Source organism: Streptomyces sp. NPDC026092, assembly GCF_040638605.1.
Taxonomy (GTDB): Bacteria; Actinomycetota; Actinomycetes; order Streptomycetales; family Streptomycetaceae; genus Streptomyces.
Genome location: NZ_JBEZYN010000003.1, coordinates 278,913 through 390,676, shown reverse-complemented (window position 1 = coordinate 390,676; position 111,764 = coordinate 278,913). Strand labels below are relative to the sequence as shown.

Here is a 111,764-nt window from a genome sequence, read left to right as displayed (position 1 = left end):
CGCCGTGGCCGGGTCGGGCAGCAGCATCGGGGCGTAGATGGGGTGCGCCTCGCCGCCGGAGACCTGGGCGGCACGGCGTACCGCCTCGACCGAGCCGCGCTCGGCGGTCCCGGCGTCGTACACGCCGGTGAGCTGGACGACGGTGCACGGGGGCAGCCGGTCGAGGGCGGCGGCCATGTGGATGGTCGAGCGGCCCCAGGCCAGGCCCAGGACGTCACCCTCGTTGACCAGCTCGCCGAGCAGGTCGGCGGCGACCTCGCCGAGGTTCTCCGGGTCGGGCGATTCGTCCTCGCCCTCCGCCGGGGACTCGACGACGACGGCGTGGCGGAGCCCGTAGCGGGCGCGGAGCGCGTCGGAGCGCTCGGCATCCAGCTCGGCCGGGACGCGGATCTCGATCCGTACGAGGTCGCGTTCGAGCGCGGTCTCCAGGACCCGGGCCACCTTGAAGCGGCTCACGCCGAACTCCTCGGCGATCTGGATCTTGGACTTGCCCTCGAGGTAGAAGCGACGCGCCATGGCCGCCGCCTGCACCAGCTCCGCGGGTCCCATCCGCAGGGCTGACCGTCCCGCCGAGATTCCCGCCACCGCGATCTCCTTAGCTCTGTTCACGTACCGCTGCTCACGTGCCGCGTCGTGGTGCTGGTCGTGCTGCCGTCGTACTGCTGTCGTACTGGGGTCCTGCTCGGGTCGTTCACACTCTGGACCCGCTGTTCATCCTGTCAGATCCGACGGGTCCCGATCGGTCCTGTCGGCGCTCCGACGGACCGCGTTCATCTGCCGGAAGTTCAGTGGCCACACGCCCACGCCGCCGTGGCGGTCGTGGCGTCGGCCTTGGCACGGAGGGAGCGGACCGCCTCGGCCGGGTCCTGGGCGCCGTAGACCGCCGATCCCGCGACGAAGACGTCGGCGCCGGCCTCGGCACACCGCTCGATGGTCGACTCGGCCACGCCGCCGTCGACCTGGAGCCACAGCTCCAGACCGTGCTTGGAGATCAGCTCACGGGTGCGGCGGATCTTGGGCAGCATGATGTCGAGGAAGGCCTGGCCGCCGAAGCCGGGCTCGACGGTCATGATCAGCAGCATGTCGAGCTCGGGGAGCAGGTCCTCGTACGGCTCGATGGGCGTCGCGGGCTTGAGCGCCATCGAGGCGCGCGCCCCCTTCGCCCGGATCTCGCGCGCGAGCCGCACCGGGGCGGCGGCCGCCTCGACGTGGAAGGTGACGGACCCGGCGCCGGCCTCCACGTACTGCGGGGCCCAGCGGTCCGGGTCCTCGATCATGAGGTGGCAGTCCAGCGGGGTGTCCGTGGCCCGGGCCAGCGACTCGACGATCGGCACGCCGAGGGTCAGGTTCGGGACGAAGTGGTTGTCCATGACATCGACGTGCAGCCAGTCGGCTCCGTCGACGGCCTTCGCCTCCTCTGCGAGGCGGGCGAAGTCTGCGGACAGGATGCTGGGGTTGATCTGCGCCATGTGCCAAGCCTGCCATGTTCTTGGGCACTTCTTTGCCGCGAAGCGGTTTCGGTCCGGGATACGGGCGCCTTCGGACCCGATTCCGGCACGGAAGGCCGGGATATAGCCGACCTTCCGGGCCCTTCGGGCAGCTCTCAGGCGGTACGACGCAACAGCGCCAGGTACATCGCGTCCGTGCCGTGGACGTGCGGCCAGAGCTGGACGTCCGGTCCTTCGCCGAGCGCGGGGACGCCGGGCATCAGCGGGCGGACGTCGATCCACTCCGCCTCGACGGCCGGGCCGCCGCGCCCCTTGAGGACGTCCTCGACGACGATCCGGGTCTCGGCGAGGTGGGGCGAGCACGTCGCGTACCCGACGACACCGCCGACGCGGACCGCCGAGAGCGCTTCGCGCAGCAGCCCGCGCTGGAGCGGGGCGAAGCCGTCGAGGTCCTCCGGGCGGCGGCGCCAGCGGGCCTCGGGGCGGCGGCGCAGGGCGCCCAGGCCCGAGCAGGGCACGTCCATGAGGACCCGGTCGAAGGAGCCGGGCCGCCACGGCGGGCGGGTGCCGTCGGCGGCGATGACCTGGTACGGGCCGGGGTTGCCGGCCAGGGCGCGCTCGACGAGCCGGGCGCGGTGGGGCTGCTTCTCGGAGGCGAGCAGGGTGGCGCCGCGCTCGGCGGCCAGGGCGCCGAGGAGGGCCGCCTTGCCGCCGGGGCCCGCGCAGCCGTCGAGCCAGCGCTCGTCGCGGCCCTCGAGGGGCGCGTTGGCGAGCGCGATGGCGACGAGCTGGCTGCCCTCGTCCTGGACGCCGGCCCGGCCCTCCTTGACGGCCTCGATGGCCCCGGGCTCGCCGCCCTCGGCGAGCCGTACCGCGTACGGCGACCAGCGCCCGGGCAGCGTGTCCTCGTCGGTCAGCTCCTCGGTGGTGGCCCGCCCGGGCCTGGCGACGAGGGTGACCTCGGGCCGCTCGTTGTCGGCCTCCAGGAGGTCCTCGATGCCGGCCCTGCCGCCGCCGAGGGCGTCCCAGAGCGCGGAGACGACCCAGCGGGGGTGCGAGTGGACGACCGCAAGGTGATCCTCGGCGTCGTCCTCGTAGGGCGGGGCGACCTGCTCGATCCACGCTTCGAGGTCGTGCTGCGAGATCTTCCGCAGCACGGCGTTCACGAACTTGGCCCGCCCGTCCCCGAGGACGACTCGCGCGAGTTCGACACTGGCGGAGACGGCGGCGTGCGTGGGAATCCGCGTCCCGAGCAGCTGATGCGCCCCCAGCGACAGCACGTCGAGAACCGGCGGATCGACCTCCCTCAACGGCCGGTCGACACACGCCGACACGATCGCGTCGTACGTCCCCTGCCGCCGCAGCGTCCCGTAGACCAACTCGGTCGCGAGCGCCGCGTCCCGCCCGTCGAAGTCCCCCTTCTCCCGGGCCTTCTTCAACAGCGGCGGCAACACGAGATTCGCGTACGCGTCCCGCTCGTCGACCGCCCGCAACGCCTCGTAGGCCAGAATCCGCACGGGATCCTTCTTGGGACGCCGATACGGCTTGGGGGGACGGCGACGTGCCTGCTCGCTCAAAAGGTGCTCCGCATGAGAAATGACGAGGTCGAACCCTCTCAGCCTACGTCGGCCCCGCCCACCCGCTCACCGAGGGCGATGCGGACGCCGCGGGCCCAGTCGGCGGCCTTCATGGGCTTCTTGCCCTGGGGCTGGACCCAGAGGAGTTCGACGGCGTGCGAGCCGGTGCCGACGTACACGTTGTTCTTGCCCGCGGCGAGCTCGCCGGGCGTGAGGTCCGTGCGGTCGGGGAGCAGCGCCGTCTGGATCAGCTTGAGGCGCTCGCCGCGGAACACCGTCCAGGCGCCCGGCGCGGGCGTGCAGCCGCGTACGACGCGGTCCACGCGGAGCGCGGGGGCCTTCCAGTCCACGTGCGCGTCCTCGACCTGGATCTTGGGCGCGAGCGTGATGCCCTCGGTCGGCTGCGGTACGGCCTTCAGCGTGCCGTCCTCGATGCCGTCCATCGTCGCCGAAAGCAGCCCCGCGCCCGCGAACGCGAGCCGCGTGAGCAGGTCACCGCTGGTGTCGGTGGGGCGGACGTCCTCGGTGATCACGCCGTAGACCGGGCCGGAGTCGAGCCCCTCCTCGATCTGGAACGTCGACGCGCCCGTCACCTCGTCGCCCGCCATCACCGCGTGCTGGACCGGCGCCGCGCCACGCCACGCGGGCAGCAGCGAGAAGTGCAGGTTCACCCAGCCCCGCGCGGGGATGTCGAGGGCGGCCTTGGGCAGCAGCGCGCCGTACGCCACGACCGGGCAGCAGTCCGGCGCGATCTCGCGCAGCCGCGCGAGGAACGCCTCGTCGCGCGGCCTCGCCGGCTTGAGGATCTCGATCCCCGCCTCCGCCGCCCGCTCGGCGACCGGGCTCGCCACCAGGCGCCGGCCACGGCCTGCGGGGGCGTCGGGACGGGTGACGACGGCGGCCACCTCGTGCCGGCCGGAGGCGAGCAGGGCGTCCAGGGCGGGCACGGCGACCTCGGGGGTGCCTGCGAAGACCAGCTTCACTCGGAAAAACCTCGCATGTCGGGGCGGTGGAGGGCAGCGCACCAGTCTAGGGGGCGTACGTGACGACGAGCGCCCCGCGCATATGCGTGTACGCCCCTGCAGCGTGACCCAACCACGGGTGGCGCGTTGGTCAAGAGAGATTGACCGAAACGGGCCCGCCCTTGTCGTGGCCCGACCCTTTTCCACGCCGGTTCGAGAGGCTTTCACATGGCCGACCACGCAACCCACGACGCCCAAGCCCGGGCAAGTCTGCACCTGTTGGTGCGGGACATCGAGCGGGTCCGGCGGCAGGTCGACGCACTGCGCACGCTCACGGCCCAGTTGGGCAATGTCTACCGCCCGCGCCGCTCCGGCCCGTCCACGGGCTTCGTCGTCTACGGACGGGCGCCCGCCCCGACCGTCCGGCTGGCCCAGGAGCTGCGCGACAGTGTCGAGACCCTGGTGACGGCGGCCGTCGACTTCGACCGCTCGCTCGGGTTCTCGTGGGACGCGGTCGGCTCGGCGCTCGGGGTCACGAAGCAGGCCGTCCACCGCCGCTACGGCGCGCGCCGCGCGCCCCAGCCGGGGCTCGTCGTGGACCAGGAGCACGCGCCGGAGCCGGGCACGACGCGCACGATGCCGGTGGTACCGCCGGCCCGCACGATGCCGCCCCAGCCGACCCCGGTGACCCCGGCCCTCCGCGAGGACCCCCGCCCCCCGGCCTTCCCGGGCCCCCGCAACGGCTGACGCGCCACCCTGCGGCGCTTGCGGCAGCCCATGACCCGGGGCGGCCCCATCCGCCCGTACGGCGTTCCGCACGGCGGCCCCGCCCCGACGCCCGCACGCGGGTTGTGTGCGGCCACCCCGTCGCCCGCGTCGTGGGCGACAACCTGGCCCCCAGGTCGTGGGCACCTCCCGTCCCCCTCGGGTTGTGGGCAGTCGTTCCGCAGGGCGGAACGGGTGGGCGCAACCCACGACGGCGCCGCACCCGTGGTCACCGGGAGCACGGGAGCCTGGGCCCGGCAAGGGCGCCCCCGTCCCGTGTGCCCACTCGTCCCGCCCAGCGGGACGAGTGCCCACACGGGACGGGTGCACGGGAGCAGGGGCGGGTGGGCATCGGCCAGCCGACGGGATGGCACACGTGGGGCGACGGCCCGGAGAGCGGGTGGGCACCGCCCGGTGCGCGACCCGTGGGCACGCCGCGGAGGCGGAGGCCCGGTGGGCGCCACCCAGCGGGGCTCAGCCCGCGACGGGGCTCGAGCGTAGGCGCCGCCCCCGCCAGGCGGCCCCCCGCCCAAGCGGCCTACCCGATGTCCGGCGGGTCCACCCTGACCCGGACCGGGTCTCCCCCGCCGCGCGACAAGCGCGCCGCGCGGGCGTGTTTCAAGGACGTCGCCAGGGCCGCGCCCGTGCCCGGGGGGACGCGGATCAGGGCGCGGGACCAGTGTTCGCCCGGCGGGGGGTCGCCCGGGCGGCGTTGGCCACCGGGGCGGACGACGGGGAGCGGGACCGGGCCCAGGATCTCCGCGTCGCCCGGGAGGTCCGCGCCGGACAGGAACGCCTCGACGGCCTCCGGCGGGCCGGAGACCGCGGCCATCCGGGACACCGGCGGGAAGCCCAGCTCCGCGCGCTCCGCCAGCTCCCGCTGGGCGTGGCCCACCGGATCCCACCGCACCAGCGCCTGCACCGGCCGCAGCGTCGGCTCGGCGACGACCACGACCGTGCCGCCCTCCCCCTGGCCCCGCACCAGCGAGGCCGCGTCGATCCAGCGTCGAAGCGCCTCCTCGCCCGCGCGCAGGTCGGGGCGGCCGAGCATGGCCCAGCCGTCGAGGAGCAGCGCCGCCGCGTAGCCGCCCTCGGCGACCGGTTCCGCTCCCGGGGTGGAGACCACCAGCGCGGGCCGCCCCGGCACGGTGTCCAGGACGTGGTCCCGCCCCGACGTCCGTACCGGCACCGCCGGAAACGCCCGGCCCAGCTCCTCCGCCGTCCGCCGTGCGCCCACGATCTGGGCCCGCAGCCGCGTCGAGCCGCACTCCACGCAGTGCCAGTCCGGCGCGCCCTTCCCGCACCAGCCGCACCGCAGCTCCCCCTGCTCGGGCGCCTCCAGGGGGCCCGCGCAGTGCCGGCAGCGGGCGGGCGTCCGGCACCGCTCGCACGCCAGCCTCGGTACGTAACCCCGGCGCGGTACCTGGACGAGCACCGGTCCGGTCTTCAGGCCCTCCCGTACCGCCTGCCACGCCAGCGAGGGCAGCCTCGCGGCGCGCGCGGCCTCGTCACGGGCCAGTTCGCCGTCCCCCACGGTCCGCACGAGCGGGGCAGCGAGCCGCACCTGATCGCGTCCCGCGACCAGCGGCGCGGCCCAGCCGGACTCCACGAGCTGGGCGGCCTCGACCGTGCAGCTGGTGGAGCCGAGCAGGAAGGCGCACCGGCCGTGGGCGGCGCGCAGCAGCAGGACATCGCGCGCGTGGGGCTGCGGGGCGTGCGGCTCGCTGTGGCTGCCGTCGCCGTCGTCCCAGATCGCGACGAGCCCGAGGTCCCGTACCGGCGCGAACATCGCCGCGCGCGTGCCGACGACCGCCCGCACGGAGCCCCGCCGTACCGCGAGCCACTGGGCGTACCGCTTCTCGGGACCGGCGTCGGCCGTGAGCAGCGCGTGCCGCCCGGGGCCCAGGAGCGCCGTCAGCGCCTCGTCGACGCGCGACGCCGCTCGCCCGTCGGGTACGACGACGAGCGCACCGCGCCCGGAGGCGAGCGTGGCGCCGACCGCCCGGGCGAGCTCCTCGGCCCAGTGGGGGCCCGGCAGCGCGTTCCAGACCGCGCGTGGGGCCGCGCCGCGCGCGAGGGCGGTCAGGAAGGCAGCGCCGCGCTCGTACCGCGTCCAGGTGCCCGCCTCGGGCGCCCCGGGCGACGGCAGCGCCTCCGGGGAGGCCTTTCCCTCGGCCCGCGCGCTCCGGGGCGGCACGGCCAGCTGGAGGACGTCCGCGAGGCTTCCCGCGTACCGGTCGGCGACCGCCCGCGCGAGCCCCAGGAGCTCGGCGCTGAGCACCGGCTCGGGCGACACGACGTCCGCGAGTGCGGCCAGGGCGCCCTTGTAGTCCGACTCGGCGCGCCGCTCGACGAGGAAGCCGTCGATCAGCCGCCCGCCCTCGCGCCGCCCGTCCCTGACCTGGTGCGCGCCGGCCCCGAACCGCACCCGCACCCGCACCCCCGGCTGGGCGACGTCGTCGAGCTCCTCGGGCACGGCGTAGTCGAAGAACTGGTCGAGGTGCAGCACGCCCTTGTTGACCACCACCCGCGCCACGGGCAGCTCCTTGGCCAGCGCGGCCCCGCGCCAGGTCCTCGGCTTGGCCCGGGGCACCTTGGCCTGGCGCACGGTCTCCCGAATGAGCGCGAGCTGCTCGTGCGGCTCACCGGCCGCATCTCCCTCGGGCGTCTCGTTCTCGCTGCTCACGGCCTCATACCTACCAGAACGCACTGACAGCCGTCCTCGGCAGGACAACGGCCGGACATGCGGAAGCCCGGCTCCCCCGAAGGGGGCCGGGCTTTCCAGCACGTGGAACGAAGGACCTTAGAGGCCCGCCGCCTTCTTCAGCGCGTCCACGCGGTCCGTGCGCTCCCACGTGAAGTCGGGAAGCTCGCGGCCGAAGTGGCCGTACGCCGCGGTCTGGGCGTAGATCGGGCGGAGCAGGTCGAGGTCGCGGATGATCGCGGCCGGGCGGAGGTCGAAGACCTCACCGATGGCGTGCTCGATCTTCTCGGTCTCGACCGTGTTCGTGCCGAAGGTCTCGACGAAGAGACCGACGGGCTCGGCCTTGCCGATCGCGTACGCGACCTGGACCTCGCAGCGCGAGGCGAGGCCCGCGGCCACGACGTTCTTGGCGACCCAGCGCATGGCGTAGGCGGCCGAGCGGTCGACCTTGGACGGGTCCTTGCCGGAGAAGGCACCGCCACCGTGACGGGCCATGCCGCCGTAGGTGTCGATGATGATCTTGCGGCCGGTGAGGCCGGCGTCGCCCATGGGGCCGCCGATCTCGAAGCGGCCGGTCGGGTTGACCAGCAGGCGGTAGCCGTCGGTGTCCAGCTTGATGCCGTCCTCGACGAGCTGCTTCAGGACGTGCTCGACGACGAACTCGCGGATGTCGGGCGCGAGCAGCGACTCCAGGTCGATGTCCGAGGCGTGCTGCGAGGAGACCACGACCGTGTCGAGGCGGACGGCCTTGTCGCCGTCGTACTCGATGGTGACCTGGGTCTTGCCGTCGGGGCGCAGGTACGGGATGGTCCCGTTCTTGCGGACCTCGGTCAGCCGGCGGGAGAGCCGGTGCGCCAGGTAGATCGGGAGCGGCATGAGCTCCGGGGTCTCGTCCGACGCGTAGCCGAACATCAGGCCCTGGTCGCCGGCGCCCTGCTTGTCGAGCTCGTCCTCGTCACCCTCGACGCGCTTCTCGTACGCCGTGTCGACGCCCTGCGCGATGTCCGGGGACTGCGACCCGATGGAGACCGAGACGCCGCAGGACGCGCCGTCGAAGCCCTTCTTCGAGGAGTCGTACCCGATCTCGAGGATCTTGTTCCGTACGAGGGTGGGGATGTCGGCCCACGCCTTCGTGGTGACCTCACCGGCGACGTGCACGAGGCCGGTGGTGATCAGCGTCTCGACGGCGACGCGGGACGTGGGGTCCTCGCGCAGCAGCGCGTCGAGAATGGTGTCGCTGATCTGGTCAGCGATCTTGTCGGGGTGACCTTCGGTCACGGACTCCGAAGTGAACAGACGACGGGACACAATGCTCCCTGGGGTTGCAGCGGCTGCTGGCTGAACAATGTCGGACGGCAGGGGGCTGCGCCCCGCGTCGTACCAAGAACAGTCTATCGGGCGTCATCGGGCATTGGGGCAGGTGTCTCGCAAGGTGGGAGGCCTGAGCTCGCCGAATCCGGCCCCGCGCGCCTCACGCACACCCATTCCCCTCGCCCATGGGGACGGGATTTCCGGGGGATTCACTCGGCCGGGACGGTGAAATCCGGCCGGGGGTGAGATTTCCCCGAATTCTACCCGGGAAGGGTCCGCAGACGGGGTGCGACGAGGTCCCAGACCGTCTCGGCGAGGGCTTCCTTCGGCCCGTACGGTACGGGCGTGTCGGAGCCGTCGGCGGCGAGGACGACGGCCTCGTTCTCCTCCGAGCCGAACGTCTTGCGCTCGCCCACCTCGTTGACCACGAGCAGGTCGCAGCCCTTGCGGCGGAGCTTCTCGCGGCCGTTGGCGAGCACGTCGTCGGTCTCGGCGGCGAAGCCCACGACCACCTGACCGGGCAGGGCCCGGTCGGCGGAGATCTCGGCGAGGATGTCGGGGTTGCGGACCAGTTCCACGACCGGGGCCTCCACGCCGTCCTGCTTCTTGATCTTGCCGGGGGCGTAGACGGCGGGGCGGAAGTCCGCCACGGCGGCGGCCATGACCACGGCGTCGGCGTCGGCGGCCGCCTTGAGCACGGCCTCGCGCAGCTGGATGGCGGTGCCGACGTGGACGACGTCGACCCCGGCGGGGTCGGGGATGCCGGTGTTCGCCTCGACGAGCGTGACCCGGGCGCCCCGGGCCGCGGCGGCCTTGGCCAGGGCGTAGCCCTGCTTGCCGGAGGAGCGGTTGCCCAGGTAGCGGACCGGGTCGAGGGGCTCACGGGTGCCGCCCGCGCTGACCACGACGTGGCGGCCGGCGAGGTCGGGCGCGACGACGCCACGGGCCAGGATCCGGCGACAGACCTCGAAGATCTCGCCCGGGTCGGGCAGCCGGCCCTTGCCGGTGTCGACGCCGGTCAGGCGGCCGACGGCGGGCTCGATGACGACCGCGCCGCGACGGCGCAGGGTGGCGACGTTCTCCTGGGTGGCGGGGTGCTCCCACATCTCGGTGTGCATCGCCGGGGCGAAGACGACCGGGCAGCGGGCCGTGAGCAGGGTGTTCGTCAGGAGGTCGTCGGCGAGGCCGTGGGCGGCCTTGGCGAGCATGTCGGCGGTGGCGGGGGCCACGACGACGAGGTCGGCGCCCTGCCCGATCCGTACGTGCGGGACCTCGTGGACCGCGTCCCACACCTCGGTCGAGACGGGGTGACCGGAGAGCGCGGACCAGGTGGCGGCGCCGACGAAGTGGAGCGCCGAGGCGGTGGGGACGACCCGGACGTCGTGGCCCGACTCCGTCAGCCGCCGCAGCAGCTCACAGGCCTTGTAGGCGGCGATGCCGCCGCTGACGCCCAGAACGACCTTCGGCTTGGTCACCACTGCCACTCCCCGCACTCGGATGCGTACTCGGATGCGTACGACTCCATGAGACACCACAGGCCCGGCGGTTGTTCCGCCGGGCCTGTGGTGAGAAACGTTACGTGCTGACGTGCTTACTGAGCCGGGCCCTCGATGGCCTCGGAGGTCAGCAGACCCGCGTTGATCTCGCGCAGGGCGATCGAGAGCGGCTTCTCGTGCACGTGGGTGTCGACGAGGGGGCCGACGTACTCGAGCAGGCCCTCACCGAGCTGCGAGTAGTACGCGTTGATCTGACGCGCTCGCTTGGCCGCGTAGATGACGAGGCTGTACTTCGAGTCGGTCGCCTCGAGCAACTCGTCGATCGGCGGGTTGATGATGCCCTCGGGCGCGGTGATGGAAGAGGACACGTCTAGCCTTCCGAAGAAACTTCTGGGTGAGCTGATCCGGGTGATCAGATCCAGTTGATCAGAAAAAGATCAAACAACGTTCATCAAGGCTAGCAGCTCACGCGCCACGTCCTCGACGGAGGTGTTGACCAGGGTGGTGTCGAACTCCGTCTCGGCGGCCAGTTCGATCTTGGCGGCCGCGAGGCGGCGCTCGATGACCTCGGGCGACTCCGTGCCCCGGCCGGTGAGCCTGCGGACCAGTTCGTCCCAGCTCGGCGGGGCGAGGAAGACCAGCTGGGAGTCCTTCATGGACTCCTTGACCTGCCGGGCGCCCTGGAGGTCGATCTCCAGGAGGACCGGCTCGCCGGCCTCGAGGCGCTCCAGGACCGCCTGACGCGGCGTGCCGTAGCGGTTGCCCGCGAACTCGGCCCATTCGAGGAGTTCCCCGTTGGCGACCAGCTTGTCGAATTCGTCGTCGGTGACGAAGAAATACTGGACGCCGTGCTGCTCGCCGGGGCGCGGCTTTCGTGTCGTGGCCGACACCGAGAGCCAGACCTCGGGGTGGACCTTGCGCATATGAGCGACGACCGTGCTCTTGCCCACCCCGGAGGGGCCGGAGAGCACGGTCAGCCGCGGACGTACCTCTGCTGCCATGCAGCGATTATTCCAGCTTTACGGGAGTGCCTGGGACGGCGGTCCCGCTTCAGGCGCCGGAGCCGCCGAACTCGCGCTCCAGGGAGGCGATCTGGTTGGAACCGAGCCCGCGCACGCGCCGGCTCTCGGAGATGCCGAGTCGCTCCATGATCTGCTTGGCGCGCACCTTGCCCACGCCAGGCAGGGACTCGAGCAGCGCCGAGACCTTCATCTTGCCGATGACCTCGTTCTTCTGGCCCTGCTCGATGACGTCGTGGAGCGAGGCACCGGAGTGCTTGAGTCGATTCTTGACCTCGGCCCGCTCCCGGCGAGCCGCGGCGGCCTTTTCGAGCGCGGCTGCGCGCTGTTCAGGGGTAAGGGGCGGAAGAGCCACGCCTACGTCACCTCGGATGTCGAACTGTCGGATACGGACCGGTGAGGAACCTGTTCGCCCCACACCAGTGGAGCAGCGACCAACGCAGGAACCGCTGAACGCTGACTCTGCCCCGGAGACTAGCGGCGAAAGTCTCTCCAGTCAGCGAGAACAAGCGAAAAGTCCTGGTCAGCATCTGCCGACCAGGACTTTTCCGACATAACGACCCTGTTTTGGGTAAGGATCCTGTCAAGGAGTGAGACGGCCCTCACCTGCGGATTGGTCCGACGGGCGTCCTGAGAGTGTTCGACGGGCCGTCAAAGAGCTCTCGAACGGCTCCCGCAGGACTCACGAAGGACTCCCGAAGGGTCGCGCAAGGCTCACGAAGGGCTCCCACAAGGCTCCCGAGGGCTCAGCCGGCGACGGCCTCGCGGATCTCGGTCGCGTACCGCTCCGCCGAGGCGCGCAGAGCGGCGGCGTCCGGACCGTGCTTCAGGACCGCCCGGCTGACGTTCGGGACCACGTTGCGGACCGCCGCGCCGAACACCGCGGGGAGGTCGGCCGGGCTCGCGCCCTGGGCGCCGAGGCCGGGGGCCAGGAGCGGGCCGTTGATGTCCAGGTCGAAGGAGGACAGGTCGCCCAGCGTGGCGCCGACGACCGCGCCGAAGGAGCCCATCGGGGTCTCCCCCGCGTTCTCCTCGGCGAGGTGGGCCAGCATGGTCGCGCCGATGGTCCGGCCGTCCTCGCGGACCGCGCGCTGGACCTCCGCGCCCTCCGGGTTGGACGTGAGGGCCAGGACGAAGAGGCCCGCGCCGGACTCCCGCGCCAGGTCGACGGCAGGCTTCAGGGAGCCGTAGCCGAGGTACGGGGAGACCGTCAGCGCGTCCGAGAAGAGCGGGGAGTCCTTGCGCAGGAAGGCCTCGGCGTAGGCGGCCATGGTGGAGCCGATGTCGCCGCGCTTGGCGTCCATCACCACGAGCCCGCCCGCGGCCCGCAGATCGGCCACCGCGCGCTCCAGGACGGCGACGCCGCGCGAGCCGAAGCGCTCGAAGAACGCGGACTGCGGCTTGAAGACGGCCACGGTCTCGGCGAGGGCCTCCACCACGGTGAACGTGAAGCGCTCCAGGCCGGCGATGTCGTCGCCGAGGCCCCAGGAGTCGAGGAGGGCGGCGTGCGGGTCGATGCCGACGCAGAGCGGGCCGCGCTCGTCCATGGCGGCGCGCAGGCGGGTTCCGAAGGAGAGGGGCCGCCCGAAGGGCGTCGTTGAGGGGTGGCGGTCGGGCGACGGGAGGGCGGTCACTGGACGGCGGCCTTTCGGTTGTCGGCGCCGACGGCCTCGGCGAGGGTGGCGTACGGGGAGGCGGCGAGGCGCGCCGCGAGGCCCTTGTGGATCGCGCGGGCGTAGAACGGGCCCTCGTAGATGAAGGCGCTGTAGCCCTGGATCAGGGTGGCGCCGGCCAGGATGCGCTGCCAGGCGTCCTCGGCGTTCTCGATGCCGCCGACGCCCACGAGGACGAGCCGGTCGCCCACGCGCGCGTGGAGGCGCCGCAGGACGGCGAGGGAGCGCTCCTTGACGGGGGCGCCGGAGAGCCCGCCGGTCTCCTGGACCAGCGCGGGGTCGGACTTCAGGCCGAGGCCCTCGCGCGCGATGGTCGTGTTGGTGGCGATGATGCCGTCGAGGCCGAGCTCCAGGGCCAGGTCGGCGACGGCGTCGACGTCCTCGTCGGCCAGGTCGGGGGCGATCTTGACCAGGAGCGGGACGCGGCGGTCCTGGACGGACCGGTCGGCCGCCTCGCGTACCGCCGTGAGCAGCGGGCGCAGGGACTCGGTGGCCTGCAGGTTGCGCAGGCCCGGGGTGTTCGGGGAGGAGACGTTGACGACCAGGTAGTCGGCGTGGCGGGCGAGGCGCTCGGTGGACTTCACGTAGTCGGCGGCGGCCTCGGCCTCCGGGACGACCTTGGTCTTGCCGATGTTGACCCCGACCACCGTCCTGAAGACCGGGGTACGGGTGGCGAGCCGCTCCGCGACGGCGGCGGAGCCCTCGTTGTTGAAGCCCATGCGGTTGATCAGGGCGCGGTCCGGGACGAGCCGGAAGAGGCGCTTCTTGGGGTTGCCCGGCTGGGCCTCGCCGGTGACCGTGCCGATCTCGATGTGGTCGAAGCCGAGCATCGACATGCCGTCGATGGCGACGGCGTTCTTGTCGAAACCGGCGGCGAGGCCGAAGGGGCCGTGCATGCGCAGGCCGAGCGCCTCGGTGCGCAGCTCCTTGTGGCGGGGCGCGAGGACGGCGGCGACGAAGGTGCGGAGCACGGGGACGCGGGCGGCCAGGCGGATCCAGCGGAAGGCCAGGTAGTGGGCCTGCTCCGGGTCCATCCGCTTGAAGACGACGTTGAAGAAGAACTTGTACATGTGGGTGTCCTCAGCAAGAGGGGGACACCGTTTCCGGTGTCCCCCTCGTGGGTTGCTAGTCGCGGGCCGCGGTCAGGTGCTCCGCGTGTTCCTGGAGCGAGCGGACGCCGACGTCGCCGTGGCCGAGCGCCTCGATGCCCTGCACCGCGGCGGCGAGCGCCTGGACCGTGGTGAGGCACGGGACGGAGCGGGCCACCGCCGCCGTACGGATCTCGTAGCCGTCGAGGCGGCCGCCGGTGCCGTACGGGGTGTTGACGATCAGGTCGACCTGGCCGTCGTGGATCAGCTGGACGATCGTCTTCTCGCCGTTGGGGCCCTCGCCGTCGCTGAGCTTGCGGACGACGGTGGCGTTGATGCCGTTGCGGCGCAGCACCTCCGCCGTGCCCGAGGTGGCCATCAGCTCGAAGCCGTGGGCGACCAGCTCGCGCGCGGGGAAGATCATCGAGCGCTTGTCGCGGTTGGCGACGGAGATGAACGCGCGGCCCTTGGTGGGCAGCGGGCCGTAGGCGCCGGCCTGCGACTTGGCGTACGCCGTGCCGAAGACGGAGTCGATGCCCATGACCTCGCCGGTGGAGCGCATCTCCGGGCCGAGGATGGTGTCGACGCCGCGTCCGTGGATGTCGCGGAAGCGGGTCCACGGCATCACGGCCTCCTTGACGGAGATCGGCGCGTCGATCGGCAGGGTGCCGCCGTCGCCGGTCCTCGGCAGCAGGCCCTCGGCGCGCAGCTCGGCGATGGTGGCGCCCAGCGAGATGCGGGCGGCGGCCTTCGCGAGCGGCACGGCGGTCGCCTTGGAGGTGAAGGGGACGGTCCGGGAGGCGCGCGGGTTGGCCTCCAGGACGTAGAGGATGTCCCCGGCCATGGCGAACTGGATGTTGATCAGTCCGCGCACGCCGACGCCCTTGGCGATGGCCTCCGTGGAGGTGCGCAGGCGCTTGATGTCGTGGCCGCCGAGGGTGATCGGGGGCAGGGCGCAGGCCGAGTCGCCGGAGTGGATGCCGGCCTCCTCGATGTGCTCCATGACGCCGCCGAGGTAGAGCTCGTGGCCGTCGTAGAGGGCGTCGACGTCGATCTCGATGGCGTCGTCGAGGAAGCGGTCGACCAGGACCGGCCGGGTGGGGCTGATCTCGGTGGACTCGGCGATGTACGACTCCAGGCGGGCCTCGTCGTAGACGATCTCCATGCCGCGGCCGCCGAGCACGTACGAGGGGCGCACGAGGACGGGGTAGCCGATCTCGTCGGCGATGGCCTTGGCCCCGGCGAAGGTGGTCGCGGTGCCGTGCTTGGGCGCGGGCAGGCCGGCCTCGGCGAGGACCTGGCCGAAGGCGCCGCGGTCCTCGGCGGCGTGGATGGCCTCCGGGGAGGTGCCGACGACCGGCACGCCGTTGTCCTTGAGCGCCTGGGAGAGGCCCAGCGGGGTCTGGCCGCCGAGCTGGACGACCACACCGGCGACGGGTCCGGCCAGCGTCTCCGCGTGGACGATCTCGAGGACGTCCTCGAGCGTGAGCGGCTCGAAGTAGAGGCGGTCGGAGGTGTCGTAGTCCGTGGAGACGGTCTCCGGGTTGCAGTTGACCATCACGGTCTCGTAGCCCGCGTCGTGAAGCGCGAAGGAGGCGTGGACGCAGGAGTAGTCGAACTCGATGCCCTGGCCGATGCGGTTCGGGCCGGAGCCCAGGATGATCACGGCGGGCTTGGTGCGCGGCGCGACCTCGCTCTCCTCGTCGTACGAGGAGTAGAAGTACGGGGTCTTGGCGGCGAACTCGGCGGCGCAGGTGTCGACCGTCTTGTAGACCGGGCGGACGCCGAGCGCGTGCCGGACCTCGCGGACGACGTCCTCGCGCAGACCGCGGATGCCGGCGATCTGGGCGTCGGAGAAGCCGTGGCGCTTGGCCTCGGCGAGCAGCTGGGGCTCGAGCTTCTCGGCGGCGGCGAGGTCGTCGGCGAGCTCCTTGATGAGGAAGAGCTGGTCGACGAACCAGGGGTCGATCTTGGTGGCGTCGAAGACCTCCTCGGGGGTGGCCCCGGCGCGGATGGCCTGCATGACCGTGTTGATCCGGCCGTCGGTCGGGCGGACCGCCTCGCGCAGCAGCTCGGCCTTGTCGCCGGGCTCGCCGGTGAAGGCGAACTGCGAGCCCTTCTTCTCCAGGGAGCGCAGGGCCTTCTGCAGCGCCTCGGTGAAGTTGCGGCCGATCGCCATGGCCTCGCCGACCGACTTCATGGTCGTGGTGAGGGAGGAGTCGGCCTGCGGGAACTTCTCGAAGGCGAAGCGCGGAGCCTTGACGACGACGTAGTCGAGCGTGGGCTCGAAGGACGCCGGGGTCTTCTCCGTGATGTCGTTGGGGATCTCGTCCAGCGTGTAGCCGACGGCGAGACGCGCCGCGATCTTCGCGATCGGGAAACCGGTCGCCTTGGAGGCGAGAGCGGAGGAGCGGGAGACGCGCGGGTTCATCTCGATGACGATGATCCGGCCGTCGTCCGGGTTGACCGCGAACTGGATGTTGCAGCCGCCGGTGTCGACACCGACCTCGCGGATGATCGCGATGCCGATGTCGCGCAGCCGCTGGTACTCGCGGTCGGTGAGCGTCATCGCCGGGGCGACGGTGATCGAGTCACCGGTGTGGACGCCCATCGGGTCGAAGTTCTCGATGGAGCAGACGACCACGACGTTGTCGTTCCGGTCGCGCATGAGCTCCAGCTCGTACTCCTTCCAGCCGAGGATGGACTCCTCCAGGAGCACCTCGGTGGTCGGGGAGAGCGTGAGGCCCTGGCCGGCGATGCGGCGCAGCTCCTCCTCGTCGTGGGCGAAGCCGGAGCCGGCGCCGCCCATGGTGAAGGAGGGGCGGACGACGACGGGGTAGCCGCCGAGCGTGTCGACGCCCGCGATGACGTCGTCCATGGAGTGGCAGATGACCGAGCGGGCGGACTCGCCGTAGCCGATCTTGGCCTTGACGGCCTCGACGACGCCCTTGAACAGGTCGCGGTCCTCGCCCTTGTGGATGGCCTCCACGTTGGCGCCGATGAGCTCGACGCCGTACTTCTCCAGGACACCCTGCTCGTGCATGGAGATCGCGGTGTTGAGCGCGGTCTGGCCACCGAGGGTGGGCAGGAGCGCGTCGGGGCGCTCCTTGGCGATGATCTTCTCGACGAACTCGGGGGTGATCGGCTCGACGTACGTGGCGTCGGCGATCTCCGGGTCGGTCATGATCGTGGCCGGGTTGGAGTTGACCAGGATCACCCGCAGGCCCTCGGCCTTGAGGATCCGGCAGGCCTGGGTTCCGGAGTAGTCGAACTCGGCGGCCTGGCCGATGACGATCGGGCCGGAGCCGATGACCAGGACGGACTGGATATCGGTGCGCTTAGGCACGCTCGGCCTCCATCAGGGATACGAAGCGGTCGAAGAGGTACGCGGCGTCGTGCGGGCCCGCGGCCGCCTCGGGGTGGTACTGGACGGAGAAGGCCGGCTGGTCGAGCAGCTGGAGGCCTTCCACGACGTTGTCGTTCAGGCAGACGTGGGAGACCTCGGCACGCCCGTAGGGGGTGTCGGAGACCTTGTCGAGGGGCGCGTCGACGGCGAAGCCGTGGTTGTGCGCGGTGACCTCGACCTTGCCGGTCGTGCGGTCCTGGACGGGCTGGTTGATGCCGCGGTGGCCGTACTTCAGCTTGTAGGTGCCGAAGCCGAGGGCGCGGCCGAGGATCTGGTTGCCGAAGCAGATGCCGAAGAGGGGCGTCTTGCGCTCCAGGACGGCCCGCATGACGGAGACCGGGTGGTCGGCGGTGGCCGGGTCGCCGGGGCCGTTCGAGAAGAACACGCCGTCCGGCTGCACCGCGTACACGTCCTCGACGGTGGCGGTGGCGGGCAGGACGTGGACCTCGATGCCGCGTTCGGCCATCCGGTGCGGGGTCATGCCCTTGATGCCGAGGTCGACGGCGGCGACGGTGAACTTCTTGGTGCCGATCGCGGGGACGACGTACGTCTCCTTGGTGGCGACCTCGGCGGAGAGGTCGGCGCCCTTCATCTCGGGGGCCTGGCGGACCTCGGCGAGCATGGTGCCCTCGTCGGGCAGCGCGTTGCCGGAGAAGATGCCGACGCGCATGGCGCCGCTCTCGCGCAGGTGGCGGGTGAGGGCGCGGGTGTCGATGCCGGAGATGCCGACGACGCCCTGGGCGGCGAGCTCCTCGTCCAGCGAGCGCTTGGCGCGCCAGTTGGAGGAGACGCGGGCGGGGTCGCGGACGACGTAGCCGGAGACCCAGATGCGGGAGGACTCGGGGTCCTCGTCGTTGACGCCGGTGTTGCCGACGTGCGGGGCGGTCATCACGACGACCTGGCGGTGGTACGACGGGTCGGTGAGGGTCTCCTGGTAGCCGGTCATGCCGGTGGAGAACACGGCCTCGCCGAAGGTCTCCCCCACGGCCCCGTAGGCGCGGCCGCGGAAGATGCGGCCGTCCTCCAGGACGAGTACGGCGGGAGCCTTGGCGGTTCCCCTGGTGGAGGTCGTCATCGTGCGGTGCCTTCCGTAGTCTTGATCATGCTGTTGACGGCCTCGACCCAGGCGGTGTGCTCCGCCGCCCGGTCGGACCGGAAGCCGGAGTCGAGGAGCTTCTCGCCGTGCGCCCACGTGACGATCAGCAGCCCGCCCTCGGCGAGGACCTTGCCCGCGATGCCCTTGTCGAGCCGGGCCTCGCGGAGGGCCTCGGCCGGGATGAAGAAGTCGTTCGCGCCGGGGCGTACGACCGCGATGCCCGCGTCGTCGAGCGTGAGCTCGACGCGGCTGCGGGTGCCGAGGCCGTGGGCGACGATCCGGTCGAGCCACTGCCCGGCCGTGGTCGAGCCGTGGTACCGCCCGCTCAGGGACAGTTTCGCCTCACCGGCGCTCTCGGGCATTCCCGGCAGTTCGGGCAGGTCCGACTGGAGGCTGCCGCGCCACTTCCATCCCTGGCGCATCAGCCAGTAGACGAAGGCGATGAAGAGCAGGAGTCCCGCGACCCAGCCGATCCGCCCGGCCCAGTCGGTCACTTCCGCCGACTTCTTCTCGGCCTCGGCGGCCAGTTCGATGAGTGTCACGCCAGCTTCCCGTCGACGAGCGTTGCCCGGCCCCGCAGGAAGGTGTGGGTGATGCGTCCCGGCAGTTCGCGGCCCTCGTAGGGGGTGTTGCGGCTGCGGGAGGCGAAGCCCGCGGGGTCCACGAGACCACGGTATGCCGGATCGACCAGGGTCAGGTTGGCGGGCTCACCAGCCGAGACGGGGCGTCCGTGGCCCTCGGCCCGCCCGATGGCGGCCGGCTTGACGGACATCCGGTCGGCGACACCGGCCCAGTCGAGCAGGCCGGTCTCGACCATCGTCTGCTGGACGACGGAGAGCGCGGTCTCCAGGCCGACCATGCCCATGGCGGCCGCGGCCCACTCGCAGTCCTTGTCCTCGTGCGGGTGCGGGGCGTGGTCGGTGGCGACGATGTCGATGGTGCCGTCGGCCAGGGCCTCGCGGAGCGCCATCACGTCACGCTCGGTGCGCAGCGGCGGGTTGACCTTGTAGACGGGGTTGTACGAGCGCACCATCTCGTCGGTCAGGAGGAGGTGGTGGGGCGTGACCTCGGCGGTGACGTCGATGCCGCGCGACTTGGCCCAGCGGACGATCTCCACGGAGCCGGCGGTCGACAGGTGGCAGATGTGGACGCGGGAGCCGACGTGCTCGGCGAGGAGCACGTCGCGGGCGATGATCGACTCCTCGGCGACGGCCGGCCAGCCGCCGAGACCCAGCTCGGCGGAGACGATGCCCTCGTTCATCTGGGCGCCCTCGGTGAGGCGGGGCTCCTGGGCGTGCTGCGCGACGACACCGCCGAAGGCCTTCACGTACTCCAGGGCGCGGCGCATGATCACGGCGTCGTCGACGCACTTGCCGTCGTCGGAGAAGACCGTGACGCCGGCGGCGGAGTCGTGCATGGCGCCGAGCTCGGCGAGCTTCTTGCCCTCCAGGCCGACCGTGACGGCGCCGATGGGCTGCACGTCGCAGTAGCCGGACTCCTTGCCGAGGCGGTAGACCTGCTCGACCACGCCGGCGGTGTCGGCGACCGGGAAGGTGTTGGCCATGGCGAAGACGGCGGTGAAGCCGCCGGAGGCGGCGGCGCGGGTGCCGGTGAGGACGGTCTCGGAGTCCTCGCGGCCGGGCTCGCGCAGGTGGGTGTGGAGGTCGACCAGGCCGGGCAGCAGGATCTGGCCCTCGGCCTCGATCACCGTCGCGCCCTCGGCCGCAAGGCCGGTGCCAACCTCGGCGATGGTCTCGCCGTCGATCAGGACGTCCTGCGGCTCGCCGCCCAGCACCTTGGCACCGCGGATAAGGATCTTGCTCATGGTTACTTGCTCTCCTCGGTGACAGAGGGGCGGCGCGCAGCGCCTCGGTCAAGGGTGGTGGTGGGCGACGGGTGGGCGACGGTGGCGGCGGGCTCGGAGCCGCCGAGCAGCAGGTAGAGGACGGCCATGCGGACGGAGACGCCGTTGGCGACCTGCTCGACGACCGTGCAGCGGTCGGAGTCGGCGACCTCGGCGGTGATCTCCATGCCGCGGACCATCGGGCCGGGGTGCATGACGATGGCGTGCTCGGGCATCTTCGCCATCCGGTGGCCGTCGAGCCCGTACCGCCGCGAGTACTCCCGCTCGGTCGGGAAGAAGGCCGCGTTCATCCGCTCGCGCTGCACACGCAGCATCATCACCGCGTCGGACTTCGGCAGCACGCTGTCGAGGTCGTAGCTGACCTCGCAGGGCCAGGTCTCGACGCCGACGGGGACGAGGGTGGGCGGGGCCACCAGGGTGACCTCGGCGCCGAGGGTGTGCAGCAGGTCGACGTTGGAACGGGCGACCCGGCTGTGCAGGACGTCTCCGACGAGGGTGATGCGCTTGCCCGCGAGGTCCTGGCCGAGGCCGGCGTCGCGGCCGACGAGGCGGCGGCGCATGGTGAAGGCGTCGAGCAGGGCCTGGGTGGGGTGCTGGTGGGTGCCGTCGCCGGCGTTGATGACGGGGGCGTCGATCCAGCCGGAGGTGGCGAGCCGGTACGGGGCGCCGGAGGCGCTGTGGCGGATGACGACGGCGTCGACGCCCATCGCCTCCAGGGTCTGGGCGGTGTCCTTGAGGGACTCGCCCTTGGAGACGCTGGAGCCCTTGGCCGCGAAGTTGATCACGTCGGCGGAGAGGCGCTTCTCGGCGGCCTCGAAGGAGATCCGGGTGCGGGTGGAGTCCTCGAAGAAGAGGTTGCAGATGGTCCGGCCGCGCAGGGTGGGCAGCTTCTTGATCGGCCGGTCGGCGACCCGGGCCATCTCCTCGGCGGTGTCGAGGATGAGGACGGCGTCGTCGCGGGTGAGGTCGGCGGCCGAGATGAGGTGACGCATCATCGGGGTGTGCTCCGTGGTCGGGAGGTGTGGGGCCTGGGGGTGTCCCCAAGAGGCCCGTCGGGGTGCGGGCACGCAGGGGTGTGCCCTGGACCCGTCGGGTGCCGGACCGGCTAGTCGGTGGTCTTGCTGCCGAGCAGCACGGTGTCGCGACCGTCCTCCTCGGCGAGCTGGACCTTGACCGTCTCGCGCAGCGACGTGGGCAGGTTCTTGCCGACGTAGTCGGCGCGGATCGGGAGTTCGCGGTGGCCGCGGTCGACGAGGACCGCGAGCTGCACGGCGCGCGGGCGGCCGATGTCGCCGAGCGCGTCGAGCGCGGCGCGGATGGTACGGCCGGAGAAGAGCACGTCGTCGACCAGGACGACCAGGCGGCCGTCGATGCCGTCACCGGGGATCTCGGTGCGGCCGAGCGCGCGGGCGGGCTTCATCCGCAGGTCGTCGCGGTACATGGTGATGTCGAGGGAGCCGACCGGGATCTTGCGGCCGGTGATCTCGGCGAGCTTGTCGGCCAGCCGGCGGGCGAGGAACACGCCCCGCGTCGGGATGCCGAGGAGGACCACGTCGTCGGCGCCCTTGGCGCGCTCGACGATCTCGTGGGCGATGCGGGTCAGGACCCGCGCGATGTCGGGGCCCTCGAGAACAGGGCGTGCCGCATCGGAGTGCTGCTGTGTGTCCATATGAAACGGACCTCCTTCTCCGCCTCACGGGACGGACCTTAAAGGACGTCGGATTTGCGCCATCGACTCTACCAGGGGCGGGTGACCGCCCTGCTCACCACCCCGGCGCCACTCCGGGCGCCGTCCCCCGAGAGGGGGCGGTATGGACCATTCGGCTTGACGGGAAAGAGTAACGCTGCGTAACCTCACAGTGAGTTACCAGCCACGCGGCGGAGCCGCACGTTGTCTACAGCGACCAGCGTCCGGGGAGCTATATGTCCAGCGAATACGCAAAGCAGCTCGGGGCCAAGCTCCGTGCCATCCGCACCCAGCAGGGCCTTTCCCTCCACGGTGTGGAAGAGAAGTCCCAGGGCCGCTGGAAGGCCGTCGTGGTCGGCTCGTACGAGCGTGGTGACCGCGCCGTGACGGTGCAGCGCCTCGCCGAGCTGGCGGACTTCTACGGCGTCCCGGTGCAGGAACTCCTGCCCGGCACGACCCCGGGCGGGGCCGCCGAGCCCCCGCCGAAGCTCGTCCTCGACCTGGAGCGTCTGGCGCACGTCCCGCAGGAGAAGGCGGGCCCGCTCCAGCGCTACGCGGCGACGATCCAGTCGCAGCGCGGCGACTACAACGGCAAGGTGCTGTCGATCCGCCAGGACGACCTGCGCACGCTCGCCGTCATCTACGACCAGTCCCCCTCGGTCCTGACCGAGCAGCTCATCAGCTGGGGCGTCCTCGACGCGGACGCGCGGCGCGCGGTCGCCCACGAGGACAGCTGAGCAGAAACGAGCAGAAACGTTGCCGCCGGGGCGGGGACGGTCTTCGGACCGCCCCCGCCCCGGCGGTTTCGCGCTCCACGGGGGCACCAGGAGACGCCGAAGGGGCCTGTGGCACATGATGTGCCACAGGCCCCTTCGGCGTGTCTACGGGCCGCTCAGGCGTCCGGAGTCCGGCGCAGGCGCGGCTTCAGGTCCTTGAAGCGGGCCAGCAGGCCGTTGACGAAGGTCGGCGACTCGTCCGTGGAGAACTCCTTGGCGAGCTGCACGGCCTCGTCGATCGCCACGGCGTCCGGCGTCTCGTCCAGCCAGATCAGCTCGTACGCCCCGAGGCGCACGATGTTCCGGTCGGCGACCGGCATCCGGTCCAGGTCCCAGTCCACCGCGTAGGTGGCGATGAGCTCGTCGATCCGGTTCGCGTACTCCGCGTACCCCTCGACCAGCTGCATCGTGAACTCGTTGACGGCCGGCTGGCGGTCGTCGGACCGGGCGTGCCGGACCCAGTCCGCGAGGACCTGCTGCACGGACGCGCCGCGCTGGTCGGCCTCGAAGAGGATCTGGAAGGCGCGCTTACGGGCGTTGCTGCGGGCAGCCACGGTTAGCTGTTCACCCGGCCGAGGTAGTCGCTCGTGCGGGTGTCGACCTTGATCTTCTCACCGGTGGTGATGAAGAGCGGGACCTGGATCTCGTGACCGGTCTCCAGCGTCGCCGGCTTGGTGCCGCCGGTGGAGCGGTCGCCCTGGACGCCCGGGTCCGTGTGCTGGATGGTCAGCTCGACGGCGGCCGGGAGCTCGACGTAGAGCACCGCGCCCTCGTGCTGCGCGACCGAGGCGGTGAAGCCCTCGATCAGGAAGTTGGCGGCGTCGCCGACGGACTTGCGGTCGACCATGAGCTGGTCGTACGTGTCCATGTCCATGAAGACGAAGTACTCGCCGTCCATGTACGAGAACTGCATGTCGCGGCGGTCGATGGTGGCCGTCTCGACCTTCACACCGGCGTTGAAGGTCTTGTCGACCACCTTGCCGGAGAGCACGTTCTTGAGCTTGGTGCGCACGAAGGCCGGGCCCTTGCCGGGCTTGACGTGCTGGAACTCGACGACGGACCAGAGCTGGCCCCCGTCGAGCTTGAGCACCATGCCGTTCTTGAGGTCGTTCGTGGAAGCCACGGTTGCGGAATCTCCTGGACTGACGTGGGACCAGGGAGGCGTACGCGCCCTACAGCGCGAGCAGCTCCTTGGTCGTAATGGTGAGTAGCTCGGGTCCGCCGTCCGCCTCCTGGCGCACGACGAGCGTGTCATCGATCCGGACCCCGCCCCGGCCCGGGAGGTGGACCCCCGGCTCGACGGTGACCGGCACACAAGCGTCCAGTTTACCCATGGCCGCGGGTGCGAGCTGCGGGTCCTCGTCGATTTCGAGGCCGACGCCGTGCCCGGTGACCGGCGGGACGGCTTCCGCATGGCCCGCGGCGTCGATGATCTGGCGGGCCGCGCGGTCCACGTCGCGGTACTCGGCGCCGGGGACGAGCGACTCCCGGCCGGCCCGCTGAGCGGCGAAGACGAGGTCGTACAGGTCGATCTGCCAGTCCGCGGGCGTGGTCCCGATGACGAACGTACGCCCGATCTCGCAACGGTAGCCGCGGTAGGTGGCACCCAGGCAGACGGAGAGGAAATCTCCCTCCTCGACCCGCCGGTCCGAGGGCTTGTGGCCGCCGCGCCCGGAGTTCGGTCCGGTGCCGACGGAGGTCGGGAAGGCGGCGCCGTCCGCGCCGTGGTCGACCAGGCGCCGCTCCAGCTCAAGGGCGAGGTGGCGCTCGGTCCGGCCCACCAGGATGGATTCGAGGAGCTCCCCGAGCGCCTGGTCGGCGATCTCGGCGGCGATCCGCAGACAGGCGATCTCGTCCTCGTCCTTGACGATCCTGAGCTGCTCGACGGCTCCGCCGAGATCGGCGAGCTGGAGCTGCGGCGCGACGGAGCCCATCGCACGGTGCCGGGCCACGGTCAGATGGTGCTCCTCGACGGCGAGGCCCTCCGCGCCCGCCTTGCGGGCGAAGTCGACGGCCGCGACGGCCGGGTCGCCGCCCGCCACGGGCAGCACGGCCTGGCGGAGCAGCTCGTCGAGGCGCCCGTCGGCCGGATCGCCGCCGGGCGCGGTGGGGCAGAGCAGGACGTCCTCGTCCGGTCCGAGCAGCAGGACGGCGCCGTTGGGCGAACCGCCCGCGAGATAGCGGACGTTGGCGGGGCGGGAGACCAGGGCCGCCTGGCTGCCGGCCGCCGCGCACCGGTCGCGCAGCCGCACTCGGCGGTCAGCAAACACCTCTGACATGTTCCGAGCCTACGAGGGGCCGGGCGTCCCGGCCCGCTCAGAGCGGCCGACCGGGCCACCGGCCAGGGCCTGGCGTTCGTTCGTCCGGCAGGTCACCAGGCGGGCGGGCTCGCGAGGGAGCGGGCGAGGACCTCGTCGAGGACGCGGGCGGTGGTCTCGACGTCGTACGTCGAGTTGTCGATGATCGGCAGGCCGGAGCCGTACCAGCCGGCCATCCGGCCGTGGATGGAGGCGACCTCCTCGTCCGAGAGCCGCCGGTTCCCGCTGCGTTCGGCGTTGCGCTCCAGGACGATCTCCAGGCCGGGCAGCAGGACGACCGGGAGCAGCCCCGGGCCCACATGGCGCTTCCAGCCGCCGAGGCCGACGACCGGGCGGTCGGGGAAGACGGCGTCGTCGAGGATGCAGGAGATGCCGTTGGCCAGGAAGTTGCGGGCGGCGAAGCCGCAGGTGCGGCGGGCGAGACGATACTGCGCCTCGGAGTGCTCGTTCCAGCCCGACTGGGGGTCGGCGAAACCGGAGCAGACCCATTCGCGGACGTCGTCGAGGCTGATGTGCGCGGTCGGCACGCGGCGGCGGGCGGCCCAGTGGCGGGCGACGGTGGTCTTGCCCGCGCCGGCGGGGCCGATGAGGAGCACGGCCAGCGTCGCGGCGCCGGTGCCGGGTCCGGCCTGCGGTGGTGCGGGGACGGCGACGGGCGGCAGCGGCACGTGGCCGGTGACGTCGTGCGGCGGGGGCACGGGCGAGCCGGGGTGCCCGGGTATGCCCGGAGCGCCCCAGCCGGGCGCGGGCGGCGAGGAGTACGGGGCGGCCGCGCCGGGGGCCTGCGGCGGGGCGTGGTGCGGCTGCTGGGGGTGCGGGGCCTGGGGGTGCGGGGCGTGCGGGGGCGGGGCCTGATGCCCGCCCTGCGCCGTGTGAGGCACGGGGGGTACGGGCGGTCGACCGGCGGCGGGCGGGCGGCCCGAGGGGTCGGGCGGCGGCAACGGAGCCCCCATCGCGTGCTGCATCCGGTGCCACTCCGTCTCGTACGGCCGATACTTCCGGGTACGTTACCGCCCCCGGCCCCCGCAGGGGGAACGGCCGGGGGCGGTCCAGGGTGCCCGTTCGGGCAGCGTGTCCGGATGTCGTCAGTCGGCGAGTTCCTCGGCCAGCGCCCGCAGGGCCAGCAGGTAGGAGCCGATGCCGAAGCCCGCGACGGTCCCGGTCGCCACGGCGGCGATGACCGAGGTGTGCCGGAACTCCTCGCGGGTGTACGGGTTCGAGATGTGCACCTCGATCAGCGGCGCGGTCCGCTGGGCGGCCGCGTCGCGCATCCCGTACGAGTAGTGGGTGAACGCTCCGGGGTTCATGACGACCGGCACCGACCCGTCGGCGGCCTCGTGCAGCCAGCGGATCATCTCGCCCTCGTCGTTGGTCTCCCGGACCTCCACGTCGAAGCCGAGCTGCTCGCCGAGGGTCTGGCAGGACTCCACCAGACCCTTGTACGACGTCGCCCCGTAGATGTCGGGCTCGCGGGAGCCGAGACGGCCGAGGTTCGGGCCGTTCAGGACGAGGACGTGGCGCAGATCGCTCACGCGGACACCTCGCCGTAGGCGGCGACGAGGACGGCGGGGTCGGGGCCTTCGAGGACGGTCGGCTTGCCGAGGCCGTCCAGGACGATGAAGCGGAGCAGGTCGCCCCGGGACTTCTTGTCGACCTTCATGGTCTCGAGCAGCTTCGGCCACTGGTCGCCCCGGTAGGTGAGGGGCAGACCGACCGACTCCAGGACCGTGCGGTGCCGGTCGGCGGTGGCGTCGTCGAGCCGACCGGCCAGCCGGCCCAGCTCGGCGGCGAAGACCATGCCGACGGAGACGGCGGCGCCGTGGCGCCACTTGTACCGCTCGTTCTTCTCGATGGCGTGGGCCAGGGTGTGACCGTAGTTCAGGATCTCCCGGCGGCCCGACTCCTTCAGATCGCCGGAGACGACCTCGGCCTTGACCCGGATCGAGCGCACGAGCAGCTCGGCGGTGTGCGGACCGGCCGGCGTACGGGCGGCCTGCGGGTCCTCCTCGATGAGGTCGAGGATCACCGGGTCGACGATGAAGCCGGCCTTGATGATCTCCGCGAGCCCGCTCACGTAGTCGTGGACGGGCAGCGAGTCGAGGGCCGCGAGGTCGCAGAGCACCCCGGCGGGCGGGTGGAAGGCGCCGACCAGGTTCTTGCCCTCGGCGGTGTTGATCCCGGTCTTCCCGCCGACGGCCGCGTCGACCATCGCGAGGACGGTGGTCGGCACGGCGATCCAGCGCACACCGCGCAGCCAGGTCGCGGCCACGAACCCGGCCAGGTCGGTGGTGGCGCCGCCGCCGACACCCACGATGACGTCGGTGCGGGTGAAGCCGGTCTGACCCAGCGCCTTCCAGCAGTACGCGGCGACCTCGGCGGTCTTGGCCTCCTCGGCGTTCGGCACCTGGATGGCGACGGCCTCGAAGCCCTGCTCGGAGAGGTCCGCGCGCAGCGCCTCGCCGGTCTCGGCGAGCGCCTCGGGGTGGATCACGGCGACGCGCTTGGCCTTGGTGCCGATCAGCTTCGGCAGCTCACCCAGCAGCTGCCGGCCGACCAGCACCTCGTACGGATCCGTGCCCGCCGAACCGCCTACCTGGATTCGGGTCACTTCCTGGTCCGTCATACGTCCTTCTTCAACTCCAGAGCGTCGAGGACCGCGTCCGCGACTTCTTCGGGCGTGCGGCCCTCGGTGGCCACGACCACCCGGGCGACTTCGGTGTAGAGATGGCGGCGCGCCTCCATCATCTCGCGCCACTGGCGGCGCGGGTTGACGGCGAGCAGCGGCCGCGCGGTGTTGAGACCGACGCGTCGGACGGCCTCGTCGACGTCCATCGAGAGATAGGCGACGGGCAGGGCGCTGAGCAGTTCGCGAGTGCCCGCGTCGAGGATCGCGCCGCCGCCGAGCGCGAGGACGCCCTCGTGCTCGGCGACCGCGGTCCGTACGGCTTCCCGTTCGAGGGCGCGGAAGTGCTCCTCGCCGTCCTCGATGAAGATGTCCGCGATCTCGCGGCCCTCGGCGGCGACGATGTCGGCGTCGGTGTCCCGGTAGGGCGCGCCGAGCAGCTCGGCCAGGAGCGCGCCCACCGTGGACTTGCCGGAGCCCATCGGCCCCACGAGGACGACCAGGGGTCCGGTCACCGGATCTGGAGGTTGTCGAGGTACGACTGGACGTTGCGGCGGGTCTCCGGAACGCTGTCGCCGCCGAACTTCTCGACGACGGCGTCCGCGAGGACGAGCGCGACCATGGCCTCGGCGACGATCCCGGCGGCCGGGACGGCGCAGACGTCGGAGCGCTGGTGGTGGGCCTGGGCGGCCTCACCGGTGGCGACGTCGACCGTGGCGAGCGCGCGCGGCACGGTCGCGATCGGCTTCATCGCGGCGCGGACGCGCAGCAGCTCACCGGTGGTCAGGCCGCCTTCCGTACCGCCGGAGCGGCCGGAGGTGCGCTTGATGCCGTCCTCGGTGCGGACGATCTCGTCGTGGGCCTGCGAGCCGGGTACGCGGGCCAGCTCGAAGCCGTCGCCGACCTCGACGCCCTTGATCGCCTGGATGCCCATGAGCGCGGCGGCGAGCCGTGCGTCGAGCCGCCGGTCCCAGTGCACGTGCGAGCCGAGCCCGACGGGAACGCCGTAGGCGAGGACCTCGACGACGCCGCCCAGGGTGTCGCCGTCCTTGTGGGCCTGGTCGATCTCGGCGACCATCGCCTTCGACGCGTCCGCGTCGAGGCAGCGGACCGGGTCGGCGTCGAGCTTCTCGACGTCGGCGGGGGTCGGGTACACGCCGTACGGAGCCTTGGCCGCGGCCAGCTCCACCACGTGCGAGACGATGTCGATGCCCGCGGCCTCCTTGATGAAGGAGCGGGCGACGGCGCCGAGGGCGACGCGGGCCGCGGTCTCACGGGCGCTGGCGCGCTCCAGGATCGGCCGGGCCTCGTCGAAGCCGTACTTCTGCATGCCGGCGAGGTCCGCGTGGCCCGGACGCGGCCGGGTCAGCGGCGCGTTGCGGCCGGTCTCCTTGAGCTCGGCGGGGTCGACGGGGTCGGCCGCCATGACCTTCTCCCACTTCGGCCACTCCGTGTTGCCGACCATGACGGCGATCGGGGAGCCGAGCGAGAGACCGTGCCGGACTCCGCCGAGGAACGTGATCTCGTCCTGCTCGAACTTCATCCGCGCACCACGCCCATAGCCGAGGCGCCGCCGCGCAAGATGGTCCGCCACCAGCTCAGTGGTGACCGGGACGCCGGCGGGAAGACCCTCCAGCGTCGCGACCAGCGCGGGTCCGTGGGACTCCCCAGCGGTCAGCCAACGCAACCTGCTCAACGATGCTCCTCATGCTCGCGCCTGGAACTGCTGCGGCGCGACCGGGTGCGCGGCCCTGGCCCGCCGCTACCGATCCTCCCACGTCCGGGGGCCGAACCTGGCCGTCGGTCCAGCTGTCGGACGCGGAGAATGTCAGATCGGTCGCGACCGAGAGCTCAGTCCGCGGGCCGTGAGGTCCGGACGGCCCGCCAGAGCCGGCGCCCGCCCGCCACCACGAGCCCCGTCACCACGAGGGTGACGACGGTGTCCTGCGCCCACTCGGGCAACAGGTGCACGAGCGCCTTGAGCAGCGAGCCGACCCAGTCCGATGCCAGGGTCTCCGAACCGCTCACGCGGCGGCGAGGGCCTTCTCGCCCGCCTCGCGCATCGCGGACAGCGGGGCCTCGGCGACGCCCGTCATCCGTTCGACCTGGAGCACGGCCTGGTGGACGAGGAGGTCGAGACCGCCGAGCACCGCGCCGCCCCGCTGCGACCAGGCGGCGGCGAGCGGGGTCGGCCAGGGGTGGTAGAGCACGTCGAAGAGGGTGCCGGGTCCTTCCGGGACCTCCGCCGCGAGCGCGTCGGTGGTACCGGCCGGGGTGGTGGAGATGACGAGCGGGGCGGCGAACGCCCGGTGCGCGTCGGCCCAGTCGGCGGTACGGACGTCCACGCCGAGCCGCTCGCCCCAGCCCCTCATCTCCTCGGCCCGCGCCTCGCTCCGTACGTAGGCGGTGACCGGCCCCGCGCAGATCCGCGCGAGCGCGGCGAGCGCGGAGGAGGCGGTGGCACCGGCGCCGAGGACCGCGGCCGACTCGACCTTCTCCACGCCCCGCTCGCGCAGGGCCGCGATCAGGCCGGGGATGTCGGTGTTGTCGCCGAGGCGGCGGCCGTCCTCGGTGAGGACGACCGTGTTGACGGCCTCGACCGAGGCGGCCGTGTCACTGATCTCGTCGAGCAGCGGGATGATCGCCCTCTTCAGCGGCATGGTCAGCGACAGACCGGCCCAGGACGCGTCGAGCCCGGCGACGAACGCGGGCAGCCCGGCCTCGTCGACCTCGAACCGGTCGTACGACCAGCTGTCGAGGCCGAGCGCGGCGTAGGCCGCCCGGTGCAGGACGGGCGAGAGCGAGTGGGCGATGGGCGAGCCGAGCACGGCCGCGCGGCGAGGCGCCTGCATCAGTTTTTCCTCGACTTGTTGAACTCCTCCACCAGCTTCTGGTGGTCGGCGTTCGTCTTCGTGAACTGGGACGTCTTGCCGTCCAGCGAGATGAAGTAGTACCAGCCGTCCTTGGTCGGGTCGACGACGCCCTTGAGCGCCTCGGCGCCCGGGTTGCCGATCGGACCCGGCGGCAGGCCCTTGTAGTAGTAGGTGTTGTAGACGTTGTCGAACTTCCGCAGCTCTTCCAGCGTCAGGTCGATCTTGCTCTGGTTCTTGATGTAGTTGTACGTCGAGTCGAACTCGAGCTTGCCGAAGGTCTGCGGGTTGTTGGTCTTCATGCGGTTGTAGACGACCTCGGCCATCTTGCGGAAGTCGTCGTGCGACGTGCCCTCCGCCTGGACGAGGCTGGCGATCGTGATCAGCTCCCACGGGCTGCTGACGCCGAGCTCCTTCGCCTTGGCCTCCAGCTCGTACTTGGCGTACTCCTGGTTCGACCGCGCCACCATCTTGCGCAGCACGTCCTCGGGCTTGTTGCCCTTCACCATCGGGTACTTCGCCGGGTAGAGGAAGCCCTCCAGCGGGTCCTTCACGTTCTTGTGGTTCTTCGCCCAGTCGGGAAGGCCGAGGTCGTTGGCCTTCGCCTTCGCGATGCCCTGCGTCGTGCCCTTGTCGACGCCGAGCTTCTTGTCGATCTCCTCGTAGACCCAGACGTTCCGCTTGCCTTCGGGGATGACGAGCCCGGACTGGCTCTGCGGGTTCAGCATCATCTCGACGGCGCTCTGCGCCGACATCTGCAGCCTCAGCGTGTAGGCGCCCGCCTGGATGGCATTGCCCTTGGGGTCCTTCTCCGCCGCCGAGACGAAGGCGTCGACGCTCTTGATGACGCCGGCCTTCTTCAGGATGTTGGCGATCTCGTAGCCGCCGGCGCCCTTCGGGATCTCGACCTGGACCTCGCCGGATCCTTCGCCCGCGTAGTCGGGTGCCGCGCCGAACTGGCCCTGCCAGAACTGGTAGCCGAAGTAGCCGATGCCGCCCACGCCGCCGACCAGGACGAGCGCGACGACCAGGCAGGCGACGCCGTTCTTGCCCTTCTTGCCCTTGTCCTTGCCGCCCCGGCGCTCGCGACCGCCGCCGCGCGACGAGCGCCGTCCGGCCGGCTCCTCGTCGTCATCGTCGTAGTCGTCATCGTCGTCGGAGCGGACACCGACGGCGCTGTCCTCGCCGGTGAAGAAGGGGTGCCGCTCCTCTTCCTCGGGCTCCGCGTCCCAGTCGGTCACCGGCTGCGGCGGCACCTGCCGCCGGCCCGGGGGCTGCGGCGGCGGGTACGCCTCGGGGGTGCCGTAGAGGTCAGGGTTCTGGCCGCCGTACGGATCCGCGGGGGTCGTGCCGTACGGCATGGCCGCCTGGCCGGTCTCCCAGCTCGGGTCGTACTGCTGTGCGGGGTATCCGGGCGTGTCGTAGCCCTGCCCCTGCTGCCCCTGATAGCCGCCGTACGCCGACGGATCGACGTACTGCTGCGGGTGCTGGGCGTGCTGCTGCTGCTGCTGGTGCCCGTGCTGCTGCGGGTGCTGCTGGTACTGCTGCGGCTGCTGCTGGTACTGGGGGTCGTAGCCCTGCGCCTGGCCCTGGGCGTACTGGCCCTGACCGTACTGGTCCTGGACGTACTGACCCTGGCCGTACTGGTCCTGGCCGCCGTACTGCTCCTGGTGGCCGTACTGCTGGTCCTGGTGCGGGTACTGCTGCTGACCCTGACCTCCCCATCCCTGGTCCCCGTACAACGGGTCCGTGGGATGCCACGGTTCGGAGCCGGAGCCCCGGCCATACTCAGTCATCGATCCCCAACCAGCCGCGAGGCTTCCGGACGATCCGCCTCTACGTTGTGCGGCAGCTGTTCGAACACCGCCACATCGCGCGGAACGTTACCGTATCGCGATCAGATGACCACTTCGACGCCCTCGCCAGGAGGATTACCTGATACCCGTTCGGCCTCAAGAGCGTTCTGAAGGATGATCACAGCGGCGGCCTGGTCGATGACCGACCGCCCCTTCTTGGACTTCACGCCCGAGGCCCGCAGCCCCTGGGTGGCCGTCACCGTCGTCATCCGCTCGTCGACGAGGCGGACCGGCACCGGGGCGATGCCCTTGGCCAGCTCCCCGGCGAAGCGCCGGACCTTGGCCGCGGCCGGGCCCTCGCCCCCGGAGAGGGAGCGAGGGAGGCCGACCACGACCTCGATCGGTTCGTACTCCTCGACGAGTCCCCGCAGCCGCCGGTGGGCGGCCGGGACGTCACGCCCCGGCACGGTCTCCACCGGGGTGGCGAGGACCCCGTCGGGGTCGCACGAGGCGACCCCGATCCGGGCGTCCCCGACGTCGACCGCGAGACGACGGCCGCGGCGCATCGTCACGCCGTCTCCACGACGAGGCGCTCGACGGCGTCGATGGCCGCGCCGACGGCCTCGGGGTTCTGGCCGCCGCCCTGGGCGACGTCCGGCTTGCCGCCACCGCCGCCACCGAGGGTCTTGGCGGCCGTGCGGACCAGCTCGCCGGCCTTGAGACCGCGCTCGCGGGCGGCCTCGTTGGTGGCGATGACCGTCAGCGGGCGGCCGTTGGCCGTGGTGAACAGGGCCACGACGGCCGGGCGGTCGGAGGAGATCCGGCCGCGGACGTCGAGGACCAGCTTGCGCAGGTCGTCGGCGGAGGTGCCGTCCTGGACCTGGCCGGTGACCAGGGCCACGCCACGGATGTCCTTGGCGCCCTCGACGAGACCGGCGGCGGCCTGGAGCACCTTCTCGGCGCGGAACTTCTCGATCTCCTTCTCGGCGTCCTTCAGCTTGCCGAGCATGGAGGAGATCTTCTCCGGCAGCTCCTCCGGGCGGCCCTTGACCAGCTCCTGGAGCTGGGCGACGACCGTGTGCTCCCGGGCGAGGAAGTTGTACGCGTCGACACCGACGAGGGCCTCGACACGGCGCACGCCACTGCCGATCGACGACTCGCCGAGCAGCTTCACCAGGCCGAGGGCGGCGGTGTTCTTGACGTGCGTACCGCCGCACAGCTCCTTGGAGAAGTCGCCGATGGTGACCACGCGGACCGTCTCGCCGTACTTCTCGCCGAACTCGGCGATGGCGCCCTGGCGCTTGGCCTCGTCGATCGGCATGACCTCGGCGTGCACGTCGAGTTCGCGGGAGAGGACCTCGTTGATCTTCTGCTCGACGTCCATGAGGACCGTGCCCGGCACCGCGTTGGGCGAGCCGAAGTCGAAGCGGAAGCGGCCGGGCGAGTTCTCCGAACCGGCCTGGGCGGCCGTCGGGCCGAGGGCGTCCCGCAGCGCCTGGTGCGTCAGGTGCGTGGCGGAGTGGGCGCGGGCGATGGCCCGGCGGCGGCGCACGTCGATGGCGGCGTAGGCGGTGGAGCCGACGGTCACCTCGCCGACCTGGACCGAACCCTTGTGCACGGAGACACCGGGGACCGGCTGCTGGACGTCACGGATCTCGATGACGGCGCCGCTGTGCAGCTTGATCCGGCCGTGGTCGGCGAGCTGGCCGCCGCCCTCGGCGTAGAACGGGGTGCGGTCGAGGACGACCTCGACCTCGTCGCCCTCGGAGGCGGCCGGCGAGGAGACGCCGTTGACCAGCAGGCCGACGACCGTGGACTCGCCCTCGGTGTTGGTGTAGCCGGTGAACTGGGTGGCACCGTTGCCGTCGGCGATCTCGCGGTAGGCGGCGACGTCGGCGTGGCCGGTCTTCTTGGCCTTGGCGTCGGCCTTGGCCTTGTCCCGCTGCTCCTGCATGAGGCGGCGGAAGCCGGCCTCGTCCACGGAGAGCCCCTGCTCGGCGGCGATCTCCAGGGTCAGGTCGATCGGGAAGCCCCAGGTGTCGTGGAGCAGGAACGCCTTGTCGCCGGGCAGCACGGTGGAACCGGCGGCCTTGGTCTCGGTGACGGCACCGTCCAGGACGTTGGAGCCGGCGTTCAGCGTCTTGAGGAAGCGGGCCTCCTCGGCGAGGGCGACGGTCTCGATCCGCTTGCGGTCGGTGACCAGCTCCGGGTACTGCTCGCCCATGGTGTCGATGACCACGTCGACGAGGTCCTGGACGACCACGCCCGTGGCGCCGAGCAGGCGCATGTTGCGGATGGCGCGGCGCATGATGCGGCGCAGCACATAGCCGCGGCCCTCGTTGCCCGGGGTGACACCGTCGCCGATGAGCATCACGGACGTCCGCATGTGGTCGGCGACCACGCGCAGCGAGACGTCGCTGTCGTGGGCCTTGCCGTAGTCCACGCCGGTCAGCTCGGTGGCCTTGTCGATGACGACCTTGAGGGTGTCGGTCTCGTACATGTTCTGTACGCCCTGCAGGATCATCGCCAGGCGCTCGAGGCCGAGGCCGGTGTCGATGTTCTTCGACGGCAGCTCGCCGAGGATCGGGAAGTCCTCCTTGCCGGAGCCCTCACCGCGCTCGTACTGCATGAAGACCAGGTTCCAGATCTCCACGTACCGCTCGTCGTTGACGGCCGGGCCGCCCTCGACGCCGAACTCGGGACCGCGGTCGTAGTTGATCTCCGAGCACGGGCCGCAGGGGCCGGGCACGCCCATCGACCAGTAGTTGTCCTTCTTGCCGAGGCGCTGGATGCGCTCGGCGGGGACGCCGACGACGTCGCGCCAGATCCGCTCGGCCTCGTCGTCCTCGAGGTAGACGGTGATCCAGAGCTTCTCCGGGTCGAGCCCGTAGCCGCCGTGCTCCACCGAGGTGGTCAGCAGCTCCCAGGCGAGCTTGATGGCGCCTTCCTTGAAGTAGTCGCCGAAGGAGAAGTTGCCGCACATCTGGAAGAACGTGCCGTGGCGGGTGGTCTTGCCGACCTCTTCGATGTCGGGCGTACGCACGCACTTCTGCACGCTGGAGGCGCGCGGGAACGGCGGCTTCACCTCGCCGAGGAAGTACGGCTTGAAGGGAACCATGCCGGCGGGGACCAGAAGCAGAGTCGGGTCGTCCGCGATGAGCGACGCCGAAGGCACGACGGTGTGCCCGCGCTCCTCGAAGAAGCTCAGCCAGCGGCGGCGGATTTCAGCCGACTCCATCAGTGGTCCTCATTCCGGTTGTACGAAATCGTGCGGTACGAATGCGTGGTGGTCTGTGGGGTGGGGTCGAGCACGGCCCTGCGGCGCGGCCCGGGGAGCTCGCGCTCGGCAGGGCCGTCCACGGGGGCCTCCAGGCCGAGCGCCTCGCCGAGTTCGGCCTCGCGCTGGACCATGCCGGCCCTGACGTCGAGGGCGAAGTCCTTGAGCCGGTGGCCGGTCTCGATCGCCTTGTTCGCCGCCTGCGCGGCGAGGCTCTCCGGAGTCAGCTGCTTGAGCTTCCGGTTGACCTTGGTGGTGGCCCACACCCCGGCTGCTGCGCCGGCGGTGAACCAGAACGTACGGCGGAACATCGGCGGCTCAGCCCTTCTGCTTCCGGCGCCGCGCGGACGGCACGGTGCGACCGACGACGGTACGGCGCGCGGCCGCGGGCGCCGGCGACGCCTCGTCCCGGCCGCGGCCAAGGGCCTTGCGCACTCCGTAGCCGAAGGCGGCGACCTTGACGAGCGGGCCGCCGAAGGTGGAGGCGACGGTGGAGGAGAGCGCGGAGGCGTTGGAGGTGACCTCCTGGACGTCCGAGGCGATGGCGTCGACCCGGTCGAGCTGGGTCTGTGCCGCGCGCACGGTCGCGGAGGCGTCGCTGAGCAGCGGGACGGCCTGTTCGGTCACGTCCGCCACCAGCTTGGTGGTCGCCTTGAGCGTCTGCGCCAGCCTCACCAGAACCACGGCGAGGAAGGAGACGAGAATCGCCCAGAACACGGCCACCAGAATCCCGGCAACCTCTCCACCGGTCACTCCGCACCGCTCTCTTCTGTCGTTGGGCCCTTGCGAAAAGTCGTCCTCCGACCCTATCGCGCCCGGGGTCTTTCCCCGTACCGCATTTGCCCTCGCGACGCCGCTCGGGACAGGGGATTCGCCCGTACCGATTGTACGGAGCGCGCGCGGGTGGGTACGCTCCGTGTCCCATGCGAAGGAGCAATCTCCCGGCCGAGCTGAACCGGTTCATCGGACGGGCCGGCGAACAGCGTGAACTCGCCCGGCTCCTGATCGAATCCCGCCTGGTCACGGTGGTCGGGATGGGAGGCGTGGGCAAGACCCGGCTGGCCCTGCGCGCCGCGTCCGCGGCGGAGAAACGCTACGCCGACGGCGCGTGGCTGGCCGACCTCTCGGTGCTGCGCGACCCCGATCTCGTGGCGCTCGCGCTCGGCGAGGCGCTGGGGCTGACGGACCACACGCTGCGCACCCCGGACGAGACGCTGGTCGACCATCTCGCGGAGCGCAGTGTCCTGCTGGTCGTGGACGGCTTCGAGCACCTCGTGGACGAGTGCGCCCCGGTGCTGCGGCTGCTCCTCGAACGCTGCCCCGGCCTCACCGTGCTCGCGGTGGGCCGCCGCCCGCTGCGGGTGGACGGGGAGACGGTGTTCGCGCTGGCCCCGATGGACGAGGAGGACGCGGAGCGGCTGTTCCTCGCGCGGGCGGCGGCGACCGGCGACCTCGCGGGGCCCGCCTCCGACCCCGCCGCCGTACGCGAGCTGTGCCTGCGCCTCGACGGGATCCCGCTGGCCCTGGAGCTGGCGGCAGCCCGGATGCCGCTGCTGACCGTGGAGCAGGTGCTGCACCGGCTCGACGACCGGTTCCGGCTGCTCACGGACGGAGCGCGGGGCGCGCTGCCGCGGCACCAGACGCTGCGGACGGCGATCGGCTGGAGCCACGAGCTGTGCACGCCGGACGAGCGCCTGCTCTGGGCGCGGCTCTCGGTCTTCGCCGGTCCTTTCGACCTGGAGGCGGCGGAGTACGTCTGCGCCGGCCGGGAGCTGCCGACGGAGCGGGTCCTGGACGTGCTCGGCGGTCTGCTCGCGCAGTCGCTGGTGGTACGGGAGTTCACGCCCGCCGGTCCCCGGTACCGGATGGTGGACACGGTCTCGGCGTACGGGGCGGAGTGGCTGGCCGCGCTCGGGGACACCGAGCGGATGCGCCGCCGCCATCGCGACTGGTACATGGGGCTCGCCACCTGGTGCGAGCTGGAGTGGTTCAGTCCGCGCCAGGCCGAGGTCGCGGCCTGTCTGGACGCGGCGCTGCCCAATCTGCGGGCGGCGCTCGAACTCTGTATGGAGGGGCCGGACGAGGCGCATCTGGCGCTGCAGCTCGCGGGGACGCTCTGGTTCGCGTGGGTGGGCTGCGGCCGGCTGTCCGAGGGGCGGCACTGGCTCGACCGGGCGCTCGGCGGCGATCCGGAGCACGACGAGCACACCTCGGCCCGGCTGAAGGCGTTGTGGGTGCTCGGCTATGTGGCAATCCTGCAGGGCGACGCCACGGCGGCGGTGGCGGCGCTGCACGCCTGTGGGGAGCGGGCCCGCGCGACCGGCAACGCCCTGGCGGAGGCGTACGCGACGCATCGGATGGGCTGTCTGGCGCTGCTCTCGGACGACATGCGGCGCGCGGAGGAGCTGATCGGCCGGGCCCTGGTGGCCTACCGCGAGCTGGGCGAGCTGAACAGCAATGTGCTGATGGCCCAGGTCGAGCTGGCGATGGCCCGGGTCTTCCTGGGCGATCTGGAGGGCGCGGTCGCGCTCTGCGTGGACGTGCGCGAGATCTGCGAGGAGCGCGGTGAGCGCTGGACCAAGGCATACGCGCTCTATGTGCTGGCGTACGCGGCGTGGACCAGGGGCGAGCACGGCGAGGCGCGGGCGCTGCTGACCGAGTGCGTGACGATCAACCACACCTTCCACGACCTGGTGGGCCTGGTCCTGGCGATCGAGCTGCTCGCGCTGGTGACGGCGAGCGAGGGCGATCCCTCGGAGGCGGCCGTGCTGCAGGGTGCGGCGCTGCCGGTCTGGGACACGGTGGGTCTGCAGCTGTTCGGCTCGGGGACTTTCAACGGGCCGCGGGCGCTCTGCGCGCGCGAGGCGGGCGAGCTGCTCGGTGCGGAGCGTTACGGGGCGTCGGTGCGGGAGGGCCAGGGGCTCTCGCTGGACGCGGCGGTGGACCGGGCGCTCAGCGAGCGTCGCGACCCGGCCGTGCGGGTGCCGGGGGCCCGGGCGCCGCGCCCGTTCCGTTCGAAGGTCCCGGAGAACGCGGAAGCCCGCCGGCTCCCCCACCCGTGAGGGCGGGGAAGCGGCGGGCCGAACACCGCGGGGGTGGTACTACGGCGCCTTGATCAGCGGGCGTAGTACTCGACGACCAGCTGCTCGTCGCAGATGACCGGGATTTCCTTGCGGTTCGGGTCGCGGTCGAGGCGGAAGGCCAGGGCCTTCAGGTTGACCTGCAGGTAGCGCGGGGTCTCACCGTCGGCGGCGAAGCCACCCTCGCGGGCGACCTGGAACAGGGCCTTGTCGCGGGAGCGCTCGCGGATCATCACGACGTCGTCGGGACGGACGCGGAAGGACGGCTTGTCGACCTTGCCACCGTTGACCTGGACGTGACCGTGCACGACCATCTGGCGGGCCTGGTAGATGGTGCGGGCGATGCCCGAACGCAGGACCAGGGCGTCGAGGCGACGCTCGAGCTCGACGACCAGCGCCTCGCCCGTCTTGCCTTCGGCCTTCTTGGCGCGGTCGTAGGCGCGCGCCATCTGGCGCTCGCTGATGTCGTACTGGGCGCGCAGACGCTGCTTCTCGAGCAGACGGACCTTGTAGTCCGAGTTCTGCTTGCGGCCACGGCCGTGCTCGCCCGGCGGGTAGGGGCGGGCCTCGAAGTACTTGACGGCCTTCGGGGTCAGCGCGATGCCGAGGGCACGCGACTTCTTGACCTTGGGACGGGACTGGTTCGGCATGAACCAACCTCTCTATCTGTACGAATACGGCTTCACCAGGGTTAAAGGAGGTCGCATCCGCAGCCGGGGAAACCCGTTCGGTCCGTGAAGGACCTGTCGGGCAGCCGCTCCCTGGTCTGGGCACGTACGTGCAGCACGCGAACGGCCCATCGCCTGGTCCCGAATACCGGGGAGGTGATGGGTTGCCCGCGACACCTTCGAAGGTGCGCGACACTCCTGGAGATCCCGCCCTGGGGCGAGGCTCCCGCTGCTTGTCCCGTTCTGGTGGCGCCGGCCGAAGCCGGACACAGGACGCAGCACTCCGCACGAGTGTACCGGGTCGGCCGGGGGCCCGTGCACACGCCCGGGGTCGCGAGCGTGCTCAGGGGCAGGTGGCGAGGAGTTCCTGGAGAGCGAGCCTCTCGGGCGTGGAGACGGTCAGGCCGTACTTGGCCTTGATGCCGGTCCAGCGCCGGCCGCACTCGCACCAGTACGCCTTCCGCGGCGGCTTCCACTTGTCGGGGGTCTTGCTGCTCTTCTCGTAGTTGGTCCGCTTGTCGGTGGCGAGCAGCACGTCCAGGTCGTTGGCGTAGGCGAGGCGCCGCTCGGGGCTCCAGGCCCACGCGCCCGCGCGCCAGGCCGCGCCCAGCGCGACGACGTGGTCGGTCTGGATCTGCGACGCCTTGCGGTACGAGTACGGCAACTTCTTGCCGGTGTACGGGTCGTGGAGCACGCCCGAGAGGACGACGCACGGGTTGCGGTCGCCCTGGCGCAGCTCGCTGAGGTCGCGGCGCAGGACGTCGTCGCGCGTGTCACAGCCGTTGCGTCCGCCGAGGGCGTCGGTCTCGTCCGACCACGTGGTGCCGAACTCGGCCCTCTTGTACGTCTCCCAGTTCTTGCCCCAGGCGACGGTGAGCCGGGCCAGCCGGCTCCGCGCCTCGGCCGCGGTGGGCGGGAAGCCCGGGCTGACGAGCGGCACCGCGGAGGGGGAAGGGGCGGCCCGATCCTCGGTGGCCGGTGCGCAGCCGGTGACCAGGAGGGCCAGGGCCGTGGCCGGCACCCATGCCGTACGGATCATGGACCGAGCGTAGGGGCGGCCCGACCGTGACGCGCGTCAGCCGTCGCCGCGCAGCCGCTCCCGCACCTTCTCCACCACGTCCGCGTACCGCGCCTCCGCGCCGTAGCGGGTCGGTTCGTAGTAGCGCCTGCCGTGGACCTCGTCCGGGGCGTACTGCTGGGCCGCGATGCCGCCCGGGACGTCGTGCGGGTACACGTACCCCTGGGCGTGGCCGAGCTTGGCGGCGCCCTTGTAGTGGCCGTCGCGCAGGTGCGCCGGGACCGAGCCCGCCAGACCGTTCCGTACGTCCGCCTGGGCGGCGAAGATCGCGGTGGTCGCGGCGTTCGACTTGGGGGCGAGGGCCAGGGCGATGGTGGCGTGGCTCAGGGTCAGCGCCGCCTCGGGGAAGCCGATCATGGCGACGGCCTGGGCGGCCGCGACGGCCGTCGGCAGCGCGGTGGGATCGGCCAGGCCGATGTCCTCGCTGGCGGAGATCATCAGGCGGCGGGCGATGAACCGGGGGTCCTCCCCCGCCTCGATCATCCGGGCGAGGTAGTGCAGCGCCGCGTCCACGTCCGAGCCGCGGATGGACTTGATGAGGGCGCTGGCCACGTCGTAGTGCTGGTCGCCGTCCCGGTCGTACTTCACGGCCGCGCGGTCGACGGTCTCCTCGACCGTGGCGAGAGTGATCTCCGGCTCGCCCTTGGCGATGGCCGCGCCCGCCGCGGCCTCCAGGGCGGTGAGCGCCCGCCGTGCGTCGCCGCCGGCGATCCGCAGCAGATGGGCCTCGGCGTCCTCGGGCAGCGTGACCGCGCCGCCGAGCCCCCGGTCCTCGGTGAGTGCCCGCTTGAGCAGATCGCGCAGGTCGTCGTCGGTGAGCGGTTCGAGCGTGAGCAGGAGGGAGCGGGAGAGCAGCGGCGAGATGATCGAGAAGTACGGGTTCTCGGTGGTCGCCGCGATCAGCGTCACCCAGCGGTTCTCCACGGCGGGGAGCAGCGAGTCCTGCTGGGCCTTGGAGAAGCGGTGGATCTCGTCGAGGAAGAGGACGGTCTCCTTGCCGAAGCCGCCGGCCGCGCGCCGGGCGCCCTCGATGACGGCCCGGACCTCCTTGACTCCCGCGGTGATCGCGGAGAGCTCCACGAAGCGCTTGTTGGTCGCCTTGGAGACGACGTACGCGAGGGTGGTCTTCCCGATGCCGGGCGGGCCCCAGAGGATCACGGACGAGGAGCCCGCCGGGCCTCCGCTGCCCTCGCCGACGAGCCGGCGCAGCGGCGAGCCCGGCTTGAGCAGGTGCTGCTGGCCGAGGACCTCGTCCAGGGTGCGCGGACGCATCCGGACGGCCAGGGGGCTGCTGGACGGGTCCTTCTCCTGGCGTTCTTCGGCGGCTGCGGTAAAGAGGTCGGGCTCCACAGTCATGAAGCCTAAGTCAGGGGACTGACAGCGCGGACCGCGCCCGTCAGCTGGTCCAGAAGTCCCACCAGCGCGTCAGGATCAGCATGCCGATGATCCCGATGTGCAGCACCGGCAGCACCCAGGTGAACTCGTCGAAGAAGGTCTTCAGGCCGCGCGGGGCGGGGATGACGCCCGTGCGGACGTTGTGCGAGGTCACGTACCAGAACATGATGATCGTGGCGACCCAGGCCAGGCAGCACCACAGGCAGAGCGCGTTGATCTCGTAGAGCGACTGCTGCATGAGCCAGGTACAGAAGCCGACGCCGAACAGCGTGCCCGCGTTCAGGCCGAGCCAGTACCAGCGGCGGTAGCGGGCGCCCGCGAGGAGGGCCACACCGATCGCGATGATCATCGCGTAGGTCACGAGGCCGAGCATGGGGTTCGGGAAGCCGAAGACCGAGGCCTGCTCGCTCTTCATGATGTTGCCGCAGGAGACGACCGGGTTGAGGCTGCACCCGGGGGTGAAGTTCGGGTCCTCGAGGAGCTTGAACTTGTCGATCGTGATCACCCAGGCGGCGAGCAGCCCCGCGGCGCCGGTGATCACGAGCAGCCAGGCGAAGGCGCGGCTCGCGCCGATCGTGTCGCGCGTCGACTCGTCCACGCTTGCGTTCGTCATATGTCCGTTCCATCGCTCGCCGGCCTTCTGGGCACGGTCATTGTGCCGCACACGGACCGGTGTCCACCGTTCGGTGGACATAAGGACGGGCCCCGGCGCACACAGCGCCGGGGCCCGTCCTTGTGCACATCAGGCCAGCTTGGCCTGGACCGTGGCGACCAGCTCGTCCAGGGCCACCGGCTCCTGCTCGCCGGCCTCCATGTCCTTGAGCTGGACGACGCCCTCGGCGAGGTCGCGCTCACCGGCGACGATCGCGAAGCGGGCACCGGAACGGTTGGCGTCCTTCATCGAGCCCTTCAGGCCCTTGCCGCCGAAGGAGAAGTCCGCCGCGACACCGGCCTTGCGCAGCTCGGTGACCTTGCCGAAGAGGATCCGCCGGGCCTCCTCGCCGAGCGCGACCGCGAAGACGCTGGTGGTCGCCGGGATGTCCAGCTCGACACCCTCCGCCTCCAGGGCGAGGACCGTACGGTCCACACCGAGCGCCCAGCCGACGGACGGCAGCGCCGGGCCGCCGATCATCTCGGAGAGGCCGTCGTAGCGGCCGCCGCCGCCCACCGCGGACTGCGAGCCGAGACCGTCGTGGACGAACTCGAAGGTCGTCCGCGTGTAGTAGTCGAGGCCGCGCACCAGCTTGGCGTCGTCTTCGAAGGCCACGCCCGCCGCGGTGATCAGCGCGCGCACCTCCTCGTGGTACGCCTTGCACGCGTCGCACAGGTAGTCCCGCAGCAGCGGCGCGTCGCCCAGCTGCTTCTGCACGGCCTCGCGCTTGTCGTCGAGGACGCGCAGCGGGTTGATCTCGGCGCGGCGGAGCGTCTCCTCGTCCAGGTCGAGCCCGCGCAGGAAGGTCTGCAGCGCCTCGCGGTAGACGGGACGGCACTCCTTGTCGCCCAGCGAGTTCAGCAGGATGCGGAAGTTACGCAGGCCGAGCGAGCGGTACGCCTGGTCGGCCAGGATGATCAGCTCGGCGTCGAGCGCCGGGTCCTCGGCGCCGATCGCCTCGGCACCGACCTGCGAGAAGTGGCGGTAACGGCCCTTCTGCGGGCGCTCGTAGCGGTAGTACGAGCCGGAGTACCAGAGCTTGACGGGCAGGTTGCCCTGCTTGTGCAGGCTGGCCTCCAGGGCGGCGCGCAGCACGGAGGCGGTGCCCTCGGGACGCAGGGCGAGCTTGTCGCCGCCCTTGGTCTCGAAGGCGTACATCTCCTTGGTCACGATGTCGGTGGACTCGCCGACGCCGCGCGCGAAGAGGTTGACGTCCTCGAAGCCGGGGGTCTCGATGTAGCCGTAGCCGGACGTCCGCAGCGGTCCGGAGATGGCGTCACGGACCGCCAGGTACTTCGCGGAGTACGGCGGAATCAGGTCGTACGTGCCCTTGGGGGCCTTGAAGGTGCTCACTGCGTTCTCGTCACATTCCTCGTCGGGGAGCCTTCGCGCTCCCGAGGCCGGCGGCCACATCCCGCAAGTAGGGATTGGTGGCGCGCTCCTGGCCGATGGTCGTCTGGGGACCGTGTCCCGACAGCACCACGGTCGAGTTGTCGAGCGGCAGGCACACGCGGGCCAGCGATTCGAGCATCTCGTCCATGTCACCGCCGGGCAGGTCGGTGCGTCCGATGGAGCCGGCGAAGAGCAGATCGCCCGAGAAGAAGACGGAGGGGATCTCCGTGTTCTCGGGCATCCGGAAGGTCACCGACCCCTTGGTATGACCGGGCGCGTGGGCGACGGAGAACTCGAGACCGGCGAGCTCCAGCTTGGCGCCGTCGGTGAGCTCGTGCACGTCGTCGGGCTCGCCCACGGTCAGCTCGCCCATGAGGGGCATCCCGATGGAGCGGCCGAGGGCCTTCTCCGGGTCGCTCATCATGTACCGGTCGGCGGGGTGGATCCACGCGGGTACGTCATGGGCGCCGCAGACCGGGACGACGGAGGCGACGTGGTCGATGTGGCCATGGGTGAGGACCACGGCGACGGGCTTGAGCCGATGCTTCTTGAGCGTCTCCTCGACTCCCTGGGCGGCCTGGTGGCCCGGGTCGATGATCACGCACTCCTCGCCTGCGGCGGGGGCGACCAGATAGCAGTTGGTCCCCCAGGCCCCGGCGGGGAACCCGGCAATCAGCACGATCGTCCTTAATGTCGTCCGGCACGAGGTGCGGCGGAGCGGAAGTGGCAGATCAGAGCCTACCGGCGCTGCGTATTCCACAGCCAACCCGTATACGGTACGGGCACACCCGGCCAGGACAGGAACAGACGAGCGACAAGGAGCAGACCCGGTGGTCAGCAGCGATCAGCGGCGGCGGCAGCTCGCCAGGGAGAAGTACGTACGCCAGCAGGAGCGGCGGCAGCAGGCGCGGCAGAAGGCCAGGCGCCGCAACACCGTGATCGCCGCCTCGCTCGCCGTAGTCCTGGCCGCGGGCGGCGCGGTGTACGCCTCCGTGGCGCTGACCGACGACGGCGCCAAGGGAGCCGGCGACTCGGCGGCGAGCGGTACGCCGTCGAACCCGACACCCTCGGCGAGCGAGCCGAAGACGCCTGAGCCGGCGATGGCCATCGACAAGAAGGCCACGTACGCGATGTCCCTGGAGACGAACAGGGGCACCGTCGCGATCACCATGGACGCGGCGAAGACCCCGCACACGGTGAACTCCTTCAAGCACCTGGCGGACAAGAAGTACTTCGACGGCACCAAGTGCCACCGGCTGACCACCGAGGGCATCTTCGTGCTCCAGTGCGGTGACCCCAAGGGCGACGGCACGGGTGGCCCCGGCTACACGATCCCGGACGAGAACCTGGACGCGCTCGGCAAGGCCGGCGCGGACGGCACGGTGACGTTCCCGGCGGGCACGGTCGCGATGGCCAACACCGGCCAGCCGGGCAGTGGTGGAAGCCAGTTCTTCCTCGTCTACAAGGACACGAAGCTGCCGCCGACCTACACCCCCTTCGGGAAGATCGACGCGGCCGGGCTGAAGGCCGTGGAGGAGGTCGCGAAGGGCGGCGTCGAGGGCGGCGGCAAGGACGGCGCGCCGAAGACGGCCGTCACGATCGCGAAGGGCACGGTCACCAAGAAGTGACACACCGCGTGACCGTGGAATTTCGGTCGCGCGGAGAGCGGACAGCCGGGCGGCCGGTCGCCTAGATTGGCGTTGTGCAGCGCGGTCCTGTATCCGCGTTGTTGAGGGCGGGCGAGGCCCGCCGGGAAACTGTGGACGATGCCCAGGGGGTGAGAGCCCCCTCGTCGGCATCATGTGGAGGAGGCGCTGTGAGCAGCGACCCGTGGGGCCGCGTCGACGAGACGGGCACCGTGTACGTGCGTACTGCCGAGGGCGAGAAGGTCGTCGGATCGTGGCAGGCCGGCACTCCCGAGGAGGCACTGGCCTACTTCGAGCGCAAGTACGAGGGCTTGGTTGTCGAGATCGGCCTCCTCGAGAAGAGGGTGAAGACCACCGACCTCTCGGCGAAGGACGCCACTGTCGCGATCGACCACATCCGGCAGCAGGTGGACGAGCATCACGCCGTGGGTGACCTCGCCGCGCTGGCGACGCGTCTCGACAAGCTGGTCGAGACCGTGGAGTCGCGCCGCGAGGAGCGCAAGGCCCAGAAGGCCAAGCAGGCGGACGAGGCGCGCGGCGCCAAGGAAGCCCTGGTCAAGGAGGCGGAGGAGCTCGCGCAGAGCGAGCAGTGGCGGGCCGCCGGTGAGCGGCTGCGGGCTCTCGTGGACACCTGGAAGGGCCTGCCGCGGCTCGACCGGAAGTCCGACGACGAGCTGTGGCACCGCTTCTCGCACGCCCGCTCGGCGTTCTCCAAGCGCCGCAAGGCGCACTTCGCCTCGCTGGACGCGCAGCGCGAGGACGCCCGCAAGGCCAAGGAGAAGCTGGTCGCCGAGGCGGAGTCGCTGTCGAACTCCACGGACTGGGGCGGCACGGCCGCTCGGTACCGCGAGCTGATGACCGAGTGGAAGGCCGTGGGCCGCGCCCAGCGCGAGCACGAGGACGACCTGTGGAACCGCTTCCGCGGCGCCCAGGACGTGTTCTTCGCCGCGCGCGGTGAGGTCTTCGCCGAGCGCGACGCGGAGCAGACCGAGAACCTCAAGCTGAAGGAGGAGCTCGCGGTCGAGGCCGAGAAGCTGGTGCCCGTGGCGGATCTGAAGGCGGCCCGTGCGGCCTTCCGCTCCATCAACGAGCGCTGGGAGGCCATCGGCCACGTTCCGCGCGACGCCCGGCCGAAGGTCGAGGGCCGGATGCACGCGGTGGAGCGGGCGATCCAGGAGGCCGAGGAGTCGGAGTGGCGCCGGACGAACCCCGAGGCACGCGCGCGTGCGGCGGGTCTGACGGGCCAGCTGCAGGACGCGGTCGACAAGCTCCAGAAGCAGATCGACGCGGCCCGCGCGGCGGGCAACGACACCAAGGCCGACAAGCTGGCGCGTGAGCTGGAGGGCCGTCAGGCACTCCTCGACCAGGCCCTGAAGGGCCTGGAGGAGTTCGGCGGCCGGTAACACCGTCGTCCTTGACGGAAGAGGGCCCCCTCGCGGTGATCACCGTGCACGGGGGCTCTCTGCGTTGCGCGGGTGTCAGGGCTGCCGAGGCGGCTGCGCCGCTCTCTCCACGCTGTCCAGGGCGTGCCGGAGCACCTCGCATGCCTGGCTGTGGTTCCCGGCGGTCTGCAGAAGTTCCGCGAGGCGGCGGCAGACCGTGACCGCTTCGGGCCCGAACCGCTTGTGGGTGTGGTGGAACGCGCTCTCCAGCACCTCGATGGCCTGCTGGTCCTGGCCCGTCTCGGTGAGCAGCTCGGCCAGCTCCAGGTGCACACCGACGGAGTCGCCGTCCGCGTCCGGAACACTGCTCTGGAGGATCATGCGCAGGACCGGCAGCGCGTCGCGTCCCCGTCCGGCGGTCCGGAGGAGACGGGCCAGCTGCAGGCCCGACGAGATCATCGCGGCCTCGACCTCGGCATCGATGACGGGTCCGGCAGACCCTCCCGGTGCCGCTTGGGCACGGTTGCGGACGAGCGGGAGACGGCCGATGTCATTCTCTTGGCTGCGCTGGGGCAGCGGCCGGTTCTTGGAGCGCAGCCGGGCATCCACGGCGCGGTAGAGCGTCTCCAGGTCGAGAGTCTCCGGCTCGTCGGGGAGGCCTCGGGTCAGCACGTGGAGCAGCTCGCCGGTGAATGCCGTGTGGCGTTCACCCTCGGGGGCGAGGGCCACGTGGTCGCGGGGCGAGGCAGTCAGTACGTAGGCGCCTTGGACACCGGCCTGGGCTGCGAGGGCGTGGGGCGAGCTGAGAGTTCGCGCGGCCCGGCCGCTGAAGCAGCAGTCCAGAACGACGATCTTACGGCGGGCCGGGGAGGCGAGAATCGCGGCGCGGAGGTGTCGGTATTCGACCGCCGTATAACCCAGTCCTTCCCGGGAGCCGGTGAGGCCGACGTACAGGTCCGCCGAGTCCGAGTCCCTCAGCCCGTGCCCGCAGTAGTACACGAGCAGGGTGTCCGAGGCCCGTTCTCCTGCGGCATACACCGGATCAAGCAGGGCGGCGGGTGTCTCGGGCTCGACCACCGTGAGAGTGTGCGCACCTGGCAGACCCCACACCGTCGGATCCTGGAGGACGGCCGCGAGGTCCGAGACGTTCGTCTCGACCGCTGGCAGTTGCGGCAGGTGCAGGTAGCTGGAGGTGCCGATCAGTACGGCTGCCGAGGCGGAGGGGTCAGGCAGTCCCCCCGTCATCGGGCCGCCCCTCCGGGCCGGGCTCAACCATCAGTTCGGCGATGGCACGAACGGTCCCCGCGTCCGCGCCGGTCACGGTGACCTCGGTGTCCCCCCGGCGCAGGGTCACGTCGGGCGTCCGGCGGCGGGAGGCGCGCCACTGGCCGATGGCGACGGCCAGCTGGGTGGCGGACAGCCCGCTCGCCACGGTCAGGGAGATGAGGTCGAGCAGGGTCCCCATGTGCTCGGGGCGGGGTGGGGCGGAGCCGGCCAGGACTCCGTGCGCGAAGGGTCCGACTTCGTCGTCGGCCTTGAGCCAGCGCAGGAGTGAGCGCAGCTCGTCCTCGATGTCGGCTGTGCCGGTCACACGCACTTGGATCGTTGTCGACACGTGTTCGTCATCCTCTTCCATGCGGGGTGAGTGCCTGCTGTACACCGGTGGAGACGACACCGAACTTGGCCAGTGCCTCCGGCCCGGCTCCGAGTCGCGCCAGGCAAACGGCCTGCCAGTAGGCACAGGTGAGAGTCGAAGGGTGGTCCGGCCCGTAGGCCGAGCGCCAGACTTCGGCGACCCCGCTGAGCAGGTCCACTGCCTCCTCGAGCGAGCCGCGCAGCACCAGGTTGACGGCCTCGCGCTGCTTCGCCTCCGCGGCCTCCGGCGACATGGCGCGCAAGATGTGGGCACGGGTCAGACTGCTGAGGGTCACGTCCGCCCCATGCCCTGCCGCGGCCCCGTCGCCAGGCCGGACCTCGGGGGCACTCGACGGCGGTGCGGAGCTGGGGACATCCGTCGGGACGACCACGGTTTCCGGGCGGGGGTGGGCGGGGCCTTGAGCGAACTGTCCCAGGGCACGGTCCCGAAGCGCCCCGGTGACAGCCCGGGCGACCAACTGGTCCCCGTGTGCCGGCCGGCTCAGGTCCCCCATCACCTCCGACGGGGCGGGCCGGTCGGCCGGCTCCTTGCTCAGCAATCGGTCAACGAGCCCGGCCAGATCGGCGGGAATCCCCATGTCGCCGGGGAGTGGATCCGGCTGCTCGTGCACGACCTGGTACATGCGCGCGAACGCGTCCCCTCGCCCGAAGGCCGGCCGACCGCTGAGCATCTCGTACAGACAGGTGCCCAGGGCGTACATGTCGGCGGCGGGACCTATGCCCTGCCCTGTGAGCACCTCGGGCGGCATGTAGCCGGGCGTGCCGATGATGGCGCCCGTCGCGGTGAGCCCCTTGGTGTCCAGCAGATGGGCGATCCCGAAGTCCTGGAGAACCACCCGGCCCGTCCTGGTGAGGTGTACGTTTCCGGGCTTGACGTCCCGGTGCAGCACTCCGACTCCGTGTGCCGCGGCGAGCCCGGCGCACATTCCGGCAACCACTTCCCGGACCGTGTCCGATGGCAGCGGGCCGCACTCGGCCAGCAGGCGCCTCAGGTCCACGCCCTCGAGCAGTTCCATGACGAGGTAGGGCTGTTCGTGGTCCACGCCCACGTCGTACACGGCGACGATGTTGGGGTGTGCGATCCGCGCCAGCGCCTGGGCCTCGCGCCGTAGGCGCGTCCGCATGTCGCCCGAAGCGAAGTCGGACCGGATCAGCTTCACGGCGACCCTGCGGTCGAGCGTGGTGTCGAGGGCTTCCCAGACCTCGCCCATTCCGCCGGCCCCGAGCTGCGACAGCATACGGAATCGCCCGCTGATCATGTTCGACCGCTCAGCCACTCCCGCCCCCGTAGTGCACACGTCTCGGCCCCAACTCGCCTGCGCCTCAAGCATATTGGGTTACCAAAGAGAAAGGGGCCCCGTAGCGAACGCACGGAACCCCTTCTCCAGGCGTGGGCCGTTACGGCCGGCGGGCCGACGTCACGCGGTAGACGTCGTAGACGCCCTCCACGCCGCGGACGGCCTTCAGGACGTGGCCGAGGTGCTTCGGGTCGCCCATTTCGAAGGTGAAGCGGGAGGTGGCCACCCGGTCGCGGGAGGTCTGGACGGCCGCCGACAGGATGTTGACGTGCTGGTCCGACAGGACGCGCGTGACGTCCGAGAGCAGCCGGGACCGGTCCAGGGCCTCGACCTGGATGGCCACCAGGAAGACCGAGGACTGGGTGGGCGCCCACTCGACCTCGAGGATCCGCTCCGGCTCGCGCGAGAGCGAGTCGACGTTGACGCAGTCGCTGCGGTGCACCGAGACGCCGCTGCCGCGGGTGACGAAGCCGATGATCGGGTCGCCGGGTACGGGCGTGCAGCAGCGGGCCAGCTTGACCCAGACGTCCTCGACGCCCTTGACGACGACACCGGGGTCGGCGCTGGAGCGGCGCTTGGAGCGGCCGCGCGTGGGCGGTGCGGTCTCGGCGATGTCCTCGGTGGCGGCCTCCTCGCCGCCGAGCGCCTGGACCAGCTTCTGGACGATGGACTGGGCGGTGACATGGCCCTCGCCGATCGCCGCGTACAGCGAGGAGATGTCGCTGTAGCGCATCTCGTGGGCGAGGGTGACGAGCGAGTCGCCGGTCAGGATCCGCTGGATCGGCAGGTTCTGCTTGCGCATGGCCCGCGCGATGGCGTCCTTGCCCTGCTCGATCGCCTCGTCGCGGCGCTCCTTGGAGAACCAGGCGCGGATCTTGTTGCGGGCGCGCGGCGACTTGACGAAGCCCAGCCAGTCGCGGGACGGCCCGGCGCCGGCGGCCTTGGAGGTGAAGACCTCGACCAGGTCGCCGTTGTCGAGGGTCGACTCCAGCGGGACGAGCCGGCCGTTGACCCGGGCCCCTATGGTGCGGTGGCCGACCTCGGTGTGGACGGCGTAGGAGAAGTCCACGGGGGTGGCCCCGGCGGGCAGCGCTATGACGTCGCCCTTGGGGGTGAAGACGAAGACCTCGTTGCGCGACAGGTCGAAGCGCAGGGACTCCAGGAACTCGCCCGGGTCCTCGGTCTCCTTCTGCCAGTCGAGCAGCTGGCGCAGCCACGCCATGTCGTTGAGGTGGTCGTCCTTGCCGGCGCTCTTCGGCACGTCGGTGCGCACCTTGGAGGCCCCGGCGGAGGGGTCCTGCTTGTACTTCCAGTGCGCGGCGATGCCGTACTCGGCGCGGCGGTGCATGTCGAACGTACGGATCTGCAGCTCGACGGGCTTGCCGTTGGGTCCGATGACCGTCGTGTGCAGCGACTGGTACATGTTGAACTTCGGCATCGCGATGTAGTCCTTGAACCGGCCGGGGACCGGGTTCCATCGCGCGTGGACGGTGCCGAGGGCCGCGTAGCAGTCGCGGACGGTGTCCACGAGGACACGGATGCCGACCAGGTCGTAGATCTCCGCGAAGTCACGGCCGCGGACGATCATCTTCTGGTAGACGCTGTAGTAGTGCTTCGGGCGGCCGGTGACGGTGGCCTTGATGCGGGCGGCGCGCAGGTCGGTCTGGACCTCGTCGGTCACTATGGCGAGGTACTCGTCGCGCTTGGGGGCGCGCTCGGCGACGAGGCGGACGATCTCGTCGTACATCTTGGGGTAGAGGATCGCGAAGGCGAGGTCCTCCAGCTCCCACTTGATGGTGTTCATGCCCAGGCGGTGGGCCAGGGGCGCGTAGATCTCGAGGGTCTCGCGGGCCTTCTTCTCCTGCTTCTCCCGCTTGAGGTAGCGCATGGTGCGCATGTTGTGCAGGCGGTCGGCGAGCTTGATGACCAGGACGCGCGGGTCCTTGGCCATGGCGACGACCATCTTGCGGACGGTCTCGGCCTGCGCGGCCTCGCCGAACTTGACCTTGTCGAGCTTGGTGACGCCGTCGACGAGGAGGGCGACCTGGTCGCCGAAGTCGCGGCGGAGGGTGTCGAGGCCGTACTCGGTGTCCTCGACGGTGTCGTGCAGCAGACCGGCCATCAGCGTCGCCGGGTCCATGCCCAGCTCGGCGAGGATCGTGGTGACGGCGAGCGGGTGCGTGATGTACGGGTCGCCGCTCTTGCGCTTCTGGCCGCGGTGCCAGCGCTCGGCGACCTGGTAGGCGCGCTCGACCTGGCGGAGGGTCGCCGTCTCGATCTTCGGGTCGTTGGAGCGGACGATCCGGAGCAGCGGTTCGAGGACCGGGTTGTACGGGGAGGAGCGCTGCACGCCGAGCCGGGCGAGGCGGGCGCGCACGCGGTTGGAGGAGCCGCCGGAGCGGGTGGCGGGGGTGGGCGCGGGCTTCGGCGTGGGGGCGGCCGGTGCGGGGGCCGGTGCCGGGGCGGGGGCCACGGGCGTGGGCCTGCTCTCCGCGGGCTTGTTCTGGGGCGTCGCGGTTCCGCCTGACGCAACGGCCTTCTCGGCCTTCGGGTCGGGCTGCGCGGCGGAGAGTGGCTGGGCCTCGTCTGGCAAGAGCGCTCCTCGTGCGGTACCGGGTCCCCCGGTCAGGCCCGGAAAGGCCATGGTATCGACCCGGGGGCCGCCATGCTCACGCGTGCGAGTGGTGAGACGGGCGCCACGCGCCCGTGGGCCCCGTTCCGGGACATACCGGGAGAACGGCGAGGGCGCCCCGGGGATTCCCCGGGGCGCCCTCTCACCACTGGCGGGTGCCGTGGTGTCAGACCGTGATCAGCGCCTCCAGCGGAGCGCCGCCCAGCGCGGGCTCCAGGCGGGCGCGGCCGGGCAGGAAGCCCAGCTCCATGAGGACGGCGACGCCCGCGACCTCGGCCCCGGCGCGCCGGATGAGCTCGATGGACGCCTCGGCGGTGCCGCCGGTGGCGAGGACGTCGTCGATGACCATGACGCGGTCACCCGCGGCCAGGTCCTCGGCGTGCACCTCGATCTCGGCGGTGCCGTACTCCAGCTCGTACGCCTGCCGCAGGGTCGCTCCGGGGAGCTTTCCGGCCTTGCGGACCGGGACGAAGCCGAGGCCCGCGCGGACGGCGACCGGCGCGGCCAGGATGAAGCCACGCGCCTCGAGGCCGACGATCTTCGTCGCACCGTGCGTGGCGCACAGCGCGGCGAGGCTGTCGGTCAGCGCGGTGAACGCCACCGGGTCCGCGAGCAGCGGCGTGATGTCCTTGAACAGCACGCCCGGCTTCGGGTAGTCGGGGACGTCCCGGATCCTGCTGAGGAGCAGGGCGGTGGTGTCCTGGGCCTCCGCGGTCATCCGCGCTGCTCCGACGCCCGGCCACGACGGCCGCGCTGGCCGACGACCGCGCTGCGGTCGTCGTCCTCGTCGAAGGCGTCACGGTGCTCGTCCGCGTCGGCGTCCTCCAGGCTCTCGCCCTTGGCTGCCGCCGACGCCCGCTTGGCGAGCACGCGCTTCTTGAGGGCCTTGATCGCCGGCTCGCGCTCCTTGAGGTCGGCGACGAGCGGGGTGGCGATGAAGATCGAGGAGTACGCACCGGCGGCGAGACCGACGAAGAGCGACAGCGAGATGTCGTTCAGCATGCCGGCGCCGAGGACGCCACCACCGATGAAGAGCAGACCGGCGACCGGCAGCAGGGCGACGACGGTGGTGTTGATCGAGCGGACCAGGGTGCCGTTGATCGAGCGGTTGGCCAGCTCGCTGTACGTGTACCGGGTCTGCTTGGTGATGTCCTTCGTCTGTTCCTTGAGGGAGTCGAAGACGACGACGGTGTCGTACAGCGAATAGCCGAGGATCGTCAGCAGACCGATGACCGTACCGACCGTGACCTCGAATCCGACCAGTGTGTAGATGCCGACGGTGATGGTCAGGTCGTGGATCAGGGCGATGAGCGCCGCGACCGCCATTCTCCACTCGAAGGCGATGGCGAGATAGATGACCACCAGGATCATGAAGACCGCGAGACCGGTCCATGCCTTGTTGGCGATCTGCTCGCCCCAGCTGGGGCCGACCAACTCCGCCGCGATCTTGTTCTCGGCGATGTTGAGGTCCTTGGCGAGCTCGGCACGGACCTTGTCGGACTGCGAGGTGTCGAGACCGCCGACCTGGATGCGCAGCGCGCCGCTGCCGAGCTTCTGCACCACCGCTTCGTGGCCGGAGGCCTCTTCCGCGTACTCCTGGGCCTGGGAGACCGAGACCTCGGACTTCGGGGTGGTGAAGACGGCACCGCCCTGGAACTCGATGCCCATGTTCAGGCCGCGGACGGCCAGCGCCACGATCGCCGTGATGGTGATCAGGATGGAGATGCCGTACCAGAGCTTGCGGTTGCCGATGAAGTCGTAGGCGACCTCACCGCGGTTCAGCCGGGCGCCGAGACTGTCGCGCTTCTTCGCCATCTCACGCCTCCTTCGGGTGGTCGACGGGGGCGTTGGTACGGCGGGAGCGGCGCAGCGGCGGCTTGGCGCCGAGGCGCTTCGGGTCGAGGCCGGACCAGGCGTGACCGCCGCCGTAGAACTTGGTCCGGGCGAGCAGCGTCATCAGCGGCTTGGTGAAGAGGAACACCACGACGACGTCGAGCAGGGTGGTCAGACCGAGGGTGAACGCGAAGCCCTGGACCTTGCCGACGGTGACGACGAAGAGCACGGCGGCAGCGAGGAACGACACGAAGTCGGAGACCAGGATCGTGCGGCGGGCACGCGGCCAGGCGCGCTCGACGGCCGGGCGCAGGTTGCGGCCCTCGCGGACCTCGTCGCGGATGCGTTCGAAGTAGACGATGAACGAGTCGGCGGTGATACCGATGGCGACGATGGCACCACAGACGGCCGGCAGGTTCAGCGCGAAGCCGATGGCCGGGCCGAGCAGGGACATGATCACGTACGTCAGCAGGGCCGAGGCACCGAGGCTGAGCAGGGCGATCAGGGAGAGTCCCCGGTAGTAGACCACCAGGTAGAGGACGACCAGACCGAGGCCGATGGCACCGGCGATCAGACCGGCCTCCAGCTGCTCACCACCGAGGGCGGCGGTGACGGTGTCGACGCTCTGGGTCTCGAAGGAGAGCGGCAGGGCGCCGTAGGACAGGATGTTGCCGAGGTCCTGGGCGGACTGCTGGTTGAAGCTGCCGGAGATCTCCGCGTTGGCGCTCAGCGTCGTCCGCACGGACGGGGCCGAGACGACCTCGCCGTCCAGGACGATGGCGAACTGGTTCTGCGGCTCCTGCTGCTGCGACAGCTTGCTGGTGATCTTCGAGAACTTCTTGGCGCCCTCGTCCGTGAACTCCATGTTCACGATCCACATGCCGCGCTGCTGGTCGAAGGTGCCCTGGGCGTCGTCGACGTCGGTGCCGTCCACCTCGGCCGGGCCGAGGATGTACTTCTCCCACTGGCCGATCGAGTTCTTGCCGCAGGCGACGACCGAGTCCTCGGGCTTGGTGCCCTGGGCGGCGGCGGACCGCTGCTTCGGGTCGAGGCAGTTCAGGGTGGCGAACTTCTGCTCGAGGGCGGAGGTCGCGGGGTCGGCACTCGGGGTGCCGGTGGGCTTCGGGGTCTCGGAGCCCTTGGCGGAGCCGCTCGGGGTGGGCGTCGGGCTCGGGGCCTTCAGGGCCTCGGAGACCGCGCGGCCCTGGGTGGAGGAGCTCGCCGACGGCGTGGCCGACTTCCCGTCCTTGCCCTTGTCCGCCGTCGCGCCGGAAGCCGAGGGCTTCGGCGACGTGGAGGAGCTGGCGCTCGGCGCCGGCTGCTCGGCGGCCGCGGACGGCGCGTAGGTCACGACGGGCCGGAAGTAGAGCTGAGCGGTCGTACCGACCTGCTCACGGGCCTGCTTCTCGTTCACACCCCGGGGGATGTTGACGATGATGTTCTCGCGGCCCTGCGTCTGGACCTCGGCCTCGGAGACACCCAGACCGTTGACACGGCGGTCGATGATGCCGACCGCGGTGTTCATGTTGGTCTCGTTGACGGCGTCTTCCTTGCCGGGCTCGGCCTTCGCCTTGAGCGTGATCGACGTACCACCGGCGAGGTCGATGCCCAGCCTCGGCGTGGTGTGGCCGGACCAGAACATACCGCCCGTGAGCGCGACCATGGCGATAAGGATCAGAGCCAGGGCACGCCCCGGCCTGCTCTGGCCCCCCGGGCCCCCCGCCGGCCTTCGGCCCTTCTTCGGTGCTGCCACCTTGTCGTTTCTCCCTGTCCAACCGTCCCGCGCCGGGTGTGCGCGGTACGGCCACGATGTGTGTGTGGGGACCTGCCCCCGCAGACCTGCAACCGTGCCGGGGACCGCGGACGCCTGTGGGCGATCCGCGGTCCCCGGTCGCGACTACTTCGCCTCGGTCTCGCCGTCCGTCTTGCCGTCCTTCTTGACCTCGGCGTCGGCCTCGACGGCCTCGACCTTCTTGGTCAGGTCCGGCTTGGTGTCCTCGACGACCTCGGCCGGCTCCCCCGCCTCCGACTCGGTCAGCGAGGACGCGTCGTCCGGGACGACCGTCTCGGCGTCCGGCTCGTCGCCGTGGACGATGCGGTTGTACTCGTCGTCGGGGAGAACGGCGCCGATCGCGTTCTTGGCGTAGACGGCGTGGACGCCGGGCGCGACCTCGAGGAGGACGGTCTCGTCGGCGATCTCCTTGACGGTGGCGTACATCCCCCCGATCGTCCGCACACCGGTGCCGGGCTGCATCTCGTCGCGCATCTGCGCGGCCGCCTGCTGCTTCTTCTTCGCAGAGCGGGTCATCAGGAACATGGCCCCGATGAGGACGATGAAGGGGAGGAGGGTCACGATACTCACGGGACGGGTTTCCTTCGCACGGACGCGGAGAACCCGCGGCCTGATCTTCGGGGGTGGGCGCGCCGACCAGAAAGGTCGGCATCGGCGGAGTCTAGGCGAGTCCGCATCATTGGAACAACGTCCAGCATCGCACCGTGGTTCCTCGTCCGACCAGTCTCCGCGCCGTCACCGCGTCGTCACGCCCCGAAGAGCCCCTGTTGTCCGCTTCCTGGCGCGCCCGGGGCCGCTGCCTGCGGCGGAACCAGTCCGAGATGTGTCCATGCGGCGGGAGTGGCGACCCGACCACGGGGCGTGCGGGCCAGGAGACCTTCGCGTACGAGGAAGGGCTCGGCGACCTCCTCGACGGTCTCCCGCTCCTCCCCCACGGCGACCGCGAGGGTCGACAGGCCGACGGGACCGCCGCCGAAGAGCTTGAGGAGGGCCTCCAGGACGCCGCGGTCGAGCCGGTCCAGGCCGCGGCTGTCCACCTCGTAGACGCCGAGCGCGGCGGCGGCGATGTCCTGGGTGATCACGCCGTCGGCCCTGACCTGGGCGTAGTCGCGGACGCGGCGCAGGAGGCGGTTGGCGATCCGGGGGGTGCCGCGGGAGCGGCCGGCGATCTCGGCGGCTCCGGCGGTGTCGATCTCGACGTCGAGGAGTCCGGCCGAGCGGTGGATGACGCGCTCCAGCTCGGAGGGGGCGTAGAACTCCATGTGGCCGGTGAATCCGAAGCGGTCCCGGAGCGGGGGCGGCAGGAGCCCGGCCCGGGTGGTGGCGCCGACCAGGGTGAAGGGCGGCAGCTCCAGGGGGATGGCGGTGGCGCCGGGGCCCTTGCCGACGATGACGTCGACGCGGAAGTCCTCCATCGCCATGTAGAGCATCTCCTCGGCGGGCCGGGACATCCGGTGGATCTCGTCGAGGAAGAGGATCTCGCCCTCCTGGAGGGAGGAGAGGATCGCGGCGAGGTCGCCGGCGTGCTGGATGGCGGGGCCGGAGGTGATCCGGATCGGGGCGTTCATCTCGGCCGCGATGATCATCGAGAGGGTGGTCTTGCCGAGGCCGGGGGCGCCGGAGAGCAGGACGTGGTCGGCGGTGGCGCCGCGCTGGCGGGCGGCCTTGAGGACGAGGTCGAGCTGCTGGCGGACCTTCTCCTGGCCGACGAACTCGTTGAGGTCCTTGGGGCGCAGCGCCGCCTCGACGGCCTGGTCGTCACCCTCGGCGGCCGCGGCGACGATGCGCTCGTCGGTGGGCGGTGCGGTGTCGTCGTCCCAGTTCACGTGGTCTGCCTTCGTGGTGGTGGTGCGGTGGTGGTGTGCGGGTGGGGGGCGCCTGCGGCGGGCCCTTTCCCCACCCCGCCCCTTCCCGAACCGGGGCTCCGCCCCAGACCCCGCGCCTCAATCGCCGGCGAGGCTGATTCTGGCTGGGTGGGGAAAGGCGCCCCGCACGGTTATCTGGCGCGGTTCAGGGTCTGGAGGGCCGCTCGGAGGAGTTGGGGGACCGGGGGCGTGCCGCCCGCGGCGATCGCCGCTTCCGCCTGCGGGGTCACCGCCGCCACCGCGTCCTCCGCCTCGCGCGACGCGTAGCCGAGGCCGATCAGCGCCGCGGAGAGCTGCTCCGTCCACGGCACCGGGCCGGAGGCCACCGCGCGCTGGGCGCCGACGAGGCCGCTGGTGCCCAGCGGGGCGCCGAGCTTGTCCTTCAGTTCCAGGAGGATCTTCTGCGCGCCCTTCTTCCCGATGCCCGGGACGGCCGTGAGCGCCTTCTCGTCACCCGTGGCGACGGCGAGCCGCAGCGCGTCCGGGCTGTGCACGCCGAGCATGGCCTGGGCGAGGCGCGGACCGACACCGCTCGCGGTCTGGAGCAGTTCGAAGACCTGACGTTCGTCGTCGTCGGCGAAGCCGTACAGCGTCAGGGAGTCCTCCCGGACCACCAACGACGTGGCGAGCCTGGCCTCCTGACCGATCCTCAGCCTGGCGATGGTGTTCGGCGTGCACTGGACGGCCATGCCGACACCACCGACCTCGACGACCGCGGTGGTGGGGGCGAGCGCGGCGACCGGGCCGCTGACGAAGGCGATCATGCGGAACGGCCTTTCGATGCGTGGTGTGCGTGGTGCGCGGCGACCGCCTGCTGCAGGCGGTTCTGGGCCGGAGCCCGCCAGATGTGGCAGATGGCGAGGGCGAGGGCGTCCGCCGCGTCGGCCGGTTTCGGCGGGGCGGAGAGCCGCAGCAGCCGGGTCACCATGGCGCCGACCTGCGCCTTGTCGGCCCGTCCGCTGCCGGTGACGGCGGCCTTGATCTCGCTGGGGGTGTGCAGGGCGACGGGGATGCCGCGGCGGGAGGCGCAGAGCATGGCGACCGCGCTGGCCTGGGCGGTACCCATGACCGTGCGGACGTTGTGCTGGCTGAACACCCGCTCCACGGCGACCAGTTCGGGCGAGAACCGGTCGAGCCACTCCTCGATGCCCCGCTCGATGGCGACGAGCCGGAGGCCGGTCTCCGCGTCCGCCGGGGTCCGTACGACCCCGACGCCGAGCATGGTCAGCGGACGGCCGGCCACCCCCTCGACGACACCGATACCGCACCGGGTCAGCCCCGGGTCCACCCCGAGCACGCGCACCTGAGCCCCTCCCTGGACCGTACGTCGACCTGTATTCGTCAATCTGTTTGTGCAGGCTATCCGCTGGCACTGACAACGCCGCACAAACGGCGGCGGGCCGACGGGGGTGTGTCCCCGTCGGCCCGCCGTCCGAGCGATCGACCTCAGGCGTCGACCTTCTCCATGACCTCGTCGCTGACGTCGAAGTTGGCGAAGACGTTCTGCACGTCGTCGCTGTCCTCCAGTGCGTCGATCAGCTTGAAGATCTTGCGCGCGCCCTCCTCGTCCAGCTCGACCTGCATGGTCGGCAGGAAGTTGGAGTCCGCCGAGTCGTAGTCGATACCGGCCTCCTGGAGGGCGGTACGGACGGCGACCATGTCGGTGGCCTCGCTGATCACCTCGAAGCTCTCACCGAGGTCGTTGACCTCTTCGGCACCCGCGTCGAGGACGGCGCCGAGGACGTCGTCCTCGGTGAGCTCGCCCTTGGGCAGCACGATGACGCCCTTGCGGTTGAACAGGTACGAGACCGAGCCCGGGTCCGCCATGGAGCCGCCGTTGCGGGTCATGGCGACGCGGACGTCGGAGGCGGCACGGTTGCGGTTGTCGGTGAGGCACTCGATGAGCACCGCGACACCGTTCGGGCCGTAGCCCTCGTACATGATCGTCTCGTAGTCGACGCCGCCGGCCTCGAGGCCGCCGCCGCGCTTGATCGCCGAGTCGATGTTCTTGTTCGGGACCGAGCTCTTCTTCGCCTTCTGCACGGCGTCGAAGAGGGTCGGGTTGCCGTCCAGGTCGGCGCCGCCGGTCCGGGCGGCGACCTCGATGTTCTTGATCAGCTTCGCGAAGAGCTTGCCGCGCTTGGCGTCGATCACGGCCTTCTTGTGCTTCGTCGTAGCCCATTTAGAGTGGCCGGACATCTGCCTGTCTCCTTCGCGTAACCAATTTCTGAACGAACCCCAGAGATCCTACCGGGACCTCGTCACACCGCGGCGCGCACCATGTCGACGAACAGGGCGTGGATGCGGTGGTCACCGGTGAGCTCCGGGTGGAACGAGGTCGCCAGGGCCCGGCCCTGTCGTACGGCGACGATGTGGCCCTCGTGCTCGGCGAGCACCTCGACCTCGGCGCCGACGGACTCGACCCACGGGGCACGGATGAAGACGCCCTCGACGGGGCCGTCCTCGATCCCCCGCACGGCGACGCCCGCCTCGAAGGACTCGTTCTGCCGCCCGAAGGCGTTGCGGCGGACGATCATGTCGATGCCGCCGAAGGTCTCCTGGCCCGAGCGCGGGTCGAGGATCTTGTTCGCGAGCATGATCAGGCCGGCGCAGGTGCCGTAGACCGGCAGGCCGGCGGCGATGCGCTCGCGCAGCGGCTCCATCAGGCCGAAGAGGTCGGCCAGCTTGGAGATGGTGGTGGACTCGCCGCCGGGTATGACGAGGCCGTCGACCTCGGCGAGCTCCTCGGGGCGCCGGACCGGCCTGGCCACGGCGTCAGCCGCGGCCAGGGCGATCAGGTGCTCCCGTACGTCGCCCTGGAGGGCCAGGACACCGATCACGGGATTGGTCATGAGTGATTACCAGCCGCGGTTGGCGTAGCGCTCGGACTCGGGGAGGGTGTCGCAGTTGATGCCGACCATGGCCTCGCCCAGGTTGCGGGAGGCGTCCGCGATGATCTTCGGGTCGTCGTAGAAGGTGGTGGCCTTCACGATGGCGGCGGCGCGCTTGGCCGGGTCGCCGGACTTGAAGATGCCGGAGCCGACGAAGACGCCCTCGGCGCCGAGCTGGCGCATCAGCGCGGCGTCGGCGGGGGTGGCGACACCACCGGCGGAGAAGAGGACCACCGGCAGCTTGCCCAGCTCGGAGACCTCCTTGACGAGCTCGTACGGGGCGCGCAGCTCCTTGGCGGCGGCGTACAGCTCGTTGTTGTCGAAGCCGCGCAGCTTGGCGATCTCGTTCTTGATCTGGCGCAGGTGGCGGACGGCCTCGACGACGTTGCCGGTGCCGGCCTCGCCCTTGGAGCGGATCATGGCCGCGCCCTCGGCGATGCGGCGCAGGGCCTCGCCCAGGTTGGTGGCGCCACAGACGAAGGGGGTCGTGAAGGCCCACTTGTCGGAGTGGTTGATCTCGTCGGCCGGGGTGAGGACCTCGGACTCGTCGATGTAGTCGACGCCGAGGGACTGCAGGACCTGGGCCTCGACGAAGTGGCCGATGCGGGACTTGGCCATGACGGGGATGGAGACCGCGCCGATGATCTCCTCGATCATGTTCGGGTCGGACATCCGGGCCACGCCGCCGTCCTTGCGGATGTCGGCGGGGACCCGCTCCAGGGCCATGACGGCCACGGCGCCGGCGTCCTCGGCGATCTTCGCCTGCTCGGCGTTGACCACGTCCATGATCACGCCGCCCTTGAGCTGCTCGGCCATGCCGCGCTTGACGCGCGAGGTGCCGATCGCCGAGGAATCTGCAGACTGGGTGCTGTTGGGAAGCGTGGTGGACACGGGGACCTCACTCGTGAAAGCGGTGCTGAGACAAGAGTGAGGAAACATTCCTCCACCAGTCCACATCAAGGGCCAATGTGGAGCCGGTGGATCGTTTTCGTTGTTTTCGCAGGTGACGGGGGTCAGGCCGGGCGATCGGCAAGGGCGACGGGCGGTTCGTCGTCCATTTCGAAGGCCAGCGGGAAGGGGGCGTGGCCCGCGAGCCGGAACCAGCGCACCTTGCGGTGGCGGCGCAGCGCCCGCGCGGCGCGCACGGCGTCGTTGTGGAACCTGCGGGCCATCGGTACGCGGCGTACGGCCGCCGCGAGTTCGCCCGCCGCCTCCTCGCCGCCCGGGGCCTCCCGTACCGCCTCGACCTGCTCGGGCTCGCCGAACACGGCGCGCAGCGCCTGGCTCAGCTCGCTCTCGGCGACCTCACGGTGATCCTCCTCGGCCTGCCGGGCGGCGTGGGCGGCCTCGTAGAGCACGATCGAGGCGGCCGGGTCGAGCACGCCGGACGTGGCCAGCTCCTGGGCGACCGAGGCGCGGCGCAGCAGCTGGGCGTCGAGGGCGGCGCGCGCCGCGTCGATCCGCGCGTGCAGCCGGTCGAGACGGCCGGCGGTCCAGCTGAGGTACATGCCGATCGCGATCAGCGCGACGACGGTCCAGATCAGGGTTTGGGTCACGGGCGCACAGGCTACCGGGGCGGCGGTGACGACCGGAATTGGCACCGGTTGTGGGCATCTGTTCCGGCGGGTGGAGCAGGCCGGTGGGTGTCTGCTGGAACAGACACCCACCGGCCGCGCCAAGGGCCCCCTAGTCCCGCGACGCCAGTCCCAACCGCGCCCGCAGGCCCACGCGTTCGTCCGTCGCGACCGAGGCCGCGCCGTCCGTCACCGTCTCGTAGACCGCGAGGATGTCCGCGCCCACCGTCGACCAGTCGAAGCGCCGTACGTGCGCGCTGCCGCGCTTGCGCAGCTCCTTGCGCCGGGCCTCGTCCCCGAGCAGCCGGATCGCCGCGTCCGCCAGGGCGTCCGCGTCCTCGTTGGCGAAGAGTTCGCCCGCCGCGCCCTGGTCCAGGACCTGGGCGAAGGCGTCCAGGTCCGAGGCGAGGACCGGCGCTCCCGCCGACAGCGCCTCGACCAGGATGATCCCGAAGCTCTCGCCGCCGGTGTTCGGCGCCACGTACACGTCGACGCTGCGCAGCAGCCGCGCCTTGTCCTCGTCGCTGACCATCCCGAGGAACTGGACCCGTTCCCGCATCTCGCGCGGCAGCGAGGCCACCGCCTCCACCTCGTCGCCGCGCCCGGCGACCAGGAGCCGTGCCCCGGGCCGTTCCGCGAAGATCTTCGGGAGCGCCTTGACCAGGACCGGGAGGCCCTTCCTCGGCTCGTCGATCCGGCCGATGAAGCCCAGGGTCTCGCCCTGCCACTCCTCCTTCGGCTCGGCCCGCGCGAAGAAGTCGACGTCGACGCCGTTGGGGATGACGACCGCGTCGCCGCCGAGGTGCTCGACCAGGGTGCGCCGCGCGTACTCGCTCACCGCGATCCGCGCGCTGATCTTCTCGAGCGCGGGCTGCAGGATCGGGTACGCGGCGATCATCGCCCGCGAGCGCGGGTTCGACGTGTGGAAGGTGGCGACGATCGGCCCCTGCGCCGCCCAGCAGCTCAGCAGGCCGAGCGAGGGCGAGGCCGGCTCGTGGATGTGGATGACGTCGAAGGTGCCGTCGTGCAGCCAGCGCCGTACCCGCGCCGCCGACAGGAAGCCGAAGTTCAGCCGCGCCACCGAGCCGTTGTACGGCACCGGTACGGCGCGCCCCGCCGAGACGACGTACGGCGGCAGCGGTGTCTCGTCGTCGGCGGGGGCGAGCACCGAGACCTCGTGGCCGAGCCTGATCAGGTGCTCGGCGAGGTCCCGGATGTGGAACTGGACGCCACCCGGCACGTCCCACGAGTACGGACAGACGATGCCGATCTTCATGGCCGTCGCTCCTCGTCGAGCGGCGGACGCTCCTCGCCGCCCGTTGGGCGCTCCGCGTCGAGCGGCGGGCGCTCCTCCAGGTCCTTCAGCCACAGCCGCTGCAGCATGTGCCAGTCCTCCGGGTGGTCCGCGATGCCGGTGGCGAAGGCGTCGGCCAGCGCCTGTGTCATCACAGACGTCTTCTCGGCCCGCGTACCTGACTCGGGTACGTCGACGGGCGGGTGGATCAGCCCCTTCATGACCGGCGTCTCGTCGTACCAGAGCGTCACCGGCAGCAGCAGCGCGCCCGTCTGCTGGGCGAGCAGCGCGGGGCCTGCCGGCATCCGTGCCGTCTCCCCGAAGAAGGTGACCTCGGTGCCCGAGGCCGACAGGTCGCGGTCGGCGACCAGGCAGATCAGGCCGCCGTCCCGCAGCCGCCGCGCCAGCGTCCCGAAGGCGGAGCCCCCGGAGTGCGGCAGGACCTCCATGCCCAGCGACTCGCGGTAGGCGACGAACCGGTCGTACAGCGTCTCCGGCTTGAGCCGCTCTGCGACCGTCGTGAACGGCACGCCGAGCGAGCGGGTGACCCACACGCCGGCGAGGTCCCAGTTGGCCAGGTGCGGGAGGGCGAGTATGACGCCCCGGCCGGAGGCGAGACCGTCCTCGAGGTAGTGGACGCCCTTGATGTCGATGCCGCTGTCGACCCGTTCCTTGCTCCACGTCGGCAGCCGGAAGGACTCCATCCAGTACCGCATGTACGAGCGCATGCCGGCCTGCGACAGCTCCGCGAGGCGCGCGGGCGTGGCGTCGGGCACCACGCGCGCGAGGTTCGACTCGAGCCGCAGCACGCTCTTGCCGCGCCGCCTCCAGGCGGTGTCGGCGATCCGCCGACCGAGCCCGGCGGCCACCGGCTCCGGCAGCTTCTTCACGGTCGCCCAGCCGAGCCCGTACAGGGAATCGGTCAACCGGTCCTTCATCCCGCTCATGACGTCGCCTCGTTCCCCCGCGCACCGGGCGCGTCCGTGACGGCGGCCGCGTCGGCCTCCGCCGACTCCCGCCGTACGGTGACCACCCGCTGGCCGAGGGTCACCGCGCTCCCCACGGCCACGATCCACAGCGCGATCGGCAGCAGGACGTCGACGCCGGGCACGCCGAAGGCGTGGAGTCCGGCGAGGCCCGCGGCGACCAGCGAGATCACGAGCCGCTCGGCCCGCTCCACCAGGCCGTTCACGGCGACCGGCAGGCCGATCGATTCTCCGCGCGCCTTGGTGTACGAGACGACCTGACCGCTGGCCAGGCAGAAGATGGAGACCGCGCACAGCACGTTGTCGTTGCCGGTACCCGCGTACCAGAGCGCGAAGCCCCCGAAGATGGCGCCGTCGGCGACCCGGTCGAGGGTCGAGTCGAGGAACGCGCCCCAGCGGCTGGAGATCCCCGCCTGCCGGGCCATGTTGCCGTCGACCAGGTCGGAGAAGACGAAGACGGTGATGACGATCGTGCCCCAGAAGAACTCTCCCCTGGGGAAGAAGACCAGGGCTCCCGCCATCACTCCGGCCGTGCCGATGAGCGTGACCGCGTCGGGGCTCACGCCCCGGCGGAGCAGAAACGCGGCGAACGGTGTGAGGACACGCGTAAAAAAGGCACGCGCGTACTTGTTCAGCATGGCCTTCCCGAGGTTCGGTGGGCCGCGCGGCCCCTACGACCACCGGCCCGCCCATCGTAGCCAGCGCGGCTCCCGCCGGACCGCCGGGCACCCGCCGGTCGCGTCGCGTACGACGTATGGACGCACCATGACGTCGGTGCAAAGCTCGAAGGACAACCGCGGGCACCTCCGGAGCTGCCCAGCGTCTCCCCCTGCGCCCGCGCCCCGCCTCACCGTGCGAGCGAGCGGTGCAAGCGATCGGGAGGACCCATCATGGGCGACAAGGCGAACGCACACTCCGGGGCCGCCGGCAGGGCTCCGACGGCCGACCGGCCCTCGGCCGTACGGAACGTGGTGCTGGTCGGCCACAGCGGATCGGGAAAGACGACCCTCGTCGAGGCGCTCGCGCTGACCGCAGGGGCGGTCAACCGGGCGGGGCGGGTCGAGGACGGCGGGACGATCTCGGACCACGACGAGATCGAGCACCGCCAGCAACGTTCCGTACAGCTCTCGCTCGTCCCTCTCGAATGGGGCGGGTGCAAGATCAACCTCCTCGACACACCGGGATACGCCGACTTCGTCGGGGAGCTGAGGGCCGGTCTGCGCGCGGCGGACGCGGCCCTCTTCGTCGTCTCGGCCGCCCAGGAGGCCGAGGCGATCGCCGGGTCGACCCGCATGGTGTGGGAGGAGTGCGCGGCCGTCGGCATGCCCCGCGCGATCGTCGTCACGCATCTGGAGACCGCGCGCACCGGCTTCGACGAGCTGACGGCCGTCTGCTCCGAGGTCCTCGGCGGGGACGACCCCGACGCCGTACTCCCCCTGTATCTGCCGCTGTACGGAGCCGAGGCGCCGGACGGGCACGCGCCGACCACCGGTCTGGTCGGGCTGCTCTCGGAGCGGATCTTCGACTACTCCTCGGGCGAGCGGCAGGAGAGCCCGCCGGACGACACCCAGCGGCCGCTGATCGCCGAGGCCCGCAACCGGCTCATCGAGGGGATCATCGCGGAGAGCGAGGACGAGACCCTCATGGACCGCTATCTCGGCGGCGAGGAGATCGACATCAAGTCGCTGATCGACGACCTGGAGAAGGCCGTCGCCCGGGGCACCTTCCATCCGGTGCTCGCCGCGGCGCCCGCCTCGGACGGGGCGAAGCAGGGGCTCGGCACCGTCGAACTGCTGGAGCTGATCACGGGCGGCTTCCCGACCCCGCTGGAGCGCGAGGCCCCGGCCGTGACCACGCCGGACGGCATCCCGAGGCCCGCGGTCACCTGCGACCCCGACGGGCCGCTGGTCGCCGAGGTCGTCAAGACCGCCTCCGACCCGTACGTCGGCCGGATCTCGCTGGTACGGGTCTTCTCCGGCACCCTGCGTCCGGACGAGACGGTGCATGTGTCGGGGCACGGCCTCGCCGACCGGGGCCACGAGGACCATGACGTCGACGAGCGGGTCGGTGCGCTGACCTCCCCCTTCGGCAAGCAGCAGCGCCAGCTGGGGCAGTGCATCGCGGGCGACCTCGCGTGCGTGGCCAAGCTGGGGCGCGCGGAGACCGGTGACACGCTCTCCGGCAAGGACGATCCGCTCCTGATGGAGCCCTGGACGATGCCCGATCCGCTGCTGCCGCTCGCGATCGAGGCGCACAGCAAGGCCGACGAGGACCGGCTCTCGCAGGGGCTCGCCCGGCTCGTCGCCGAGGACCCGACCATGCGCCTGGAACAGAACCAGGACACCCACCAGGTCGTCCTGTGGTGCCTGGGCGAGGCGCACATGGACGTGGCTCTGGAGCGGCTGCGCAGCCGGTACGGGGTCCGGGTCGACGCCGTTCCGCACAAGGTCGCCCTCCGGGAGACCTTCGGGGGGCCGTCGGCGGGGCGGGGCAGGCACGTCAAACAGTCCGGTGGCCACGGCCAGTACGCGATCTGCGAGATCGACGTCGAGCCGCTGCCCGCGGGCAGCGGGATCGAGTTCGTCGACAAGGTGGTCGGAGGGGCGGTTCCGCGCCAGTTCATCCCGTCGGTCGAGAAGGGCGTCCGGGCGCAGGCCGCGCGCGGGGTCGCGGCCGGCCATCCGCTGGTCGACGTACGGATCACGCTGCGGGACGGCAAGGCGCACTCGGTCGACTCCTCCGACGCCGCCTTCCAGACCGCCGGCGCCCTGGCGCTGCGCGAGGCGGCGGCCGAGGCGAGCATCCGGCTCCTGGAACCGGTCACCGAGGTGCGGGTGCTCGTCCCCGACGAGTACGTGGGGCCGGTGATGAGCGACCTGTCCGGCCGGCGCGGCCGCGTCGTCGGCACCGAACAGGCGGGCCCCGGGCGGACGTTGGTGCGCGCGGAGGTGCCCGAGATCGAGATCGGCCGGTACGCGGTCGACCTCCGGCAGATCTCGCACGGCACCGGCCGCTTCGACCGCTCGTACGCCCGTCACGAACCGATGCCGCCCCAACTCGCGGAGAAGATCCGCGAACAGGCGGAGAAGGGATCCTGAGGGCTCGTAAGAACTCCTGAGGGCTCCTGCTCCTGAGAGCTCGTAAGCACTCCTGAGGATTCCTGAGGACTCCTGAGGACTCCTGGGAGCCTCCACCGACGACCGAATGCCGCCCGTCCAACTCCCCTCAGGCGGGCGGCATTCGGCCGACCCGTGACGCATCCGCCGGTACCCGGCTACGCTGTGGTGCCCAGCTCAGCAGGTGTGCGGGGCGCGGTAGTCGGGAACAGGCCGCAGAGGAAGACGCGGTGAACCACGCGGGCACGCGGCGATGGGGGCATCAGTGACGATCGGCAGTTTCGGACCCGGGGCGCAGATTCCCCTGCAGGGCTCGGACGGACAGACGGCGGCGACCCATGCCCTGGCCTCCGCCGCGTACCGCGACAGCCCGGTGGAAGCGATCCTGGATGCCAACAACGACTGGCACAAGTCCAAGGTCACCGACGGTAAATGGGCCAAGCTCTTCCGGCCGGACCTCGGCGAGGCCTTCTCGCGCGCGGTCCAGGTGCGAATGCTCGGCGGTGCCCGCAAGGCGCTCATCCAGTCCTTCGGCACCGACCCGCAGCCCGTGGTCGAGCACTGTCTGGCCGCCACCGGCATCCGCAAGCGGCGGGACGTCAAACTGACCCTGGTCACCTTCGTCTTCGGTGTCCTGTTCCTGCCCGGACTGCTGCTCTGGCTCGGCGTGATCCAGCTGCGCCGGCTGGTCGCCGGCTCGGAGAACAAGCGCACGAGCGCGGTGGGCACGGTGATCCTGGTCGTCGCGGGCCTGCTCGCTGTCCTCGTCCTGATCAAGCTGCCGATCACCGGCGTCCTGTCGATCTACCTCCGCGCGATGGTCGTCGCCCCGGTCGTCGGCTGGTTCCTCGCCAAGCGGATCTGCGAGTCCACCGCCGTCGACCTGCGGGAGCGCTGGACGGCCCTGCTGAGCGGCGGCGGCATCGGCGCCAAGATCCCCGAGGCGGTCCCCGGAGACCCTGGCGAGAAGTCCGCCGAGGAGCTGCGGCAGAACCTGGAGAAGCTCTCCGCCGAGCAGCAGTCCAACATCGTCTTCTACGCGGGCCCCAAGGGAATACTGGGCATGGGCACCCGCTGGGGCAGCTGGACGCTCGCCGAGGAGCTGATCCCCAAGGACGGCCGCGAGATCCACGACTTCCGCGCCTGGGACGTCGTACGGAAGATCCACGACAAGCTCACGATGCTGGAGCGGGGCTCCCTGAAGACCGGCTTCCCCAAGCCGACCGTCAAGCACTGGATCGTCTCCCCGGTCGGCGAGGGCGCGGACGAGGTCGCCCGGCCCGACGGCGACAACATCGTCCACTTCCAGGTCAAGCCGCACGAGATACAGCGCATCTGCAACGACCAGCAGTTCGGCGCGGGCAACCGGCACTACCTCGGCGTGCAGTTCACGCTCTGGGACGGGCAGCTCGTCCTGACGATGATGATCACGGTGACCTCGCTGCACCACACGCTGCGCGTGGAGGTCACCGGGCACGCGCTCGGCCCGGTCCACTCGCTCTTCACCTCCAAGCCGGCGGCGAAGACCAAGGACGTGTCCAAGACGGTCAAGTTCTGGGAGACGCGGACGGTCCAGCTGCCGCTCCTGGAGACGGACGAGATCGTCCGCAAGGCCGTCCGGGCCCCGCTGACCTGGTTCCCGCCGATCCTGGACTTCCTCGGCGGCAAGCTGGTCCTGCCCGAGCCCTTCGGGCTGCGGCACGCCTGGGCCGCCGCGCCCTGGCGGCACCGCTTCATGGCCGACGACGCGATCCGCGCCGCGACGCCGGTGATGCGCGCGGTCCACGCGGCGACCATCGCGGTACTGGACGACCACGGCGTGGACACGGAGCGCTTCACCAACCGCTCGTTGATACTGAGCGGCGCCGTTCAGGACCCGGGCACGAAGAAGGCCGACGTCTACGACGCCTGACGGCCGGCCACCCGGGAGCCGAGGCCTTCCGTCCGGATCAGGCCGGGGGCCCTGGTGTCGACGACAGGACCTAGGCGAGTTCCGAGGTGGCCGGCCAGGCCGCGGCGAGCATCGCGCGGGTGTCGGCGAGGAGCTGCGGCAGCACCTTGGTGTGGCCGACGACCGGCATGAAGTTGGTGTCGCCGCCCCAGCGGGGCACGATGTGCTGGTGCAGGTGGGCGGCGATGCCGGCGCCCGCCACCGCGCCCTGGTTCATGCCGATGTTGAAGCCGTGCGCGCCGGAGGCGGTCCGCAGCGCGATCATCGCCCGCTTGGTGAACTCGCCCAGCTCGGCGGTCTCCGCCGCGTCCAGGTCCGTGTAGTCGGCGACGTGCCGGTACGGGACCACCATCAGGTGGCCGCCGTTGTACGGGTAGAGGTTGAGCACCGCGTACACGCTTTCGCCCCGCGCTATCACGAGCCCGTCCTCGTCCGACTTCGACGGGATCACGCAGAACGGACAGCCGTCCTCGGCCCCCGGCCCGGTCGGCTTGTTCTCGCCCTGGATGTACGCCATCCGGTGAGGCGTCCACAGGCGCTGGAACGCGTCCGGCGCCCCCACTCCGATCTGCTGCTCCGGCTCAGTCGTCATGCTGTGCAGCATATGGCTTCGCCCATTCGCGACGTGTCGCCGGGGCTTCGATCACGCCGTCCCGGAGATGCTGATCGGATGAACGAGAGCCTGGACAGGCAGACCCGCTGGGACCGCCGTATGGAGGCGCCGCTCGCGGTGGCGTCCCTGGTGTATCTCGCCGGATACACGGTGCTGGTGCTGGCCACCGGTCTCGACCCGGTCTGGCGGGACCTGTCCTTGGCGGCGACCCTGGGTGCCTGGGCGGTCTTCGCCTTCGACTACGGGGTCCGATTCCGGCTCAGCGGTCTCGGACCGCTGCGCTTCGTCCGGACACACCTCCTGGGCACGGTGATCCTGGTGCTGCCGCTGCTGAGGCCGCTGCAGATGGTGAAGATCTACGAGCAGATCCAGCGCCGCCGGGACAAGCCGCGTCTGACCCTCTATGCCCGCGTCATGGCCTACTCCAGCATCACGGTCTCCGTGCTCGGCTTCGCGGGAGCGCTGGCCGTCCTCCAGCACGAGCGCGGGGCCCCGGGCGCCACGATCCGTACCTTCGGCGACTCGCTCTGGTGGGCCGCGGAGACGCTGACGACGGTGGGGTACGGCGACGTGACCCCGGTGACCCCGGTCGGCCGGGTCATCGCCGTGGGCATGATGGCGTGCGGCGTCGCGCTGCTGGGGGCCGTGACGGGTTCGTTCTCGTCCTGGCTGATCCAGACGTTCATGCGGGAGGACGAGAAGGGGCCCCCGGGTGCCGGCCCGGGAGCCCCTTGAGTCCGTGTCCGCGGCGGATCAGACCTGGACGCGCTCCTCGACGACCTTGGCGATCTTGGCGATGGCCTCGTCGACGGGGATGCCGTTCTCCTGTGAACCGTCGCGGTAGCGGAAGGAGACGGCGCCGTTGGCCATGTCCTCGTCACCGGCGATGATCATGAACGGGACCTTCTGCTTCTGCGCGTTGCGGATCTTCTTCTGCATCCGGTCCGAGGACGCGTCGACGTCGACCCGCAGCCCCTGCTTCTTCGCCTTGGCGGCGAACTCCTGGAGGTACGGGATGTGGGCGTCGCCGATCGGGATGCCGGTCGCCTGGACGGGGGCCAGCCACGGCGGCATGGCGCCCGCGTAGTGCTCCAGGAGGACGGCGAAGAAGCGCTCGATGGAGCCGAACAGCGCGCGGTGGATCATGACCGGCCGCTGCTTGGTGCCGTCGGGGCCGGTGTACTCCAGGTCGAAGCGCTCCGGCAGGTTGAAGTCCAGCTGCACGGTCGACATCTGCCAGGTACGGCCGATGGCGTCGCGCGCCTGCACGGAGATCTTCGGGCCGTAGAACGCGGCGCCGCCCGGGTCGGGGGTGAGCGGGAGGCCCTGCTTCTCGGCGACCTCCTGGAGGACGGCGGTCGCCTCCTCCCAGACCTCGTCCGAGCCGACGAACTTCTCCGGGTCCTTGGTGGACAGCTCCAGGTAGAAGTCGGTCAGACCGTAGTCGCGCAGCAGGTTGAGGACGAAGGTGAGGGTCTTGTCCAGCTCCTCCGCCATCTGCTCGCGGGTGCAGTAGATGTGCGCGTCGTCCTGGGTGAAGCCCCGGGCGCGGGTCAGGCCGTGCACGACGCCGGACTTCTCGTACCGGTACACGGTGCCGAACTCGAAGAGGCGCAGCGGCAGTTCACGGTACGAACGCCCGCGCGCGTCGAAGATCAGGTTGTGCATCGGGCAGTTCATGGGCTTGAGGTAGTAGTCCACGCCCTCGTCGAGCTGCATGGGGGGGTACATGCCCTCGGCGTACCAGTCGAGGTGGCCCGACTTCTCGAACAGCTTGCCCTTGGTGGCGTGCGGCGAGTAGACGAACTCGTAGCCCTCCTCCTCGTGCCGCTTGCGCGAGTAGTCCTCCATGACCCGGCGGATGATGCCGCCCTTGGGGTGGAAGACCGCGAGGCCGGAGCCGATCTCGTCCGGGACGGAGAAGAGGTCGAGCTCGTTGCCGAGCTTGCGGTGGTCGCGCTTCTCGGCCTCGGCGAGGAAGTCGAGGTGCGCCTTCAGCTCGTCCTTCGACGGCCAGGCGGTGCCGTAGATGCGCTGGAGCATCGGGTTCTTCTCGCTGCCGCGCCAGTAGGCGGCCGCGTTGCGCATCAGCTTGAACGCCGGGATGTTCCGGGTGGTGGGCAGGTGGGGGCCTCGGCAGAGGTCCTTCCAGCACAGGTCGCCGGTCTTGGCGTCGAGGTTGTCGTAGATGGTCAGCTCGCCGCCGCCCACCTCGACGTTGGCGCCGTCGTCGGTCGACGCGGAGCCCTTGATGCCGATGAGCTCCAGCTTGTACGGCTCGTCGGCGAGCTCCTCGCGGGCGGCCTCGTCGGTGACCACGCGGCGGGAGAAGCGCTGACCCCGCTTCTGGATCTCCTGCATCTTCTTCTCGATGGCCTTGAGGTCCTCGGGGGTGAACGGCTTCTCGACGTCGAAGTCGTAGTAGAAGCCGTCACGGACCGGCGGGCCGATGCCGAGCTTGGCCTCGGGGAAGAGCTCCTGCACGGCCTGGGCCATGACGTGCGCGGTGGAGTGGCGCAGGATGTCGAGACCGTCCGGGGAGGAGATCTCGACGGGCTCGACGACATCGCCCTCGGCGACGACGTAGGTGAGGTCCTTCAGCTCACCGCCGACGCGGGCGGCGATCACGGACCGGTCGTCGGCGAACAGCGCGCTGGCGGTGGTGCCCGCGCTCACCGCCCGATCCTCGGCTCCTGAGGCGGACTGGACGGTCACACGGACATCAGACACGGATGCTCTTTCCCTTGGGGCGCAGGCAGACACGATGTGCCGGCGCCGGCGACGCGCGGCAGAGACGAGGTGCCGCGTCGCTGTAAATCCTAAGGGCTCGGGCCGCCCCCGAGCGCTGGGAGCCGGACCCGCCCGCCGCTGTTCGCCGCACGGCCCCCCGCTGGCCCCCGCGGAGCCCGGGCGCGGTCACCCCAAAACGGCCCTCACTCCTCCCCCGGGCCGCAGGCCTCCTCGAAGAAGTCCAGGTTCTCGTGGAGCGACTTCATCAGCCGGTCCCGCTCGGCCTCGTCGACCTGGACCGGTACGACCCCGGTGGCATCGGTCAGCCGCCGGAAGCCGCCCCGGCTCTCCAGCCGGCCGACCACCCGGATCGGCAGCCCGACCAGGTGCGCGTGCCCGGCCGTACGGTACGACTCCTCGTCCAGCGTCACCCGGACGTGCGGCACCTCCGCCCCGCCGAGCACCCGCAGCCGTACGGTCCCCTCGCCGCGCGGCCCCGAGCGGCGCATCCGGACCACGGCGCCGGTGATCCGGACCGGTACGGACGGCTCGTCGGTCAGATAGCGGGCGCCGGCCTCACGCAGGGCCGGCAGGTCGCCCGCCGAGAACTCGACCGGCTCGGGCCGGGCCGCGCACCCGGCGGGCGTCCCGGCTGCGGGGGCCCACTCCAGCGCGATCCTGGCCCCCTCGGTGCCCCGTACGAGCGCGACCAGGGCCTCGGTCAGCTCGCGGCTCACCCCCGCCTCGACGGCGGCGTCGAAGGCCTCCATCCCGCCCGTCGCCCGCTGGTAGTCGGCGGCCTCCCGCGCCGCGTACAGCGCGTGGTAGAGCCGTACGGCGATGGCCCGGCCCGAGTCGACGGGCACGAACGCGGTCAGGCCCCGCCCGCCCGGCGCCGCCCCGACGACCACCGCCTCCAGGGACGCCTGCGCCTGGCGGCGGTGCCGGGCGCCGTAGTACCCGGCCCGGCCGCGCACGGCGAGCGCGCCGGCGAGCAGCAGCTGCCGGGCGGCCGACCTGAGCTGTTCCTGGACGGTCCACGGGACCGTGCCCGCGGGGCCCGGCGGCACATCGCGCCACCAGCGGATCTCGTCGCTGGGCACGGTGAGCCCGACCAGGACCTCGCGGGCCGAGGGCGCCGCGCTGTGGGCGAGGGCGGTGAGCGCCTCGCCGAGCAGGTCCTCGCAGTCCGGGAACGCGCGGCTCTCCGGTACGAGGAGGCTGGTGCCGCCGGAGGGGCCGCCCGTCCCGGGCGGGGTCCAGCGGCTGTAGCGGCCCGCGGCCCCGCCGCGGCGCCGCCAGCCGTGCCGGGCGAGCAGCGCGCCGAGGACCAGCGGGTCGACACGTCCGGGGTCGGGCGACCCCCCGGCGTCGGCCCAGGGGCCGGCGGGGAGGTCGCCGTGCGGGGGATGGGGGCGGAACGGTGGCAGAACGGGGCCGTAGCCGGCCCCGCCCTCCTGTTCGCCGATCGGCCGGTGCATCAGGGTCTCCCTCCCACGCCGACCCGGGTCATGATCTCGCACAGTGCCCGGTCGTCGAAGATCCGTGCCGTCGGTATGCGCACGGTCGTCCGCCGCCGACCCGTCACCGGGTGGCCGGCCAGGTTGATCCAGTAGCAGCAGTGCCGCAGGTCCAGTCGGTCGTGCCCGGCCCGCAGCCAGTCCTCCCGGTCGCGCGGCACGATCATGACGACCAGGATCTTGTGCACCGAGACCGGGGTCCGCGCCAGCTTCACCAGATGGTCGTTGTCCAGGGTGAAGGAGAACGCGGGCCCGGGCGGCCGCGGCGGTAGCTGGTAGGTGCACTTGAGCTGCACCTTGATGGTCACTTCGTCGTCGACCGTGTGGCCGGGAGCGCTGTGGCTCACGTGCCAGTCGATGCCGTTGTCCGGAAACGGCTGCGACAGCGAGCAGCCCGCCGCCGCGGCGACCGCATGCAGATACCCCACCTGGAGCGTCTCCATGCAGGCGGTCGTGGCGAGTGAGCCCCGCAGTGGTGCTGCCCGCTGAGGCGGCAGCCCTCCCGATTCGGGCTGGGCGAGCGCCATGTCAATTCCCTTCCCCGTCATCTGTGTTGTCACCGGTCCGCGTACGGGGCAAACAGCCCGGGTATCACCGATTCGGGCAGGGGGATCGCCATCTGCCGCACATGTGCGAGGAGTTCGGGGATGACGCACAACTGGTATGACGGGCCCCTGGCCGCATTCGACACGGAAACCACGGGAGTTGACGTCGAGCAGGACCGGATCGTCTCGGCCGCGCTCGTCGTCCAGGACACGGCCGGCGGACGTCCGCGGGTCACACGCTGGCTGGTCAACCCCGGGATTCCGGTGCCCCCTGCGGCCACGGAGGTCCACGGACTGACGGACGATCATCTACGACGGAACGGGCGCTGGCCGGCGCCCGTGATGGAGGAGTTGGGGCGGGCGCTGGCGGAGCAGTGCGCCGCGGGCCGGCCCCTGGTGGTGATGAACGCGCCCTTCGATCTGACGATCCTGGACCGCGAACTGCGCCGCCACCGTGCCTCCTCACTCGGCCGCTATCTGGAGAACGCGTCGCTGTGCGTGCTCGATCCGCGCGTGCTCGACAAGCATCTGGACCGCTACCGCAAGGGCCGCCGGACGCTGACGGACCTGTGCGCGCACTACGGCGTGGAGCTGGACGGCGCGCACGACGCGGCGGCGGACGCGACGGCCTCGATGGATGTCGTACGGGCGGTGGCGCGGCGGTTCGCGTCCCGGCTGGAACGACTCTCACCCGCGGAGCTGCACACGCTGCAGGCGGTGTGGCACGCGGCACAGGCGCGGGGGCTGCAGGCGTGGTTCACGCGCAACGGGACGCCGGAGACGGTGGATCCGGCGTGGCCGCTCCGTCCCGAGCTGCGGACGGCGGCGTGACGCGTCGGCGCGTGCTTCGGCCCGGGAATGCGGAAGGCCGGTCCGTCTTTCGACGGACCGGCCTCTCCCGGTGGGCGATACTGGGATCGAACCAGTGACCCCTTCGGTGTGAACGAAGTGCTCTCCCGCTGAGCTAATCGCCCGGGAACGGGTTGAACCATACAGGTTTCCGCGCCCCTCCTTCAAACCGCGCGCAGTCGGGCCGCCAGACCGCGCCTGCCCGCGCGCATCATCAGCGCGTGGTTGGCGCGGAAGACGGGCCGCCCAGGGACCGCGAGCCGGCGCATCAGAGGGCTGGTCACCTCGACCTCCTGCTCGTACAGCGCGCGCGTGCCCGGGCCGTGGGCCGTCACGGTCCAGCGCGCCCAGCCTTCAAGGTCGCCGCCGAGCGCGACCTCCAGGACGCGGGCGTCGGGGTCGCGGCGCCGGGCCTCGGCGGTGACGACGAGGTCGTACGGGAGGAAGGAACGGAACCGCGCGGTGCCGGTGGCCTCGTCGACGGGGACGACCTCGCGGACCTGGGGCCACCAGCTCGGGTACTCCTCGGCGCGTTCCAGTACGGCGAAGACCGCGTCGGGCGGGGCGGCCAACTGCCAGACGCTGCGGAAGCGGTAGCGGCACCAGTCCATGACCCCAGTGTGTACGTACTCAGCCGCGGAAATGAGTACCCGCACGCATGGTTCCGGGGTGTGGTCCGGCGCACACTCCGGACATGAACTCTCCTCTCCCACCCGCCGAGGAACTGGTGCAGGTCGATCGCGAACTGGCGCGGCTCGACGCCCACCGGTCCCAGTTGCTGGCCCGCAGGGCCTGGCTGCTGCGGGTCCTGCAGGCTCCGGCGCCCTCCCCGGCGACCGGGCCCACGACCGGCCGGCCGGTGGCCGACTCGACCCCGCGCAGCGCGCAGAACGTGCTGCTCACGCTGGGCGGGGTACTGCTGACGATCGCGGCGCTCGCGTTCACGCTGGTCAGCTGGGGGACGATGGGCATCGGCGGCCGCGCGACGGTCCTCGCCGTCGTGACGTCCGCGGCGCTCGCGGTGCCGGTGGTGCTGCTGCGCCGGGGGCTCGGCTCGACGGCCGAGGCGGTCGCCGCCCTGGGCCTGGTCCTGATGGTCCTGGACGCGTACGCGCTGCACCGGGTGGCCCTCGCGGACACCGACGGGCTCGCGTACACGTCGGTCGCCTCGGCGGTGCTCGCCGGCGCCTGGACGGCGTACGGGACGGCGCTGGGCAAGCTGCGGATCCCGCTGCCGGTGGCCGTGGTGACGGCTCAACTCCCCCTGCCGCTGGGCGTCCTGGCCGCCGACGGCGGCGCGCTCGCCCTCGGCTGGGCGGCGCTGGCGACCGCGGTCGCGGATCTGGCGGTGGCGCTCTGGGTGAAGCCCACGACGGTACGGGGCACGGCAGCCGTCGCCGCCGGGGTCCTGGGCGGCGGGGCCCTGCTCACGGGTCTGCGGATGTCGTTCACGTCCCCGCTTCCGGCGGCCGCGCTGCTGCTCGCCTGCGCGGCGGTGGCGCTGTGCGTGGCGTGGCGGGTGGCCCAGGCCTCGGTGGCCACGTCGGTGGTGGCGGGTCTCGCGGTGGTCGCGGCGGCGGGTGGCGCGCTGCGCCCGGTCCTGCCGGGCGACTGGGAGGTGCCGGGGTACGTGCTGTGCGCGGTGGCCCTGGCGGGCGTCCTGCGGTCGTCGGCGCCGCGCGCGGTACGGATCGGTCTGGCCGGTGCGGGCGCGGGGGTGCTCGCGCTGGGTGTGGTGTGGGCGCTCCCGCCGGTGGCGGCCGCGCTGCTCGAGCCGCTGGCACGGACGACCCCCGTCTGGTCGGGCGCCCACGCTGACCTCGGGCTCGCCCCGTACCCGTCGACCGCCCCGCTGGTCCTGCTCGTCGCCGCGGCGGCCTGCGCGACGCTCCCGCGCCTGTGGTCTCGCTGCGCGGCCCTGTTTCTGAGCTGGGGCACCCTGACCGCTCTCCCGCTCGCCCTTGACCTCCCGTACGCCCCGACGCTCTCCCTCCAGCTCCTGACGACCACGGCGGCCCTCCTCCCGGCGGCCCGCCCGGGGACGCTGACGCGGGGCCTGCCGGCTCCGGCTCCCGCTCCGGTGGCGGGCGGCTCGGATTCCGACTCGGATGCCGCCCCCGCGGTCGCCTCACCACCTGTGCAGCCCCTGGAGGTCCTCGGGGCGAGCGCGTTCGGCTGCGGATTCGCCTCGGCGCTGAGCGCCGTCGCCGCGGCCCTGGACACGCGCGCGGCCACGTTCACCACGCTCGGGGTACTGCTCGGGCTCTTCGTGGCGGTGGCCTTCCTCGCCGCCGGCGTCCAGCGGATCGTGTCCGCCTGTGCGGCGGTCGTCGTCGCGGCCGGTCTGGTCTCCGCCGGGGCTGCCGCCGCCGGGTTCCGTGACCACCACACCGCCCTGTCCCTGCTCCTCGTCCCGGCGGCCACGGCCCTGATCGGCGGGCGGCTCCGGCGCCACCCGGTCGCGCTCCCCGTCGAGCTCACCGGCGCCGCCGTCGCGCTGCTCGCGATCATCATGGCCGTGCCCACGCCCGCGGTCCTCGCACTCGTCCTCGCCCTGACCGGTGTGCTCGCCACCGCCACGGCCCTCCGGCCCGAGCGCCGCGCGGTCGCCTCTTGGACGGCCGGAGCGCTGTTCCTCCTGGCGACCTGGGTGCGGCTGGCCGTCTGGGACGTGACGACCCCGGAGGCGTACACGCTGCCCGTCACCGTGCCCGCGCTGGTCGTCGGCGCGCTGCGGCGGCGCCGCGACCCGGAGTCCTCGTCCTGGGTGGCGTACGGCCCCGGCCTCGCCGCCACGCTGGTGCCGAGCCTGCTCGCGACCTGGGTGGACCCGGACTGGCGGCGCCCGCTGCTGCTCGGCGTCGCCGCCCTCGCGGTGACCCTGCTCGGGGCCCGGTTCCGGCTGCAGGCGCTGCTGGTGCTCGGCGGGACGGTCCTGGCCCTCGACGCCCTGCACGAGCTGGCCCCGTACGTCGTCCAGGCCGTCGGAGCCCTCCCCCGCTGGCTGCCCCCGGCCCTGGCCGGTCTGCTGCTGCTCGCCGTGGGGGCGACGTACGAGCAGCGACTGCGCGACGCCCGTCGCCTGCGGGAGCGGCTCGGCCGGATGCGGTGACCCGATCCGGGGAACGCCGAAGGCCCGGAGACTGGGTTCAGTCTCCGGGCCTTCGGTCCGGGTGGTGGGCGATACTGGGTTCGAACCAGTGACCTCTTCGGTGTGAACGAAGCGCTCTCCCACTGAGCTAATCGCCCGGGCGCACCGCAAACATTACCGCATGTCAGCCGGTGCCCCGACCGTCCCCCGGGTCAGTCGTTGATCTTCCACGGCATGACGAAGCCGTACTTCCAGAGGTAGAAACCGAGCAGCGCGGCGATGATCACCAGGCCGACCGAGGTCAGGATGATGTTGCGTCGACGCACCTTCGGATCGAGCGCGCGCTGTGCCGCCTCGGTGACCTTCCGCTTCGTCCACCGGAGCACCAGCTGGGCCCAGACGAACTCGGTGGCCCAGATCGCCATACCGCCGAAGATCACCACCCAGCCGGGTCCGGGCAGCACCAGCATCGCGACACCGGCGCCGACCACGGCCAGTCCCACGATGAAGACGCCGACCTGCCAGCTCAGGTGCAGGGTCTTGCGTGCCTTGATGAAATCGGGGGCCCGGGATCCCAGCTCGGACTCCCCGTCGGCCGCGGACTCCCCGGTGCGCTCGTCACTCTCCGCATTCATGGTCCCAACTTACCGGACCGGGCGCCCTCACCCGTTCAGCCGTATTACCAAAAGTTACACACCCCCATACGAGCTACCTGAACGATCACAAAACAGACAGAGGGGTTTACAACGGCACCGTAGGTGGCATGTCGATTTCGCCGACGTGCGAATCCCCGAGCGCACACTGAGCGAAAGGCCCTGGCGCTTATGAACACCACGGTCAGCTGCGAGCTGCACCTGCGCCTCGTTGTGTCGAGCGAGTCCTCACTGCCTGTACCCGCGGGCCTGCGGTATGACACGGCCGATCCGTATGCCGTGCACGCCACCTTCCACACCGGAGCCGAGGAGACGGTCGAGTGGGTCTTCGCCCGCGACCTTCTCGCCGAGGGGCTGCACCGGCCCACCGGCACCGGCGACGTCAGAGTCTGGCCGTCACGCAGTCACGGTCAGGGCGTCGTCTGCATCGCGTTGAGTTCCCCCGAGGGCGAAGCCCTGCTCGAGGCCCCGGCGAGGGCTCTGGAGTCGTTCCTCAAGCGGACCGACGCCGCCGTGCCACCGGGCACCGAGCACCGGCACTTCGATCTCGACACGGAGCTCTCCCACATCCTGGCCGACAGCTGAGCCAGGCCGAGAGCCGCACGGCGCCGTCCGACTCGGGGAGACGGCGCCGCGCGGACGACGCGGACCCTCACATACCGCAGACATCGGCGTCCTCACCGCGCAGCCGGCGCGGAGGAGGGCGCCGATGCGCGTTACCCGACCCCGCCCGGCGTCGCGCGACGAAGCCGCTAGAGTCAGCGCAATTCCGCGGGCACCCGCCCGCAGCCGGCCAGGGAGCGAATCGTGCTGATCCCTCACGACACCCGGATCGCCCTCGACAGCGTCGTCGATCTGATGAACACCGCGCCACAGGGCGACCGCGACGACGAACTCGCGGACGTCCCATCGCTGCGCACCTTCGTGCGGGCCCACAACATCAGCGACGTCGGCGAGCTCACCGACAAGGACCTCAAGGCCGTCCAGGAGGTACGGGCCAGGTTCACGGCGGTCTTCGCGGCGCCCGACGCCCGGATCGCGGCCACGCTGATCAACCAGCTGGTCGCCGCCGCGGGCACGACGCCGCAGCTCACCGACCACGACGGCTACGACTGGCACGTGCACTACTTCGCGCCGGGCGCCTCGGTCGCCGACCATCTCGCCGCCGACTGCGGCATGGCCCTGGCGTTCATCCTCGTCGCGGGCGAGCAGGAGCGGTTGCGGCGCTGCGAGGCCCCCGACTGCGGCCGCGCCTTCGTCGACCTCTCGCGCAACCGCTCACGCCGCTACTGCGACAGCCGCACCTGCGGCAATCGCCTCCACGTCGCCGCGTACCGGGCACGCCGCAAGGAAGCCGCCGGCTGAGCCGACCCCCTCACAGCATGAAGAGGTCGTGCACGGCGGCCATCAGGAGCAGACAGCCGATCACCGCCAGGAAGATCATCAGCGGCGGTTGGGAGAGCGCGAACAGACAACCGCGCGGCTCTTCGGTGGGGGCGGGGGCATGATCCCGCGAGGTATCCAGCATCTCGGGGGCGATCATGGCGCAGCGGCTCGCGCGAGGGCCCGCAACACGCCCCTCGATCGGGGCAGTTCATCACATCCCGTGGATGCTCCGACGGTCGGATCCGGTCGGAGGCCGTCAGATGCTCCGCCTCCTCAGATGCCGTGCTTCTTCAGAATCGCCTCGATGTCGCTGAAGTCGTCCCCGGCCGTCTTGGCCTGCGGCTTCGGGGTCGCGCCCCGCTGCCCGGCGCCGAGTGAGGGCGCGGACGCGGCCGGGGCGACCGCCCCGGGCATCTCGCCCCGCTCGGCCTGCTTCCGGCCCGCTCTGCGCCGCTCGATCGCCCGGCTCGTCATGAAGAGCGCCCAAGCCGCGCCGAGCACGCCGAAGCCGGCCCACGCCGTCGGGCTGAAGGCCGTGTCGAAGGCCCACTCCACCGCCCCGGTCATGACCAGACCGATGGGCACCAGCGCGTAGGCGGCGATCCGCGTCGCGGCGAGGAAACGCTTGCGGTACGCCGTGATCGCGGCGATGCCCAGTCCCGCCACGGACACCGCGGAAAAGATGGTCTCGGCGAGCATGCGATCCTCCTGGGCCGGGCGGTATGTCTCTTCCATCCTGCACCGGCGAGGGGGCCCGGGGCCATGTTCCGAGGCCGACCTCAGGGAGATCTCCGGGTCTCCCTTGCGGGATCTCCTCCCCAGGTCCCGGTTGGGACCGGTCGGACCGTGCTGGGAGACTGCTCCCATGAGCGACTCCACCACCCCGTCCGCCTCCCCCGTCACCGTGGAGGCCTGGTTCGACCTCCAGTGCCCCGACTGCTTCCGCGCCCTCGACGACGTGCGCGCGCTGCGCGAGAAGTACGGCGACCGGATCGACGTACAGCTGCGGCACTTCCCGCTGGAGAAGCACAAGCAGGCGTACGCCGCCGCGCAGGCGGCCGAGGAGGCGGCCGACCAGGGCAAGGGCTGGCCGTACGTGGAGGCGCTGCTCGCCAGGACCGAGGAGCTGGGCGAGCGCGGCGAGCCGGTACTCCTGGACGTCGCCCGCGAACTCGGCCTGGACGCCGAGGAGTTCGACACCGCCCTGATCGACGGCCGGCATCTGCTGATGGTCGACGCCGACCAGGCGGAGGGCAAGGCGATCAAGGTCACCGGCACCCCGACCTATGTCGTCGGCGGCGAGCGCCTCGACGGCGGCCAGAGCCAGGAGGGTCTGCGGGCGCGCATCGAGGAGATCGTCGACCGTCTGCTCGCCGGCTAGGGCCTGTCCGGCGGATCAGGGCCGGATAGGCCCTAGGGGATCACAGCAGCTGCTTGTAGCTGTTGACGTGCGTCGTCCGGTAGCCGAGCGAGGTGTAGAGCCGGATCGCCGGGGTGTTGCCCGCGAAGACATGGAGTCCGAGCAGGCGGTCCCCGGCGTGGAGCGCGACCCGCTCGGCGACCAGCATCAGGGCCCGACCGTAGCCGTGGCCCCGGTGGCCCTCGGCGACCGCGATGTCGTAGACGTAGCTCCCGTGGACGCCCGGCTCCAGTTCGCGGCCGGCCGTCCAGACATGGCCGACGGTCTCCCCGTCCCGTACCGCCACATGGACCGCCGTGCCCGGGGAGTCCAGGCCGTCCGGCAGCAGCAGCCGGTGGGCGGCCTCGGACCTGGCGCGGGCCCGGTCCTCGGGGACGCCCCGCTCGATCCAGCTGCGCGCGTAACTCTCCCGGGCGTTCACCTCCCAGGGCCCGAACTCGTCCTCGGTCATCGCGCGGACCTCGACGCCGGACGCCAGCGCGGGCGGCTCGGCCGGGAGCTCCTTGACCATGTTCCTGCCGCGCTCGGTGTAGCCGAGCATCTCCCCCATCCGCAGCGCCGCCTCCGCACCCACCGGTACGGAGATCTGGGCCTCGCCGCAGCCCCAGCCACGCAGCACCTCCTCGGCGGCCAGCGCGGCGACCGTGCCCCGGCCACGGCGGCGGTCCTTCTCGTCGATGCTCAGGGCCGAGATCACCCCGGATCCGGTGCCGGGGGTCGTGGCCAGGCGCACGGAACCGACGCGACGACTGTTCACGCACACGTCGTAGGTGCGTGAACGTCCGCCGTCCGGGGTCTGCTGAAGCGGCACGGCCGGCCGCAGGGTGGTGGTCATCACGGGTGTTCTACCCACGCCACGGCTCTCCGTCATCCGGATTTACGCGAGGCGCGGATCCCGGTCCGCCGCCGCGCGCTCGTCGAAGATCCGCATGGCCTTGGCGGTGACCGGCCCCGGCGCGGGAGTCGTCTCGTGGTCGTCGACCCGGTGCACGGCCTGGATGTCACGGAGCGTCGAGGTCAGGAAGATCTCCTCGGCGCTCTCCAGGACGTCCAGCGGCAGATCGGTCTCCACCGCCCCCGTCCACTCGACCGCGAGGGCGCGGGTGATCCCGGCCAGGCAGCCGGAGGAGACGGGCGGGGTGTGGATCCGGCCGTCGAGCACGACGAAGACATTGGAGCCGGTGCCCTCGCAGAGCTGTCCGACCGTGTTGGCGAACAGCGCCTCGGACGCGCCCTGTTCGCGCGCCCTGGCGAGGGCGACGACGTTCTCGGCGTACGAGGTCGTCTTCAGGCCCGTGAGCGCCCCGCGCTCGTTGCGGGTCCAGGGGACCGTGATCACGGCCGTGGAGTCGGGGCGGGGGCTCGACTCGCCGAGCCCCACGACGAGGCTCGTCCCGGCGTCGCCGCGCTCGGAGCCGAGCGGCGAGAGTCCACCGGTGTACGTGATGCGGAGCCGGCCGAGCTCCATCGGGTTGGCCTCCAGGACCGCCGCGCAGGCCCGGCGGACCTCGTCCAGGTCGGGCTCGGGCAGGCCCAGACCGCGCGCGGAGCGGGTGAGACGCTCCAGGTGGAGGGTGAGGGCGAAGGTGCCGCCGCGCACGGCCTTGACCGTCTCGAAGACGCCGTCGCCGACAGTCAGCCCGTGGTCCAGGACGGACACCCGGGCTTCCTCCGCGTCGCGCAGTCCGCCGTTGACCCAGAGTTTCATCGCGATATGGCCTTTCCGCTCGCCTCGTACGCGCCCGACGCTACCGCCAGGAGCCGGGACGCCTTCAACTCGGTCTCCGCCCATTCGCGCTCGGGGTCCGAGCCCCACGTGATCCCGGCGCCGGTGCCGAAGCGCAGCACGCCCTCGGGGCGGTCGATCCAGAAGGTCCTTATGCCGACGGCCAGCTCGGCGGTGCGACGGTCGGCGTCGACCCAGCCGATGCCGCCGCAGTAGGGGCCGCGCGGGGCGGTCTCCAGGGCCTCGATGATCCGCAGGGCGCTCGACTTCGGGGCGCCCGTGACGGAGCCCGGCGGGAAGGTGGCGGCAAGCAGCTCCGGCCAGCCGGCCTGCGCGGCGAGTTCCCCGCGCACGGTGGAGACGAGGTGGACCAGGCCCGGGTGGGGCTCGACGGCGCAGAGCTCGGGGACGGTGACCGTGCCGGTCGCACAGACCCGGCCCAGGTCGTTCCGTACGAGATCCACGATCATCACGTTCTCGGCGTGGTCCTTCTCAAGCAGGTCCTCGGCCGTGCGGCCGGTTCCCTTGATCGGGCCGGACTCGACGGTGGCGCCGTCGCGGCGCAGATAGAGCTCGGGGGACGCGGTGGCGATCTCCACCCCGTGCGCGGGCAGCCGAATCGTTCCGGCGTACGGAGCGGGGTTGCCGCGGGCCAGCAGCGCGGTGAGGGCGTCGACGTCGGCCGCGTCGAGGTCGGGCAGCGGCGCGGACATCACGCGGCAGAGATTGGCCTGATAGACCTCCCCGCGCGCGATGTGCTCCCGGATCCGGCGGACGCCCGCCGTGTACGCCGCGCGGTCGAGGGACGACGTCCAGTCGTCGGTGGACGGACCGCGCCAGGCGCCCGCGGCGGGGGCGGGGACCGGGGCCGGGACGGGCTCCCTGCGTACGTCGCCGAAGCGGGCGCAGGTCAGACGGCCCTCGAAGTCCGCGGAGACGGCCCAGAAGCCGGCGGAGTCCAGGGCCGCGGGATCACTGGTGACATCCCGGAGGTCGGTCGCGACGAGGCCGCCGAAGCGGGCCAGAGGAGCAAGGTCGTGCACGGATCGAGTCTAGGGCGGGCGCGGGGGGCGGTGCGGGGCGCGGCGCGGAGGGCGAGTGGTGGTCGGGGCGGAAGGCGAGTGGCGGGCGTGGCCGAACACCGAGCGGGGACGGCTGCGTGCGACCTCGGGGGCACGGGGAGTGAACGCCACGGGAACCTCTCCCGCGGGCCCGCCTCCGTGTGCGGGTCAGCACGCTGCGGAAACGCGTTTTTGTGCTGGCCCAGGAATCCGCTAGAGTTCAACACGTCGCCGGGACGCGCAAGCGGAACGGAAACGACAAGCGGACGTGGCTCAGTTGGTAGAGCATCACCTTGCCAAGGTGAGGGTCGCGAGTTCGAATCTCGTCGTCCGCTCGATGTGGGGGATCTTCCCGAACCCCCGTCTCACTCCTGGTGGAGTGGCCGAGAGGCGAGGCAACGGCCTGCAAAGCCGTCTACACGGGTTCAAATCCCGTCTCCACCTCCAAGCGCGATTAGCTCAGCGGGAGAGCGCTTCCCTGACACGGAAGAGGTCACTGGTTCAATCCCAGTATCGCGCACGCAGAACAACCGAAGATTCGGTCCGCATGGACCGTCCCGCGCGATTAGCTCAGCGGGAGAGCGCTTCCCTGACACGGAAGAGGTCACTGGTTCAATCCCAGTATCGCGCACGCAGTACGCAGTAACCCTTGGTCCTGTATGGTTCGGGACCGACCCGCGCGATTAGCTCAGCGGGAGAGCGCTTCCCTGACACGGAAGAGGTCACTGGTTCAATCCCAGTATCGCGCACCATACGTACGAAGCCCCCGGCCGCCTCTCGCGGCCGGGGGCTTCGTCGTACCCGCTCCTCGTCAGGAGGGGCACAGCGGGCTCGTCAGGAGGAGAAGAGCATCCGGCCGAAGCCGCGCTGGTGGTGACCGCCGTGGTGGCCACCGTGGTGCTGCTGCGGGGCGCCCCACGCGGGCGCGGCGGGGGCGCCGTGCGCGGGGTAGGCCGGCGGGGCGGGCGCGGGCGGCGCCTGCTGCACCCACTGGGACTCGAGCCGGGTCAGGGACTCCAGCTCGCCGTAGTCCAGGAATATCCCGCGGCAGCCGCTGCACTGCTCGATCTGGACGCCGTTGCGGTTGTACGTGTGCATCGCTGCGTGGCACTTGGGACACTGCATGGTCGGCTCAACTTCCTGCCGTTCGAATGGTGCTCTCAGCTTATGGGGACGCCGGCCGGGCCAACTCGGTTCGGAGTGAGCCGATTCGGGCGCAGGTGTCGATCATCACTTCCTCGACCTCGTCGAGCGGGCGCCCCTCCGCGGTGGACTTGGCGAGAGCGAGCGCGGCGGTCTGCACGGTCAGGGCGCGGGCGGGGACGTCGAGTTGGGCCCAGGGATCGGACGCCGTGACGGCCGGGCCGTCTTGCTGCCGGTACGCGTCGAGGAAGCGGGACCAGACGTCCGGGGGCAGGAGGCCCGCCGCGAACCAGGCGGCCGGGCGGGCCAGGTCCCAGGCCGGGTCGCCCAGGCCTAGGTCGTCCACGTCTATGAGGAGCCAGGGGGTGGCGGGGTGGGTGGTGGGGTGGGTGTCCGGGCGGGTGCTGGGGCTGCTGGGAGCGCGGACCAGTTGGCCCAGGTGGAAGTCGCCGTGGCAGAGGAGGGGGCGATGCGCCGGCTCTCCTGGGAGGGTGCGCCAGGCGCGGAGCACTGTCTCTACGGCGGCGCCGGGAGCGCCTGAGCGGCGCATCCGCTCGACCGCGAGAGCGGCCTTCACTGGCGCGCGCATCGGCGGGAGGGGGAGGTGGTCCGGGGGTGGGGTGCGGTGGAGCCTGGCGAGCAGGCGCGCCGCGTCTTCCCAGGGCGCGGCTTCCGGGTCGGTCGGGTCGACCGGGGTGCCGTAGGGCCAGGTGGAGAGGGGGCGGGTGGGGTGTGTGGGTTGGGTGGTGGGGGTGGGGTGGGTCGGTTGGGTGGAGTGCGCTCGTGCCCCGTGGGGTTTGAGGAGGATGCCCGTCAGTTCCGGGAGGGCCGCCACCGCGAGTCGGGCGCCGTGAGCCGAGAGGTCGGTGCCGGGGGCGTGGGCCTTGACCACGACCGCGCCATGTCGGACCACCGTGCCGTCGTCGCGGTCGGCGAGCACCGTGCTGGCGTGCGGGGCGCACGGGCAGGCCGGGTCGGCCCTGTGCGCCGTCTCGCGCGCGAGGGCGCTGAGGTGTTCGAGTTCGGCATGCTCCACCCGGGGAGCGTACGCGCTGCCGCCCAGGGGGTGTCTCGTCGATCAGGCCGGATCAGGGAGCGGCGTCTGGTGCCGTGCATCGCAAGGCGGAGGAGGGAGTCGACGCGGTGGGGGCACCTCCCGTGCCCGAAGGGCTACGGGGGAGTTGGCGACCGACGACAACGCGGCTGGGGGTACCCCCTGCTCGAAGAGCTTGGGGGAGCGGTGTCAGACGCCGCGAGCCCGGCATGATCGACGAGACACCGCCTACGGCCCCGGAAAGCGCGAGGGCCGGTCAGCTCCCCAGCTGACCGGCCACACGCTGCCGTCCGCCGCACCCCCGTCCCCACGGGGTTGTTGGCCGGATGTCCCCGACCCGGGCCGCTCTCCCGGGTCCGGGGCGCCGCTCAGCGCCCCAGCATCACGCCCACGGACGACGCCTGTGTGACCACTGCGTCCCAGCCGCCGAAGACGACGACCAGCAGGGTCGCGAGAGGGAGGACCATGGCGGTCGCCACCAAGGGGTGGCGGCGGCCCGAAGGACGGGTGGTGATCCGCGATACCGGGTACGCCATGGTTCCTCTCCTGTCGTGTTTGGCAGCGGCGGGTGGGTGACCTCGGGGGACGAGTGCTGCACCCGCCGCTTGACTTCAACACTAGGGACCCGGCACCGCCCGGACGTCATGCCCGCGTACCGATTACCGGGCCTACGGGAGGATGACGCGTACCCCCATGGCGTACTCCCCAGGGTGGAGAGAGCGACCTAGGTCTGAGGGTCTTCCCTGAGGGGGACCGGCTGCTCCACGAGGGCGAGGACCCTGCTCGCCATGAAGCGGGCCGTGCGCACGACGACCCCGGTACGCGTGACTTCGCTCACTTCCACCACCCCTCTCCGCACCGCCGTCTCCACCCTCCGACCTGCCCTGCTGGCCACCACCTCGTACGTTCTTGTCGTGTCCCCCGCATCCACGACTATCTCCACGCGGTCACCCTTCATCGGTCGAATCCCCCTTCTGCGATGGGATGTTGGAAAATCGCTCGGTTTGGACGGGCCGCCGCGCGGCCGTCCTGACCGTCCCTCAAGTGTCCTCCCCAGCACTGACAATCGATGCGCGCGCGAGGGCGCGGCCTATGAGCACACCGGGGCGTCAATACGTAAGCTGTGCCACGTCGAACGGACGAGGGGACGGACATGGCGATGATGCGGCTCCGGCGCGAGGATCCGCGGATCGTCGGGTCGTTCCGGCTCCACCGCCGGCTCGGGGCCGGTGGGATGGGGGTCGTGTACCTGGGATCCGACCGGCGCGGGCAGCGCGTGGCGCTGAAGGTGATCCGGCCGGACCTGGCCGAGGACCAGGAGTTCCGGTCCCGGTTCGCCCGCGAGGTCTCCGCCGCCCGGCGGATCCGCGGCGGCTGCACGGCCCGGCTCGTCGCCGCCGACCTGGAGGCCGACCGGCCCTGGTTCGCCACCCAGTACGTCCCCGGCCCCTCCCTGCACGACCGGGTCGCCGAGGAAGGGCCGCTGCGCGCCGCCGACGTCGCCGCGATCGGCGCCGCCCTTTCGGAGGGCCTGGTCGCCGTCCACGAGGCGGGCGTCGTCCACCGCGACCTCAAGCCGTCGAACATCCTGCTGTCCCCCAAGGGGCCCCGGATCATCGACTTCGGCATCGCCTGGGCCACCGGCGCCAGCACCCTCACCCACGTCGGCACCGCCGTCGGCTCCCCCGGCTTCCTCGCGCCCGAGCAGGTACGGGGCGCCGCCGTCACCCCCGCGACGGACGTCTTCTCGCTCGGCGCCACCCTGGCTTACGCGGCGATGGCGGACTCGCCCTTCGGGCACGGCAGTTCCGAAGTCATGCTCTACCGCGTCGTGCACGAGGAGCCGCAGCTCGGCGGGGTGCCGGACGCGCTGGCGCCGCTCGTCCGGGCCTGTCTGGCCAAGGACCCCGAGGACCGGCCCAGCACCCTTCAGCTCTCCATGCGGCTCAAGGAGATCGCCGCCCGCGAGGCCCAAGGGCTGCCCGTCGCGCGGCCTCCGGTGCAGCGGGAGCGTACCGAGCAGTCGACCGGCAGCCGGCCGACCGAGCGGTACACCGAGCGCACCACCGACTCGCGGCCGTCCGCGCCGTCCCGTACCGGCGGGCGGTCCTCCTCCGCCTCCGCCTCCCAGTCCCGGCCCAACGGACGCCCCTCGGCCTCCCGGCCCGGTGGTGCGCGCACCACCTCGACCGGGCGGCGGCCGGCCAATCCTCGGCTGCTGCGGCAGCGGTTGTTCGTGTTTGTGGTGGTGACGCTTGTCGTGGCGTTGGGGATCGCTGCGGCGCAGGCGTTGCAGGGGTAGCTGGGCTTGGGGTGGTGCTGCGGGGGTGGTGCGCTGGGGGTGGTGGGGCGCTGTCCCCCCTCAGTCCTGTGGGCGGCCGCTCGCCACCGCGTAGAAGGCCACCGCCGCCGCCGCGCCCACGTTCAGCGAATCGACTCCGTGCGCCATCGGGATGCGGACCCACTCGTCCGCCGCCCTCAGCGCCTGCGTCGACAGGCCGTCGCCCTCCGCGCCCAGCATCAGCGCCGCCCGCTCCAGCTTGTGCGGGGCCGCCACGTCGATCGGAGAGGCCTTCTCGTCCGGGGTCAGGGCGAGCAGCTTGAAGCCCGCCTCCCGTACGGCCTCCAGACCACGCGGCCACGTCTCCAGACGGGCGTACGGGACCGAGAAGACCGCGCCCATGGAAACCTTCACCGACCGGCGGTACAGCGGGTCCGCGCAGTCCGGGGAGAGGATCACCGCGTCCATGCCGAGCGCGGCCGCGCTGCGGAAGATGGCGCCGATGTTGGTGTGATCGTTGACCGACTCCATCACCGCGACCCGGCGGGCCGGGCGGAGCAGATCCTCCGCGCTCGGCAGCGGCTTGCGCTGCATGGAGGCGAGGGCGCCACGGTGCACGTGGTAGCCCGTGACGCGCTCGGCGAGCTCCGGCTGGACCGCGTACACGGGCGCCGGGACCTCGTCGATGACATCGCGCATGACATCGACCCACTTGGCGGAGAGCAGCATCGACCGCATCTCGTACCCGGCCTGCCGGGCCCGGCGGATGACCTTCTCGCCCTCTGCGATGAACAGGCCCTCGGCGGGCTCGCGCCTGCGGCGCAGCTCCACGTCGGTCAGGCCGGTGTAGTCGCTCAGGCGCGGGTCGTCGGGGTCGTCGATCGTGATGAGTTCGGCCACGTGGTGATACTGCCTTGTCCGGGGTGCGGTGCCAATGTGTGTGCGGTGGGGGTGGGTGCCGTCAGGGCTTGGCGGGCTGCTGGTTGAGCTTCTCCGGGCTCTCCCCCACCACGTCGCCGATCACGATCACCGCCGGCGGGCGGACCTCCTCGGTCCTGACCGTCTCCGCGACCGTCGCCAGCGTGGCGTCCACGCGGCGCTGGGTGGCCGTCGTGCCCTCCTGGACCAGGGCGAGGGGGGTCTCCGGGGACTTGCCGTGCTCGATGAGCGCCTCGGCGATCTTCCCGATCTTGTCGACGCCCATCAGGATCACCAGCGTGCCGGTCAGCTTGGCCAGCGACGCCCAGTCGACGAGGGAGCGCGGGTCGTCCGGCGCCACGTGGCCGCTGACGACGGTGAACTCGTGGGCCACCCCGCGGTGCGTCACCGGGATGCCGGCCGCGCCCGGGACCGAGATCGAGCTGGAGATGCCGGGGACGACCGTGCAGGCGATCCCCTCCGCCGCCAGCGCCTGGGCCTCTTCCATGCCCCGGCCGAAGACGAACGGGTCGCCGCCCTTGAGGCGTACGACCGACTTGCCGGCCTTGGCGTGCTCGATCAGCGCGTTGTTGATGGCCTCCTGCGCCATGAAGCGGCCGTACGGGATCTTCGCCGCGTCGATCACCTCGACGTGCGGGGGCAGCTCGGCGAGCAGGTCGCGGGGGCCCAGGCGGTCGGCGATGACGACGTCGGCCTCGGCGAGGAGTCGGCGGCCGCGGACCGTGATCAGGTCGGGGTCGCCGGGGCCGCCGCCGACCAGGGCCACGAAGGGGCTGCGCGTACGGTGCGCGGGGGCGGCGATCGAGCCGTCCCGGAGGCCCTCGACGATCGCGTCGCGCACGGCGGCGGAGCGGCGGGGGTCGTGGCCCGTGAGCACGGCTACCGTGACGCCCTCGCTGCGGCCCGTCGCCGGGGTCCAGGCGGTGGCCGCCTCGGCGTCGTCGGAGCGCACGCACCAGGTCTTCGTCCGCTCGGCCTCCGCGGAGGCGGCCGCGTTCGCGGCGGGGTCGCTGGTGGCGACGAGCGCGTACCAGGCGTCGGCGATGTCCCCGTCCTCGTACCGGCGCTTGATCCAGGTGATCTCGCCGGTCTCCGCCATCGCTTCGACCGAGGGGGTCGCGGAGGGTGAGATGAGGGTGATCGCCGCGCCGGCGTTGATCAGTGCCGGGAGTCGGCGCTGGGCCACCTGGCCGCCGCCGAGGACGACGACGCGCCGGCCGGAGAGGCGGAGGCCTACCGGGTAGGCGGGGTGCGCGGCGGAGGCTACGGGGTCGGCCATCTTGAGCGGCTCCTCGGAGAGCGGGGTCTGCGTCTGCGGGCCGCTGCTGCGGTGGAGCGGCTGGTGGGGGGGTGGGTGCTGGGGGGCCTACCCCCGGTGACCACGATATCGGTCACTTGGGGTGGGCGACCTGTGACGGATGTCCCTCGCCCGCGCCGTGGAGCGGTGCCGTGGGGGCCACTCCGGGTCCGCGTTCGGGACTGCATGATCTACGGCGCGCGGGAGACCGTGAACGCGGCGCTCTCGCGCGCCACAAATCATGCTCTACGTCCCGAACGCGGACCCTGCGCGGCCCCCACTCCCGTCGGAGTGGGGGCAGCGGCACGCGTCTTCTACTTCTCCGTCACGCCTGCCGAGTCGAACGTCGCCACCTCGTGCATGGCCCGTGCCGCGCTCTGGACGACCGGGAGGGCGAGGAGGGCGCCCGTGCCCTCGCCGAGGCGCAGGTCGAGGTCGACCAAGGGGCGCAGGCCCAGCTTGTTGAGGGCCGCCACGTGGCCCGGCTCGGCGCTCCGGTGACCCGCGATGCAGGCCGCGAGGGACTCGGGCGCGATCGCCCGGGCCACCAGTGCCGCCGCGCCCGTCGAGACGCCGTCGAGGACGACCGGGACGCGTAGCGAGGCCGCGCCCAGGATGAGGCCGACGAGCGCCGCGTGCTCCAGGCCGCCGATGGCCGAGAGGACGCCGATGGGGTCCGCCGGGTCCGGCTTGTGGAGGTCGAGAGCGCGACGGACGACGTCCACCTTGCGGGCGTGCATCTCGTCGTTGATGCCCGTGCCACGACCGGTCACCTCGACCGGGTCGACGCCCGTGTACACGGAGATCAGCGCGGCCGACGCGGTGGTGTTCGCGATGCCCATCTCGCCGGTCAGGAGGGCCTTGTTGCCCGCCGCCACGAGATCGCGGGCCGTCTCGATGCCCACCTCGATCGCCGACAGGACCTCTTCGCGGGTCATGGCGAGGCCCGTGGTGAAGTCGCCCGTACCGGCGCGGACCTTGCGGGGCAGGAGGCCAGGGGTCGCGGGGAGGTCCGACGCCACGCCTACGTCGATCACGCAGACCTCGGCGCCGACCTGGTTGGCGAACGCGTTGCAGACCGCTCCCCCGCCGAGGAAGTTCGCGACCATCTGGCCGGTCACCTCCTGCGGCCAGGCGGTGACCCCCTGGGCGTGCACGCCGTGGTCACCCGCGAAGATCGCGACCGCGGCCGGCTCGGGGATCGGCGGCGGGCACATCCGGGAGAGGCCGGCGAGCTGCGCGGAGATGATCTCCAGCATGCCCAGCGCCCCTGCGGGCTTGGTCATGCGCTTCTGCCGCTCCCAGGCCTCGCCGAGCGCCTTGGCGTCCAGCGGGCGGATGTTGGCGACGGTCTCCTGGAGCAGGTCGTGCGGCTCCTCACCGGGCAGCGCCCGGCGGCCGTACGTCTCCTCGTGCACGACCCAGGACAGCGGGCGGCGCTTGGACCAGCCCGCCTGCATCAGCTCGGGCTCCTCGGGGAACTCGTCGACGTAGCCGACACAGAGGTACGCGACCACTTCGAGGTGCTCGGGCAGGCCGAGGGCGCGCACCATCTCGCGCTCGTCGAAGAAGCTGACCCAGCCGACGCCGAGGCCCTCGGCGCGGGCCGCGAGCCAGAGGTTCTCGACGGCGAGCGCCGAGGAGTACGGGGCCATCTGCGGCTGCGTGTAGCGGCCCAGGGTGTGCCGGCCGCCCCGCGTGGGGTCGGCGGTCACGACGATGTTGACCGGGGTGTCGAGGATGGCCTCGATCTTCAGTTCCTTGAACTGCTTCGCCCGCGCCTTGGGCAGCGACTTGGCGTACGCCTCGCGCTGACGCTGGGCCAGTTCGTGCATCGCCCGGCGGGTCTCCGCCGAGCGGATGACGACGAAGTCCCAGGGCTGCGAGTGGCCGACGCTGGGGGCCGTGTGCGCGGCCTCCAGGACGCGGAGCAGCACCTCGTGCGGGATCGGGTCCGAACGGAAGCCGTTGCGGATGTCCCGGCGCTCCCGCATGACCCGGAGCACCGCCTCGCGCTCCGCGTCGTCGTAGCCCGGAGCGGCCGGCGTCGGCGCGGACTCGGACTCCGGTGCCGACGTCGGCGCGGACTCGGACTCCGGTGCCGACGTCGGCTCCGGTGCCGACGTCGGCTCCGGTGCCGACTCCGGCTGCTCTGCCGGTACCGGCTCCGACCGCTCTGCCGGTGCCGGCTCCGGTGCCGGCTCTGGCGCCGACGCGGCGACGGGCTCCTCTGCGGCTTCCACGAGTTCCTCGGCTGCCGGTTCCTCGACCACTGGTACGAGGTCCTCGGCTGCCGGTTCCTCGGCCGGCGGTTCCTCGGCGGTGGCGTCCTCCGCCGGAAGTTCCTCCGCTGCCGGGGGCGTCGCCGGGTCGTCCGTGAGCGTGAGTTCCGGCGTCGGGGGCTCGGGGGTGGCCGTGGTCTCGGGCTCGGGCTCCTCGGTCGGGAGGGCCTCGGCCTGGGGCTCGGGCTCGGGGTCCTTCGGGGCCTCTTCGGCCGGGGGCGGCTCGGGTGCCGGGGCCGGGGTGAGGTCGGCCGCCTGGGGCTCCTCCGCGGGGGGCTCGGGCTGCGGGACCGGTACGGCTGCGGCCGGGCCGCCGTCGCGCGGGGCCGGGACCGCGGCGGGGGCCTCCTCCACGGGGGGCTCGGGGGCCTCCACCGCGGGGTCTTCGAGTGCCGGGGTGGGCGCGAGGTGCGGGGTCGTCGGGAGGGTGCCCTCGACCGGGACGAACTGGCCGACCGTTTCTGCGGGCACGGGTGCCTGGGGCTGAGGGTCCCACGGGACGGCGCCCTGCGGCGGGACGTCGCCGAGCTGGGGCGCGGCCGGCGCGGCCTGCTCCTGGGGGACGTCGAGGTACTCGAGGCCGGAGGTCGGCGGTCCCCCGACCCGGGTCGGCATCGGCGCCGGGGCCGTCGCGGCGACCGGCATGGGCGTCGGCGCGGGCGCGGCCACCGGGGCCGCGGCGGGGCCGCGGTCGGCGAGGGAGCGGACGACGCCGCCGGTCTCCGGGACCGGCGGGCCCATGTGCAGCGGGCGGCGGGCGGGCGGCGGGGTCGCGGCGGCCGGCGGGGGTACGCGTACGGCACCGAGGTCCACGGAACCCGAGTCGCGGCCGGCGGCCTCGTGGGCGCCGGTGTCCAGGATCCCGGGCTCGTACCCGTGATCGGTCACGGCCTCGACCGGCACGCCGTGCGCGGGGGTCGAGAGGCCCAGGGGCACGCCGTGGGCCGGGGTGGCGATCGGCTCGTGGGCGACCGGAGCCGGAGTCGAAAGGCCCAGGGGCACGCCGTGGGGCGGGGTGGCGACCGGGGGCATCGGGGTCTGGGCGGCGAGGGCGTCGGCGATCGGGCCGGCCAGCGGGTCGGTGAGCGGGTCACCGACCGGCGGCATCATGCCCGGGGCCGGGACCGCGACGGGCGGGGCGGGCACGGCGCCCGGCGTGTGCTCGCTCCAGGCGCCCTGGGCGCCCGGCATCAGAAGCAGGTCGTCGTCCTCGGCTGCGTGCTCGGAGGGGTCCAGGAAGGTGTACGCGCCCGGAGCGGGGATGCCCGGCTGCTCGACCATGCCTGCGTTCTCCGGCAGCCCCTCGCCCGGGACCTGGCCGGTGTCCGTCATGCGTACCCCTCGCCCATCGGTTGTGCTCCTTCAGACCTTCGCCCGTCAACAAGAACGAGCGTGCGCGCCGTGCGGCACGAATGACGCGCGGGCACCCCAGCATTGTCGCGGCCATCGGCCGTCGTGACAGGCGGATCCGCCACGGTTTGCTGTGGACTGCGCCACGTCGCGCGTCCCCCCTTTGCCCCGTACCACATCAGGGGCCCTCTCGGGCCCCTCTGTCCGGATATTGGCGAACAAAACACCGAAGGCCCGGGCGCGGTACAACGATCGGCCAGCCTACCTGGCCCGGTGACGGGGCATGGTCAGGGGGCGCGCTCGATCCGGCGTCCGGAGAGCAGGAAGACGACCGTGCGGGCTCGCTCCGACCAGTCGTCGGGGTCGAGGCCGACGCTCTGCAGGAGGGCGCATTCGACGTCGTAGCCGCCGTCGGCGAGGGCCGCGCCGACGGCCTCGGCCTCGTCGCGGGTGGAGGCGTGGGCGACGATCCGTTCGGGCCTGCGGGCGGTGCAGGCGGTGACGACGGGGACGCCGCCGCCCCCGATCCGTACGACATCGGGTTCGGGCAGCCGTTCCAGGACGTGCGGGGCCCGGCCGCGTACGGCCTGGAGCTGGACGCCGTGGCGTCGGGCCGCCGCCTCCGTGCGGGCGCAGGCGTCCGGGTCGGCGTCGACGGCGATGACGGCGGCGCCGAAGCGGGCGGCCTCCACGGCGAGGGCTCCGCCGCCGCAGCCGATGTCCCAGACGAGGTCGCCGACGCGGGGGCCGAGGCGGGCGAGCTGGGCGGCGCGCAGGGTGCGGTCCTCGCCGGTGCCGCCGCGTGCGGGGACTTCCGGGGGCAGCGCCCAGCCGCGTACGGCCGGGGTCTCCTGGCCCATGAGCCAGCCGCCGGCCGGTGCGCCGGCGGCGCCGCCGATGACGATGACGACGTTGGGGTCGCGCCAGACGTGGTCGGCGGCCTTGTCGGAGGTGAGGACGGTGACCTGTTCGCGGTCGGTGCCGAGTTCCTCGCAGATGACGAAGGTGCGGTGGACGCCTTCGAGGAGGAGGGCGAGTTCGGCGGGGCCCGCGCCGGGCGAGGTGAGGACGGCGACCTTGGGGTGGGCGCGGCAGACGTTGACGGCGCGGCGCAGGGTGCGCTGGTGGGCGACGACGATCCGGGCGTCGTCCCAGGGCATGCCGGCCCGGGCGAAGGCGGCGGCGACGGAGGAGACGGCGGGGACGACCTCGACCTCCAGGCCGTGCTCGGGGGCGCGCAGGGTGCGGACGACGCCGAAGAAGCCGGGGTCGCCGTCGGCGAGGACGACGGCGGTGCCGCGGTGTCCGGCTATGCGGCGGGCGGCGAGGTCGACGCTGCCGAGGCGGATCCTTTCGGCACCGGGCGGGACCTCGGGCAGGGCGAGGTGGTGCGCGGCGCCCGCCACGAGCGTGGCGGCGGAGAGCGCGGACCGGGCCGCTGCGGTGAGGGGCGAGCCGTCCCAGCCGATCACCGTGACCCGGTCGGCCATCGTCGTCTGTCTCCTGAGGTGTTTGTCGCAGGTCGGGGGCGTGTGAAGGGTACCCGGGATCGGTTGCGGGCTCAGCTCCAGTCGGTGAAGGAGGAGTATCCGGCCTCCGCCATCTGGTCCGCGACGCCTTCGAGGTCCTCGGGGAGCAGTCCCCAGACGATGAAATCGGTGCGCAGGTCGGCCCAGGTGCCGTCCTCGGTGCGGGTGCGGGCTATGCACGCGTTTCTGAGGACGCCTTCGCTGATGCAGCCGATCTTCTGGGCGACCTGCTGGGAGGCGGTGTTGTCGGCGGCGGTGCGCAGCTCGATGCGTTCGAAGTGCTGGTCGCCGAAGAGCCATTGGGCGGTGGCGAGGGCGGCTTCGGTGGCGTAGCCCTCGCCGCGGGCCCAGGGGGCGACGATGTAGGAGATCTCGGTGGAGCGGACGCGCCAGTTGGTGTGGCTGAGCTGGATGATGCCGACCAGGCGCTGGGTGAGGAATTCGGTGACGGCGAGGTCGAGGCCCCGTCCGGTGGTGCGTTCGGTGGGGGCGTACTCGGTGATCCAGCGGAGCGCGGCGTCCTCGGTGTAGGGCTGGGGGACGGCCGTCCAGGCCGCGACCATCTCGTCGTTCATCATCTCGGCGAGGGCGGGCGCGTCCGCCTCTTCGAGCGCGCGCAGCACCAACCGGTCCGTGTTGATGGAGATGTCCGGAAAGGTGGTAGTCATGCGCAGCTCCATGCCGTGGACCGTCCGAATCGACCGTGAACGCACAGCATGCAGCATGCTGCTGTCGGTGTGCATGGCCGGGTCCGATGTGGCGTCAGATGTCGGTGCGTACAACGGCGAAGGCCCCGCGCACCGGGACGGCGTGCGGGGGCCTTCGGCACAGGAACCGTACGGCGGGCCTTACTTGGCGGGGGTGCCGAAGGCCGGGATGACCGAGCCGTCGTAGGTGTCCTCGATGTACTTCTTCACCTCGGGCGAGTTGAGGAGCTTGGCGAGCTTCTGCACGCGGGCGTCGTTCTCGTTGCCCTTCTTGACGGCGAGGAAGTTGGCGTACGGGTTGCCCTCGGCCTTCTCGATGGCGATGGCGTCCTTGGCCGGGGAGAGCTTGGCCTCGATGGCGTAGTTGCCGTTGATGACCGCGGCGTCCACGTCGTTCAGGGCGCGGGGCACGGTGGCGGCCTCCAGCTCCTTGAACTCCAGGCCCTTCTTGTCCGTGATGTCGGAGAGCTTGGCGTTGGTGCCGACGCCGTCCTTGAGGGTGATGAGACCGTTCTCGGCGAGCAGCTGGAGGGCGCGGCCGCCGTTGGTGGTGTCGTTGGGGACGGCGATGGTCTGGCCGGGCTTGATGTCCGAGAGGGCCTTGACCTTCTTGGAGTAGAGGCCGAGGGGCTCCAGGTGGACGTTGACCACCGGGACGATGGTGGTGTTGTTCTTCTGGTTGAAGTCGTCGAGGTACGGCTTGTGCTGGAAGAAGTTGGCGTCGACCTGGCCGGACTGGGTGGCGGTGTTCGGCAGGACGTAGTCCGTGAACTCCTTCACCTCCAGCTTCAGGCCCTCCTTCGCGGCGAGGTTGTCCTTGACGTAGTTGAGGATGTCGGCGTGCGGCGTCGGGGACGCGGCGACGACGAGCGGCTTGTCGGCGGAGCCGGCCGCGTCCTTGGCGGAGGACGGGTCCGAGGCGGTGCCGCAGGCGGTGAGGCCGAGGGCGAGCGCGGCGGTGGCGGCGATACCGGCGGTGAGCTTGATGTTCTTACGCACGAAGAGTGCCTCTTTCTGGTGGTGCGGTGGACGCCTGGACAACAAGTCCGGGCTCTTCTTCGAAGGACGAAGTCTGTGGTTACGCGGTCCGGCCGCGGCGGGCGAGGAGCCGGACGGCGAGGTCGCCGATGAGCTGGACGACGGTGACGATCGCGATCAGGACGACGACGGTGACCAGCATGAACTGGGTGTCGAAGCGCTGGTATCCGTAGGTGATCGCCTTGGAGCCGAGGCCTTCGCCGCCGACCGCGCCGGCCATCGCGGAGTAGCCGATTAGCACGATGACGGTGGTGGTGGTCCCGGAGACCAGCGAGGGCAGCGCCTGCGGCAGCAGCACCTTGCGGATGATCGTCGGCACGGAGCCGCCCATGGACTGGACGGCCTCCACGAGGCCGTGGTCGACCTCGCGGATCGAGGTCTCGACGAGCCGCGCGAAGAACGGGATGGCGCCGATGGCGAGCGGGACGATCATCGCGGTGGGGCCGATGAAGGTGCCGACGACGAAGGTCGTGAAGGGGATCAGGGCGATCAGCAGGATGATGAACGGCAGCGAGCGGCCGATGTTCACGATCACGCCGACGACCTTGTTGACCACGGTGTTCTGCAGCAGTCCGCCCTTGTCCGTGAGGACGAGGAGGATGCCGAGCGGCAGTCCGCCGAGGACGGTGACGAACGTGGCCCACAGGACCATGTAGAGGGTGTCGACGGTGCCCTGCTCCAGCAGCGGCTGCATCTCCGACCAGGTCACTTGGCACCTTCCTTGACGAGTACGGCGCCGGCGGCGGCGTCCTCTTCGACGACGTCGACCTGGAGGCCCTGCTCGCGCAGGAAGCCGACGGGCACGACGTTCTCCTCGTAACGGCCGGGCAGTTCGATCCGCATCCGGCCGATCTGCTTGCCGCCGACGGTGTCCATGGCGGCGCCGAGGATCGAGATGTCGATGTTGTACGTACGGGAGAGCTGGGAGATCACCGGCTGGGTGGCGGCCTCGCCGTGGAAGGTGACGTCGACGACCGTGCGGTCGGGGCCGGTGGCGGCGCCGCTGACCGGGAAGAGTTCGGCGGCCAGTTCGGAGCCGGGGGTGGCGAGCAGTTCGCTCACGGTGCCGGACTCGACGATCCTGCCCCGCTGCATCAGAGCGGCCGAGTCGCAGATCGTCTTGACGACGTCCATCTCGTGCGTGATGAGCAGGACGGTGAGGCCGAGCTGCTGGTTGAGGTCGCGCAGCAGCTGGAGGATGGAGCGGGTGGTCTCCGGGTCGAGGGCGCTGGTGGCCTCGTCGGAGAGCAGGACCTTGGGGTTGCCGGCCAGGGCGCGGGCTATGCCGACGCGCTGCTTCTGGCCGCCGGAGAGCTGGCCGGGGTAGGCCTTGGCCTTGTCGGCGAGGCCGACGAGGTCGAGGAGTTCCAGGGCGCGGCGGGTGCGCTCGGCGCCGGAGACGCCGAGGATCTCCAGGGGGAGTTCGATGTTGTCCTTGACCGTGCGGGAGGACAGCAGGTTGAAGTGCTGGAAGACCATGCCGATGCTGCTGCGCGCGCGGCGCAGGTCCTTGCCGGCGCGGCGGCCGGTGGCGGCGAGCGCGGTGAGGTCGACGCCGTCCACGGTCACGGTGCCGGAGGTGGGGCGCTCCAGGAGGTTGACGCAGCGGATGAGCGAGGACTTGCCGGCGCCGCTCTGGCCGATCACGCCGAACACCTCGCCCTCGCGGACGTGGAGGTCGACGCCGTCCAGAGCGGTGACCTGGCGGCCTCGCGACTCGTAGACCTTGGTCAGGCCCGAAGTGGTGATCACAGGGGTTTCCGTCACTGTCGAGTGCACGGCGCGGGGTCCGCCGGGCACGGGGCATTCGTCGTTCGGACAGTCAGGCGCGGATCGGCCGCTTCGGTGGGTGAACCGGAGGCAGCACGCGCGCGGGGCAGGCACGGTCCGTCGCTCGGGGCGTGCGGATCGGCTCGGCCGTCGTGTCTCGCTTCGGGGCGCGAGGCGCAGGCGGGGGCCCTCAGAAGGCGCACATTCGACACATACAACGAGCACCGGGCGTCGTGATCGCCTCGGTCGCAAGGGTGCGGCTGCTCGTCGTGGTCATGTCTGCAAGTAAAGCACGCAGGGGTACGACGACTTCGGGGGTGTCCGAATAGCGGACGTCGTTGAGACAGTATGCGGACACCCCCGGCGGGCGTCAGACGCCCAGGACGATCTCCACTCCCCCGTCCGTGGCCTGCGCGGATACGGCGGAGAGGTCGGTGACGACGAAGTCCGCGTCGAGCTCGGCGCGGTCGTGGGTTGTGGCCAAGGCCACGGTCCGCATGCCCGCGGCGCGGCCGGCGGCGAGACCTGCGGGGGCGTCCTCGAAGACCACGCAGGCGGCCGGGTCGACGCCGAGTTTCGCGGCGGCGAGCAGGAAGGGCTCCGGGTCGGGCTTGCCGCGCGTGATGTCGTCGGCGGCGACGAGGGTGGCGAAGTCGATGCCGGCCTCGCGCAGCCGCGCCTCGCCGAGCGGGCGGGTCGCGGAGGTGACGACGGCCCAGCGGTCGGCCGGGAGGGAGGAGAGCAGTTCCTTGGTGCCGGGCAGCAGCTCGACGCCGCCGGGTACGTCCTCGACCTCGAGCTGCTCGATGCGGCGCAGGGCGTCCGGCACCCGGGCGGCGGGCAGCAGGTCGGCGATGATCTCGGCGGCGGGGCGGCCGTGCAGCTCGACGCGGGCGAAGTCCTCGGCCGTGATCCCGTACTCCTGCGCCCAGCGGGTCCAGCAGCGGTACACGGACGCCATGGAGGAGACGAGGGTTCCGTCGTTGTCGAACAGGAGGGCTTCCGCGCGTATCTTCATGGCCCCCGACCCTACGGGGCGGGTGGGGGGTGAGCGCATCGGGCCTTTCGGCCCGTAATACCCTCGGGCGCATGCTTGACGCCCTGACGGTCGCGGTCTCGGTGGCCGCGCTCGCCCTCGCCGCCTGGTGCGGCTTCGCCTTCACCCGCGACCAGCCGACCAAGGACTGGCACTTCATCGGCATGGCCGTGGTGACCTTCCTCGCCCTGGTGCAGCTGGTCGTCGGCATCGTGCGGCTCGCCGGCGGCGACCAGGCCGAGGAGGGGACGACGATCTTCGTCGCGTACCTGCTGGGCGCGCTGTGCGCGGTGCCCGCGGCCGGCTTCATGTCGCTGACGGAGCGCAGCCGCTGGGGCTCGGCGACGGTGGCGGCGAGCGGGGTCGTGCTCGCGGTCCTGGAAGTACGTCTCTTCGACATCTGGACGGTGGGCTGATGACCGCGACGCAGGAGACCGGCACGGGCACGCGCCTGGTCACGGGCCCCGGCATGCTGCTGGTCTGGCTGTACGGGGTGATGTCGGTCGGCGCGGTCTCGCGCTCGATCTACCAGATCGCGACCGAGTTCGACCGGGCGCCGCTCGCGTACGCGCTGTCGGCGGTGGCGGCCGTGGTGTACGCCTTCATCACGTACACGCTGGTCCGCGGTGGGGAGACGGCCCGCAGGGCGGCGCTGGTGTGCTGCGCCGCCGAGCTGGTGGGCGTACTGACCGTGGGGACCTGGACGCTGGCCGACCCGTCCGCGTTCCCCGACGCCACGGTCTGGTCGGACTACGGCTACGGCTACATCTTCATCCCGATCCTGCTGCCGGTGACCGGGATCTGGTGGCTGCGGCGGTCGCGGACGACCGCCGTCGAGGCCGCTTAGGCGTTCAGGCCGCCTTCTCCAGGGTCACGAGCGTGAGCCGGGGGCCGATCTCGCGGGCGGCCACCTGCTCGTACCCCTTGCTGCGGTACAGCCGGAGGTTGCCCTCGCTGCGGTGGCCCGTGAAGAGCTGGAAGCGCTTGGCGGTGGGCGCCGGGTCGCCGGCGAAGTGGCCCTCGATGGCGTCGAGGAGCCGGCCGCCGAGGCCGTGGCGCTGCATGCGGGGGTGGACGATGAGCTTGGAGATCCGTACGGTGCCGGCCTCGTCGACGCGACCGCGGACGGAGGCGACGATCTCGTCGCCGAGGCGGGCCACGAGCCCGTAGCCCTCGGAGAGTTCGGCGCGCAGGGCGTCGAGGGTCTGGGTGAGCGGCTCGATGGCGTAGTCGCCGTAGAGCTCGGCCTCGCTCTGGTAACAGAGGTACTGCAACTTCAGTATGTGCTCCGCGTCCTGCGCGTCAGCCGCTGAGATGGTCACGCTCATGCCCATGTGTGCATGCCTCCCGCTCACCTGGTCCACCGGTCGGTCTCCCGCACCCTTCCCCTCGGGGTCGCCGCAGGAACCTCTGCAGCCAGCATTCTGCGCAGGCATCCCAGGCAACGGGAACGCATGGGCCCCAGACTGCCCTGTGAGATACCCAACTCTCCTGCGATTTCTCGGTAGGTGGGGTCGGCGGGGTCGAGCATCGCGGTGAGCAGCCGTGGGCAGTGACCGGGGGTGCGGCGGACGGCGGCGCGGACGGCGCGGCGGCGTTCGGTCGTCAGGGCGGTGGACTCGGGGGTGGCGTCGTGCGGATCGCCGGCCTCCTCGCCCGGGTACGGGCGCTCCCGCAGGGCGGCGCGCCGGGCGCGACGGGCCTCGGCGCGGACGGCGCGGCGGAGCCAGTCGGCGGGGTGGGTGGGCGCGTCGTCGTCCTGGAGGCGTTCGAGGAGCTTGACCCAGACGGCCTGTTCGAGGTCCCCGGCGTCCACGCCGGCGGCCGGGGCCTCGGCCTTGGACTCGGCGGCGAGGAGGGGGGCGAGGGTGCGGAGGAGGTGGGGGTCGGTCATGACCGGCACGACGGCCCGCCGTCGCGGGCGGTTGCGGTCCGGTGCGTAAACCACCCGGCCGGGCGTTTCCGGCCGGGTGGTTTGGGCCGTGGTGAGGGAGGCTCAGCCGCTCGTGGCGTCCGCGGCGGCCAGCAGGGCCGTGTCCGGGTTGTCGGAGAAGATGCCGTCGATGCCCGTCGCCAGGTAGGTCTTCAGGGCGCCGAAGACGTCGCCGTACGCGTTCGGGTCGGTCCCGCGGCGGAAGTCTGCGGGCAGGAAGCTGTTCTCGTTGCGCTGGGTGTACGGGTGGAGGATCAGGCCCTGCGCGTGGGCGTCGCGCACCAGGGTCGTCGGGGTGCCGAGCTTGCCGGTCGCGTCGCGCGGGATGACCAGGTCCAGGGTCGGGCCGATGCCCTGCGCGTACGAGGCGATCCAGCGCAGGCCCTGCGGCGTGACCAGGTCGGCGACGGTGCGCGGGTCACCCGCCTGGACGAAGTCCCAGGGGCGGCTGCTCGCGGCGGAGAGCAGCACGACACGCGGCGAGTTCACCAGCTTCGCCAGGCGCTGGATGCTGCTGGGCTCGAAGGACTGGAGGAAGACCGGGGAGTCGGCGCGGTGGCGGCCGTACCGGCGCAGCAGCTTGGCGAGGGGCTCCTCCAGGCCGAGGCCGAGGGAGCGGAAGTAGCTGGGGTGCTTGGTCTCGACGTGCAGCCAGACCGGGCGGCCCCGGCGGCGGCCCTCGCGCTCGGCCCAGCGGAGGACCTCCTCGAAGGTCGGGATCTGCCAGCGGCCGTCGTAGAGGGTGTTCTCCTGACGGGTCGCCGGGATGCGCTCCTTGGCGCGCAGTGTCTTGAGCTCGGCGAGCGTGAAGTCCTCGGTGAACCAGCCGGTGTACGAGACGCCGTCCACGGACTTGGTGGTCCTGCGGGAGGCGAACTCGGGGTGGTCGGCGACGTCGGTCGTGCCGGTGATGTCGTTCTCGTGGCGGCAGACCAGGTGGCCGTCCTTGGTGGGGACGAGGTCCTGCTCGATCACGTGGGCGCCGAGGTCGAGGGCGAGCTGGTAGGAGCCCAGCGTGTGCTCGGGGCGGTAGCCGCTCGCGCCGCGGTGGGCGATCACGGTGGGGACGGGGAGGGAGCGGTACCCGTGCCCGTGGCCGTGTCTGCGGTCCTGGCTCGCGCCCTGGGCCTCGGCTGCCTGTGCCGGGCCGGCGGCGAGGACCGCGGAGGCGCCGAGGACGGCGGCTCCGGCCACCCCGGTCACGGCCGCGCCGGCCGCGCCGAGGACCGTGCGTCGAGCGGGGCTCGCGTGCTCACCCTGGGTCATGAAGGCTCCTTCGATGTGATGTCCCGCACCTGTCAAACGCGGCTCCGACAGTAGGCAGTCGGCCCCTCCGTGCGACAGACCTGGGCCGAACACAGCGGAAACACACGTCAACACTGCGTATCCACTCGATGAACCCGATGTGCGGACGGGGCCGACCCGCGAGTATCGTCCTCACCTGCACAGCCCCCTCGTACGACGCCGTCCCCGCCCCCGACACCGGAGGAACCGTTGTCCCGTCTCGCACTCATCAAGGCAGTGCTCGGACCGCTCCTGCGCCTGATGTTCCGCCCCCGTGTCGACGGCGCGGAGAACATCCCCGGGACGGGTCCGGTGATCCTGGCGGGCAACCACCTCACCTTCATCGACTCGATGATCATGCCGATCTGCATCGACCGGCCGGTCTTCTTCATCGGCAAGGACGAGTACGTCACGGGCAAGGGCCTGAAGGGTCGGCTGATGGCCTGGTTCTTCACCAGCGTCGGCATGATCCCGGTGGACCGCGACGGCGGCCGGGGCGGTGTCGCGGCGCTGATGACGGGCCGCCGGGTTCTGGAGGAGGGCAGGATGTTCTCCATCTACCCGGAGGGCACGCGCTCCCCCGACGGCCGGCTGTACCGGGGCCGTACCGGCATCGCGCGGCTGACGCTGATGACCGGCGCGCCGGTGGTGCCGTTCGCGATGATCGGCACGGACAAGATCCAGCCGGGCGGGGCTGGGCTGCCCCGGCCGGGCCGGGTGACGGTCCGCTTCGGCGAGCCGATGGAGTTCTCCCGGTACGAGGGGATGGACCGCGACCGCTATGTCCTGCGGGCGGTGACGGACTCGGTGATGGCCGAGGTGATGCGCCTGTCGGGCCAGGAGTACGTGGACATGTACGCCACGAAGGCGAAGGCCGCGTAGCCGGCACGACGTGACGAACGGGTGGGCCCCGCACGGCTGTTGTCGCCGTGCGGGGCCCACTCTCTTGTCATCCGTCAGTGCTCGATGCCGTCTTCCAGCTTCTGGCCCTTCAGGAGGAACCAGGCAGCCACGGCCGTGGCGAGCAGGACCGCCGCGCCGACGCCGGCCGCCAGGTTGAGGCCGTCGACGAAGGCGTCCTGGGCCGTGGACACCAGGGCGTTCGCCGAGTCGGGGGCGAGGCCCGCGGAGGCCTCGACCGCGCCGCCGAGCGACTCGTGCGCCGCCGCCGCGGTGTCCGCGGGGACGCCCGCCGGGGTCACGAAGCCCTGGTAGACGCCGGTGACGATCGAGCCGAGGAGCGCGATGCCGAGGGCTGCGCCCAGTTCGTACGCGGTCTCGGAGACGGCGGAGGCCGAACCCGCCTGCTCCTTGGGCACGCTGGACAGGATCACGTCCGCCGTGACGGTGAACGAGAAACCGGCGCCGAGGCCGACGACGAGCAGGGCCGCGCCGAGCAGCGGGTAGCCGGTGTCCTTGTGGATCACGGTGACGACGGCGAGGGCGAGCCCGATCGCCGCGAGACCGCCGGCCACGATGCCGCGTACGGAGAACCGCCGGGCGTACCGGCCCGCGACCAGACCCGTGACCACCGCGCCGATGGCGGCGGGCAGTTCGGCCAGACCGGCCTCCAGCGGCTCACGGCCCTGGACGAGCTGGAGGAACTGGGAGAGGAAGAAGACCAGGCCGGACAGGCCGAAGACGGTGAGCAGGTCGGCGAGGACCGCGCCCGAGAAGCCGCGGTGCCTGAACAGCCGCATGTCGAGCAGGGGTGCGGTCAGCCGGTGCTGACGGCGTACGAAGGCCCACAGGGCGGTGGCGCCGATGAGGGCGGCGGCCCCGATCTCCCAGGACAGGCCGTGCGAGGCGGCTTCCTTGATGGCGTATACGACACCGATGACACCGACGAGCGAGAGCCCGACGCTGATCAGGTCCCAGGGGCCCGCGACCGGGTTCTTGGACTCGGGCAGCAGCTTGATGCCGACGAGGACCAGGGCGGCCATGACTGTCAGGTTGATGAGGAAGACCGAGCCCCACCAGAAGTGCTGGAGCAGTGCACCGCCGACGACGGGGCCGACGGCCGCGCCGGCCGAGGCGGTGGCGCCCCAGATGCCGATGGCGAGGCTGCGCTCCTTGGGGTCGTGGAAGATGTTCCGGATCAGCGCCAGGGTCGACGGCATCAGGGTGGCACCGGCGACACCGAGGAGCGCGCGGGCGACGATCATCATCTCGGGGCTGGTGGCGTAGGCGTTGAGCACCGAGACGGCGCCGAAGGCGGTCGCGCCGATCAGGAGCAGCTTCTTGCGGCCGATCCGGTCACCGAGGGAGCCCATGGAGACGAGGAGTCCGGCGATGACGAAGGAGTAGATGTCGCCGATCCAGAGCAGCTGGGTGCCGGTCGGCTTCAGGTCCTCGCTGAGGGCGGGTGTGGCGAGCCCGAGGACGGTGGCGTCCACCGCGACCAGGAGGACCGCGAGGACGAGAACAGAGAGGGCGAGCCAGCGGCCGGGGCTCTTCACCCCGTGCCCTGTCGTCGGGTTCAGTTGGCGGGTGCCGCTCATTTCTCCACGCTCCGTCGTGCGCCACCGAGCATGAGCTCGGTGATCATGAATTGGAAGTCCTTGGCCGCGACCCGGCCGTCCATGACGGCCCAGGCGCAGGAGGAGGCGAGGCCGTACAGGGCCTCGGTGAGCCACGCGGGGCTCAGGTCGATCCGGAAGGTGCCCTCTTCCTGACCGCGCCTGAAGAGGTCGCTGACGCGGGCGTCGAGCCGGGCCCAGCCCTCGTTGACGTGGTCGCCCTCGAAGAGCTGGTTCTCGGTGACGAGGAAGGCCATCAGCTGGGCGTTGGGCTCGATCTCGGCGACGAGTCGCCGCACGGCCTCGTCGGCGGGGCCCTCGTCGAGGCGCGCCGCGTCGAGCGCGGCCTCGAACTCCTCGATCCCCATCGCTTCCAGGGCCCTGACCAGGGCGTCCCGCCCGGCGAAGTGCCGGTGCAGGGTCGCCCGGCCGATCCCCGCGGCCCGGGCGACCTCGTCCATGGTGGCGGTCGATTTCCGGGAGAGCAGGGCGGCGGCGGCGAGGAGCACCTGGGCGCGGTCGACTGTCATGAGACGACCATACACCGAATGAGACATCTGTGTCTCATTCGATAAATCCACGCCTCACCGGGAGGCGGGAAGGAATGCTGTGAACATGACCAAGCCGCTGCTGCTCATCGACGTGGACGGGCCGCTGAATCCGTACGCGGCCCAGGCTGAGCGCCGCCCGGAGGGCTACACGACGCACCGGATGCGACCGGACGGCTGGCACGACACCAAGCCGCTGCGGGTGTGGCTGAACCCCGAGCACGGCGCGGAGCTGCTGGCGCTCGCCGAGGCGTACGAGCTGGTGTGGGCGACGACCTGGAAGGGCGAGGCGAACGCCTGGATAGGGCCGCATCTCGGGCTGCCCGAGCTGCCGTTCATCGATTGGCCCCAGATGCACGGAAAGGCCCCTCGCGGGACCTTCTGGAAGACGCAGTACATCCTGGAGTACGCGGAGGGCCGGCCGTTCGCCTGGGTGGACGACGACATCACGTCGTACGACCGGGAGTACGTGGACCGGAACCACCTCGCCGCCGCCCTGCTCCTGCACGTCGATCCCCGGCTCGGACTGCTCCGGCCGGACTTCGACGCGCTCGCGGAGTGGGCGGCGGCGGTGTGACGGTGCTGGTGGTTACTGCTCGGCTGAGGGTTGCTGCTCGGCCGAGGGTTACTGCTTCGCGGTGGCCCAGGCGTGCTGGATCACCAGGTCCGCCTTGACCTCGACCAGCTGGGCGGCGACCGCCGACGGGGCCGTACCGCCGCGGCCGTCGCGGGAGGCGAGCGCGCCAGGGACGTTGAGGACCGTGCGGACCTCGGGTGTGAGGTGCTCGGAGATCTTGGCGAACTGGTCGTCCGTGAGCTCGTCCAGCTCCTTGCCCTCCCCCTCGGCGACCTTCACGCACTCGCCGGCCACCTCGTGCGCCACCCGGAACGGCACGCCCTGCTTGACCAGCCACTCGGCGATGTCGGTCGCGAGCGAGAAGCCGGCCGGGGCCAGCTCCTCCATCCGCTCCCGGTTCACGGTGAGCGTGGCCATCATGCCGGTGAAGGCGGGCAGCAGGACCTCCAGCTGGTCGCAGGAGTCGAAGACCGGCTCCTTGTCCTCCTGGAGGTCGCGGTTGTACGCGAGGGGCAGCGCCTTGAGCGTGGCCATCAGGCCGCTCAGGTTGCCGATCAGGCGGCCCGACTTGCCCCGCGCCAGCTCGGCGATGTCCGGGTTCTTCTTCTGCGGCATGATCGACGAGCCGGTGGAGAAGGCGTCGTGCAGCGTCACGAAGGAGAACTCCTTCGTGTTCCAGATGATGATCTCCTCCGCGATACGGGAGAGGTTGACGCCGATCATCGCGGTGATGAAGGCGAACTCGGCGACGAAGTCGCGCGAGGCGGTGCCGTCGATGGAGTTGCCCGCCGAGCCCCGCTCGAAGCCGAGGTCCTTGGCGACCGCCTCCGGGTCGAGCCCGAGGGAGGAGCCGGCCAGGGCGCCGGAGCCGTACGGCGAGACCGCGGTACGGGTGTCCCACTGCCGCAGCCGCTCCGCGTCCCGGGAGAGGGACTGGACGTGGGCGAGGACGTGATGGGCGAAGAGCACCGGCTGAGCGTGCTGGAGGTGGGTCCGGCCCGGCATGGCGACGACCGGGTGGGCCTCGGCGAGGCCCACGAGCGCGTCCTGGAGGTCGGCGATCAGGCCGCCGATGATCCGGGCGTGGTCGCGCAGGTACATCCGGAACAGCGTCGCGACCTGGTCGTTGCGGGACCGGCCGGCGCGCAGCTTGCCGCCGAGGTCGGGGCCGAGGCGCTCCAGGAGGCCCCGCTCCAGGGCGGTGTGGACGTCCTCGTCGGCGATGGTGCCGACGAAGGAGCCGTCGGCGACGTCGGCTTCGAGCTGGTCGAGGCCGGCGAGCATGCGCGTCAGCTCGTCCTCGGTGAGCAGCCCGGCCTTGTGGAGCACGCGCGCGTGGGCGCGGGAACCGGCGATGTCGTACGGCGCGAGGCGCCAGTCGAAGTGGACCGACGCGGACAGCTTCGCCAGGGCCTCGGCCGGACCGTCGGCGAAACGGCCGCCCCAGAGCCGTACGTCACCGTTGTTGCTGCTCACAGCTGCTGCTCCTCGGGAGGGTGGGTGCAAGGCCGCCTCCCCGGTCCCTGCGGTGGGGAGGCGGCTGTGGAACGAGTCGTGGTTACGCGAGGTCACGCCGGGCGGCGATCTTCGCGGAGAGCGCGAAGATGTCGATGAAGCCCTGCGCCTTGGACTGGTCGAAGGTGTCGCCCGAGTCGTAGGTCGCGAGGTTGAAGTCGTACAGCGACTCCTCGGACTTCCGGCCGGTGACGACGGCGCGGCCGCCGTGCAGGGTCATCCGGACGTCGCCGGTGACGTGCTGGTTGGCCTCCTTGATGAAGCCGTCGAGCGCGCGCTTGAGCGGGGAGAACCAGAGGCCGTCGTAGACGAGTTCGCCCCAGCGCTGCTCGACCTGCCGCTTGTAGCGGGCAAGTTCACGCTCGACGGTGACGTTCTCCAGCTCCTGGTGGGCGGTGATCAGGGCGATCGCGCCGGGAGCCTCGTACACCTCGCGGGACTTGATGCCGACGAGCCGGTCCTCGACCATGTCGATCCGGCCGACGCCCTGGGCTCCGGCGCGCTCGTTCAGCTGCTGGATCGCCTGGAGGACGGTGACGGGCTTGCCGTCGACGGCGACGGGGACGCCCTCCTTGAAGGAGACGACGACCTCGTCGGCCTCGCGCGGGGTGGCCGGGTTCGCGGTGTACTCGTAGATGTCCTCGATCGGCGCGTTCCAGATGTCTTCCAGGAACCCGGTCTCGACGGCGCGCCCGAAGACGTTCTGGTCGATGGAGTACGGGGACTTCTTGGTGGTCGCGATCGGCAGGTCGGCCTTCTCGGCGAAGGCGATGGCCTTGTCGCGGGTCATGGCGTAGTCCCGGACCGGGGCGATGCACGTCAGGTCGGGGCCGAGGGCCTGGATGCCGGCCTCGAAGCGGACCTGGTCGTTGCCCTTGCCGGTGCAGCCGTGGGCGACGATCCCGGCGCCGTGCTTCTTGGCGGCGGCGACGAGGTGCTTGACGATGGCGGGCCGGGAGAGGGCGGAGACGAGGGGGTAGCGGTCCATGTAGAGGGCGTTGGCCTGGATCGCCGGGAGGCAGTACTCCTCGGCGAACTCGTCCTTGGCGTCCGCGACCTCGGCCTCGACGGCCCCACAGGCGAGGGCGCGCTTACGGATGACGTCCAGGTCCTCGCCGCCCTGACCGACATCGACGGCGACCGCGATGACCTCGGCGCCCGTCTCCTCGGCGATCCAGCCGATGGCGACGGAGGTGTCCAGGCCACCGGAGTAGGCGAGTACGACACGCTCGGCCACGGGTTTCTCCTTACCTTGCAAGCGCTGATATGCATGAGTATGCATTGCTCTGCATGATTCGTCAATCGGGGTCCTGAGGGGACGCCCGCGTGTCGACGGCAGGGTGGGGCGATGCCAGCATGAGAGGGAGAGCGGGAATCGAGGTGCTCGATGAAGGCTCCGTCCGAGAACCGCGCCGCGCGGGGGACGGGGCT

General features: G+C 71.6%; 107 protein-coding genes and 7 tRNA genes (2 of these 114 cut by a window edge). 24 read left to right on the top strand and 90 right to left on the bottom strand.

Annotated elements, in window-relative coordinates; genetic code table 11:
* From AB0F56_RS06810 to fmt, 4 genes are all read right to left on the bottom strand, one after another.
* Positions 1–609: the 5' portion of a sugar-binding domain-containing protein gene (locus AB0F56_RS06810; protein WP_362004885.1), read on the bottom strand. Its footprint begins 441 nt before the window's first position; only the first 609 of its 1,050 coding nucleotides appear in the window; its start codon is at positions 607–609; its stop codon lies beyond the left edge, outside the window.
* 176 nt (positions 610–785) lie between these two features.
* On the bottom strand, positions 786–1,469 hold the full coding sequence (gene rpe / locus AB0F56_RS06805; protein ID WP_362004883.1) for a ribulose-phosphate 3-epimerase: 684 nt from the start codon (positions 1,467–1,469) through the stop codon (positions 786–788).
* Positions 1,470–1,603: 134 nt separating this feature from the next.
* Entirely contained in the window at positions 1,604–3,025 is a 1,422-nt protein-coding gene (locus tag AB0F56_RS06800; protein ID WP_362004881.1) for a transcription antitermination factor NusB, read from the bottom strand.
* A gap of 38 nt (positions 3,026–3,063) precedes the next feature.
* On the bottom strand, positions 3,064–4,008 hold the full coding sequence (gene fmt / locus AB0F56_RS06795) for a methionyl-tRNA formyltransferase (RefSeq protein WP_362004879.1): 945 nt from the start codon (positions 4,006–4,008) through the stop codon (positions 3,064–3,066).
* A 207-nt stretch (positions 4,009–4,215) separates the two neighbouring features.
* Between fmt and AB0F56_RS06790 the strand changes: the two genes are divergently transcribed.
* Positions 4,216–4,734, top strand: a complete 519-nt coding sequence (locus AB0F56_RS06790; RefSeq protein ID WP_362004877.1) for a hypothetical protein — start codon at positions 4,216–4,218, stop codon at positions 4,732–4,734.
* 556 nt (positions 4,735–5,290) lie between these two features.
* Here the strand turns inward: AB0F56_RS06790 and AB0F56_RS06785 are convergent.
* The 14 genes from AB0F56_RS06785 to pyrR all read right to left on the bottom strand — a co-directional run bounded on the left by AB0F56_RS06785 (position 5,291) and on the right by pyrR (position 22,078).
* Positions 5,291–7,438, bottom strand: a complete 2,148-nt coding sequence (locus AB0F56_RS06785; RefSeq protein ID WP_362004874.1) for a primosomal protein N' — start codon at positions 7,436–7,438, stop codon at positions 5,291–5,293.
* A 117-nt stretch (positions 7,439–7,555) separates the two neighbouring features.
* Positions 7,556–8,764 carry a methionine adenosyltransferase gene (gene metK / locus AB0F56_RS06780; protein ID WP_362004872.1) on the bottom strand — a complete coding sequence of 403 codons (1,209 nt, stop codon included), beginning with the start codon at positions 8,762–8,764 and terminating at the stop codon, positions 7,556–7,558.
* 263 nt (positions 8,765–9,027) lie between these two features.
* Positions 9,028–10,242, bottom strand: coding sequence for a bifunctional phosphopantothenoylcysteine decarboxylase/phosphopantothenate--cysteine ligase CoaBC (gene coaBC, locus AB0F56_RS06775; protein WP_362004870.1), 1,215 nt, complete (start codon positions 10,240–10,242; stop codon positions 9,028–9,030).
* Between the two features lie 116 nt (positions 10,243–10,358).
* Entirely contained in the window at positions 10,359–10,631 is a 273-nt protein-coding gene (gene rpoZ / locus AB0F56_RS06770) for a DNA-directed RNA polymerase subunit omega (RefSeq protein WP_005319902.1), read from the bottom strand.
* Between the two features lie 69 nt (positions 10,632–10,700).
* A complete protein-coding gene (gene gmk / locus AB0F56_RS06765) occupies positions 10,701–11,264 on the bottom strand; it encodes a guanylate kinase (RefSeq protein ID WP_362004867.1) in 564 nt (187 codons plus the stop codon).
* A 49-nt stretch (positions 11,265–11,313) separates the two neighbouring features.
* Positions 11,314–11,637, bottom strand: coding sequence for an integration host factor, actinobacterial type (gene mihF, locus AB0F56_RS06760; RefSeq protein ID WP_362004865.1), 324 nt, complete (start codon positions 11,635–11,637; stop codon positions 11,314–11,316).
* A gap of 391 nt (positions 11,638–12,028) precedes the next feature.
* The gene (pyrF, locus tag AB0F56_RS06755) at positions 12,029–12,841 is read right to left on the bottom strand and encodes an orotidine-5'-phosphate decarboxylase (RefSeq protein ID WP_362005114.1); all 813 of its coding nucleotides are present in this window, start codon (positions 12,839–12,841) and stop codon (positions 12,029–12,031) included.
* Positions 12,842–12,912: 71 nt separating this feature from the next.
* Positions 12,913–14,025, bottom strand: coding sequence for a quinone-dependent dihydroorotate dehydrogenase (locus tag AB0F56_RS06750; RefSeq protein WP_362004863.1), 1,113 nt, complete (start codon positions 14,023–14,025; stop codon positions 12,913–12,915).
* A 55-nt stretch (positions 14,026–14,080) separates the two neighbouring features.
* Positions 14,081–17,389 (bottom strand): carbamoyl-phosphate synthase large subunit, encoded by a 3,309-nt coding sequence (gene carB / locus AB0F56_RS06745; RefSeq protein ID WP_362004861.1) that lies wholly within the window; start codon positions 17,387–17,389, stop codon positions 14,081–14,083.
* Positions 17,382–18,524, bottom strand: a complete 1,143-nt coding sequence (gene carA, locus AB0F56_RS06740) for a glutamine-hydrolyzing carbamoyl-phosphate synthase small subunit (RefSeq protein ID WP_362004858.1) — start codon at positions 18,522–18,524, stop codon at positions 17,382–17,384. Before carA ends, carB begins: the two co-directional genes overlap by 8 nt.
* The gene (locus AB0F56_RS06735) at positions 18,521–19,087 is read right to left on the bottom strand and encodes a hypothetical protein (RefSeq protein ID WP_362004855.1); all 567 of its coding nucleotides are present in this window, start codon (positions 19,085–19,087) and stop codon (positions 18,521–18,523) included. Before AB0F56_RS06735 ends, carA begins: the two co-directional genes overlap by 4 nt.
* Entirely contained in the window at positions 19,084–20,370 is a 1,287-nt protein-coding gene (locus tag AB0F56_RS06730) for a dihydroorotase (protein ID WP_362004853.1), read from the bottom strand. The genes AB0F56_RS06735 and AB0F56_RS06730 overlap by 4 nt, the downstream gene beginning before the upstream one ends.
* Positions 20,371–20,372: 2 nt before the next feature.
* Complete coding sequence (locus tag AB0F56_RS06725) at positions 20,373–21,404, bottom strand: aspartate carbamoyltransferase catalytic subunit (RefSeq protein WP_362004850.1); 1,032 nt, start codon at positions 21,402–21,404, stop codon at positions 20,373–20,375.
* 110 nt (positions 21,405–21,514) lie between these two features.
* Positions 21,515–22,078, bottom strand: coding sequence for a bifunctional pyr operon transcriptional regulator/uracil phosphoribosyltransferase PyrR (gene pyrR, locus AB0F56_RS06720; RefSeq protein ID WP_362004847.1), 564 nt, complete (start codon positions 22,076–22,078; stop codon positions 21,515–21,517).
* Positions 22,079–22,332: 254 nt separating this feature from the next.
* Between pyrR and bldD the strand changes: the two genes are divergently transcribed.
* Positions 22,333–22,833, top strand: a complete 501-nt coding sequence (gene bldD, locus AB0F56_RS06715) for a transcriptional regulator BldD (RefSeq protein ID WP_030214967.1) — start codon at positions 22,333–22,335, stop codon at positions 22,831–22,833.
* Positions 22,834–22,988: 155 nt separating this feature from the next.
* Here bldD and nusB read toward each other — a convergent pair whose 3' ends face one another.
* The 15 genes from nusB to AB0F56_RS06640 all read right to left on the bottom strand — a co-directional run bounded on the left by nusB (position 22,989) and on the right by AB0F56_RS06640 (position 36,509).
* Positions 22,989–23,426: a transcription antitermination factor NusB gene (gene nusB, locus AB0F56_RS06710; protein ID WP_362004844.1), complete on the bottom strand. Its 438-nt coding sequence runs from the start codon at positions 23,424–23,426 to the stop codon at positions 22,989–22,991.
* Between the two features lie 2 nt (positions 23,427–23,428).
* A complete protein-coding gene (efp, locus tag AB0F56_RS06705) occupies positions 23,429–23,995 on the bottom strand; it encodes an elongation factor P (protein ID WP_362004842.1) in 567 nt (188 codons plus the stop codon).
* Between the two features lie 49 nt (positions 23,996–24,044).
* Positions 24,045–25,151: an aminopeptidase P family protein gene (locus tag AB0F56_RS06700; protein WP_362004840.1), complete on the bottom strand. Its 1,107-nt coding sequence runs from the start codon at positions 25,149–25,151 to the stop codon at positions 24,045–24,047.
* A gap of 92 nt (positions 25,152–25,243) precedes the next feature.
* Positions 25,244–26,155: an AAA family ATPase gene (locus AB0F56_RS06695; RefSeq protein WP_362004837.1), complete on the bottom strand. Its 912-nt coding sequence runs from the start codon at positions 26,153–26,155 to the stop codon at positions 25,244–25,246.
* Between the two features lie 120 nt (positions 26,156–26,275).
* Positions 26,276–26,722 (bottom strand): type II 3-dehydroquinate dehydratase, encoded by a 447-nt coding sequence (gene aroQ, locus AB0F56_RS06690; protein ID WP_362004834.1) that lies wholly within the window; start codon positions 26,720–26,722, stop codon positions 26,276–26,278.
* Positions 26,719–27,813, bottom strand: a complete 1,095-nt coding sequence (gene aroB, locus AB0F56_RS06685; protein WP_362004831.1) for a 3-dehydroquinate synthase — start codon at positions 27,811–27,813, stop codon at positions 26,719–26,721. The genes aroQ and aroB overlap by 4 nt, the downstream gene beginning before the upstream one ends.
* Entirely contained in the window at positions 27,810–28,295 is a 486-nt protein-coding gene (locus AB0F56_RS06680) for a shikimate kinase (protein WP_362005112.1), read from the bottom strand. The genes aroB and AB0F56_RS06680 overlap by 4 nt, the downstream gene beginning before the upstream one ends.
* A 29-nt stretch (positions 28,296–28,324) precedes the next feature.
* The gene (gene aroC / locus AB0F56_RS06675; protein ID WP_362004829.1) at positions 28,325–29,509 is read right to left on the bottom strand and encodes a chorismate synthase; all 1,185 of its coding nucleotides are present in this window, start codon (positions 29,507–29,509) and stop codon (positions 28,325–28,327) included.
* Between the two features lie 155 nt (positions 29,510–29,664).
* The gene (locus tag AB0F56_RS06670) at positions 29,665–29,841 is read right to left on the bottom strand and encodes a hypothetical protein (RefSeq protein WP_362004826.1); all 177 of its coding nucleotides are present in this window, start codon (positions 29,839–29,841) and stop codon (positions 29,665–29,667) included.
* Positions 29,838–30,665 carry a shikimate dehydrogenase gene (locus AB0F56_RS06665; protein ID WP_362004825.1) on the bottom strand — a complete coding sequence of 276 codons (828 nt, stop codon included), beginning with the start codon at positions 30,663–30,665 and terminating at the stop codon, positions 29,838–29,840. The genes AB0F56_RS06670 and AB0F56_RS06665 overlap by 4 nt, the downstream gene beginning before the upstream one ends.
* On the bottom strand, positions 30,665–32,479 hold the full coding sequence (gene mltG, locus AB0F56_RS06660) for an endolytic transglycosylase MltG (protein ID WP_362004822.1): 1,815 nt from the start codon (positions 32,477–32,479) through the stop codon (positions 30,665–30,667). Before mltG ends, AB0F56_RS06665 begins: the two co-directional genes overlap by 1 nt.
* Positions 32,480–32,580: 101 nt before the next feature.
* Complete coding sequence (gene ruvX / locus AB0F56_RS06655; protein WP_362005110.1) at positions 32,581–33,045, bottom strand: Holliday junction resolvase RuvX; 465 nt, start codon at positions 33,043–33,045, stop codon at positions 32,581–32,583.
* Positions 33,046–33,047: 2 nt separating this feature from the next.
* Positions 33,048–35,717, bottom strand: a complete 2,670-nt coding sequence (gene alaS / locus AB0F56_RS06650) for an alanine--tRNA ligase (RefSeq protein WP_362004820.1) — start codon at positions 35,715–35,717, stop codon at positions 33,048–33,050.
* Positions 35,717–36,067, bottom strand: coding sequence for a DUF6167 family protein (locus AB0F56_RS06645; RefSeq protein WP_362004817.1), 351 nt, complete (start codon positions 36,065–36,067; stop codon positions 35,717–35,719). The genes alaS and AB0F56_RS06645 overlap by 1 nt, the downstream gene beginning before the upstream one ends.
* A 7-nt stretch (positions 36,068–36,074) precedes the next feature.
* Positions 36,075–36,509 carry a DUF948 domain-containing protein gene (locus tag AB0F56_RS06640; RefSeq protein WP_362004814.1) on the bottom strand — a complete coding sequence of 145 codons (435 nt, stop codon included), beginning with the start codon at positions 36,507–36,509 and terminating at the stop codon, positions 36,075–36,077.
* A gap of 170 nt (positions 36,510–36,679) precedes the next feature.
* Here AB0F56_RS06640 and AB0F56_RS06635 point away from each other — a divergent pair, with 170 nt between their 5' ends.
* Positions 36,680–38,818: an AAA family ATPase gene (locus AB0F56_RS06635; RefSeq protein ID WP_362004811.1), complete on the top strand. Its 2,139-nt coding sequence runs from the start codon at positions 36,680–36,682 to the stop codon at positions 38,816–38,818.
* Positions 38,819–38,871: 53 nt separating this feature from the next.
* On the opposite strand, the gene rpsD is transcribed toward AB0F56_RS06635, so the two are convergent.
* From rpsD to AB0F56_RS06605, 6 genes are all read right to left on the bottom strand, one after another.
* The gene (rpsD, locus tag AB0F56_RS06630; RefSeq protein WP_362004808.1) at positions 38,872–39,486 is read right to left on the bottom strand and encodes a 30S ribosomal protein S4; all 615 of its coding nucleotides are present in this window, start codon (positions 39,484–39,486) and stop codon (positions 38,872–38,874) included.
* Positions 39,487–39,847: 361 nt separating this feature from the next.
* On the bottom strand, positions 39,848–40,543 hold the full coding sequence (locus tag AB0F56_RS06625) for an HNH endonuclease family protein (protein ID WP_362004805.1): 696 nt from the start codon (positions 40,541–40,543) through the stop codon (positions 39,848–39,850).
* A 36-nt stretch (positions 40,544–40,579) separates the two neighbouring features.
* Positions 40,580–41,932 (bottom strand): replication-associated recombination protein A, encoded by a 1,353-nt coding sequence (locus AB0F56_RS06620; RefSeq protein ID WP_362005108.1) that lies wholly within the window; start codon positions 41,930–41,932, stop codon positions 40,580–40,582.
* A 46-nt stretch (positions 41,933–41,978) separates the two neighbouring features.
* Positions 41,979–42,590, bottom strand: a complete 612-nt coding sequence (locus tag AB0F56_RS06615) for a vitamin K epoxide reductase family protein (RefSeq protein ID WP_362004803.1) — start codon at positions 42,588–42,590, stop codon at positions 41,979–41,981.
* 129 nt (positions 42,591–42,719) lie between these two features.
* Entirely contained in the window at positions 42,720–43,982 is a 1,263-nt protein-coding gene (gene hisS / locus AB0F56_RS06610) for a histidine--tRNA ligase (protein WP_362004801.1), read from the bottom strand.
* 10 nt (positions 43,983–43,992) lie between these two features.
* Positions 43,993–44,700 (bottom strand): MBL fold metallo-hydrolase, encoded by a 708-nt coding sequence (locus AB0F56_RS06605; RefSeq protein ID WP_362004800.1) that lies wholly within the window; start codon positions 44,698–44,700, stop codon positions 43,993–43,995.
* 151 nt (positions 44,701–44,851) lie between these two features.
* On the opposite strand from AB0F56_RS06605, the gene AB0F56_RS06600 reads away from it, so the two are divergent.
* Together AB0F56_RS06600 and AB0F56_RS06595 are read left to right on the top strand one after the other, a co-directional pair.
* A complete protein-coding gene (locus AB0F56_RS06600; RefSeq protein ID WP_362004798.1) occupies positions 44,852–45,649 on the top strand; it encodes a peptidylprolyl isomerase in 798 nt (265 codons plus the stop codon).
* Between the two features lie 188 nt (positions 45,650–45,837).
* On the top strand, positions 45,838–47,070 hold the full coding sequence (locus AB0F56_RS06595; protein ID WP_362004795.1) for a DUF349 domain-containing protein: 1,233 nt from the start codon (positions 45,838–45,840) through the stop codon (positions 47,068–47,070).
* Positions 47,071–47,145: 75 nt separating this feature from the next.
* On the opposite strand, the gene AB0F56_RS06590 is transcribed toward AB0F56_RS06595, so the two are convergent.
* The 18 genes from AB0F56_RS06590 to pgsA all read right to left on the bottom strand — a co-directional run bounded on the left by AB0F56_RS06590 (position 47,146) and on the right by pgsA (position 65,508).
* Positions 47,146–48,294 (bottom strand): caspase family protein, encoded by a 1,149-nt coding sequence (locus AB0F56_RS06590; protein WP_362004792.1) that lies wholly within the window; start codon positions 48,292–48,294, stop codon positions 47,146–47,148.
* A complete protein-coding gene (locus AB0F56_RS06585) occupies positions 48,275–48,640 on the bottom strand; it encodes a hypothetical protein (RefSeq protein WP_362004790.1) in 366 nt (121 codons plus the stop codon). The genes AB0F56_RS06590 and AB0F56_RS06585 overlap by 20 nt, the downstream gene beginning before the upstream one ends.
* Positions 48,641–48,671: 31 nt before the next feature.
* Positions 48,672–49,943, bottom strand: coding sequence for a serine/threonine-protein kinase (locus AB0F56_RS06580; protein ID WP_362004787.1), 1,272 nt, complete (start codon positions 49,941–49,943; stop codon positions 48,672–48,674).
* Positions 49,944–50,103: 160 nt separating this feature from the next.
* Positions 50,104–52,596: a bifunctional (p)ppGpp synthetase/guanosine-3',5'-bis(diphosphate) 3'-pyrophosphohydrolase gene (locus AB0F56_RS06575; RefSeq protein WP_362004784.1), complete on the bottom strand. Its 2,493-nt coding sequence runs from the start codon at positions 52,594–52,596 to the stop codon at positions 50,104–50,106.
* A 205-nt stretch (positions 52,597–52,801) separates the two neighbouring features.
* Complete coding sequence (locus tag AB0F56_RS06570) at positions 52,802–53,353, bottom strand: adenine phosphoribosyltransferase (protein WP_362004781.1); 552 nt, start codon at positions 53,351–53,353, stop codon at positions 52,802–52,804.
* A complete protein-coding gene (gene secF, locus AB0F56_RS06565) occupies positions 53,350–54,450 on the bottom strand; it encodes a protein translocase subunit SecF (protein WP_362004778.1) in 1,101 nt (366 codons plus the stop codon). The genes AB0F56_RS06570 and secF overlap by 4 nt, the downstream gene beginning before the upstream one ends.
* Position 54,451: 1 nt before the next feature.
* Positions 54,452–56,221 (bottom strand): protein translocase subunit SecD, encoded by a 1,770-nt coding sequence (secD, locus tag AB0F56_RS06560; protein WP_362004775.1) that lies wholly within the window; start codon positions 56,219–56,221, stop codon positions 54,452–54,454.
* A gap of 144 nt (positions 56,222–56,365) precedes the next feature.
* On the bottom strand, positions 56,366–56,830 hold the full coding sequence (gene yajC / locus AB0F56_RS06555) for a preprotein translocase subunit YajC (RefSeq protein WP_362004773.1): 465 nt from the start codon (positions 56,828–56,830) through the stop codon (positions 56,366–56,368).
* Positions 56,831–57,006: 176 nt separating this feature from the next.
* Positions 57,007–58,086: a Holliday junction branch migration DNA helicase RuvB gene (ruvB, locus tag AB0F56_RS06550; protein WP_362004770.1), complete on the bottom strand. Its 1,080-nt coding sequence runs from the start codon at positions 58,084–58,086 to the stop codon at positions 57,007–57,009.
* 170 nt (positions 58,087–58,256) lie between these two features.
* A complete protein-coding gene (gene ruvA / locus AB0F56_RS06545) occupies positions 58,257–58,889 on the bottom strand; it encodes a Holliday junction branch migration protein RuvA (RefSeq protein ID WP_362004766.1) in 633 nt (210 codons plus the stop codon).
* A complete protein-coding gene (ruvC, locus tag AB0F56_RS06540; protein WP_362004764.1) occupies positions 58,886–59,428 on the bottom strand; it encodes a crossover junction endodeoxyribonuclease RuvC in 543 nt (180 codons plus the stop codon). The genes ruvA and ruvC overlap by 4 nt, the downstream gene beginning before the upstream one ends.
* 143 nt (positions 59,429–59,571) lie before the next feature.
* Positions 59,572–60,324 (bottom strand): YebC/PmpR family DNA-binding transcriptional regulator, encoded by a 753-nt coding sequence (locus AB0F56_RS06535; protein ID WP_260230384.1) that lies wholly within the window; start codon positions 60,322–60,324, stop codon positions 59,572–59,574.
* 62 nt (positions 60,325–60,386) lie between these two features.
* Positions 60,387–60,977 (bottom strand): pyridoxal 5'-phosphate synthase glutaminase subunit PdxT, encoded by a 591-nt coding sequence (gene pdxT, locus AB0F56_RS06530; RefSeq protein ID WP_362004760.1) that lies wholly within the window; start codon positions 60,975–60,977, stop codon positions 60,387–60,389.
* A gap of 6 nt (positions 60,978–60,983) precedes the next feature.
* Positions 60,984–61,955: a pyridoxal 5'-phosphate synthase lyase subunit PdxS gene (pdxS, locus tag AB0F56_RS06525; RefSeq protein WP_362004757.1), complete on the bottom strand. Its 972-nt coding sequence runs from the start codon at positions 61,953–61,955 to the stop codon at positions 60,984–60,986.
* Between the two features lie 74 nt (positions 61,956–62,029).
* Positions 62,030–62,572, bottom strand: a complete 543-nt coding sequence (locus AB0F56_RS06520; RefSeq protein WP_362004755.1) for a hypothetical protein — start codon at positions 62,570–62,572, stop codon at positions 62,030–62,032.
* A 130-nt stretch (positions 62,573–62,702) separates the two neighbouring features.
* Positions 62,703–63,866 (bottom strand): glycosyltransferase family 4 protein, encoded by a 1,164-nt coding sequence (locus AB0F56_RS06515; RefSeq protein ID WP_362004753.1) that lies wholly within the window; start codon positions 63,864–63,866, stop codon positions 62,703–62,705.
* Positions 63,863–64,831, bottom strand: a complete 969-nt coding sequence (locus AB0F56_RS06510; protein WP_362004750.1) for a phosphatidylinositol mannoside acyltransferase — start codon at positions 64,829–64,831, stop codon at positions 63,863–63,865. The genes AB0F56_RS06515 and AB0F56_RS06510 overlap by 4 nt, the downstream gene beginning before the upstream one ends.
* Entirely contained in the window at positions 64,828–65,508 is a 681-nt protein-coding gene (gene pgsA, locus AB0F56_RS06505; RefSeq protein WP_362004747.1) for a phosphatidylinositol phosphate synthase, read from the bottom strand. Before pgsA ends, AB0F56_RS06510 begins: the two co-directional genes overlap by 4 nt.
* Before the next feature lie 252 nt (positions 65,509–65,760).
* Between pgsA and AB0F56_RS06500 the strand changes: the two genes are divergently transcribed.
* Positions 65,761–67,968 carry an elongation factor G-like protein EF-G2 gene (locus AB0F56_RS06500; RefSeq protein ID WP_362004744.1) on the top strand — a complete coding sequence of 736 codons (2,208 nt, stop codon included), beginning with the start codon at positions 65,761–65,763 and terminating at the stop codon, positions 67,966–67,968.
* Between the two features lie 271 nt (positions 67,969–68,239).
* Positions 68,240–69,898: a hypothetical protein gene (locus tag AB0F56_RS06495; RefSeq protein WP_362004741.1), complete on the top strand. Its 1,659-nt coding sequence runs from the start codon at positions 68,240–68,242 to the stop codon at positions 69,896–69,898.
* 70 nt (positions 69,899–69,968) lie between these two features.
* Here AB0F56_RS06495 and AB0F56_RS06490 read toward each other — a convergent pair whose 3' ends face one another.
* The gene (locus tag AB0F56_RS06490; protein WP_362004739.1) at positions 69,969–70,541 is read right to left on the bottom strand and encodes an HIT domain-containing protein; all 573 of its coding nucleotides are present in this window, start codon (positions 70,539–70,541) and stop codon (positions 69,969–69,971) included.
* Between the two features lie 66 nt (positions 70,542–70,607).
* On the opposite strand from AB0F56_RS06490, the gene AB0F56_RS06485 reads away from it, so the two are divergent.
* Positions 70,608–71,285, top strand: a complete 678-nt coding sequence (locus AB0F56_RS06485) for a potassium channel family protein (RefSeq protein ID WP_362004736.1) — start codon at positions 70,608–70,610, stop codon at positions 71,283–71,285.
* 18 nt (positions 71,286–71,303) lie between these two features.
* Here the strand turns inward: AB0F56_RS06485 and thrS are convergent, their stop codons facing one another.
* The 3 genes from thrS to AB0F56_RS06470 all read right to left on the bottom strand — a co-directional run bounded on the left by thrS (position 71,304) and on the right by AB0F56_RS06470 (position 75,327).
* Positions 71,304–73,280, bottom strand: a complete 1,977-nt coding sequence (thrS, locus tag AB0F56_RS06480; protein WP_362004734.1) for a threonine--tRNA ligase — start codon at positions 73,278–73,280, stop codon at positions 71,304–71,306.
* 203 nt (positions 73,281–73,483) lie between these two features.
* Entirely contained in the window at positions 73,484–74,761 is a 1,278-nt protein-coding gene (locus AB0F56_RS06475) for a hypothetical protein (protein ID WP_362004732.1), read from the bottom strand.
* Entirely contained in the window at positions 74,761–75,327 is a 567-nt protein-coding gene (locus AB0F56_RS06470) for a DUF4365 domain-containing protein (RefSeq protein ID WP_362004729.1), read from the bottom strand. Before AB0F56_RS06470 ends, AB0F56_RS06475 begins: the two co-directional genes overlap by 1 nt.
* 120 nt (positions 75,328–75,447) lie before the next feature.
* On the opposite strand from AB0F56_RS06470, the gene AB0F56_RS06465 reads away from it, so the two are divergent.
* Positions 75,448–76,176 carry a 3'-5' exonuclease gene (locus AB0F56_RS06465; protein ID WP_362004726.1) on the top strand — a complete coding sequence of 243 codons (729 nt, stop codon included), beginning with the start codon at positions 75,448–75,450 and terminating at the stop codon, positions 76,174–76,176.
* A gap of 71 nt (positions 76,177–76,247) precedes the next feature.
* Here the strand turns inward: AB0F56_RS06465 and AB0F56_RS06460 are convergent.
* Together AB0F56_RS06460 and AB0F56_RS06455 are read right to left on the bottom strand one after the other, a co-directional pair.
* Positions 76,248–76,319, bottom strand: a tRNA-Val gene (locus AB0F56_RS06460).
* A gap of 39 nt (positions 76,320–76,358) precedes the next feature.
* The gene (locus tag AB0F56_RS06455; protein ID WP_362004723.1) at positions 76,359–76,805 is read right to left on the bottom strand and encodes an SRPBCC family protein; all 447 of its coding nucleotides are present in this window, start codon (positions 76,803–76,805) and stop codon (positions 76,359–76,361) included.
* Between the two features lie 83 nt (positions 76,806–76,888).
* On the opposite strand from AB0F56_RS06455, the gene AB0F56_RS06450 reads away from it, so the two are divergent.
* Positions 76,889–79,306, top strand: a complete 2,418-nt coding sequence (locus AB0F56_RS06450) for a hypothetical protein (protein WP_362004720.1) — start codon at positions 76,889–76,891, stop codon at positions 79,304–79,306.
* A gap of 62 nt (positions 79,307–79,368) precedes the next feature.
* On the opposite strand, the gene AB0F56_RS06445 is transcribed toward AB0F56_RS06450, so the two are convergent.
* Positions 79,369–79,443, bottom strand: a tRNA-Val gene (locus AB0F56_RS06445).
* A gap of 54 nt (positions 79,444–79,497) precedes the next feature.
* A complete protein-coding gene (locus AB0F56_RS06440; RefSeq protein WP_362004718.1) occupies positions 79,498–79,920 on the bottom strand; it encodes a TIGR02611 family protein in 423 nt (140 codons plus the stop codon).
* A gap of 189 nt (positions 79,921–80,109) precedes the next feature.
* Between AB0F56_RS06440 and AB0F56_RS06435 the strand changes: the two genes are divergently transcribed.
* Together AB0F56_RS06435 and AB0F56_RS06430 are read left to right on the top strand one after the other, a co-directional pair.
* Positions 80,110–80,523, top strand: coding sequence for an SsgA family sporulation/cell division regulator (locus AB0F56_RS06435; protein ID WP_015032345.1), 414 nt, complete (start codon positions 80,110–80,112; stop codon positions 80,521–80,523).
* Positions 80,524–80,745: 222 nt separating this feature from the next.
* Positions 80,746–81,303, top strand: coding sequence for a CGNR zinc finger domain-containing protein (locus AB0F56_RS06430; RefSeq protein ID WP_362004715.1), 558 nt, complete (start codon positions 80,746–80,748; stop codon positions 81,301–81,303).
* 10 nt (positions 81,304–81,313) lie between these two features.
* Here AB0F56_RS06430 and AB0F56_RS06425 read toward each other — a convergent pair whose 3' ends face one another.
* Together AB0F56_RS06425 and AB0F56_RS06420 are read right to left on the bottom strand one after the other, a co-directional pair.
* Positions 81,314–81,466: a hypothetical protein gene (locus tag AB0F56_RS06425; RefSeq protein ID WP_362004712.1), complete on the bottom strand. Its 153-nt coding sequence runs from the start codon at positions 81,464–81,466 to the stop codon at positions 81,314–81,316.
* Positions 81,467–81,597: 131 nt separating this feature from the next.
* Positions 81,598–82,023: a hypothetical protein gene (locus tag AB0F56_RS06420; protein WP_362004709.1), complete on the bottom strand. Its 426-nt coding sequence runs from the start codon at positions 82,021–82,023 to the stop codon at positions 81,598–81,600.
* A 166-nt stretch (positions 82,024–82,189) separates the two neighbouring features.
* On the opposite strand from AB0F56_RS06420, the gene AB0F56_RS06415 reads away from it, so the two are divergent.
* Positions 82,190–82,705, top strand: coding sequence for a DsbA family protein (locus AB0F56_RS06415; protein WP_362004706.1), 516 nt, complete (start codon positions 82,190–82,192; stop codon positions 82,703–82,705).
* Between the two features lie 40 nt (positions 82,706–82,745).
* Here the strand turns inward: AB0F56_RS06415 and AB0F56_RS06410 are convergent, their stop codons facing one another.
* The 3 genes from AB0F56_RS06410 to AB0F56_RS06400 are packed head-to-tail and all read right to left on the bottom strand — an operon-like array spanning position 82,746 to position 85,513.
* A complete protein-coding gene (locus AB0F56_RS06410) occupies positions 82,746–83,579 on the bottom strand; it encodes a GNAT family N-acetyltransferase (protein WP_362004703.1) in 834 nt (277 codons plus the stop codon).
* A gap of 42 nt (positions 83,580–83,621) precedes the next feature.
* Positions 83,622–84,452 (bottom strand): aminodeoxychorismate lyase, encoded by an 831-nt coding sequence (locus tag AB0F56_RS06405; protein WP_362004701.1) that lies wholly within the window; start codon positions 84,450–84,452, stop codon positions 83,622–83,624.
* A complete protein-coding gene (locus tag AB0F56_RS06400) occupies positions 84,449–85,513 on the bottom strand; it encodes a chorismate-binding protein (RefSeq protein WP_362004698.1) in 1,065 nt (354 codons plus the stop codon). The genes AB0F56_RS06405 and AB0F56_RS06400 overlap by 4 nt, the downstream gene beginning before the upstream one ends.
* Before the next feature lie 280 nt (positions 85,514–85,793).
* Between AB0F56_RS06400 and AB0F56_RS06395 the strand changes: the two genes are divergently transcribed.
* The 5 genes from AB0F56_RS06395 (at position 85,794) to AB0F56_RS06375 (ending at position 86,283) form a co-directional block, all read left to right on the top strand.
* Positions 85,794–85,866 (top strand) — tRNA-Gly (locus AB0F56_RS06395).
* A 38-nt stretch (positions 85,867–85,904) separates the two neighbouring features.
* A tRNA-Cys gene (locus AB0F56_RS06390) sits at positions 85,905–85,978 on the top strand.
* Position 85,979: 1 nt separating this feature from the next.
* A tRNA-Val gene (locus AB0F56_RS06385) sits at positions 85,980–86,051 on the top strand.
* A 39-nt stretch (positions 86,052–86,090) separates the two neighbouring features.
* Positions 86,091–86,162, top strand: a tRNA-Val gene (locus tag AB0F56_RS06380).
* Between the two features lie 46 nt (positions 86,163–86,208).
* Positions 86,209–86,283 (top strand) — tRNA-Val (locus tag AB0F56_RS06375).
* Positions 86,284–86,365: 82 nt separating this feature from the next.
* Here AB0F56_RS06375 and AB0F56_RS06370 read toward each other — a convergent pair.
* From AB0F56_RS06370 to AB0F56_RS06355, 4 genes are all read right to left on the bottom strand, one after another.
* Positions 86,366–86,656 (bottom strand): zf-TFIIB domain-containing protein, encoded by a 291-nt coding sequence (locus AB0F56_RS06370; RefSeq protein ID WP_362004696.1) that lies wholly within the window; start codon positions 86,654–86,656, stop codon positions 86,366–86,368.
* Between the two features lie 40 nt (positions 86,657–86,696).
* Positions 86,697–87,710, bottom strand: coding sequence for a phosphotransferase (locus AB0F56_RS06365; protein ID WP_362004693.1), 1,014 nt, complete (start codon positions 87,708–87,710; stop codon positions 86,697–86,699).
* A 386-nt stretch (positions 87,711–88,096) separates the two neighbouring features.
* Positions 88,097–88,264: a hypothetical protein gene (locus AB0F56_RS06360; protein WP_362004690.1), complete on the bottom strand. Its 168-nt coding sequence runs from the start codon at positions 88,262–88,264 to the stop codon at positions 88,097–88,099.
* 188 nt (positions 88,265–88,452) lie between these two features.
* Positions 88,453–88,686 carry a hypothetical protein gene (locus AB0F56_RS06355; RefSeq protein ID WP_260230356.1) on the bottom strand — a complete coding sequence of 78 codons (234 nt, stop codon included), beginning with the start codon at positions 88,684–88,686 and terminating at the stop codon, positions 88,453–88,455.
* A 195-nt stretch (positions 88,687–88,881) separates the two neighbouring features.
* Here AB0F56_RS06355 and AB0F56_RS06350 point away from each other — a divergent pair, with 195 nt between their 5' ends.
* A complete protein-coding gene (locus AB0F56_RS06350) occupies positions 88,882–90,030 on the top strand; it encodes a serine/threonine-protein kinase (protein WP_362004687.1) in 1,149 nt (382 codons plus the stop codon).
* A 60-nt stretch (positions 90,031–90,090) separates the two neighbouring features.
* Here the strand turns inward: AB0F56_RS06350 and AB0F56_RS06345 are convergent, their stop codons facing one another.
* From AB0F56_RS06345 to AB0F56_RS06305, 9 genes are all read right to left on the bottom strand, one after another.
* The gene (locus tag AB0F56_RS06345; RefSeq protein ID WP_362004684.1) at positions 90,091–90,909 is read right to left on the bottom strand and encodes an RNA methyltransferase; all 819 of its coding nucleotides are present in this window, start codon (positions 90,907–90,909) and stop codon (positions 90,091–90,093) included.
* A 61-nt stretch (positions 90,910–90,970) separates the two neighbouring features.
* Positions 90,971–92,227: a uroporphyrinogen-III C-methyltransferase gene (gene cobA, locus AB0F56_RS06340; protein ID WP_362004681.1), complete on the bottom strand. Its 1,257-nt coding sequence runs from the start codon at positions 92,225–92,227 to the stop codon at positions 90,971–90,973.
* A gap of 332 nt (positions 92,228–92,559) precedes the next feature.
* Entirely contained in the window at positions 92,560–95,859 is a 3,300-nt protein-coding gene (gene cobT, locus AB0F56_RS06335) for a nicotinate-nucleotide--dimethylbenzimidazole phosphoribosyltransferase (protein ID WP_362004679.1), read from the bottom strand.
* Between the two features lie 305 nt (positions 95,860–96,164).
* On the bottom strand, positions 96,165–97,367 hold the full coding sequence (cbiE, locus tag AB0F56_RS06330) for a precorrin-6y C5,15-methyltransferase (decarboxylating) subunit CbiE (protein ID WP_362004676.1): 1,203 nt from the start codon (positions 97,365–97,367) through the stop codon (positions 96,165–96,167).
* A 71-nt stretch (positions 97,368–97,438) separates the two neighbouring features.
* Positions 97,439–98,074: a GNAT family N-acetyltransferase gene (locus AB0F56_RS06325; protein ID WP_362004673.1), complete on the bottom strand. Its 636-nt coding sequence runs from the start codon at positions 98,072–98,074 to the stop codon at positions 97,439–97,441.
* Positions 98,075–98,254: 180 nt separating this feature from the next.
* On the bottom strand, positions 98,255–99,112 hold the full coding sequence (locus tag AB0F56_RS06320; protein WP_362004670.1) for a MetQ/NlpA family ABC transporter substrate-binding protein: 858 nt from the start codon (positions 99,110–99,112) through the stop codon (positions 98,255–98,257).
* 79 nt (positions 99,113–99,191) lie between these two features.
* Complete coding sequence (locus AB0F56_RS06315) at positions 99,192–99,860, bottom strand: methionine ABC transporter permease (RefSeq protein ID WP_362004667.1); 669 nt, start codon at positions 99,858–99,860, stop codon at positions 99,192–99,194.
* Positions 99,857–100,951 carry an ATP-binding cassette domain-containing protein gene (locus AB0F56_RS06310; protein ID WP_362004664.1) on the bottom strand — a complete coding sequence of 365 codons (1,095 nt, stop codon included), beginning with the start codon at positions 100,949–100,951 and terminating at the stop codon, positions 99,857–99,859. Before AB0F56_RS06310 ends, AB0F56_RS06315 begins: the two co-directional genes overlap by 4 nt.
* 340 nt (positions 100,952–101,291) lie before the next feature.
* Positions 101,292–101,939: an HAD-IA family hydrolase gene (locus AB0F56_RS06305; protein WP_362004661.1), complete on the bottom strand. Its 648-nt coding sequence runs from the start codon at positions 101,937–101,939 to the stop codon at positions 101,292–101,294.
* 71 nt (positions 101,940–102,010) lie between these two features.
* Between AB0F56_RS06305 and AB0F56_RS06300 the strand changes: the two genes are divergently transcribed.
* Both AB0F56_RS06300 and AB0F56_RS06295 read left to right on the top strand, forming a co-directional pair.
* Positions 102,011–102,373 (top strand): hypothetical protein, encoded by a 363-nt coding sequence (locus AB0F56_RS06300; protein WP_362004660.1) that lies wholly within the window; start codon positions 102,011–102,013, stop codon positions 102,371–102,373.
* Entirely contained in the window at positions 102,373–102,804 is a 432-nt protein-coding gene (locus AB0F56_RS06295) for a hypothetical protein (RefSeq protein WP_362004657.1), read from the top strand. Before AB0F56_RS06300 ends, AB0F56_RS06295 begins: the two co-directional genes overlap by 1 nt.
* Positions 102,805–102,808: 4 nt before the next feature.
* On the opposite strand, the gene AB0F56_RS06290 is transcribed toward AB0F56_RS06295, so the two are convergent.
* From AB0F56_RS06290 to AB0F56_RS06280, 3 genes are all read right to left on the bottom strand, one after another.
* The gene (locus tag AB0F56_RS06290; RefSeq protein ID WP_362004654.1) at positions 102,809–103,291 is read right to left on the bottom strand and encodes a GNAT family N-acetyltransferase; all 483 of its coding nucleotides are present in this window, start codon (positions 103,289–103,291) and stop codon (positions 102,809–102,811) included.
* Positions 103,292–103,308: 17 nt separating this feature from the next.
* Positions 103,309–103,851 carry a sigma-70 family RNA polymerase sigma factor gene (locus AB0F56_RS06285; RefSeq protein WP_362004652.1) on the bottom strand — a complete coding sequence of 181 codons (543 nt, stop codon included), beginning with the start codon at positions 103,849–103,851 and terminating at the stop codon, positions 103,309–103,311.
* Positions 103,852–103,953: 102 nt separating this feature from the next.
* Entirely contained in the window at positions 103,954–105,156 is a 1,203-nt protein-coding gene (locus tag AB0F56_RS06280; RefSeq protein ID WP_362004649.1) for a glycerophosphodiester phosphodiesterase, read from the bottom strand.
* Positions 105,157–105,384: 228 nt separating this feature from the next.
* Between AB0F56_RS06280 and AB0F56_RS06275 the strand changes: the two genes are divergently transcribed.
* Positions 105,385–106,056 (top strand): lysophospholipid acyltransferase family protein, encoded by a 672-nt coding sequence (locus AB0F56_RS06275; protein WP_362004647.1) that lies wholly within the window; start codon positions 105,385–105,387, stop codon positions 106,054–106,056.
* Positions 106,057–106,130: 74 nt separating this feature from the next.
* Here AB0F56_RS06275 and AB0F56_RS06270 read toward each other — a convergent pair whose 3' ends face one another.
* Both AB0F56_RS06270 and AB0F56_RS06265 read right to left on the bottom strand, forming a co-directional pair.
* Positions 106,131–107,675, bottom strand: a complete 1,545-nt coding sequence (locus AB0F56_RS06270; protein ID WP_362004646.1) for an MFS transporter — start codon at positions 107,673–107,675, stop codon at positions 106,131–106,133.
* The gene (locus tag AB0F56_RS06265) at positions 107,672–108,223 is read right to left on the bottom strand and encodes a helix-turn-helix domain-containing protein (RefSeq protein WP_362004643.1); all 552 of its coding nucleotides are present in this window, start codon (positions 108,221–108,223) and stop codon (positions 107,672–107,674) included. Before AB0F56_RS06265 ends, AB0F56_RS06270 begins: the two co-directional genes overlap by 4 nt.
* An 85-nt stretch (positions 108,224–108,308) precedes the next feature.
* Between AB0F56_RS06265 and AB0F56_RS06260 the strand changes: the two genes are divergently transcribed.
* Positions 108,309–108,818 (top strand): HAD domain-containing protein, encoded by a 510-nt coding sequence (locus tag AB0F56_RS06260; RefSeq protein ID WP_362004641.1) that lies wholly within the window; start codon positions 108,309–108,311, stop codon positions 108,816–108,818.
* Between the two features lie 48 nt (positions 108,819–108,866).
* On the opposite strand, the gene argH is transcribed toward AB0F56_RS06260, so the two are convergent.
* A complete protein-coding gene (gene argH, locus AB0F56_RS06255; protein ID WP_362004639.1) occupies positions 108,867–110,294 on the bottom strand; it encodes an argininosuccinate lyase in 1,428 nt (475 codons plus the stop codon).
* Positions 110,295–110,376: 82 nt separating this feature from the next.
* Positions 110,377–111,570, bottom strand: coding sequence for an argininosuccinate synthase (locus tag AB0F56_RS06250; RefSeq protein ID WP_362004636.1), 1,194 nt, complete (start codon positions 111,568–111,570; stop codon positions 110,377–110,379).
* A 150-nt stretch (positions 111,571–111,720) separates the two neighbouring features.
* Here AB0F56_RS06250 and AB0F56_RS06245 point away from each other — a divergent pair, with 150 nt between their 5' ends.
* A protein-coding gene (locus AB0F56_RS06245; RefSeq protein ID WP_362004633.1) for an MFS transporter crosses the window boundary here: on the top strand, positions 111,721–111,764 show its beginning. Its footprint extends 1,366 nt past the window's final position; only the first 44 of its 1,410 coding nucleotides appear in the window; it begins with the start codon at positions 111,721–111,723; its stop codon lies off the right edge, out of view.

What these genes read in the sequence shown, in the direction of transcription:
- rpe (WP_362004883.1), bottom strand. Translation starts at nt 1,469, where the DNA reads ATGGCGCAGATCAACCCCAGCATCCTGTCCGCAGACTTCGCCCGCCTC.
- AB0F56_RS06790 (WP_362004877.1), top strand. Translation starts at nt 4,216, where the DNA reads ATGGCCGACCACGCAACCCACGACGCCCAAGCCCGGGCAAGTCTGCAC.
- gmk (WP_362004867.1), bottom strand. Translation starts at nt 11,264, where the DNA reads ATGGCAGCAGAGGTACGTCCGCGGCTGACCGTGCTCTCCGGCCCCTCC.
- AB0F56_RS06750 (WP_362004863.1), bottom strand. Translation starts at nt 14,025, where the DNA reads ATGTACAAGTTCTTCTTCAACGTCGTCTTCAAGCGGATGGACCCGGAG.
- carA (WP_362004858.1), bottom strand. Translation starts at nt 18,524, where the DNA reads ATGACGACCTCCACCAGGGGAACCGCCAAGGCTCCCGCCGTACTCGTC.
- AB0F56_RS06730 (WP_362004853.1), bottom strand. Translation starts at nt 20,370, where the DNA reads ATGAGCAAGATCCTTATCCGCGGTGCCAAGGTGCTGGGCGGCGAGCCG.
- AB0F56_RS06725 (WP_362004850.1), bottom strand. Translation starts at nt 21,404, where the DNA reads ATGATGCGTCACCTCATCTCGGCCGCCGACCTCACCCGCGACGACGCC.
- pyrR (WP_362004847.1), bottom strand. Translation starts at nt 22,078, where the DNA reads ATGGACACACAGCAGCACTCCGATGCGGCACGCCCTGTTCTCGAGGGC.
- bldD (WP_030214967.1), top strand. Translation starts at nt 22,333, where the DNA reads ATGTCCAGCGAATACGCAAAGCAGCTCGGGGCCAAGCTCCGTGCCATC.
- AB0F56_RS06700 (WP_362004840.1), bottom strand. Translation starts at nt 25,151, where the DNA reads ATGTCAGAGGTGTTTGCTGACCGCCGAGTGCGGCTGCGCGACCGGTGC.
- AB0F56_RS06695 (WP_362004837.1), bottom strand. Translation starts at nt 26,155, where the DNA reads ATGCAGCACGCGATGGGGGCTCCGTTGCCGCCGCCCGACCCCTCGGGC.
- aroB (WP_362004831.1), bottom strand. Translation starts at nt 27,813, where the DNA reads ATGACGGACCAGGAAGTGACCCGAATCCAGGTAGGCGGTTCGGCGGGC.
- AB0F56_RS06680 (WP_362005112.1), bottom strand. Translation starts at nt 28,295, where the DNA reads ATGGGCTCCGGCAAGTCCACGGTGGGCGCGCTCCTGGCCGAGCTGCTC.
- AB0F56_RS06665 (WP_362004825.1), bottom strand. Translation starts at nt 30,665, where the DNA reads ATGCAGGCGCCTCGCCGCGCGGCCGTGCTCGGCTCGCCCATCGCCCAC.
- mltG (WP_362004822.1), bottom strand. Translation starts at nt 32,479, where the DNA reads ATGACTGAGTATGGCCGGGGCTCCGGCTCCGAACCGTGGCATCCCACG.
- ruvX (WP_362005110.1), bottom strand. Translation starts at nt 33,045, where the DNA reads ATGCGCCGCGGCCGTCGTCTCGCGGTCGACGTCGGGGACGCCCGGATC.
- alaS (WP_362004820.1), bottom strand. Translation starts at nt 35,717, where the DNA reads ATGGAGTCGGCTGAAATCCGCCGCCGCTGGCTGAGCTTCTTCGAGGAG.
- AB0F56_RS06645 (WP_362004817.1), bottom strand. Translation starts at nt 36,067, where the DNA reads ATGTTCCGCCGTACGTTCTGGTTCACCGCCGGCGCAGCAGCCGGGGTG.
- AB0F56_RS06635 (WP_362004811.1), top strand. Translation starts at nt 36,680, where the DNA reads ATGCGAAGGAGCAATCTCCCGGCCGAGCTGAACCGGTTCATCGGACGG.
- rpsD (WP_362004808.1), bottom strand. Translation starts at nt 39,486, where the DNA reads ATGCCGAACCAGTCCCGTCCCAAGGTCAAGAAGTCGCGTGCCCTCGGC.
- AB0F56_RS06625 (WP_362004805.1), bottom strand. Translation starts at nt 40,543, where the DNA reads ATGATCCGTACGGCATGGGTGCCGGCCACGGCCCTGGCCCTCCTGGTC.
- AB0F56_RS06615 (WP_362004803.1), bottom strand. Translation starts at nt 42,590, where the DNA reads ATGACGAACGCAAGCGTGGACGAGTCGACGCGCGACACGATCGGCGCG.
- AB0F56_RS06590 (WP_362004792.1), bottom strand. Translation starts at nt 48,294, where the DNA reads ATGACGGGGGGACTGCCTGACCCCTCCGCCTCGGCAGCCGTACTGATC.
- AB0F56_RS06580 (WP_362004787.1), bottom strand. Translation starts at nt 49,943, where the DNA reads ATGCTGTCGCAGCTCGGGGCCGGCGGAATGGGCGAGGTCTGGGAAGCC.
- AB0F56_RS06570 (WP_362004781.1), bottom strand. Translation starts at nt 53,353, where the DNA reads ATGACCGCGGAGGCCCAGGACACCACCGCCCTGCTCCTCAGCAGGATC.
- secF (WP_362004778.1), bottom strand. Translation starts at nt 54,450, where the DNA reads ATGGCGAAGAAGCGCGACAGTCTCGGCGCCCGGCTGAACCGCGGTGAG.
- ruvA (WP_362004766.1), bottom strand. Translation starts at nt 58,889, where the DNA reads ATGATCGCCTTCGTCAGCGGCCCGGTCGCCGCGCTCGCCCCCACCACC.
- AB0F56_RS06535 (WP_260230384.1), bottom strand. Translation starts at nt 60,324, where the DNA reads ATGTCCGGCCACTCTAAATGGGCTACGACGAAGCACAAGAAGGCCGTG.
- pdxT (WP_362004760.1), bottom strand. Translation starts at nt 60,977, where the DNA reads ATGACCAATCCCGTGATCGGTGTCCTGGCCCTCCAGGGCGACGTACGG.
- pdxS (WP_362004757.1), bottom strand. Translation starts at nt 61,955, where the DNA reads ATGTTTCCTCACTCTTGTCTCAGCACCGCTTTCACGAGTGAGGTCCCC.
- AB0F56_RS06515 (WP_362004753.1), bottom strand. Translation starts at nt 63,866, where the DNA reads ATGAAGATCGGCATCGTCTGTCCGTACTCGTGGGACGTGCCGGGTGGC.
- AB0F56_RS06510 (WP_362004750.1), bottom strand. Translation starts at nt 64,831, where the DNA reads ATGAGCGGGATGAAGGACCGGTTGACCGATTCCCTGTACGGGCTCGGC.
- pgsA (WP_362004747.1), bottom strand. Translation starts at nt 65,508, where the DNA reads ATGCTGAACAAGTACGCGCGTGCCTTTTTTACGCGTGTCCTCACACCG.
- AB0F56_RS06500 (WP_362004744.1), top strand. Translation starts at nt 65,761, where the DNA reads ATGGGCGACAAGGCGAACGCACACTCCGGGGCCGCCGGCAGGGCTCCG.
- AB0F56_RS06495 (WP_362004741.1), top strand. Translation starts at nt 68,240, where the DNA reads ATGGGGGCATCAGTGACGATCGGCAGTTTCGGACCCGGGGCGCAGATT.
- AB0F56_RS06490 (WP_362004739.1), bottom strand. Translation starts at nt 70,541, where the DNA reads ATGCTGCACAGCATGACGACTGAGCCGGAGCAGCAGATCGGAGTGGGG.
- AB0F56_RS06485 (WP_362004736.1), top strand. Translation starts at nt 70,608, where the DNA reads ATGAACGAGAGCCTGGACAGGCAGACCCGCTGGGACCGCCGTATGGAG.
- AB0F56_RS06475 (WP_362004732.1), bottom strand. Translation starts at nt 74,761, where the DNA reads ATGCACCGGCCGATCGGCGAACAGGAGGGCGGGGCCGGCTACGGCCCC.
- AB0F56_RS06470 (WP_362004729.1), bottom strand. Translation starts at nt 75,327, where the DNA reads ATGGCGCTCGCCCAGCCCGAATCGGGAGGGCTGCCGCCTCAGCGGGCA.
- AB0F56_RS06465 (WP_362004726.1), top strand. Translation starts at nt 75,448, where the DNA reads ATGACGCACAACTGGTATGACGGGCCCCTGGCCGCATTCGACACGGAA.
- AB0F56_RS06455 (WP_362004723.1), bottom strand. Translation starts at nt 76,805, where the DNA reads ATGGACTGGTGCCGCTACCGCTTCCGCAGCGTCTGGCAGTTGGCCGCC.
- AB0F56_RS06450 (WP_362004720.1), top strand. Translation starts at nt 76,889, where the DNA reads ATGAACTCTCCTCTCCCACCCGCCGAGGAACTGGTGCAGGTCGATCGC.
- AB0F56_RS06440 (WP_362004718.1), bottom strand. Translation starts at nt 79,920, where the DNA reads ATGAATGCGGAGAGTGACGAGCGCACCGGGGAGTCCGCGGCCGACGGG.
- AB0F56_RS06435 (WP_015032345.1), top strand. Translation starts at nt 80,110, where the DNA reads ATGAACACCACGGTCAGCTGCGAGCTGCACCTGCGCCTCGTTGTGTCG.
- AB0F56_RS06425 (WP_362004712.1), bottom strand. Translation starts at nt 81,466, where the DNA reads ATGCTGGATACCTCGCGGGATCATGCCCCCGCCCCCACCGAAGAGCCG.
- AB0F56_RS06420 (WP_362004709.1), bottom strand. Translation starts at nt 82,023, where the DNA reads ATGCTCGCCGAGACCATCTTTTCCGCGGTGTCCGTGGCGGGACTGGGC.
- AB0F56_RS06415 (WP_362004706.1), top strand. Translation starts at nt 82,190, where the DNA reads ATGAGCGACTCCACCACCCCGTCCGCCTCCCCCGTCACCGTGGAGGCC.
- AB0F56_RS06410 (WP_362004703.1), bottom strand. Translation starts at nt 83,579, where the DNA reads ATGACCACCACCCTGCGGCCGGCCGTGCCGCTTCAGCAGACCCCGGAC.
- AB0F56_RS06405 (WP_362004701.1), bottom strand. Translation starts at nt 84,452, where the DNA reads ATGAAACTCTGGGTCAACGGCGGACTGCGCGACGCGGAGGAAGCCCGG.
- AB0F56_RS06370 (WP_362004696.1), bottom strand. Translation starts at nt 86,656, where the DNA reads ATGCAGTGTCCCAAGTGCCACGCAGCGATGCACACGTACAACCGCAAC.
- AB0F56_RS06360 (WP_362004690.1), bottom strand. Translation starts at nt 88,264, where the DNA reads ATGGCGTACCCGGTATCGCGGATCACCACCCGTCCTTCGGGCCGCCGC.
- AB0F56_RS06355 (WP_260230356.1), bottom strand. Translation starts at nt 88,686, where the DNA reads ATGAAGGGTGACCGCGTGGAGATAGTCGTGGATGCGGGGGACACGACA.
- AB0F56_RS06350 (WP_362004687.1), top strand. Translation starts at nt 88,882, where the DNA reads ATGGCGATGATGCGGCTCCGGCGCGAGGATCCGCGGATCGTCGGGTCG.
- cobA (WP_362004681.1), bottom strand. Translation starts at nt 92,227, where the DNA reads ATGGCCGACCCCGTAGCCTCCGCCGCGCACCCCGCCTACCCGGTAGGC.
- cobT (WP_362004679.1), bottom strand. Translation starts at nt 95,859, where the DNA reads ATGACGGACACCGGCCAGGTCCCGGGCGAGGGGCTGCCGGAGAACGCA.
- cbiE (WP_362004676.1), bottom strand. Translation starts at nt 97,367, where the DNA reads ATGGCCGACCGGGTCACGGTGATCGGCTGGGACGGCTCGCCCCTCACC.
- AB0F56_RS06325 (WP_362004673.1), bottom strand. Translation starts at nt 98,074, where the DNA reads ATGACTACCACCTTTCCGGACATCTCCATCAACACGGACCGGTTGGTG.
- AB0F56_RS06305 (WP_362004661.1), bottom strand. Translation starts at nt 101,939, where the DNA reads ATGAAGATACGCGCGGAAGCCCTCCTGTTCGACAACGACGGAACCCTC.
- AB0F56_RS06300 (WP_362004660.1), top strand. Translation starts at nt 102,011, where the DNA reads ATGCTTGACGCCCTGACGGTCGCGGTCTCGGTGGCCGCGCTCGCCCTC.
- AB0F56_RS06295 (WP_362004657.1), top strand. Translation starts at nt 102,373, where the DNA reads ATGACCGCGACGCAGGAGACCGGCACGGGCACGCGCCTGGTCACGGGC.
- AB0F56_RS06290 (WP_362004654.1), bottom strand. Translation starts at nt 103,291, where the DNA reads ATGGGCATGAGCGTGACCATCTCAGCGGCTGACGCGCAGGACGCGGAG.
- AB0F56_RS06285 (WP_362004652.1), bottom strand. Translation starts at nt 103,851, where the DNA reads ATGACCGACCCCCACCTCCTCCGCACCCTCGCCCCCCTCCTCGCCGCC.
- AB0F56_RS06280 (WP_362004649.1), bottom strand. Translation starts at nt 105,156, where the DNA reads ATGACCCAGGGTGAGCACGCGAGCCCCGCTCGACGCACGGTCCTCGGC.
- AB0F56_RS06270 (WP_362004646.1), bottom strand. Translation starts at nt 107,675, where the DNA reads ATGAGCGGCACCCGCCAACTGAACCCGACGACAGGGCACGGGGTGAAG.
- AB0F56_RS06265 (WP_362004643.1), bottom strand. Translation starts at nt 108,223, where the DNA reads ATGACAGTCGACCGCGCCCAGGTGCTCCTCGCCGCCGCCGCCCTGCTC.
- AB0F56_RS06260 (WP_362004641.1), top strand. Translation starts at nt 108,309, where the DNA reads ATGACCAAGCCGCTGCTGCTCATCGACGTGGACGGGCCGCTGAATCCG.